The organism is Adlercreutzia sp. ZJ154, assembly GCF_011039055.1.
Lineage (GTDB): Bacteria > Actinomycetota > Coriobacteriia > Coriobacteriales > Eggerthellaceae > Adlercreutzia_A.
The window spans coordinates 1-115343 of record NZ_JAAKEF010000003.1; the positions used below are offsets into that span (position 1 = coordinate 1).

The window sequence follows — 115343 nt, forward strand, 5'->3', positions numbered from 1 at the left end:
TAGATAGAGCCAATGAGAAAAGAGAGTGGGTGGATAAAGTGTTTTCTGTAAGCACTATAGAAGAAGATATAAGGCGAGAAGCTAAATGGGCTGCAGAAGATGCTGTCAGAGCAGAAATGCAAGAAGTTCTTGCAGAAGCTGTAAAAGATGCTCGCAAAAAAGCAATGGAAGAAGGATTGCAAGAAGGATTGCAAGAAGGCTTACAGCAAGGTCTGGAACAAGGGCTACAAGAAGGTTTGCAGCAGGGTCTGGAACAAGGGATGCAACAAGGGATGCAACAAGGAATACAAAAAGGTACTAATAAATTCGCTGCACTTGTAGAAAAATTATTCTCAGAAAATCGACAAGCTGATGTATTGAAAGCCTCTGAGGATGAAGTCTATCGCGAAAGGCTGTTTCGAGAATTCGGTATATAGATTGAGTAAAATTGATTTATGGTCAGCTTAATTCAAAATGAAATACGCTGACCATATTACTTATATTTACTTCAAAACTATGAGAAATTTGTCATTTTCTCCGAAAATATCGAAATACATAGTTTCTTTTCGCAAAGGAAGCTTTAATTCTTTAAAGCTATCTTTATTTTCAACTTGTGTATGTTTAAGACCGTAATATGAGTTAATACCGCATATGCCCCATGCCCATTTACCTTGAAAAGTAATGGGTACAAGTCTATTTAGCATTTGATAATTTTGTGGTTGATTTTTCAGTATTGGAGATTGTCCGATACTTCCTTCAACTTGTATGGTTTTAGGGGAATCGTTTGAGAACTCTTCAATTTCATTTAGACTTTGAACGACAGATGTAATTCGAAAATCGGTCCATTGGCTCTGAACGTATAGTGCATTTCCGTATGTAAACGCAAATACGAAAAAGCACCAAGCTAGTATAGCAACTACCACATTTCCTATAAGTGCCTTTCTTGATGCAGCTATTGCCACGCCTAAAAAGGCTAGGAAAGCACCTACCCCATACATTGCTCTTGGAGCAAATAGAGGTTTCTCTAGTATTGGATATAATCCGAATATTAGACAACCCATTATTATCAAACAAATTACCGATGCTATAAAGTTGCGAAATATATTGTGCTTTGAATTAATTGTGTTGGTTACTAAAAATGCTATTACTATTAAGACGCATAAAAGTGTCCATATAGATTTAAAGTCAGTTAGTACATATTTGCAGTATTTTTTGTAATGGGTAATAGTTGTGGGGAGAATCTCGGAAAGCGGTGGTAAACCGTTTGACACATATGTGCTTGCGGGCTGCATAATAAACAATTTAAATATAACAAGTGCTACTCCACATGCAACAATTGATACGAGAACAAATATTGTAACGTTTTTCAGTTTTTTGCCTTGACAATATGCTTTGCATGCTAATAAAACAGCCAGCATGGGGAGAATACCTGATGCTGCTTGGTATGTAGTGCAAACAATAAGCTCTCCGGCGATTATTCCTAATGCGTAAATAATCTTATGCTGTTTAGCAAGCAATAATGGAACAACGGAAGCCAATATTGAAAGTGCCATATAAGGAGAATCGAATTTATAGGAAATGCATTCTAAAAAGTAAGGCGACATGCCAAGTGGTAGCACTGCGATTAGCATCCATATTGAATAGTTCTTTTTTCCGGAAATGAGGTATATTACGATTACGCTTGCAATGGCGAGTTCTATAACAGCTATTATTTGCGTCAAAGGTGAAATGTCTGTTAGATAATTACCGACATGAATAAAAGAGGAAAGGAAGTTTGAAGTATAGCGGCTAAAATTATCCCAACCTTTATATCCTGCGGATGCGCGACCCATGTCATCAATATAGTTAAAATTTGCTTGGATAATTGCGCTGAATCCTACTAAATATATTAGAGTAAGAATTAATGTTGGTTTTATTGCAAATCTAATAGATGCCATTATGGAATTTAGTTTCATTTTGATACGTGAAATGGCATTCTTTTGCGAGTTAAATTTTCTATATATGGCGCATGCATTCTCGAACGACTTCATGTGTTCTCCGTTTCGTAGTGTTAACTTTATCGGTGGTGAATTTAAGGCTGATTAGCTTTTCACATTAGATTCCCGTATAAAATAGGCGGGTCGTCTTTTGGTTTCTAAGTAGGTTTTCGCTAAATATTGTCCTAGTATTCCTATGCAGAGAAGCTGTATACCTCCCACGATGAGAATTACACAGACTGTTGAGGGCCATCCTGATACCGGATCTCCAAACAGTAAAGTTCGCGCTATGATGAAAGCAATAAGAAGAAGTGCTAGAACGAAACAAACTATTCCCGCACTCGATGCTACTACAAGTGGCATTGTGGAAAAAGCAACAATGCCCTCAATAGCATAACGCGCAAGAGAAAAGAAACTCCATGAACTTTCACCTGCAAAGCGCTGTGTATTCTCGTATTCGAACCAACATGTTTTGAATCCCACCCAGCTTGATATGCCTTTGAAAAAGCGGTTGTATTCATGCATGCTTAAAATGGCTTCAACAACATTTCTGTTCATAATTTGATAGTCGCGGGCACCGTCCGCAATCTCGATGTCGGATATCATGTTAATAATTCGATAGAATGTCCGTGCAAAAGCAGAACGTAATGCTGGCTCTCCTTTTCGATTGACGCGTCTCATACGCGCAATGTCGCATGGGGACATATCGCTACTAAACGCAACGGCTTTATAGAGTGTGGAAAGCATAGTTGGAGGGTCTTGCATATCTGCGTCCATAATTGCAACAAAGTCGCCTTTTGCATTTTTGAGTCCCGCTAAAATAGCTGCTTCTTTGCCAAAATTGCGTGAAAAAGAGAGATAACGTACCCGTGTATCGGTTTTTGCAATTGCTTTTAACTTAACGAGCGTTTTGTCGTTTGAGCCGTCGTCGATAAATAACATTTCTACTTCAACATTGTCAAAGGGATCTACGGATATAACTTTAGTAATTTCTTGATGAAATGCAGTAATTCCCTCCGCTTCGTTAAAGCAAGGAATTACTATCGAGAGAAGCATACGACTTTTTATCCTTATCTTCCGTTGAGATTTCTATTTAAAAATAATACATATATTCCCATACATGTATGGTGGTAAAAATATGTCAAGTCGCCAAAAGTAGGGGAATGGATAATGAAACACCGCAAACGACACCTGAACACTTTTCTCGCGAACTTGCGAATAAACTTCGCATGCTTCGAGATGCTAAGGGGATCAGTCAGGAAAATGTTGCCCATCAGGCAGGAATTTCAGCTTATACATATCAGAAATTTGAAAAAGGCGAATCGAAACCTGGCACACCCATGAATCCACGCTTGTTTACGCTTCTTGCTTTAGCCAATGTATTTGAGATTGACGTAAGAGAACTACTTACTTTCGAAGAAAAATAGTAGCTTACTTCCGCAATTTTGCGCATATTTACATCGAGTTGCGGATATTTATATTTTAATGTTCTGTCTTGTCGTCTAAAGGCTGTCGTATAGAAATTACGCTTTGCTGCCTTGTTGTGCCGTACCTCTATTTATCAATATGTTCTCGGGGGTCGTGTAGGGTGTTTGGCGGAACGCGCACTTCATCCCAGCCCATTTCGCGCAAAGCGTTAGCGGTGCGCCATGGGGGTGTATTTCCGTCGAATGCTGCGCAATAGTTCAGCGCTTCAACTAGGGTTATGTTGTGCATTAAATCTGCCATGGTGTCCACATCGGGCACGGGAGGCAGATATATTGCAGGCAATTCGGCTTCGCGTGCTTTCTGTATGTATGCAGGTAAAACAGTTAGTCCGTCCTTGTTGTAGAACACACCCGAATGGTTGAATGCAGTTTCGCGAGTCCACCCTATAATAGATACTCCCATTTCTTGGTCGGGGGCAAGTACAATTCCGCCACGCGGAACGTCTTCTAGCTTATGAAGCGCTTTAAAACCGGCGATTACATCGTTTGTTGTTAGCGCCGGCATATCGGCACCCATAGATAGGATGCAATCAGCTTTCATATCCCAGCATTTTTGAAATGCATCGTTATAGTGTTCGTCAAAACTGGCACCCTCGTCGGCAATAAATGTAATAGGGCGCGGCCATCTCCCTGCATCTGAGAATAGCTTTTGCATGCGTTCGACATTTTCGGCAGGTGCAGTAGATATAACCAGCTCGTATTCATCGGCGGCATTGTCTGTATTCTTGGCTTCCAGTTTGTCGAAAGCCGCCATGCATATCTCGCATACATCAAAAAGCATGCAATGATAAAGTGCGCTGGCTACTTCGGGTTCAAAAATACCATCTTTAAGTGTGGTAAGGCGGGTTTTTACAAGTCCGGCTTCTGGCAGTTTACTGAACAGCAGCAACACATTTTTTCGCATGGCGTAACCTTTGCTAGTCCTTTTGCTGGCTTCTATTATAATTAGCCGGATTAACAACTCTATTGAGAAGTGGATTTGCTTGTGGCAGATGAAGTGCGTGTAATCGGCATTCCGCGCGGCTTGCTTTTTTATAAATACGGCGTAATGTGGCAAACCTTTTTTGAAGAATTAGGTTTTAAGGTCGTTTTAAGCCCTAAAACCGATCGTGCTGTGTTTGAGGCGGGAGAGGCTGCCAGTGTAGATGAAGTATGCCTAGCATCAAAGATATATATGGGGCATGTGGTCGCGCTATTAGAAGGCGGCGAATGCGATGCCATATTTGTTCCGTCGTATAACAGTGGCGATGTGCGAGCTGGTTTTTGTACGAAATATCAAAGTCTGCCCGATTTGGTAGAGGCTACATTTCACGAAAGGGCAGCAAAATTTATAACTATGCGTGTGCAGAAAGCGAACGATCATAAAAGCGCGCGCCTAGATTTTATCGAATTGGCACACCGTTTGAATGCGTCGCCTAAGCAGGCATTGCGCGCATACAAACAGGCGATGCGCGCTCAAGAGGCTGCAAATTCTTCGCGCGTATCATCTCAGCAGGAAACATTGCGATTGTTGACTAAGTATCGCAAAGTGGCTGCAAGCGACCCTACAGGGACTGAACAGGCTCCACTAGTTATTTTGCTTGTGGCGCATCCTTATATTGCGCACGACCCTTATATAGCTGGCGATATTGTGGCAGCTATTGAGGGTATGGGCGCTACGGTTATATTCGCTGACGAAACCGACCATGCCGCTGCTTTTAAGCGCAGCTTCGATTTTTCGGACACGCTGCCGTGGATGATAAACCGCGAGCTGGTGGGTGCTATTTTGCAAACGTATGACAAAATAGATGGCATAGTCTTGTTATCTGCATTCCCGTGCGGACCCGATTCTATGTTTGATGATGCGGTAATGCGCAACATGCATGGTGTTCCCATTTTGAACTTGATGATAGATGCGCAAAGCGGCAGCGCGGGTATGGAGACACGCATAGAAAGTTTCATAGATATTCTGCGATTCCAAGGAAAAGGCAGGTATTTGAATGCCTAGTTTGCAGAAAGCAAAAAACATGTTGGAGAGCCTAGCGCAGCCTCGCGTTGAAGACACAACTGTTCAAGTAAAAGTTAGCGACGATGCGCGTACGCAGGTTGTCTACGAGCCGGAAGAGCCGCGCCGAGCCATTCCGTTTCCGCGGCTAAAAAAGAAGTTGAAACGCGACAGGCATAAGCGCACGAAGGTATCTGTATTTCGATATGCCTACTACGATCCGGCGTTCAAATTTTTTGTAGAACAGGTGCTAGATTGCGACTATTTGCAATTGCCAAAAGCCACAAAGCGCACAATGGATTTAGGCATTCAAAATTCCAGCGATTATGTTTGCACTCCGTTTAAGCACATGATGGGCGACTGGATAGAAGCACTTGAGCTTGGGGCTGATATTTTGGTGCAGGTGGGCGGTCCGTGCCGACTTGGCTACTATGGCGAGATGCAAGAGCAAATACTGCGCGATATGGGATACGAATTCACAATGCTGAATTTTAGTCACGGAATTGAGCAGGGTTATTTTGGCTGGGGTAAAGAAGTTTTGAAAATGGTGAACCCCGATATAGATATTCCATACGGAGTTAAGCAGCTGCTTGCAACTGGGCATATGCTGTCGCTATTAGATCAGGCGCGCGATTTCTATATGGCAAATGGTGGTTTCGAATGTGAGCGCGGCGCTTTTCGCCATGCGTGGGAAGATTTCTTGGATGCCATGCGTGCGGCTACCGATAAAGCTGAAATTGATAGCGCTTATGCGCGCTCAATGGAAGAAATGCGGGCAATTCCTTTGAATAAGCCGGCTAATCCTGTACGCATTGGCATAATTGGCGAATTGTATACGGCAATAGATGAAAACTCAAATTTAGGTCTTGATGAAAAGCTGATGGATATGGGTGTGGAAGTGTATCGCACATTGAATTTCAGCAACCGTTACACGCACTACAACGAGGCGAACTTGCGGCGCACAATATCTGAGTATGCGCAATACGATATGGGACCTACATCGACAATGACGTTGGCTGCTGCAAAGAAGTATGCGCAACTTGGTTTCGACGGGCTAATTCATGCAAAATGTGCAGGCTGCACACCCGAAATAGATTGCATACCGGTATTGCGTCGCATTTCGGAAGACTTTCATATTCCCGTTTTGTATCTAACTTACGATACAGAAACCAGCGATACTGGATTAATGACGCGACTTGAAGCGTTCTACGACATGCTGTATATGAAAAACGTGTCAGACGCTGGAGGCGTAACTGTGCGATCTTCTGGCTCATTACGGCGCTAAATCAGGAGAGAGGTTCTTGTGAATTACTATCTTGGCATAGATATCGGCTCTATTTCTACCAAAGGGGTCGTTATAGACGACGAACATAATATAGTTGCTAGGTCGTATTTGTGGACTGAAGGCAATCCTACCCAAGCTGCAAAACGTGTGATGTCTGAGCTATCTGAGCAGCTGCCAGACAATGCGCGAGTAGTGGGCGCGGGAACTACCGGCAGCGCTAGGCGTCTTGTGGGTGCCATGATAGGTGCCAGCGTGGTGAAAAATGAAATAACCGCGCACGCTGTGGGTACTACGTGTTTGCATCCAGACGTGCGTACCATTCTTGAAATAGGCGGTCAGGACAGCAAAATTATTTGCGTGGATGGTGGCATAGCTGTCGATTACGCAATGAACACGCTATGTGCCGCCGGCACAGGTTCCTTTCTTTCCAGCCAAGCACATCGTTTAGGCGTGGAAGTGGAAGAGTTTGGTCCCATAGCGCTAACAAGCAAGAAGCCGGCTAACATTGCTGCGCGCTGCACTGTTTTTGCGGAAAGCGACTTGGTTCACAAAATACAAGTTGGTTATGCGCGCGAAGACATAATTGCAGGTCTTTGCAGCGCTGTGGCTAGCAATTATCTAAACAATGTGGGCAAGGGTAAGAAAATAGAGGCACCAGTTGTGTTTCAGGGTGGTGTGTCGAAGAATGTGGGTGTTGTGCACGCTTTTGAAGAACAGCTGGGAATGCCTGTTGCGGTTGATCCCGATGGGCATCTTATGGGCGCATTTGGTGCGGCTCTATTAGCGGCCGATGCGGGACCTGTTAGCATTGATGGGGCATATGCTGCGCCCGCGGCAACAGGACCTTTCGTTTCTGGTTGTTTAGATTTTGATGCGGTGGAAGATTTCTCGTTTACAACGCGCGAGGTAGAGTGTCAGAAGTGCGCTAATCACTGTGAAATAATCTGCGTATATCGCGATCGCGATTTAATAGATGCGTGGGGTAATCGCTGCGAACGCGGAGAAATTAAGCCTTCGTAGGAAGTTATGCAATATTGTAGGGAACTATATAATCTCGGGAAGGCTACGTTCAGAAGCTGCGCAGCCTTCACTCCGCCTTCCCGAGATTTCCAATGTCGTAATTGACAGCCGGTCAAGATATAGTCGGGAAAGCTACGTTCAGAAGCTTCGCAGCCTTCACTCCGCCTTCCCGACTATATTAGTTGTGGCTATATTTAGTTCTCTTGGTAATTTGCTAGGAACAGGCGCGTGCGTTCGTGTTGTGGGTTGTTAATTACATCTGTGGCGCGTCCGCGTTCAACTACGGTTCCGCCGTCCATGAAAATTAGCTTGTCGGCTACGTCGCGCGCAAACGACATTTCATGAGTAACTATGACCATTGTGGTGTGTTCTAGTGCCAACTCGCGGATAACACGCAGCACTTCGCGCGTAAGTTCAGGGTCTAATGCGCTTGTAGGTTCATCGAAATACAGCACATCCGGGTTCATTGCCAACGCTCGCGCAATTGCTACGCGTTGTTGCTGTCCGCCCGAAAGTTCGCACGGAACCATATTTTCTTTGCCCGAAAGTCCCATTTTTGCAAGCAGCTCACGACCGCGTTGCTCGGCTTCTTCGCGTGGAATTTTCTGCACGCAAACCAGCGGGTCTATTATGTTTTTCAAGACTGTAAAATGCGGAAAAAGGTTGAAGTTTTGGAACACCAATCCATAACGGGTTTTGGCTTCGGCGAGCACATTTTTCGACCCGTATACGGCGTGCCCGTTGGGTCCATTTTCCGCAACAATTAAGTCTCCGTAAGCCAAGCGTCCTGAATCTAGCGTTTCTAGCATGGTTAAGCAGCGAAGCAAAGTAGATTTTCCCCCGCCAGACGGACCTATAATTGCAAGCACATCGCCTTTTTCTACTTCAAGCGATATGTCTTTCAAAACTTCAACTTCGCCGAAGCTTTTTTTAGCGCCTGTTAACGATACAACTTTGTTAGTTATGGTAGTAGTCAAGCTTCTTCTCCACACGATTTAAGATGAATTCTATAAGTAGGCAGAAAACCCAGTATATAAGTGCGGCTAATGCGTAGGGGATCATAGAAACCTCGCGCGCCGCTAACGCTTTAGCTTGGCTAAACATTTCGGCTATGCCAAGCACGAATGCCAACGATGTATCTTTCACTAGCGTTATTATTTCGTTGCCCATAGCGGGCAAAATGTGTTTGATCACTTGCGGAAGCACTATCTTCATAAAGGTTTGCGTCCGCGAGTATCCAAGCACGCTTGCAGCCTCATATTGCCCGCGCGGAATAGACTGAATGCCGCTGCGATATATTTCTCCAAAGTAGGCTGCGTAATTCAATATGAAACCTATGTCGCATGCCCAGAACTTCCAGTCGCTGCCCATCTGTAGACCGAATAGGGCGTAAGGTCCAAACATGATAGCCATTAATTGCAGCATCAATGGTGTGCCGCGCAAAATGGATATGTAGAAGCGCGCAATGGTGGAAATTACTTTGAATCTGCTCATGCGGCAGAGCGCTACCACTATGCCAAGAGGTAGCGCTCCGATAAGCGTGACTACAAAGATCTGCGCCGTTAACGCAAGGCCGTCGGCCAGAAGCCCTATCATCACACTAAATTCCATTTACTTCAGCACCCAATTCGCGTCGTAGTCAACACCGTACTCTGCGTATTTTTCACAGATTTCCCTAGCTTGACCTGATGCTACAAGAGCTGCTAGCGATTCGTTAACTTTTTTGGCTAACTGCTCTCCGTCGGCAGACTTGCTAAAGCCTACGGCGTAGTGTTCGCTGCTTAGCGGTTCGTCAAGCTGCACGTATGCGTCTGGGTTTGCAGCTATCTGATAGGCGGCTATAGAAAGATCGCAAGCAACTGCATCTACATTGCCTGCTTGCAGTTGCATGAATGCATTGTTGTAGTCGCTAATTGTGTCTAGACGATTGAAAGTGCCTGCCAAGCTAGCCTGATCGCCTTCCAGCACATCAAGTGCGGCGGAGTCAATTTGCGTTATAACTACTTTACCGGCTAGGCTCTCAAAGTTGTTTATGCCAGAATCGGCTTTTACAACTATAACCTGCTCGTTGAGCATATACGGATCGCTGAAGGTGTATTTATCTTCGCGACCTTCCATGGTAAAGCCGTTCCATATGCAGTTGATGTTTCCCTGCTCTAGCAGAGCATCTTTTGCATCCCAATCGATTGGCTCGGCTACAAATTCCCAACCATTCATTTCTGCTACAGCGGCAGCTAAATCAAGGTCAAGACCGGTGTATTCGCCCTGTTCGCCAATGAAGCCATACGGCGGATAGCTGTTATCAAAGCCTACGGTAAGTTTGAAGCCCTCGCCCAAATCTAGGGTGCTTTCGGCTGCGCTTGACGAAGCGGATGAGCTGCTAGAACCGCCCGAGTTAGAGCAGCCTGCCAGTGCAAATGCGCTAATAGCTAAGGCGCATGCGGCAGCTACAGCCACTATCTTTTTCTTCATTCTTCCTCCTTGCTGAAAGTGCGCTTTCGATAATGCACTTTCGACTACATTACATTATCACTCTACTGTAATAAAGCAGATGGAGTATACCACGGGCAGTACACCATTTGGTGTATTTAAGTGACAAATAGGCAAAGATGCGTGAATTAGGGCTTGAATTTTTCTAACAGATGATAAATTGCAAACAACAAAGGAGGTTCCAATGGAAAACAATGGCAATAATCAAATTCCGCAAGGTCAGCAGACGCATGTAGGTCAGCACGAAGCGCAATCAGCTTATTGGGCTGCCTATTCTGCCGATGGTCATGGAGTGCATGCGCAGAATACGGCAGGCAATAATCACTATGCGTCTGCTGCATCGGTGCCTGCGGCAACAAAGAAGAGCTCCGGCGCTAAGACGTTTTTGCTAGCTTTCGCGGGCGCGCTTGTGGCGTGCGTGCTAATGTTTGGCATAGGTGCTGTTACCAATATGTTCGGTATGGGCAGCAGCCGTATTCAGCTTGGAGCGGTTGACTCCACATCGGTTGAGGCGGCATCGGAAGAGGCTTCACTTGCTGAAGCTGTGGCTTCAAAATGCATGCCGTCGGTCGGGTCGGTCACGGTATATTCCGCGCAGTCTGCGCAGTCGGGAAGCATATATGACTATCTGTATGGTTATGGCTATACGCAAGATCGCGAAGATTCGCTTACCCAAAGCGGTATGGGTTCGTGCGTAATGTTGTCTGAAGACGGCTATGCAGTAACGAATTATCATGTGGTTCAAGGTGGAAGTAAATTTGAAGTTACGGTTGATGGCGAAACTTACAATGCCGAATTAGTTGGTGACGATGCATCTTCTGATGTGGCTGTGTTGAAACTTGACGGCAATGGTTTTTCGCCTATCGAATTGGGCGACTCTGACGACATTAAAATAGGCGAATGGGTTATGTCTATAGGCAGCCCGTTTGGTCTAGAGCAGTCGGTCGCTACTGGCATTGTGTCGGCAACAAGCCGTTCCCAGATAATGGAAGCATCGGGCGATATGTTTGGCAACAGCACTGGTGAAGCCACAATTTATCCCAACATGATTCAGACAGATGCTGCTATTAATCCGGGCAACTCGGGCGGCGCTTTAGTTGACGCACAGGGCAAACTAATCGGTATTAACACGCTAATCACTTCGTACTCTGGGAATTATTCCGGTGTTGGATTTGCTATTCCTGCGAACTACGCTATTAGTTTGGCGAAAGATATTATCGACGGCAAGGAGCCTACGCACGCGCAGCTAGGCGTAAGTCTTACCACGGTGAATGAAACTATTGCTAAGCGTTATGGCTTCTCGGTTGATGAAGGCGCATATGTTTCGGCTGTAGTGCCCGGTAGTGGTGCTGAGCAGGCTGGCATTCAGATTGGTGACATTATTACCAAATTTGACGGACAGGATGTAGAAAGCGCAAGCGATCTTATGCTGGACGTTCGTACCAAGAATCCCGGCGATAAGGTTACTTTGAAATTCATGCGCGGTAGCGAAGAGAAAGAAGTACAGGTAACTTTAGGAATGAGCGAAAGTGCAAATTCCAATAATTCAAACTCTTCTAACAGCAATTCCGGTGGCATGTATATCCCACAAGGCAACGATGCTTTTTAGTTGCAAATAACCCCTCTCCTTTTGTTGATGCGCCCGGTTCGCTGGGCGCATCGCCTTTATGCGTAAGGTCTGTGTTTATGCTGGGAAGAGCTGTATAATTTTATGTAGGTGTGTATACGAATGCGCTGTGCTGGAAGAGGCCGATTTAATGAGCACTTTCAACGAAGATTATCCTGAATTTCGGAATGTAAATTCTGGTAATGGATCTGTTGATCGGATCGTGCAATCCTATGCTGCTAAAGATGCGGCTCGTGCACGAAATGCCCGAATGCGCATGCAAGTTCGTGCAAGCAATGATATAGATCAAGACAGTCGCCGTCTCGATTGGGAAGCGCAGCGCGCCATACGCAATGCGCAGCATGGCAGGAATACAAATCGAGAGATCATAGATGGGCGCGGCAGTATAGATTCGCGCGCGCTTAATGAGAAAAATGAATTAGTTGGTTACACGATAGACGAACGCGATAGGCACGACCCTATGGTTGATATTAACGATTCTAAATCGCGTTGGCGTTCGCACGATGGGAATTTTGGGGGCTACGATCGCATGCCCGTGTCGGGTGGCAAGAGACGCAACGCACGACCTAACCAAATAGGTTTACAGGGCGGCTCTATGGGCAACAAGCGCAACTTTGCTGCCGCCAGCAATACGGGAATTCCGTTGTTTGTAAAAATTGCCATTCCGGTAATAATAATTTTGATCATAGTTTTAATCTTTTTGCTTACTCCGTAAGGTTTCGCGAAACCAAACCGAAGTCGATTTTGGACGAGTAGATTGCATCTCTGGAAACTAAGGTCGTGATATTATACCGCCATTGGCGGTATAATATTGGCGGTAAAGAAAGGCTAAATCATGTCGTATGAACCGCCATTTGTGCGTACCGCCAAAATTGACGCTCTTTGTATGGAGATCGCAGAGTTGGTTGGCATGCTCTCTCCGGAAACCCCTTTGGCGAAGAGCCCAAAGCTTCATCGTGAGCTTAGAATAAAAACCATTCACTCTTCGCTGCTTATTGAGGGAAATAAACTCGACGAAAACGCCGTCACTGCAATTATTGATGGCAAGCATGTATTGGGTGACAGCCGCGATATTCTTGAGGTAGAAAACGCTAGACGAGCATACGATCTCATTCCAATTCTCGATCCCTATTCTATAGACGATCTTCTCAAAGCTCACCGAACGATGATGGAGGGTCTTGTTTCTGAGGCAGGGCGTTTTCGTTCGAGCAATGTTGGTGTCTTTGACGGTGATGTGCTTATTCATGCGGGAACACCAGCTACATATGTTCCCGATGTTATGTGCGATATTTTTGAATGGTTAAAGACCACAAGTCTGCATCCGCTTCTCGCCTCCTGCATTTTCCACTTCGAGTTCGAATTCTGCCATCCTTTCGCGGATGGAAACGGTAGGACGGGTCGGCTTTGGCACACGTTGCTTCTTTCCAGATGGCGACCTGTGCTTGCTTGGCTTCCTGTTGAAAGGGTTATTAGGCAGCGTCAATCCGAATACTATACGATGTTAGCCAAATCTGAAGCGATTGGATCTAGTGAACCGTTCGTTGAATTTATCCTCGAGGCAATTAGGGATGCGGCGCTTCCATTTGCAAAACCGAGAAGCGAACGGAGTCTGACAAAAGCTCGAACACTTGCGTTCTTTGTTGAACACCCAAATGGAAACATTACTCAGTTGGCAGAACACCTTGGGTGTTCAAAAAGGAGCGCGGAGCGCATTGTTGCAGAACTGAAAGATGAGGGTGCTATAAAGAGAAAAGGCAGTTCGCGTGCTGGAGTTTGGATCGTTCTTCAAGACGCCAAAAAGAGAACTAGTGAAAGAATGAGTTATTTCAGCGCTGAAAGAACTGATTGGTACAAATAAGCGCATGTATACGCATGTATAAGGAGATTAGTAGATAACCATGAACGAAGAATTTGTACGTAGAATTTATGACACGCTGGTGTCAGAAGGCTGTGAGGAATATAAGACGCTATTTGAAAAGACAGCAATAACAGATCAAACAATTGAATACTGGAAAAGAGCAATCTGCTTCTTTCAGGGTTTTGATAATTCGCAAAAGGATATCTTCTATGACATTCTCAGGCAGACAATAATTGATACTATTTCAGGCGTATTTGGCGTTTTTGACGGTTCCACTGCCTTAATTGGCGGAAACATGGAATGCAGCATTCAAATTGATGGCGTTGATACAGAGTCAGAACTGCAGGATACTTTTATGGAGTTTGTAGAAGATAGTGAGTAGCGGCGATGTATCGGAGCAAGCCATGTTGTGTGGCTGTGTCTGGGGTCACGGAGTTGCGAAGTCAAAGAAGAAAGAGATATGACAAGCAGCTCCAAACCGCGGTAGCGAAGAAGGTGCTATCCGGCAATATCGTCGTGAAGAATCTGTTTGAAGAGCTCGGTATCAAGGATTCCGCGTTCGGGTGAAATAATTACGCAAAAATGGTCAAAACTTCCGACTTTCCACGGTCGGACTGACACATAGTTGGCTTGAATTGTGGAGGACACTGGGCAAACAGTACTTGACGACCCATTAATGAGTGCTGTTTGCCTATTACAACCATGGAAAGTCGGAAGTTTTGACCATTTTTGCGTAAACAACTATACGAGTTAATTTATATCGCATGGTTTCAAATGCAAAATGAGGGGCAAAAATTTCACTAATACCTTAAAAACGTGAAGAACAGCGTATCACTTGACCTTAAAAACGTGAAAAATGGAGTACAATGTGACCTTAAAAACGTGAAACTACTACTTCAGAGGTCATTGTTATGATTTTCAAGCGTAAACTCTATGACAAGCTTCTTGCATGGAAAGCGAATCAAGCCGACAAGACTGCTCTACTTATTGAGGGCGCGCGTCGTGTCGGGAAGAGTACTCTTGCTAAAGCCTTTGGAGCTAACGAGTATCGCTCCTATATTGTTGTCGACTTTTGGGAAGCGTCTCAGGAGGTGAAGGATGCGTTTTCTCAGAATCTTAATAACCTAGATGCTCTGTTTCGCTTTCTTCAACTTCACTACGCCACGCGTCTTTACGAGCATGATTCTCTTATTGTGCTTGACGAGGTGCAGTTGCATCCTACTGCACGAAGTGCTGTTAAGCAGCTTGTAGCCGATGGGCGCTATCATTACATCGAGACTGGGTCGCTACTTTCTATAAAACAGAATGTGTCAGGTGCGCCTATTCCCTCTGAGGAGGTTTCCGCTCGGCTCTGCCCTCTTGATTTTGAAGAGTTCCTCTGGGCGTGTGGCAACGATGTTGCGACGCAATTTATCCGAGAGTCTTTTGCGACCAAGGAGCCTTTGCCGGATGGGTCACATCGTGATCTGATGCGCACTTTTCGGGAGTACCTGCTTGTCGGAGGGATGCCGCAATCTGTTGAGGCATTTCTTGCTAGGAATTCGTTTCAAGAGGCCGACGACGTCAAGCGTGCGATTCTGGATTTATATCGTAAAGACATCACTCGCTTTGCCGCGGGTTACGAGGGTAAGGTTCGTAGGGCTTTCGATGCTATTCCTAGTCAGTTATCCAAACACGAAAAGAAGTTCACTGTGTCGGCTATGGGGCATCATGCGCGCATTCGTGACTACCAAGTTGCATTCGAGTGGATGTCGGAGGCTTGTGTGACGAATATGTGTTGGTCGGTGACTGATCCATGTGTCGGATTGGCTCTCTATGAAGACGATGGCGCCTTTAAGTGCTACATGGTGGATACGGGGCTGCTTGTGACTCATGCTCTCGCCGATCGTGCAACAACAAGCAACAAAATATACGAGGATGTACTTACGGGGAAACTGTCGATCAACGAGGGTATGATTACGGAGAACGTTGTTGCTCAGCAGCTTGTCGCATCGGGGCATCGGCTGCGCTTCTACAGCAGCTACGCATCCGTGGCATCCGACCGCATGGAGATCGACTTCTTAGTAGCGCGTGAATACAGTGATGCCGGGGGGAAGGCACGTGTAAGCCCTATTGAGGTGAAGAGCTCGAACCGCTATGGCTTGTCGTCGCTCGACAAGTTTAAGACGAAATTCGGAAAGCGGGTGGGCACCCAATTTGTGCTGCATCCCAAGACCTTAAGCGTGGAGGGTGATCGTGTCTTTTTGCCACTATACATGGCGCACTTGGTCTGATTTTGAGGATTTCTTGCTTGTCGAATAAACGGCTTTTATGCTGCATTCGAGTTCCTTATCATCTAGTTCGCAGATGTATTTACATAATTTCATTTTATCGAGAGACTGTATAGTGCTTTTTTCTCCATAATCTCCGATTTTCGTTTTGTTCTGATGGAACTTGCTCATTTCGTGATAGACACCGAGTCTGCGGTTTCGGCACACAACCACTGTTTGCCCATTGTCCTCCACAATTCAAGCCAGCTATGTGACAATCTGACCATGGAAAGTCGGAAGTTTTGACCATTTTTGCGTAAACAACTTTCCGCAACTCTGTAATTTTGTGGCAATCATGCTGTTGTGCCGAAACCCTAAAACGTGAAACTATCACTTCAAGGGCGATTACTTTGCTTTTCAAGCGTGAGTTCTGCGAAAAGCTTTTTGAGTGTAATGCTCGGTGCCAAAGGGTTACATTGCATGGTACTTTTAGCGAACTCCATCACTCGGTTTCTTCTGACTCGGTTTGTTCAAGTTAATATATATCGCATATCTCCAAATGGGCTTTGGCGCAAACTAGCATCGCACAGTGCGTTAGGATGGCTGTTGTGCGCTTAGTAGCAACTCGCTATTTTTGCGCAAGGAAGTCTGCAACTCGTCTATGTTTTGCTCGCGTACTTTCGCCAAAGTGGCTATGGTGTCGTTTAGCTCGTCAGTCCAAAGCTTAGTTGACCATTCCATCCCTTCATGCGGTGGGCTGTCAGTTTCTACGAGTAGACGCATTTGTGGTACAGCTTTTGCGAATTTGCGTCCAGACTCGGTTGCTAACATGCGCTTGCCTACTGAAAACCAGCAATCTTTTTCCAGAGCGCGGGCAAAATCTTCCGGCGTACCTTGAAACCAGTGAAACACGCATATGTGTTGCTCGGGGGTTTTGTGGCTTTCCAAGGCGCTCAAGAGTTCGCTATTCGAATGCACGCTGTGCAGAAAGATAATTTTTCGGTCGGAAGTTTTGCTTAGCAAACCCAGCAATTGGTCGAGGATTTTTTGCTGCTGTATTTTTGTAGCTTTGCGTTTTCCGTAGAAATCTAGCCCAATTTCGCCGATGAATGGCGTAGTGGGTAGCAAATTTTCAAATCGGGTTAAATCTACTTTACTTATGCGTTCGTTGGCTATCCACCACGGATGCATCCCTAAGGCAACAAAGATGTTGCGCCAAGGTTTGAATTCTTCAACAGCTGCTACATAGCTTGAGGGAACTACGGTAGCGCATAGCGCGGTTAAGCTGATGTTTTCCAGTTCAGCTGCTATGCTTTTCGCGTTGCTTGCGAAATCTAGATGGCAATGCATATCGAAGAGCAATGTCATTTGCGCCTCCGCTCAACTTTGTCATCTGTAACAATAGCACCTATTTTCAGTATGTTGGCATCTATTCCAACTTGTTTTGCGCGCGTTAACTATATTGTCTTTTATAATGAAGCCATGGATACTTTAATCGAAGCAATAAAAGCGCTTATCATTGGCATTGTAGAAGGCATTACTGAATGGTTGCCCATATCTTCTACTGGTCACATGATATTGGTTGACGAATTCGTAAAGCTGAATGTGTCGCCCGAGTTCTTAAGTCTGTTTTTAGTGGTCATACAGATTGGTGCCATATTGGCGGTTATCATTCTGTATTTCCATAAGCTAAATCCATTTTCGCCCAAAAAAACTTCCGAACAGCGTCGCGGTACATGGCGGCTATGGGGCATGGTGGTTATAGGATGCATACCGGCAGCCGTAATCGGCTTTGCTTTGGATGATTGGGTAAACGAACATTTCTATAATGCGTGGACTGTGGCAGCCATGCTAATACTTTATGGCGTTATTTTTATTGTGATGGAGCGGCGCAATCGCAAGCGTGAAGCTGCCTATTTAAGCGATGTGTCTGCGGCGGATTACGCAAGCAAAGATTCTGCTAAGCCTCGTGGCAAACATGCCCGCATGCCGCAAGTTGCATCAAACACACCTAACGTTGATGCGGCGCAACAAGCAGAACAGGCGTTATTTAAGGTAAGCACGGTCGATCAGATCGATTGGAAAACAGCGCTAAAAATTGGTCTGTTCCAAGTGTTAGCCATAATACCCGGCACTTCGCGCAGCGGTGCCACAATAATAGGCGGCATGCTTTGCGGCTGTTCTCGCACGGCTGCGGCTGAATTCACATTTTTCCTTGCGATACCTGTAATGTTTGGTTGGGGGCTTGTGAAGGCGGTAAAGTTTTTAGCAGCAGGTATTGCCATGTCGGTCACTGAAATTATCGTTCTTGTAGTGGGCATAGTAACTGCGTTTGTTGTGTCGGTTATCTCGATAAAATTCCTTATGGGCTATATTAAGAAAAACGATTTCACAGCATTTGGAATTTATCGCATAATCGTTGGTGTAGTGGTGCTAGCCTACTTTGGTGTGAAGCTGTTTTTGTAGCTCTTTCGTATCGCCAGAATTTTGCAATCTTCGCGCTGTCCACTCTGTCTTTTCGCCTTTCCTTATGTTTATGTGCGCAAGATTAACATCGGGCAGGTTGATTTATTGTTATCATGTTCGCACACGGGCAACTTCCCCGTTATAGATTTATGAAAGGAATAGTTGTGACTGAGGACAATGCAGCCTTAGCCGAAATTCAGAAGCATCGCGAACAGATTGATGAAATTGATCGCGAATTAGTGGCGCTTCTGAATAAACGTGCGGGACATTCGCTGGTTATTCGGGGTCTTAAACCAGAAGCGCAAATGGGGCTCTACGATGCGAAGCGCGAGGAAGAAATCTTCGAAAAAGTGGCAAGCTATAATGAAGGACCGTTGTACAACGAGTATCTGCGCGAAATCTATGCCACCATTTTGAAGGTGAGCAAGGAGACGCCGTCGGTATGAGAGAGTCGAAGATAGAGGGCATACCGTACTTGGGTCAGCGCACGGACGAGGTAACTATATATGCAGGTCCGTGTTCGGTGGAATCGGCTGAACAGTTCGATGAAGTGGCACAGTGTATAAAAGGCTTGGGGCTAAAGTGGATTCGCGGAGGCGCGTTTAAGCCCAGAACAAACCCGCATAGCTTTCAGGGGCTAGGTGAAGAAGCGCTAAAGATTATGAAAGAGGCGGGCGAAAAGTATGGCCTGCTTACGCTTACAGAAGTTATGGATAGCGCGCATTGTCAAATGGTTAGCGACTATGTTGATGGTTTGCAGGTGGGTGCGCGCAATTTCCAAAACTTTAGTCTTCTAAAGAAAATAGGCGAAGTTACTGCCAATACGCATCAAATGGTGCTGTACAAGCGCGGTTTTGCGGGTACTATTGCCGAATGGATGGCGGCGACCGACTATATAACCGACAAAGGTAACACTAACGTAGTGCTGTGTGAACGCGGTATTCGCACGTTTGAAACAGCTACGCGCTTTACGCTTGATATCGCGGCTGTGCCGGTAATTCATAAGCAGTCGCTTTATCCGGTATGCATAGATGTGTCGCATCCTGCAGGACAGCGCGACTTGGTGCCTGCGCTTGCATTGGCAGCGGTCGCGGCTGGTGCCGATAGCATAATGATAGAAGTGCATCCGAACCCGCCAGCTGCACTAAGCGATGGTCCGCAGCAGCTAACCCCAGCGCAATTCGAGCAGCTGGTAGCCGAGTTGCGTGTAGTGGCGGCGGCTTTGGGAAAGAAGATTGTGTAATAGCGTTTGAACGCCGATACACAAAATGGCGACAAGTAAAAGGTCGAGCGCGCGTTCGACCTTTTACTTGCGAAAGCTATTAAGCTATTAAGCGCTAAGCAGTTTCTCCTCCGCAACTTGACCCGGCACCTGCTGTGCAGCCATAACAATGGTTTGCAAATTGTATCGGTCGTATGCTTGGGCGCTCTTTTGCTAAGTCGAAAATAGTTTTGCCATCTGCTGTCTTTATGCCTAATGCCTGATTGAAGTCGCAATCGTATAGGTTGCCCTGCCAGTCTACACTAATCTGATCTCTGCACATCATTGATGCGGTTGTGGCAGGGTTAAATGCGCCAATAAGCCGTTTCATATACGATTCCAAATTTCCCTTCTTATTAAGAGCTTCGGCGAAGCGCCCTGAAGGGTTATTGGTTATAGCTACAAGATTGGTGAAGCTTACTCCAAAGTCGGTTGTTAGTCTGCGGCGGTATTCTGCCTCCATAGATGCCTGATCGGGAGGCAACGTAGCTGTAGGCGGGTTATACACTAATGTGATCGGGCGCCCGCCTTCGCCATACCCAACTTCATTTAACTTGCGCAGACCTTCTATGCTGGCTACAAATGTGCCATCACCGCGAATCTTGTCTACATTTCTAGCGCTGTAATACGGAAGAGATGCGAAAAGTGTTGCATCTACATCGGCGTACAGCTGCGCAAAATGCGAATATTCAGGATCTGTTAATATGCACAAATTTGTGCGCACGATAGGGCGAACACCACGGGCTTGCCATTGCCGCAAAAACCATTCTAGGTCGGGATGCATTTCTGGCGCACCGCCGGTTATGTCAACAGCAGAAAACCCACCTTTTTCGTATGCGTCTAGGCATGCTTGCATAACGCTGCGATCCATACATTCTGTGCGCTGCGGACCGCATGCTAAGTGACAATGGCGACATGCTAAGTTGCATTTGTACCCCACGTTTACTTGCATTGTGGTTAACTGCTCGTTCGTGCTTCGGTCACATTCCGGCACTATGCCAATAAAAGAAGGAAATTCCTCCATTACATTTTCAACGGTTTTATCCATTGTCTTCTCTTTCGCTTGCTACTATTGCGTCTTTTAGAGACTCGTAGCTTTATATTGCTTGGTCTTTGATTATCTTTAGCGCCTGTACGCCATGAGCCAATGCTGCACCGCCTCTAATAGCATTTGTTACATGGAAAACTTCTCCGATTTCCTCTTCGCTGCAACCTTTTTGCAGGCAGGTGTTGGTGTAGGAATCGATGCAGTACGGGCACTGTACAGCCGCGGCAACAGCTAGTGCGATTAGCGACTTTTCGCGGGACGTTAGTGCGCCGTCTTGAAAAACGGATCCGTAATATGCCATGTATTTATCCCAGAGTTCCGGCGATAGCGATCCTACGCCAGCAGGAGAGAAGTCGGAAAGTCCAGCAGGGTCATAGTAAGTTTCCATTTTCGTTTCCTTTCATATATTAAAACAAGTCCATTATTAGATTATATCTATATATAGAGATACACTTATATATAATTTTGACAAAGGGGATGACATTATCTCTGAAAGAGGTAGATTTATGTCATCAAAACCTAGTTGTCGTATGCATTGTGTCTAGGAATAGGAAGGAAAAGCATGAATTACGAGGAATATTATCGCAGGGCTAATGATGACTATCAGGCATATTATGATGCGCTAGCGCTCGCGCAAGCAGCCGACCCGCAGTTGACGGCGCGCACGCGCGATGCGGAGGGTACGATGCCTGATGAAGCGCGAGACAAGTTATTCAATGTGTCGGCTGAAATAAAGAATACCTTCCATGAATTCGGTGTCGCGCTGCCACCTTTGCTAGAAGGATGCACTGTGCTGGATCTGTGCTGTGGCAGCGGGCGAGATACATATCTTGCCGCTCAGTTGGTTGGACCTAATGGCAAGGTGATAGGTGTAGAGCCGAATGCCGCGCGCTTGGCAATTGCTCAAAAATATCTGGATAAAGAGATAAAGCAATTTGGTTACGAAAGCTGCAATGTAGAACTCATTCATGGTGTACCCGAAGATTTAAGCGCAATTTCTAGCGATTCGGTCGATGTAGTTATAAGCAACTGCACATTCAATATGTCACCCGATAAAGGCGCTTATATTGCCGAGGTAAAGCGCGTGTTGAAGGATGGTGGCGAATGGTATTTTACCGATGTATTTACCGATCGCCGCATTCCGCAGGAAACCGCCGAGCAAGTGCAGCGTGTGGCAGAGCGCCTAGGCGGAGCGATGTTCATTGAGGATTTCCGCCGTATGGCTCAAAATGCCGGATTCCACGATCCGCGTTATCTACTTACATGGCAAACGCCGCTTACTGAAGAAGAGGCTGCCAATTATCCTGAAATAGCTTTCGCGACTATTACCAGTCGTCTTATTAACTCGGAATTAACCAGCGACCACTGCGAGGATTATGGCGAAGAGATAATCTACGACGGTTCTTTGCCTGATTATCCTGAATTCTTCCTGTTCGATAAAGATATCAAGTTCCCAGCCAATCAGTCTATGCATGTTTGCGACAACGTATCAGTTCTGGGGTTGGGTACGCGCTACAAGAAGGTAATTTCAGTTAAGGGCGATCGCAGCCGTCATTTTGGCGATATCCACGGAGATCATATAATTAAAACCGCACCCAACTTTGAGGGTGTGCACGATGAAGATGACCAGCCTATTCAGGCTTCTTGTTGTTAGGGACGAAGGATGGGTCAGATACGTTTTATGGTAGTCAGCGGTTTTTTGGGTGCTGGCAAAACTACAACAATGATTGCGCTTGGTGAATATCTGAAAGAGCATTATGGCGAAACCGCCATAATCGCAAACGATTTGGGCGCCAATTTAGTGGATACCAATCTTACCCAGACCAGCGGCTGCGTGGTGGCTGAAATAGCTAATGGCTGCATTTGCTATCAGATGGACAACGTAGTGGATCAGCTGCGTCGTCTGCGCGACAAAGACGGCGCAGTATTCGTGATGAGCGATATCCCGGGATGCGGGGTTGGGGCGCTTGATCATGTATACCATACGTTGGCTAATGATTATTCAGACGAATTCTTACTTTCACCATTTACTGTTATTGTTGACCCCGAACGGCTTCGTATGATTATGCCTGAGAAGGCAGATATCAATTTGCCCGAAGAGTTGGTGTATTTGTTGCAGTTACAGCTGGAAGAAGCCGACTTAGTGGTGCTAAATAAATGCGATCTGCTTAGCGAAGCTGACATTCAGCGCTACGTAGACTTTCTGAAAACAGCGGTGCCCGATATTCCCGTACTTCGCATATCTGCGCGTGAACGTACAGGTATAGAAGAATTGGCTCAATATGTTACAAAGAACACTACACAGCTGAAAAATTTCAGCGTTCGCAACAATCATGAATTTGAGCAAGCCGAAGCGAAACTAACATGGTATAACCGCCGTATGTTTTTCAAGACGCTATCTGGCGATAAAATTGACATGAACGCAGTTGTGGATGATCTGATTGAAGAAATACGAATGGGTCTGATAGAGCGCAAGCGCAACGTTCCGCATTTAAAGACATTTGCCACTTCTGGAAACGGCGATTTCAACAAAGCATCGCTAATAGGTGTCGATTACGATGTGGAATACGAGCAAGAATTTCTGCGTCCTCACAAAAATATGCGCATGATTGTTAATGCTAGAGCTGTATGCGAAAGCCGTCCTATGGCGCGCATTGTAGATGATGCTGTAGACGCAGTATGCGATAAGTATGAACTTGATTGTCAAGTGTTCTTCACTGAATGCTTTGGCATGGCTGATGAGGGTCGCTAATGGCTATAAGCGGAGATAAAGCGCGGGCACAACTGCAACCCTCGTTGGACGCGTCGCAGATTCCTAATGCGAACGCCTCAATACATGACCAAATACGGGAATACTACGGTAGCATTTTAGCGGGGTCGGACGACCTTAAAACGAATGCATGTTGCTGTACTGAGGAAGCACCGCCAAAGTACGTAATTGATGCATTGCGCGAGGTGTCAGATGATGTAATCGCGCAGTTTTATGGCTGTGGTAGTCCGATTCCGCCCGCACTTGAGGGTTGTACAGTGGTCGATCTTGGTTGCGGGTCGGGTCGCGATGTATATGCTTTGTCTAAATTAGTTGGTCAAACTGGGCGCGTAATTGGCGTTGATATGACACAGGCTCAGCTAGATGTGGCGAGTAAGTATTTAGATGAGCATACGCGCCGTTTTGGATATTCCAAACCAAACGTTGAGTTTCGATGCGGCTACATAGAAGACCTTGTCGAATTAGGCATAGAAGATGAATCGGTAGATTTGGTTATATCGAATTGTGTAATAAACCTAACACCGTTCAAAGAGCAAGTCCTTCGTGAAGTGTATCGCGTGCTTAAACCCGGCGGGGAATTGTATTTCAGCGATGTGTTTTGCGATAGGCGCATGCCGGAGGAGTTGCGCAGCGATCCGGTATTGCGAGGTGAATGTCTTGGTGGTGCCATATATATAGATGATTTTCGGCGAATGATGCATCGTGTTGGCTGGTCTAGCTTTCTCTATACGTCGATAGACGATATACATATAAGCGATTTGGCTATGGAAACCAAAATTGGTTTTACTGGCTTTACGTCACGTACAGTGCGTGCAATAAAGGCGCTCGGTCTTGAAGATGCGCACGAAAACTTTGGACAGACGGCGCGATATTTGGGTACCATCTCTGAAACTCCGCGCTATTTTGATCTTACTGATCAGATTCGCTTAATAAAAGGGCGCGATGTGGCTGTAAGCGGGAACATGGCAGCAATGCTTGAGCAGTCGCGTTATGGAAAGCATTTTGCAATACAGCCTCGCGGGCAGCACAGAGGCGCGTTTGATTTTAAACGGGCGCAAGATGCGGTAGCAGCGCGACGCGGTAGAAAAACGGTAGATCTCGGTTATCTGAATGCAGCTCTTGATCGCATTGGTGAACCATCATTTTCTAAGCGTGTTAATGCGCCTTTGGTGTTAACTGCACCAGAAGAGGGTCAGTTGTCTATATTGCAGGTAAACATAACCTATGCGTGTAACCTAGCATGTAGGCATTGCTATTTGGAATGTTCGCCTAAGTCGCAGGAGTACATGAGCCGGCAAGATATGCAACTTGTGCTGGATTCATTTGATTCTGGCAACTTCAAAGTGCTTGATATTACAGGTGGAAGCCCTGAACTTCACTCCGATTTTAGTTGGTTTTTGGCAGAAGGCGCGAAGCGGGCTAAGCGGGTTGGTGGATATGTTATTGTGCGCAGTAATTTGACGCTTTTGAATAAACCGGAATACGCGCATTTTATGCAAGAATTTGCTGATGCTGGTGCGCATGTTACAGCATCGATACCATATTTTGATCCAGAGACAATGGATTCTCAGCGCGGTCGTGGTGCTTTTGAATCTGCTATGCAGGCAATACGCAAGCTTAACAAGCTTGGATATGGCGTTGCGGAATTGAAGGGCGGAAATCGTACATCTGAAGGCGAGCTGCAGCTAGATTTGGTTTATAACGTGTCGGGACCATTTCTTCCACCACCGCAAGATATGCTAGCCGATCTTTACCACGATGAATTAGAGCGGCGCGAAGGAATTGTGTTCGACAATTTGTTCGCTTTTAATAATTATCCGTTGGGGCGTTTCGGGCAAGATTTGTTAGATGCAAATATGTTCGATGAATATCTAAAACTGCTCGTTGATAATTTTAATGCACTTGCCGTACAGCGTATGATGTGCCGCGATCAGGTAAACGTGGATGTTGATGGGCGTTTGTATGACTGCGAAGTTAATCATGTGCTAGGTTTACCTATTCGTATCGGCGAAGATGATTCTATGCGCGACGCTACGCTGGCTGATTTGGCTTCAGGCACATTACGTGCGCGCAATATATGCACGCACCCAGTTTGCTATAGCTGCTCGGCAGGTTTTGGATCTAGCTGCGGTGGTTCGCTGGTTGCCAGCTTGGATTGATGGTTTCGCGGTAGAATATAGCCTTTCTGTTCAAAACAACGGACTGAAGGGCTTGGCATGCCTATAGATATAGACACACTAAATGAACCGCAAGCACAAGCGGTGCTTTGTACAGAAGGACCGCTATTGGTGCTTGCGGGCGCTGGGTCTGGCAAAACTCGTGTGCTTACGTATCGCATAGCGCATCTTTTGGAAGACTGCGGAGTAGCGCCTTGGCGCGTGTTGGCAATTACGTTTACAAATAAGGCTGCTGCCGAAATGCGCGAACGTTTGGGCAGATTGGTCGGACCTGCGGCACGTGGCATGTGGGTTTCAACTTTCCATAGCATGTGCGTGCGCATCCTCCGCGCCGATGCCGATTTGCTGGGTTTTGGAAAAAATTTCACCATATACGATGCCGACGACCAGAAGCGCCTGTTCAAAACCATAATGATGGAAATGGATATAGATCCGCGTCGCTTTCCCGTGAATGCGCTGATGGCGCGCGTATCGCAGGCGAAAAACGAGCTAAAGGTGCCCGGTCAGATGGCTGACGAAGCGGCTGATCCTGTGCAAAAAATGGCGGCGCGTGTGTATGCTGCTTATCAAGAACGACTTCGGCAGGCGAATTCGATGGATTTTGACGACTTGCTGATGTATACGTGGCTTTTGTTGAAGAATCACGAGCAGGTGTTAGCCGCCTATCAAGATCGCTTTCGCTACATAATGGTGGACGAGTATCAGGACACAAATCATGCACAGTACGCCATAACTAAATTGCTGGCGGCTGCGCATAAAAACATTATGGTGGTGGGTGACGACGATCAGTCTATTTATTCTTGGCGTGGTGCCGACATTCGCAACATTCTAGATTTTGAAGAGGATTATCCGAACGCCACCGTGGTAAAGCTAGAGCAGAATTATCGCAGTATGGGCAATATTTTGGATGCAGCGAATGCGGTTATAAGTAACAATGAGCATCGTAAATCGAAGCGATTGTTTACCGCTGCGGGCGCTGGCGAGAAGATAAATGTGTTCATGGCTACCGACGAACGCGACGAAGGACGCTGGATAGCTGGCGAAATTGAGAAACTGCATGCCGACAACGTGAACTACGACGAGATAGCTTTGTTCTATCGCACGAACGCACAAAGCCGTGTGCTTGAAGATATGTTATTGCGCGCCGGTGTGCCGTATCGCATAGTGGGTGGCACGAAGTTTTTTGACCGCAAAGAGATACGCGATGTTATGGCGTATCTGACGCTTGTGGTAAATCCGGCGGACGATATGGCATTTACGCGCATCGTAAATGTGCCGAAGCGCGGTGTGGGCAAGACCAGCATGGATCGCATAACGCAGCACGCGCGCGAGCTGGGTGTGCCTATGCTTACAGCCGCCGAAATGCTTCTGATAGATACCGATGTGCGCGCATCTACACGCAGCGCGCTTGGTGAGTTTATTCAAGTTATGAAAGATGCGCAGTCGTACTCGGGGGATTTGCGCAAAGTTGTGGAGGCGATAATTGATCGCACCGGTCTAATTGAGGCTTTGCGGGCTGAAGGCAGCGATGAAGCGCAGGGTCGTATAGAGAATATTCAAGAATTCATGGGCGTAGTGCAGGAATTTAGCGAAACCCACGAGGAAGACGATGCGGAATTTGCGCCTCCAACAGAAGATATGCCAGAAGGCGAAGCGCCGCTGCGTGTGTTGCGCGGAGATTCGTTGGCTGATTTTATTGAATGGGTGCGCTTGCGTACCGACTTAGACACTGTTAGTGAAGACGGGCGTGCAGTAACGCTTATGACAGTTCATTCCGCAAAAGGCTTGGAATTCGATTGTGTTTTTGTAGCGGGCATGGAAGAGTTCGTGTTCCCGCATATGAATTCTGTTGGCGATCCTATGTCGGTTGAGGAAGAGCGCAGGCTTGCGTATGTAGCCATTACCAGAGCACGCAAACGGCTTTGGCTGACGTGCGCTCAAAGCCGTCAGCTGTTCGGGCAAACTAGTGCGAATCCTACGTCGCGCTTCATTCACGAAATACCGTCAGAATTGCGCCATACAACTGGGCTAGGTTCATTGGGCTTCAGCGGTACTGGTTGGGAAAAACGTGGAAGCCGCCGCGGTATTTCTGGCAGCGGGTCAGAGGCAGGCGAGGGGCGTGTGTTCGGGCAGTCTAGCGCATCGGGTGCAGGTGGGCGCAGTCGTTCATTTGGTGCCGGCATCAATCCAAATGCAGGCAAAAAAGCTGCCGCCAAAATGACGTTTGCTGTTGGCGATACGGTTGACCATAAGACATTTGGGCGCGGAAAAGTTATGAAGGTAGATGGCGACACCTTGCACATAAAGTTCGCAAAAACAGGTCAGACCAAAAAGCTATTGAAAGATTATGCACCCATAGTGAAAATAGGGTAGTTTCAATACTTTGTCGGTGCGTCTATTTATTCAGGTAATTCTGAGTTAAATAATCTATTACTGCGTCGTTTCCTTGGATAAGCTGTTCGTTGTCGTATAAATAGGGAATCAGGTTTGCATCTCCACCCAAAGCCAATAATTCTTGGTAGGGAATTTCTTGCTCTACATCGCGCTTATCTAGTTCTATTTGATGTTCGTCGGCAAAAGCGGTTACTACCGAACATGTGGAACACGGAGCCCAATAGTAAAGAATAGGCGCTGTCATTTTAGTGCTTCCTTTCAACGTTTCTTAAAGCGTCCCTATTATCGCGCATCAATTAGCCCTTGTAGTATGTGCTTCATATGAAATGTAGGTATTCGCTACTTATAAGTGTTTGCCGCTCAGCCGATGGATGCATTCATGATGTTTGATAGTTTATATAATGGCTGCTGTGTATGTTTGGAGGAACAATGGTGAAATCTATCATCGTAGTAGGGCATCGCAACCCTGATAACGATTCAATAAGCTCTGCTGTAGCGTATGCTTACCTAAAAAATGAACTGGCAAAACGCAATGGGCAAACCGATGTGGAATATATTCCGGCACGGTTGGGGCAAATGCCGCCCGAAAGCGAGTGGGTACTGGCAAAGAATGGCTTGGAAGCGCCGCGCGTAATAACGCATGTGTATCTGCGTGTGAGCGATGTTATGACGCGCGATCCTATAACCATATCGGTTGATGCGCCTATGCTAGAAGCAGGGCGCTTGCTGAAAAAGTACAATATACGATCGCTTGCCGTAACGGACGACGCGGGTAAATTCATGGGGCTTATTTCTACTCGCGCTATTGCCGAGCGTTATATTTCGGCTACCGATGCTTTGCAAGATGATGACCCTTCATCCAGTATGGCCGTTGCCTCGTCGCTAATCGATTCTTTGAATCAGCGCGTAGGCGAATTGATGGCAACAAATGTATTAGAGCTTGATGAAGAGGGGCTTTTGAAAGAAGCCACGGAAGACTTGATGGCAAGTGAACTTCGCGAAGGCATAATTTTAGATGATGCCGGCAGAGCAATTGGCATAATGACGCGCAGCGATGTGGCTGGCGCAGCGAAGCGTCGCGTTATTTTGGTAGATCACAACGAAACGCTGCAAGCGGCACCCGGTATTGAAGATGCCGACGTGATGGAGGTAGTGGATCATCATCGTATAGCAGATGTATCTACGGCGAATCCAATTCAGTTTATAAACTTACCGCTTGGCAGCACCGCAACAATAGTTACTATGCAATTCCGCCAGCACGGTATTGCAATTCCTCCCGCCATAGCTGAAGTGCTTTTGTCGGCAATAATGACCGACACTGTAATATTGAAGTCGCCCACAGCAACCGATATTGATCGCGAACAGGTAGATTTCTTAGCCAGCATAATTGGGTGCGACCCTGTGGAATTCGGGCTAGAGGTGTTCCGTCAGCGCGGCGGCGAAGATGATATGCCGGTGGAAGACTTGGTTTGCACCGATAGCAAAGAGTTCCAAATGGGCGACGATACGTTACTAATCGCGCAGCATGAAACGGTGAATTTGTCGGGAGTTATGGAGCGCGAAGCTGAAATGCGCGAATACATGCGCAAACTAATTGAAGATCGTGCGTATACGATGGTGCTGTTAATGGTGACTGACATAATGGCAGAAGGCAGCCAGTTCCTTGTTGAGGGTAATACTCGTATTGCCGAGCGTGCCTTCGGTATAGAATGCGAAAGCGAAGGCGGCAATTGGATGCCGGGTATTCTTTCGCGTAAAAAGCAGGTTGCTGCGCGCATCTTGAACTAAGCTCAGATCGATCAATTCGAAGGCAGACGATGAACGTAGATAGACTGCATAGTACGTTTTTAGAATTGGTTGGGGTGGAAAGCCCGTCATACCATGAGGCGAAAATGGCGGCATTATGTGCAAGCAAGCTGCGCGACTGCGGTTTTCAGGTAGAAATTGATGGTTCTGCTGAACAAACCGGGTCTGATACAGGCAATTTAATTGCACATTTGCCGGGTACGGCGCGCGGGCATGTGGCATTTTGCGCCCACATGGATACCGTGCTGCCCTGCGCCGGTATAGAAGTTGTGCGAGAATCAGACGAAAAGGGCGACATTTACAGATCGGCTGGTGAAACTATTTTGTCAGCCGATGACAAGGCGGGCGTGGCAGCCATTTTGGAAGGTGTGCGTTCATCTATAGAAGCGGCCGATCCCAGACCTGACATAACAATATTGCTTACCACTTGCGAAGAGCAGAGCTTGGTGGGCGCATCTGCTTTAGCAACTGATGTATTTAGCAACAATGTGCCATGCTTTGTGTTAGATGCCGACGGTGCTCCGGGCACAATAATTGCCGAAGCGCCGAACCATTACACAATGCGTGCTCGCATAAGCGGTAAGGCGGCGCATGCTGGTGTAGAACCCGAGGCAGGAGTGTCGGCTATTCGCATAGCAGCCGAAGCTATAGCGCAGATGCCGCTTGGACGGTTAGATGACGCTACCACAGCAAACATCGGCGTTATTAAGGGTGGCGTAGCTGTGAATATAGTTCCCGATACATGTATTGTAGAGGGCGAATGTCGCTCTATTTTCCCAGAGCGTGCCGAAACTTTGCGCAACGCTATGGAAGCCGCTTTGATGGAATCTGCTGCGCGTCACGGCGGCAGCGCAGAAGTTGACTGGACACTAGATTATCCAGAAATAGTTTTTGCAGAAACTGATCCTATTATAGATATGCTGAAGCGCGCCATGCATTCGTGCGGCTTGCAGCCTAATATGCATCGTACGGGTGGTGGCGCTGATGCGAATATACTTGGGCGATGCGGCGCTTGCGCCATAACGCTTGGTATAGGTATGACAAACTTTCATTCTGTGGATGAATACATTTACGTTCAAGATTTGGAAGACTCGGCTCGTTTGGTGGAAGCGCTTATTAAAGAGGCAGTTGAGTAGAAGTTTCGCTATCATCTTCCGCATTCAAATGATACCTGATTGAGAATATAGACACTCCCGGCTCCGTGGCGTTTGACACACTGGGAATATATGTCTAATATGCAACGTCGCGCCTGAATAAGGCGCATATTTTTCGCATATCAAGGCGAAAATAAATTAGTAAAACCTTTAAGGCAGAAAAGGAAGATAAAATTGCCAACAATTAATCAGCTAGTCCGTAAGGGCCGCAAAAAGCAGGTAGACAAGAAGAAGACCCCTGCTCTCCAGAGCAATCCGCAGAAGCGTGGGGTGTGCACCCGTGTGTTCACCACTACCCCCAAAAAGCCGAATTCTGCGTTGCGTAAGGTTTGCCGTGTGCGTCTAGTTAACGGCATGGAGGTGACGGCCTATATTCCCGGTATTGGTCATAACCTGCAAGAGCACTCAATGGTACTTATCCGCGGCGGTCGTGTTAAAGACCTGCCCGGTGTGCGTTACAAGGTCATTCGTGCCGCGCTCGACTGCGCTCCGGTGGACAACCGTATGCAGGCTCGCAGCCGCTATGGCGCTAAGCGCCCCAAATAACAAGTCGTTAAGTCGCGCGGGCTTGCAAGCCTAATGGCGAGGACAAGATAACTCGCCCGAAGCGCGCAGAAGAAAAGGAGAAACGCATGCCACGTCGTGCAGCAGCATCCCGGCGCGAAATTCAGCCGGATCCAAAATTTAACAATCGTTTGGTTACGCAACTTACCAACAAAATAATGCTTGACGGCAAGAAGTCTCTTGCTGAGCGCATTGTTTATGGTGCTTTCGATTTAGTAGAGGAAAAGACTGGCGAAGATCCGCTGTCTGTCTTCAAGAAAGCTATGGACAATGTACGTCCAACGCTTGAGTGCAAGCCGAAGCGTGTTGGTGGTGCAACCTATCAGGTGCCAATGGAAGTTAACTCTAGGCGCGCTACTACGCTAGCCATTCGCTGGATTGTAGATTACTCGCGCTCTCGTAAAGAGCACACCATGAAAGAGCGCCTAGCAAGCGAGATTATTGACGCTTCTAACAACACCGGCGCTGCCGTAAAGAAGCGCGAAGACATGTATAAGATGGCTGAGGCGAACCGCGCCTTCTCGCATTACCGATTCTAGTCAGGGGAACTCATATGGCTAAATTGGAACTAAAAGATACGCGCAACTTCGGTATTATGGCTCACATTGATGCGGGCAAGACTACCACTACCGAGCGTATTCTTTATTACACGGGTAAAACCCACAAGATTGGCGAAGTGCACGATGGTGCCGCCACTATGGACTGGATGGTTCAAGAGCAGGAGCGCGGCGTTACCATTACTTCTGCTGCAACTACTTGCTATTGGAAATATCCTCGCGGTGAAGAGGATGGCAAGGAATATCGTTTCCAAATTATAGACACGCCAGGCCACGTTGACTTTACTGCCGAAGTAGAGCGTTCGCTGCGCGTGCTTGACGGAACTGTTGCTGTGTTTGACGCTGTGGCTGGTGTACAACCGCAGTCTGAAACTGTTTGGCGACAGGCTGAGCGTTATGGTGTGCCTCGCATCGCTTTCATCAACAAGTATGACCGCGTTGGTGCCGATTATTTCCACGCCATTCAGACAATGCGCGATCGTTTAGATGCACCGGCATATGCAGCTCAGCTGCCTATGGGTGCTGAAGACCAGTTCTGGGGCGTTGTGGACTTAGTTACCATGACTGCTTGGGACTTCAAGGCAGACGATAAAGGCATGACATATCCTGAGGCAATGGACGAAATTCCCGCTGAATTCAAGGAAGATGCCGAGCTGTATCGCCAAGAACTTCTTGAGGCTGCCGCCGATTGCGACGACGACCTGATGGAAAAAGTTCTGATGGAAGAAGAGATCACGGTCGAGGAATTCAAGGCGGCAATTCGTAAGGGCGTTATTGCTTGTAAGTTGAACCCCGTATTTGTGGGTAGCGCTTATAAGAACAAGGGCGTTCAGGAAATGCTCGACGCTGTAGTTGATTACCTGCCTAGCCCTGTTGATATTCCTGCTATTACTGGCGTAAATCCGAAGACCGATGCCGAGGAAGATCGTCCGGCTGATCCGAAAGCACCGTTTAGCAGCTTAGCGTTTAAGATTATGACCGACCCCTATGTGGGCAAACTAACTTATCTGCGCTGCTATTCTGGTTCGCTTGACAAGGGCAGCTATGTGCTCAATGCCGTCAAAGACAAGAAAGAGCGCATCGGTCGTTTGCTTCAAATGCACTCCAACCAGCAGATTGATGTTGATAAGTGCTCCGCGGGCGACATTGTGGCTGTAGTTGGTTTGAAGGATACTTCTACGGGCGACACCCTTTGTGATGAAGCTCATCCGATTATTCTTGAGAGCATGGAATTTGCCGATCCGGTAATTGATATTGCGGTTGAGCCGAAGACAAAAGCCGAGCAAGACAAGATGGCTATTGCGCTCCAGAAGCTGGCTGAGGAAGACCCGACATTCCGCGTGTCTACTAACCACGAAACCGGGCAGACCATTATTGCCGGCATGGGCGAGTTGCATTTGGAAATCATCATCGACCGTCTGCTGCGCGAATTTAAGGTAGAGGCAAATGTTGGCAAGCCTCAGGTTGCTTATCGCGAGCGCCCGGGACACGAGGTAATGAACGCAGAAGGCAAGTTTGTTCGTCAGTCTGGTGGTCATGGTCAGTACGGTCATGCGATTATCAACATGTATCCGCAAGAGGCTGGCAAGGGCTATGAATTCGAGAACAAGATTGTTGGCGGCGTTATTCCGAAAGAATTCATTCCTGCGGTTGACAAGGGTATTCAAGAGGCGCTGAATTCTGGCGTTTTGGCTGGATATCCTGTGGAAGATATAAAGGTTGAGCTTATTGACGGCAGCTTCCATGAAGTTGACTCGTCTGAGGCGGCATTTAAGGTAGCAGGTAGTATGGCTATCAAAGATGCTTTGAAGAAATCTGACCCTGTAATTCTAGAGCCTGTTATGGCTGTAGAAGTTGAAACGCCCGAGGAATACACCGGCTTCGTTATGGGCGATATTCCTAGCCGTCGTGGCATCATTCAGGGTCAAGAACAGCGCGGAAACGCAACTGTTATCAGCGCGAAAGTTCCGCTGTCGCAGATGTTTGGCTATGCGACCGACTTGCGCTCCGGTACACAGGGTCGCGCGGTTTACACCATGCAATTCGACTCTTACGAGCCGGTTCCAAAGAACGTTGCAACAGAAATAATCAGCAAGGCCGGCGGCAACGCCTAAGGCAGCTGGAAGGAGAATATCAAGTGGCTAATCAAAAGATTCGCATCCGCCTGAAGGGCTACGATCATGAAATCGTAGACCAGTCCACGAAACTAATCGTGGATACGGCCCAGAAGACCGGTGCAAAGATTTCCGGACCAATTCCGCTGCCGACTGAGCGTAATATGTATTGCGTTATTCGCTCGCCTCATGTGGATAAGGATTCGCGTGAGCAGTTCGAAATGCGCACTCATAAGCGTCTGATCGACATCTTGGAGCCCACCCCGAATACTGTGGACTCGCTGATGCGTCTCGATCTTCCGGCTGGCGTCGACATCGAGATAAAGCTGTAGGAGGCGCAGCATGACTATGAAAGAAATTTACGGCAAGAAGCTGGGTATGACCCAGATTTACACCGAAGACGACGTGCTGGTGCCCGTTACAGTTATTAAAGCTGAGCCCAACACGGTATGTCAGGTGAAGACCCCTGAAACTGACGGTTATAACGCCGTGCAGGTGGGCTTTGGCTATATAAAGCCGCAGAAGGTGAACAAGCCCATGAAGGGTCACTTTGAAAAGCAAGGTGCCGAGCCTAAGCGCTATCTGCGTGAAATTCGCGTAGAAAATGCTGCCGACTACAAGGTAGGAGACGAGCAGACAGTAGCAGCTTTCAATGAAATTGAGAAAGTTGATGTTACCGGCACTAGCAAGGGTAAAGGTTTCGCGGGCGTTATTAAGCGTTACGGTTTTGGCGGCGGCCCGGGCGGTCACGGTGCACACTTCCATCGCGCTCCCGGTTCTGTTGGTCAGTGCGCAACGCCTTCGCGTGTGTTTAAAGGCGTGCGTCTTCCGGGACACATGGGTTGCGACACGGTTACTGTATTAAACCTAGACGTTATGCGTATCGATGAGGACCAGAATCTGATTTTGGTGAAGGGCGCGGTTCCCGGCGGCAAAAACGGCATTGTACGCGTGCGCGTCGCCAAGTCGCTAAATCTGTAAGGAGCAAAAATGGCAACACTTGAGATAAAGGATGCACAGGGCAAGGCGGCTGGCAAAGCCGATCTTAGCGATGCCATATTCGGCATTCAGCCCAACATGCACGTTATGCATCGCACCGTAAAGGCGCAACAAGCCGATTGGCGACAGGGTACGGCTAACACTAAGACTCGTAGATATGTTAGCGGTGGCGGCAAGAAGCCGTGGCGCCAAAAGGGTACTGGTCGCGCGCGTCAAGGTACTATTCGCGCACCTCAATGGCGCGGTGGCGGCGTGGTCTTTGGTCCGCACAGCCGTAGCTATCATCAGAAGGTGAACAAGAAAGAAATCAAGCTAGCAATGCGTAGTGCACTTTCTGCGAAGTTGGCAGACGGCGAGATAATTCTTGTTAAGCCTTTCGATTTTGAAAAGCCGCGCACAAAAGATGCTATAGCGGCTCTGAAAGCGCTAGGTATTGATAATCAGCGCATTACGCTTGTTATTGAAAATGAAGATGTGGAAACGTTCCTGTCTTTCCGCAACATTTCTTCGGTAGACATTCTGCCGGTAAACGACATTAATACATATGAGATCCTAGATAACAAGAAGCTGGTTATCGTGGATAGCTGCCTGAAATACATCGAGGAGGTGCTTGCATAATGCAACGTGATCCTAGAGAGATTATCATTCGTCCTATCATCTCGGAGCACAGCTATGACGTTATAGAAAATAACGTTTATACGTTCGAAGTGGCGAAAGATGCTAACAAGATAGAGATTCGCAATGCTGTAGAGGCTATCTTTGATGTTAAGGTGACAAAGGTAAATACTTTGAATGTGAAGCCGAAGCCGAAGCGCGTGCGCTATCAGACGGGTTTAACTCGCACATGGAAGAAGGCTATGGTTACACTTGCTGAAGGCGATGAGATATCAATTTTCGCTAGCTAATCCGAAGTTAAATAGCGGTTTTTTGAAGGGCACCCCGCAAAGGGTGCCTTTTTTCTTGTTGTGCCGAGCATGCGCACGTTTCTAATGGGTGAAAGTCCCTAGTACGCCCGATAGCGGGAAGTACATAGCCAAATGCAGGCATATAAGCAGAAAAGTGTGTAAGGCTCAGTCGATTGCATATGGATAGGGCGCGCTGTGATGGAACTTTGACCAAACCAGACCGTGTGTTGCCTTCGTCACTTTTTAGGCGAAAAATGGTCAAAACTTCCAGCTTTCCACAGTCTATAATGCCAAATTACGCCAATTACGAATCAAAATGGAATTGAAGAACACTGTTTGCCCAGTGTTCTCCACAATTCAAGTTAGCTATGTGGCGCTATGACCATGGAAAGCTGGAAGTTTTGACCATTTTTCTAACTTTTTTGAACTAGTATGCGGATGAGTTGAATCGTAATCTAGCGTCAGCTTTGAGAGAGTTTACCCAAAAGCCATCTTGTGGAGGTATCGTTTTTCCTAACACTATAGCCTCCGCACAAGCTACATCTCCACCTCTGCCTTCCAGCTTTTGTAAACCCATTTTTCTTCATCTTGTCGCCACAGATTGCACATTTTCTAGTAAACACCGCTCACCTCTGTCCATAACTGATTTTTTCTTAGAAAAAGCTTGCCTGAACAGGCATGTAAAGTGAGAATCCTACACACTTTTCTGCCTATATGCCGAAAAAGCATTATTCTAATTTGGAATATTGCATTAATTTTTTCATCATCTTTCATGCTCTTAATGCAAAAGCTACATCCATTTCCTGAACTGATAATTGGTTTATTTAGTTGTTGGAGTGCGGCGCCAACATCTGACGAGGCATTGCATCTTTTGGCGGGCATCTAACTGCGGTGTTTGCAGAGACAAGCAAGCGTCTCTGTATTTTGAAGTATTAAAAGGCAAGCAAAGAGAGAGGGAGAGAATAGGATGGATAAACCTAAGTATCATCTGGTACCTCATGAAAAGCCTTATCGGTATGACGAAAACGGTCTACATGTAACACGTGGTAGTGCGTGGTCTGGACCGGGCTGTCATATCGGTTGCGGCGTACTGCTGTATACCGACGACGAAGGCAAACTAGTGAAGGTAGAAGGCGACCCAGAGAATCCGTATAACCAAGGGCGTTTATGTAATCGCTGCTTGGCGCTACCCGAAGTGGTTTATAACCCTAGCCGTATTTTGAAGCCCATGAAACGCAATCCCGAAGATCGTGGTAAGGATGCTTGGACAGAAATAAGCTGGGATGAAGCTTACGATCTGATATATGAAAAGTTTACTGAAATTAAGGAAAAGTACGGTCCATGGGCTATACCGTTCGTGCAGGGAACTGGACGCGATATTGCTGCATGGATAACGCGCTTGGCGTGGTCGTTTGGTTCTCCTAACTACATGTTTAACATGTCGGGTATGGCGTGCTATTTGCCGCGCGTAGCAGGGTGCGCTGCTACCACTGGTAACTTCTGGGTGGGCGATTTCGCTCAGCAATTCCCCGATCGCTACGATAATCCTAATTGGGAGTGCCCTGACTACATAATGGTATGGGGCAACAATCCTCTGATAGCAAATTCCGATGGTTTTTACGGACATTGGATGGTTGACGTTATGAAGCGCGGTGCCAAGCTAATTGTGGTTGATCCGCGCCTTACATGGCTTGCGTACAAGGCTGAATATTGGCTGCAAATACGCCCCGGCACCGATGCGGCGCTGGCGCTAGGTATGCTGAATGTAATTATTAGTGAAGATTTGTACGACCACGAATTTGTTGAGCGCTGGTGTTATGGCTTTGATGAATTGGCTGCTGCCGCTGCCGAATATCCGCTCGATCGTGCATCTGAAATAACATGGATTGCATCTGACATAATTCGCGATGCTGCTCGTGCGTGGGCTAACGCTAACAGCGGCATAATGCAGTGGGGTCTTGCCGTTGATACCACCAAAGAATCGCTACCTGCCGCACAGGCAATCGGCGCATTGTGGCAAATATGTGGCTACTGCGATAAGCCCGGCTGCATGATAGTTCCCCCTGAAATACTTGCGTACTCTGGTGGTTTCGGAGGCGAGCTGGTAACTGATGAAATGAATGAGCACCGCATCGGTTTGGATAAGTATGCGCTACTGCGTTTTGGCTTCCAAGTGGCTTCTTCCGACGAGGTTATGAAAACACTAGAAACCGGGCAGCCGTATAAGTTGCATGGCGCATGGTTGCAAACCACTAATTTCCTAACTTGTACCGCACCCGACCCCGAGCGTTCAATAAAAGCATGGCGCACACTAGATTTCATTGTAGTGGTTGATATGTTTATGACGCCTACTGCTATGGCGCTAGCCGATGTATTCCTACCGGCTTGTACTTATGCTGAACGCGATGGCATTCGCGTGGGCGACGGTGCTCAGCGCGGTGAAACTATCAATAAAGTTTGCCAAGTGGGTGAGGCAAAATCTGACATGCAGATTAACCTAGAGTTGGGCAAGCGTTTTAATCCAGAGGCATGGCCGTGGGCTGATGTGGATGAAATGTTCTCTTATGTTATAGAGTGCACAGGCTATACATTTGAAGAATTGCAGGAAGTTGCGCCAGCCTACATTCCGTTCGAGTACAAGCGCTATGAAAAAGGTATGCTTCGTTCAGATGGGCAGGTCGGTTTCAATACCACTACAGGGCGTTTGGAATTATGGTCCACTTTCTATAACAAAGCTGGTTTAAGTCCCGTACCTTATTTTGAAGAGCCAACTGAAAGCCCCGTTTCTACACCAGATCTTTATGAGAAGTATCCGTTTGTGCTTACTACCGGCGCACGCAATTGGTTCATGTTCCACTCTGAGCACAGGCAAGTGCCGCATCTGCGTGCTAAGCGTCCATGGCCTATCGTGCAGATGAACCCCAAAGCTGCCGATAAATTGGGCATCAAAAATGGCGAATGGGTTTGGTTAGAGAACGATCGCGGCAGGTGTAAGCGTGTAGTTGAAACTACAAACATAATAGATGAAAGAGTGCTGATGTCAGACCATGGCTGGTGGTTCCCTGAAGCCCCGGGCGAGGAAAAAGATGGTTTATTCGGCATGCTTGACCTAAATGTGAACAAACTGCTCAATTCCTACCTTCCCGGCAAATCTGGATTCGGCGCAAACTATAAATCGATGCTGTGTAAGGTATACAAGGTGCAGGAGGAAAACTAGCCATGGCTGATTACGGAATGTTGATAGATTATGACTGGTGTACCGGATGCCATACATGCGAAACTGCATGCCAGATGGAGCACAATTTGCCGCCCGACCAGTTTGGAATAAAAGTTACAGAAGTGGGACCTTATCAATATGGCGATAGGAAATGGGTACTTATAAACATGCCTATTCCTACCGATCAGTGCAACTTTTGCGTAGAGCGCATAGCGCAGGGAAAATTACCTACATGCATGCATCACTGCCAAGCGCGTTGTTTGGAAGTAGGTCTTATTGATGAGTTGCAATCGAAGCTGTCTGCCAAAAAGAAGCAGGTGCTATTCCATAATCAAGGTTAACCCGAGCTTCTATGGGTGTTGCTGTTTTTGAGATTGCAGCGCCATGCGGGCTAAGGTGGTCAGCGGTATAGCTGCTGACCACCTTATTGCGTCTAGCTTGTAGGTTTGCATTCCCTAGCACCTTTCCTGAAAGTGGCAACTTGCGAGTATGGACGCAAACATAAGAAAGGATGCGCTATGTCGTGTGGGTACGCTTGTGTTGGGTGTGGAAAATGCCGCGGAGAGCCCCGCAAGTTAGAAATAACACCGGTATGCTTCCGCTGTGGCTTTCAAAATGAAGAAGGTGCTGATAAATGTTCACAATGCGGTCTTGAATTACCTAAGCCTATTCAAGTTTCTAGTTCGGATAAGCAGTCAGCCCTTTAAAATAGATATATAATTTATCCATGCAGATTTCCCATCTTAGAGAAATGATAGTGTTGGCGCAAAATCACAGTTTTACACAAACTGCGATTCAGTTATACACGACTCAATCTGCTATCAGTAAGCATATATCAGCACTGGAACAAGATCTTGGTGTGGCATTGTTTCTGCGCGATAGAAACAATGTGGAACTAACCGATGCAGGTTCTATATTCATAGAGTATGCTCAACGTATAGTAAACGACTATAACGAGGGTATAGTAGCTCTAAATCGATTCAATGCTGGCATAAATCGCAATATTACAGTAGGGTATCTAGCGGGTGCTGTGTCGGCATTTTTGCCTGAGGTAGTTAGCCGTTTTATGGAATCGCATAGCTGCATTAATTTGGAGTTCCATACGCAAGAAATAGACGGTACATTTTCTGGGCTGGAAGACGATAGCCTAGACATGGTTATTACAACTGAATACATCAAATTTCCCACTACGATATATCATGTGGAAAAACTCTACCGCGACCATATTGCTGTAATAGTGCCGAAAGATCACAGGTTGGCTTCGCGCGAAAGCGTACATTTGAAAGATTTGATAGGCGAGAAAATTATCTTTTCGTCACCGTCGTTTATGATTCGCGAAGCGCCCATAATAGAAAACTTAATAGCGCCTATTCGCGACAAAATAACGTTGGTGCAGTCTGCTAACGATATTTGGAGTCTGTTTATGCTTATAAGCAGCGGGCGTTACGTTACTGTCTTATTTGACCATGTGCGTAATTATTCCGATTTTGATCAGCGTTTTGCCTTTTTGAGATTAGAGGAAGCGCCAAAACATTTCGATGTTGTGGCGGTTTGGAAGCGCCGTGCGGAATCGGATGTGATGATGGACTTGGTAACTTTATTGCGTGATGTAATATCAGAAAGAGGTGTTTTGTAGCCTTGCTGGCTATGCGGGCACCGCTTTGCCTTTTTCCTTTCGGGTCTACTGTCGGAAATGACAGTTAGGGTGCGATAATTCGAACATTTCTTACAGCGGGCTAGCAATCCTCCAGTTGATACGATTCTTTCCATAAATCGACCGCGCTAAGCCGGGGTCGGAAAGAGATCGATGGAGGAGAAATGGCAAAAGAGATTACCACTACCATCAAAACGATGGGATTCTGTGGGCCATGTACAGCATCCGACCCAGCAGAGATAGATGTAGTTGACGGTAAGATTTTACGCACGCGCCCGTTTAGCTATGTTAAGCATCAGAGTGAAGATGGGCTAAACCCATGGACCATTAAAGCTAAAGGCAAGGAATTCAAAGCAAAAGATAAGTCTGAGCTTTCTCCGTTTGCTATCGCTCATAAAGAGCGTGTCTATTCGCCTAACAGAATACTGTATCCGATGAAGCGCGTTGACTGGGATCCGAACGGGCAGCGCAATCCGCAAAACCGCGGTAAGTCGAAATATGTTCGCATTACTTGGGATGAAGCAACTGACATAATTGCTGGCGAAATAAATCGCATAAAAGATACTTATGGTCTTAATTCCATTTTGGTGCAGTCGGACGGACATCATTTGGTGAAGACTATTCAAGGTCCTCGCGGTACGCAGGGCTACATGTTGGACCAGATTGCCTTAAAAGAAACTGGCGTAGAACTTGTAAACGATTTCTGGATGCATGAAGACGCGGGCGCTGTGGAAGTGGGGCGTGTCAAGGGTGGCGGCTACACCATGCAGGCTAGAAACCCAGATAGCTGGGAGGGCTGGTACTGGGGCGCAAAGCACATATGGGGGCAAGATCCTGTAGGCGAAGGTGATCAGTACAATCTTTACTACGATGTGGCTAACAATTCCGATTCGGTACTTTTCTGGGGCTGCGATGTGGAAACCACACCATGGGGCTGGGGTGGTTGTTTTCCAAGCCGTTATTGTTTCTTCCTGACCGATGTTGGTGTAAATCAGATATACATTTGCCCCGATGTGAACTATGGCGCTGCTGTGCATGCCGATAAGTGGATACCTATTCTTCCCAACACCGATTCTGCTTTGCAGCTAGCTATTGCTTGGGTTTGGCTGAAAGAAGGCACTTACGATAAGGAATATCTTGAGACGCATGCCATCGGTTTTGACTGGTTTGAATATCACATCAATGGCGGCGATGACGGCATAGAGAAAACTCCAGAATGGGCTGAAAGCGTTTGCGGCGTGCCCGCGCGTCAGATAAAGGCTCTTGCTCGCCACTGGGCTAAGCATAATGTATCTATTGCGCATTGCAATGGCGGGTCGTTTATACGCTCTGCATATAGCCACGAGCCCGCTCGTTTGGAAGTGGCGCTTTTGGGTATGCAGGCGCTTGGGAAACGCGGTCGCAATCAGGTAAAAATGATGGAATGGCAGCTGTTTGGCCTGCAAAGCCAGATGCCTGCGCCGCGTTCGGAATTTGTGCCAAATTTGAACGATATACTGTGGCCCTATGCTGCTGACCAGCGCGAATCGCTTGTGCCGGAAACGCTAATTCCCGAGGCGTTGGCGGGCGACTACGACCACGAACATCCGCTGGAATGGTATGGCGTTACCTGCGCAGGTCTGCCTACTGAAGACCAGTTCGTGAAGTATCAATACCCAGTTCCCGGTAGCGAGCGCATACATATGGTATGGACAGACTGCCCGAAATGGACCAGTTCTTGGAATGGTGGCAACAAATTTATTGATGCCATTAGAACAGACTACATTGAGACTTTCGTAGCACAGCATATTTGGATGGAAGATGACTGCCTATTCGCTGACATAATTCTTCCCATTAACACAAAGATGGAAGAGCTGGACATCAATTGCGACATTTCGTCTGGCAACTACAACGTGCTAATGATAGAAAACCAGAGTATAGAACCTTTGGGTGAGTCGAAATCTGACTACGAAAGCACGCTTGAAATTGCGAAGAAGCTAGGTTTATACGATGAAATAACCGGCGGTGAAACCGTTGAAGACAAAATTCGCCGCGGCTTCATGGGCTCTGGCGTTCAAGAGCGTATGACCTTTGACGAATTCAAAGAGAAAGAATGCTACGTTATTCCCACGGTGAAGGATTGGGAAGACGACAAGGCAGGTTTTCAGCGCTTCTATGAAGATCCGCAGACATATCCGCTTACTACTTCTTCTGGCAAGATAGAGTATTACTCGTCGCGTTTAGCTGAGCATTTTCCCGATGACACCGAGCGTCCACCGTATCCGCATTGGATTCAAGATGGCGAAACGCATCCAGACGAGCGCTTGGGCGGCAAGCGTGCGCAGAAATATCCGTTCCTTATGGTTTCTAATCATCCGCATTGGCGCTTGCATTCTCAGATGGATGACTGCACATGGCTTCGCGAAATTCAGACTTGCAAGGTTATGGGTCCTGATGGCTACAGATATGAGCCTGTGTGGATTAACCCCAAAGACGCTGAGCGGCTTGGGATAGAACATGGTGACATAGTTCGCATATTCAACGACCGCGGATGGACCATGGGCGGCGCTTATGTAACCGAACGCATTATGCCTAACGCGGTGATGCAAGATCATGGTGCGCGCGTAGACCCTATCGTGCCGGGCGAAAGCGACCGCGGAGGTACGAATAATCTTATTTGTCCGAAAGCTATAGCATCGAAGAATTGTGCTGGCGAAGTTACCAGTGGGTATTTAGTGGGCATAGAGAAAGTGGATGTATTTAAGCTGGCAAAGCAGTATCCGGAAGCCTTTAATCGCCCCTACGACCCAGATTTTGGCGTACTTCAAGACGCATGGTTCGACTTAGACTAGCGCAGCAACTAGCAGAAGAGAGAACAAGATGAAAGTTTTTGTAATAGATATAGACAAATGCAGCGGTTGCCATAATTGCCAGATAGCATGTAAAGATGAACATTGCGGTAACGACTGGATGCCTTATGCGCTGCCGCAGCCCAATTCGGGGCAATTTTGGATGCGCGTGAAGCAGAAAGACCATGGTCAGGTGCCGAAGGTGCGCGTGGAGTATACGCCGTGGATGTGTATGCATTGCGACAGCCCGGCATGTAAGGCTGCTGCGCCCGATGCTGTGCAAAAGCGCGACGATGGTTTGGTAATTATTGACCCGGCGAAGTCTAAGGGCAAACGCGAAATAGTAGATGCGTGTCCTTATGGCGCAATTTTCTACAACGAAGAATTGGACGTGCCCCAGAAATGTACCGGATGTGCGCATCTGGTAGATGAGGGCGAATTGCCCCACTGTGTAGACTTGTGTGCTACTGGGGCTCTGCGCTTTGGGGAGGAAGAAGATTTCGCCGATGAAATTGCTGCGGCTGAAACATTTGAAGTAAACGGTACTGGTCCGCGTGTCTATTACCTGAATCTTCCTCATTTGTTTATTGGTGGCGAAGTGTGGGATCCGAAGGTCAATGAGATTATTGAAGGGGCAAAAGTAACCCTTACAATGCCCGATGGTACGCAACGCATCCAAATGACAGACGACTTTGGAGACTTCTGGTTTCGCCGCATAGACGCAGGCAACTACTCGCTAAAGATTGAAGCCGATGGGTTCAAGACAATTGAGCGCAACTCTATCAAGTTAGAAGAAAGTTTGAACCTTGGGGATTTTCCGATGAAAGCTGTATAGGTGGCAGAATCGGGAAGGTTACGTTCAGAAGCTTCGCAGCCCTCACTCCGCCTTCCCGATTCTGTTTATGCGTATCGTCCGATGCGTGAAGTTGGGAAGACTATGTTCAAAAGCTGCGCAGCCTTCACTCCGTCTTCCCAACTTCACTGATGCAAGGTTGTATTTAGGAAACTAGGAGGACAAATGCCAAGTTTGCATTTCAATAATAATGCGTCGCCTGCTGTAAAGCAGCTTGAAGACGGCGTAACCGTTCATCGCACGTGCTCTATGGGTGTAGGGTGTCACAATTTAGGTTGTGGCTTGAAGGTGTATGTTAAAGACGGCAAGGCTGTAAAAGTTGAGGGAGACGAGGAAAACCCCATAACAAATGGTCGTCTTTGCGTGCGCTGCTTAACAATGCTTGATTATGTGTATCATCCAGACCGTTTGCTTTATCCGATGAAGCGCGACCCGAAAGACAGGGGCTTAGATAAGTGGCAGCGTATTACTTGGGATGAAGCATTCGATCTAATAGTAGAAAAATATAACAAGACAGTTGAAGAGTACGGCGTTAATAGTGTCTCGTGCTGGAATGGTACAGGTCGGGAAGCATCGAAATACCATTTCCAAATGTCAAACGATGTGTTCGGTACTGTTACTGCAGTTCATCCCAATAGCGGTTGGTCGTGCTTGGTGCCGCGCATGGCAGGTATGCTGTGGAATATGGGCAGCTCTTATATCGAGGCCGACAATTCCATTGGCTTTGTTGATCGTTACGACGATTCGCGTTGGGTATGTCCGAAATATATGCTTATATGGGGGCGCGATCCGCTTCGTTCGAATGCCGATGGACTTTTTGGGCATTCGATTATCGACATGATGAGGCGCGGCATGAAGTTGATTGTGGCTGACCCTCGTGTTAATTGGTTGGCAACGCGTGCCGAAGTTCATTTGCAGCTGCGCCCGGGTACCGATGCTGCGCTTGCGCTGGGCTTGCTGAATGTGGTTATTAATGAAGACCTTTACGATCACGAATTTGTGGACAAGTGGACATATGGCTTCGACGAGCTAAAACAGCGCGTTCAAGATTACCCGCTAGATAAAGTTGAGCGTATTACCGAAGTTGCGGCTGAAAACATTCAGTATGCTGCACGCTGTCTAGCCGATGGTCCTTCTACACTTTCAATGGGTCTTGCGGCTGACCAAAATCCTAATACATTCCAGATCTCGCATGCTCTCTTGTCGCTTTTTGCCATTCTAGGCGACATGGATGTACCGGGCGGCTGCTTCATGGGGTTGCCTCCGACATTTGCGGGCATGGCTGAGAACGCTCCTACGGAGGCGGCAGATGTAGGCAATGCGGAAGGGTTGGCGAAATTTGGCAATATTGGTGTGGAACCCCTAGGCCACGACCGATTCCCCGCCTATAGCGCCATCATAAACACGACGGTCCCCGACGCTACTCTCGATACGTTAGAGACAGGCGTTCCGTTTCCTATCAAATTCGCCTACATCTTCGCTCATAATCCCATTTCTTGCATGGTTCCTCAGCCGAAGCGCTGGCTAGAGGCTATTCGCAAAATTGATTTTGTTTGTGTGGCTGATCTGTTTATGACGCCAACAATAATGGGCGCCGCCGACTTGGTGTTGCCGGTTGCTTCGCTTTTGGAACACGATGGTTATGTTTCAAATTCGAATGCATCTCAGCCCGGACAGTTTGGTTCCATAACGAAGGTGATAGAGCCGCTGGGTGAATGTAAGTCTGACCTAGAGATAATGCTAGAGCTGCATCACAGACTTTACCCCAATAGCAAAAACGAGAAATTTGCCAGTATAGACAATTACATTAACAGCGAAATATCTGGCGTGCCCGGCATAGGAGACACAACTTATGCCGATTTGCAAAAGAATGTAATTGGGCAGTACGAGCTTGAATACAAGAAATATGAGCTAGGCATGCTTCGCAGCGACGGTCAGCCCGGGTTCAACACATCTACTGGGCGTATTGAGCTATGGTCTACGATGCTGAACAACTTGGGCGACGATCCGATGCCTTACTATATCGAGCCCAAGTTCAGCGCGAAGTCGCGCCCCGATTTGGCGGTTGATTATCCGCTTACATTAACATCGGGTGCCCGCCGTTTTACGTCGTTTCATTCGGAGAATCGCCAGATAGAGCGCCTGCGCCAGATACATCGCTATCCCACGCTTGAGATAAATCCTGTTACGGCGGAGGCGCTGGGAATAACAGAGAGCGCTTGGGTGTATGTGGAAAACATGTTCGGTCGCGTGAAGATGGTTGCGCACCTAACTCCCATCGTTAAGGAAAACGTGGTTTCTGCCGATCATGGCTGGTGGTATCCGGAAAAAGACCCAGAAGAACTCTACGGCGTATTTGATGTAAACGTGGGCACGCTTATTCCGCACGAAGTAAATGGACCACTAGGTTTTGGAACCCATTACAAGGCTATGCCCTGCAAAATCTATTTGGCACAGGAGGAAAAATAATGGCGCAGTATGGAATTCTGATAGATAACGAGTATTGCACGGGTTGTCATAGCTGCGAAATTGCATGCCAAAATGAACACGGTTTCCCGGGTAATCAGTGGGGCGTAAAAGTTATGGAGCTAGGTCCATGGCAGCGCCAGAACGGAAAATGGGAATACCGTTTTATTCCAGCACTAACTAGCGATTGCGATTTATGCGCAAAACGCACAGCTGAAGGTAAAAAGCCCGCTTGTGTTCATCATTGTTTGGCGCAAGCAATGGTCTTTGGGACGCTTGACGAACTTGTAGAAAAGATGGGTGAAAAAGGTAGCATGGCATCCATTTTTATTCCGTAGCAATAAAACGTTCAAAACTTACATTTATTTCGATAGGCTCCGAAAATACTGGATCGCGCAAGGAGGCTTATCTGGCAACTAGAGAACAGGAGGGCAAAAAGAGAGGTAGGCGATCCACAGTTTTGTCTGCTGATAATTTCTAAAGGGGGAAACAATGGCAGAAAAGATGAAGATGACCCCAGGTCAAATAGGTGTCTTCGTAGCTTTAATGTGCATGTATTTCATCGGACCTATGCATAGTGCCGTTAATGTGGCATCACAGGAACTGATGAATGTTTATGGCGTGGACGCCAATGCCGTATCGTACATGGTGTCGATCACCAATTTGCTGGAGATACCTGCGGCGCTCGTTATTGGCCTCGTCGCCGGCCGCAAACTTTCTTATAGGGTATGCGCTTTGTTGGCAACTGCTCTTGTAGTTGTTGGCGGTGCGCCCGCTATTTTAGGTGCGGCTTTGCCTTGGTGGGGAATTATGGCAACCCGCTGCATCCTAGGTCTTGGTCTTGGTTGCTTTATGCCTATCGTAATGGGCGTTATTTCGCTAATGTTCCAAAAGGAATCTGTGCGCGCAACTATGATGTCTATCGCTTCAGTTTGCTTTAATGTAGGCATGATTGTTCTTACTTCTGTAGCTGGCATTCTTGGTGCTATTTCTTGGAATTTGGCTTGGGCAATTTATCTGATTGCACTAATTCCATTTGTGCTGTGCATTTTCTTGCTAAATCCGAAAAATGTTCCCGCTGTACCTCAGGAAGATGAAAAGGGCGAGAAGGTTAAGATTCAGCTTCCAGTTCCCGGTTGGGTACTGCTAGTTTTGTTCTTGGGCACCATTATTATGAGCCAGTCTCTGTTCAATTTGGGTGGCGTATCTATCGGTGCTGTTGTTGATAATCCTGCGGTTATTGGCACCGTGTTCTCGCTGTTCTCTGTTGGTGCTATTGGCGCTGCTGTGCTATTCGGACCTGCATATAAATTCATAAGCGCCTACACTCTTCCCGTGTTTTGGATTGTTGGAATTGTGGGCTATATACTTTGGTTTGTAGCTCATGTAACCGGCAATGTGCCGCTATTCTATGTTGCCATTATTCTTGCTGGCTTTGGCACCAACACAATGACAATTGGTGTTCCTATGTTGCTGTCCACATTTGTAGCTCCGGCTATTGTGGGTGCGGTTATGGGATTTAGCTATGTATTCCAAAATGGCGGTGGTTTCTTGGCTTCCCCAATTGACCAAGCAATACTTGCTGTTTTTGGAACCAATGAAATTCTGAGCGCTGTTTGGATTTTCAACGTGATTCTAGGAATAGTGTTGCTGCTTGGAATGTTCTGGGTTGCGGGTCGTGCGAAGAAGTTGGCTGAAAAGAAAGCACCCGAGCCCACGCCAGTAGAGCAGGCTTAAAGAAGATATTTAGTTAACATCCTCTTGCATCTCAGTAGGGGCTGTAACAGAAGTCTCATCAATAAGAAACCCGCCACAATATGTGGTGGGTTTCTTGCATTTCATTTCAATATATAGCGGTTCAAGATAACCATTCAAGACTTTTGTTACAGCCCCTTCTTTAATTAGTAAGTTGGAAAGACTACGTTCAGAAGCTACGCAGCCCTCACTCCGTCTTTCCAACTTACTAATGTTACGTATGCAAGATTATTCATCCAATGCGTAAGGTTGGAAAGGTTGCGTTCAGAAGCTACACAGCCTTCACTTCACCTTTCCAACCTTACTAATACAGTTTGTATAAGAGCGCGTATCCAATGTGTAAAATCGGGAAAGCTTCTGAACGTAGTCTTTCCGACATATAGGCAAAAAGTGCGCCTAATTCTCACTTGACATCCCTGTTCAGGCAAGCTTTTTCCAAGAAAAAGTCAGTTATGAACAGGGGTGAGCAGTGTTTACTAGAAAATGTGCAATCTGCGGCGGCAAGATGAAGAAAAAGGACTTACAAAAGCAGGAAGGCAGAGGCGGAGATGTAGCTTATGCGGAGGCTCTAGCGTTAGGAAAAACGATACCTCCGCAAGATGGCTTAAAGTGTTTATTGGATGGCTTTTGGGTAAACTCTCAACACCTTGACACTAGATTACGATTCAACTCATCCGCATACTAGTTCAAAAAAGTTAGAAAAATGGTCAAAACTTCCAGCTTTCCACTGTGAAAAGCACAGAATAGCGCCTATAGATGCATCACCAAATACTGTTTGCCCAGTGTTCTTCACAATTCAAGCTGGCTATGTGGCGCTATAACCATGGAAAGTCGGAAGTTTTGACCATTTTTCGCCTAAAAAAGTGACGAAGGCAACACACGGTCTGGTTTAGTCAGAGTTCCACAACAGCGCTCCCTACCCCTTTGCGATGGACTGAGTCTTACACACTTTTCTGCCTATATGACGTCTTTCCGACTTCACATAACATATGCTGCGCTGCTATAACTCGCATAAATAAAATCGGGGAAGCGGAATGAAGGCTGCGCAGCTTCTGAACGTAGTCTTTCCGACTTCACTAATGGAAGAGCTACAAAGCGCAAAAAAGAGGCCCATGGTTTTGGACCTCTTCAAATAGGTTGTAGGTTTGCCCTACGGTAGGAAAATGTTAGCTTTGCCGCCCTTTTCCTCTAACTTCTTCGTAAGCTCTTCTACTGGACCCCACTCTATCACATTTGCCAGACAATGCAGCGCACATGTTGGGATGCCGCCTGCTGCCACTCGGCTTTCGCACATGTCGCAATAGCTGGTGGGAAATGGAACGTAATTCCATTCTAGCTTGCCGGGCTCCATTTCTAGCGGACCAAGTTCAAGAACTTTAATGCCCCATTTTTCTAGGGACCAGCCATGTTCATTTCTGCATGCAATCTCACAGCTTTGACAGCCGGTGCACCATTCGTAGTCGAACATCAGACCTATGTTGTTGCTCATCGCACACACCTCCTTACAGAATGCACTCTTCAACGGGGGTCTTGTAGACCTTTACGGGTAGTTGCTTGTAAGGAGCGCCGAAGCCCATCTTGCCCAGCACACGATGCGGAACAAGGCTGTTTACATTCGACTTCCAGACTCCGAACAGGTTGGGTTCTTCGCCATCTTCTTCAGGGAACCACCAGCCATGCGCAGCCGACACAATATCTTTGCGAACAACAGGAGTTACTTTTGCTATTTCGTGTGCAATGCCCCATGGGTTTTCAATAGTAACTTCGTCACCGTCTTTTATGCCGAGTTCAGCTGCTGTTTCGGGATGTATCTCCAAGTAAGGATCTGGAGTTAATGCACGCAAGCTTGGAATTTGACGATGTTCTGAATGGAACGATGCAAAGTAGCGAGCACCTGTTGTCATCATAAGCGGGTATTCTTTAGCGATATCTGGTCTTGCTGTGGCACCCAGTTTTGGCGGGAAGTAATATGGCAGCGGGTCATCGCCTAGTGCGTCATAGCCTGTAGACCACAGTTCGACACGCCCGGTTGTGGTTTGGAATCCGGGCTGTCCATCAGAGCGAATAAGACCGCGTTCAGGCTTATGGTATCCACCGATGTCGTTTGATGCCACAACCTTTTCAGATAGCTCTTCCCATGAATGCCCCATCTTATTAAGGTCGTCAATTAAGTATTCTTCTACTGTTTTGAATGGGTATTCTTCGCCATAGGCACGCTCGTAGAATGCATTACCGAAATGAATTAGCATTTCCAAGTCAGACTTACATTCGCCAACTTGCAGCGCCTTATTAATAGCGCCGGCTATGCCCATCTGGCAACCTTGATTTGTCATAACTATGCCGTCGTGCTCTGCCCATGTGGCAAGAGGCAGCACTACATCTGCTAGCGCCATAATTGTCGGTGTCATAAACATATCTTTTGCTACCGTAAATTCCATTTTGCGCAGCGCATCATGCCAGCGTTTTGGCTGTGCCGAACACGTGGGCGATAGCAGATTTGTGGAATCTAGCCACGCCATCTTTAATTCGTAGGGACGACCAGTTTCAAGCGCTTCTAGCGTTATGTCTGGATGCGTGGTATTCAGCAGAATTTTTACAATTGGATATGTATCCCAGCCAATGCATTTATTCTTTAGCTCGTCGCTCATAAAATCTGTAGCGCCGGTCATTTCGAATTGCATCTGAACGCCTACAACGGTACCGCCGGGAACATCTAAGTTGCCAGTTATTGCAGACATTGCTATTAGGCATTGCGTAACTTGGCATCCGTTCGGGTTCTGATCTACAGCCACGCCCATCAGAAGGCTCCAGTGAGTTTTGCCTCCGTCATATGCTAGCTTATGGGCGCATTCCACAATTTCTTCGGCGGTTATTCCGCATTCTTTTGCTGCGAATTCAGGCGTGTATTCCTGTACGCGTTCTACTAGTTCATCGTATCCATAGCACCAACGATCAATATAGTCATGATCTACTAAGTCTTCATTGATTAGCACGTTTAGAATGGCTAGGCAAAGCGCAGCGTCGGTGCCCGGAATTATTTGCAAGACCTGATCGGCACGTGTGGCAAGCCAATTCATACGCGGGTCTACCATTATTAACTTGCTGCCCAATTTCATACATTCTATTAATGCGTGACCCCAAAGACCATCTGGATTAGACTTTAGCGGCTCTTTGCCAAGACAGAAGATGTAGTCGGGGCGCTTCCAATTTGGATCGTTCCACACATCAAGAGATCCGCCGTTGTAGTCTAGTTCAATATAGGCGCTGCCAAGCATCATGGTCATGGCTGTTTGGCGGGGACCCATACAAGACCAACCCGACTGAGCATAGCAGTTGTTTGGCGTGCGCAACACCTTCGATGAAAGCGTAAAACCATAGCGCACGGCTTCACGACCGGTGCCCATGTATACACATATAGACTCCGATCCGTATTTCGCGCGAATCTCTTCAGTTTTTGCCACAATTAAATCAGTTGCTTCATCCCAGCTGATGCGTTCCCACTTGTCTAAACCTCTGTCTTTCGGATCGCGCTTCATGGGATACAGAAGACGGTCGGGGTGATAGACCGCTTCTTTCAGCGCTAAGCACCTTGGACATAAGCGTCCTTGTGTCAGTTGATGGTCGGGGTCGCCCTCAACCTTAACTAGTTCGCCGTCTTTTACAAACAGCTTAATGCCGCAACCTACTGCGTGGCATCCCGGGGGCGACCACGCGCATGTGCGCGTCACAATAGTGCCATCTTCAAGCACCTCTTGTTTTGGAGCCGGGTTCTCTTTGAAATGAAAAGCCATGACTCTCCTTCCTCCACTCTCTTCCTGTTTGAAGAAGCTCTTCGCGTATTTCCGCTTACTTTTCGACATCGACCGAAAAGGTTTAGAACATACGCAGCTGCGGCGCATCTTAAGTGAAAAAAAGTAAGTTCTTAATAGGGGTAGTGCCACGTAAACGCGCGTTTTTAGCAGTTTGTCGATATGTCAATCTTTTAGTATGAGGCGCGTTTCACAAGCCTTAAAAACTTACTTTTTTCTAGGCAGAATTCGCAGTAACAGATAAGGTCGGTTGACTCGCTTTCTGGTCATGCGGTGTTCCGATAAGGCGGCGAATTTGACCTCCAGATCTGTGTTCGCGAAGTCGTGCGCTTCCCTGTAAGAAGACGGGGAACTTGCATGTGGGCGTGCGGCTCGAAAAGGAGAGTTAAGAGAGGAGCTGCAATGACCAAACGCATTGATATGGTGGTCGAGCAGGGCGGTCAAAACGAGATCCGACCTGACTTCTTTAGGGAGCCACCGGTTCGCTACACCGGCGGCGATCTTCCTTGGCAATGGGAAGAAGACGGCATGATCTGTACTCGTTCTGGCGCATGGGCGGCACCGGGCTGCCATGATGGATGCGGCGTAATTATCTACACCGACAAAGAAACTGGAAAGTTTATTAAGGTAGAGGGCGACCCTGAAAGTCCGTACTATCAAGGGCGATTATGCGCTAGATGCATTACGCTAAAAGAGGCTATCTATCATCCCGATCGCGTGCTGTATCCCATGAAACGCGCTTTCAAGGACAGGGGCAATCCTGAAGCGTGGCAACGCATTACTTGGGATGAAGCCTACGACATGATTCTTACTAAATTCGCCAAGATAAAAGAAGAATCTGGCACGAAGGCTGTTGTATTCCACTTGGGAACTGGTCGCGGTGGTGCCCCTTACATTTGTCGTTTAATGTATGCATACGGTACTGCGCAATATGCCTATATGCTTTCTGGCAATAGTTGCTATGTTCCCCGCGTGGCGGCTTGCACAGTGCTTATGGGTACATACGCTGTACCCGACTGTTCGCAGAATCATTACAACCGCTACGAAAACGAACAGTGGGTTGCACCCAAGAACATATTTGTATGGGGCAACAATCCTATTATTTCGAATGCCGACGGCAATCAGGGGCATTGGCTTGTTGACTGCATGAAGCGCGGAAGCAAGCTAGTAGTTATCGACCCGAAGCTAACTTGGATGGCAGCGCATGCCGATTTGTGGTTGCAAATTCGCTGCGGTACAGATGCTGCGCTGGCTTTGGGAATAGGCAAGTATCTTATTGAAAACGACTTATACGACAAAGACTTTGTGGATAAGTGGTGCTATGGCTTCGATGAGTATTACGAAGCTACAAAAGAGTGGACTTTAGAGAAAACGTCCGAGATTACTTGGATTCCACAAGAAAAAATTGTTCGTGCAGCTGAAATGCTTGCCGAGAAACCTTCCGCCATACAGTGGGGTCTGGCGCTAGATATGACTATGGAATGTTTAGCCGGTTCTGCGGCGGTTGTAGATCTGTGGTCAATTACTGGTCAGATAGACATTCCCGGTGGCATGGTTACAGTGCATCAGCCCTTCAATTGTCAGACATGGAACCCGCCCGATCCGGCTGAATGGCTTACTTTAGAAGCGCAGGCAGAGCGCATCGGTGGTAACGACTTCCCGGCACTGAAATACTCGGGCGTTGTGCTTACGCAAGCCGACATGACTATTGACCAAATGCTAAGCGAGCGTCCATATAAGATTCGCGCGAACTTCATTATGGCATCTAATCCCATCTCTTGTACGGCGCAAGAGCCCGATACCCGCATGGAGGCAGCGTATAAGAATGCCGAGTTCAACGTGTTTCTAGACCCATTTATGGTGCCTACGGCTCAGGCTTGTGCCGATTTGTTCTTGCCGATATGCATGTATCCCGAGCGCAATGGCATTCGTTCAATTTACTACCATATTCAGAATACGAATAAGGCCTGTCAGGCTTTGGGCGAGGCAAAATCTGACATGGAAATTTGCTTCGAACTTGGTAGTAAGTGGCGCAAAGAAATGTGGCCGGGAGAGACGCTAGAGGAATTCTTCACCTATACTATGAAAGAGACAGGCCTCACGTTTGAAGAGGCGCGTGAAGAAAACTGGATTTACCCGGAATATCACTACTATAAGTATGCCAATGGCGAGCAGCGCCCCGATGGACAACTGGGCTTCAATACGCCTACTGGCCGCGTAGAGTTATATTCCACGCTGTTTGCACAGTGGGGTCAAAAGCCGGTTCCGCATTATGCCGAGCCGCCGTTTAGCCCCTACAACGTACCTGCTCGGTTCAATAAGGAAGAGTACCTTGAGAAGTACCCATTAATTATGACGACCGGTGCGCGTCAGTGGGCATCTTTCCATTCTGAGCACAGGCAATTCCCGCATTTGCGTGCATTGCATCCCAATCCCGAATTTGAAATTGCACCTGAAACAGCTGAGAAGTATGGCATTTCAGATGGCGATTGGTGCTGGATTGAGAACCACTTGGGTCGCATACAGCTGAAAGCAAATGTATCGCCAATTTTAGACCCAAGTACAGTGGCGCTCGATCATGCGTGGTGGTTCCCCGAGCGTCAAGGTGAAGATCGCCTAGACAAAGACGGTAAGCATCTGGGTAGCTATGACACCTATGCCTCTAATCCGAATGTGATTGTGCAGGCGGGTTGCGGTGAGAGCGGGTTTGGCAATAACTGCAAATCGCAGATGTGCCGTGTTTACAAGTGTGAGCTCGATGAAATTTACGGCGAAACCGACATGCGCGAGATAGTTGAGAAGTTCTCGCCCAACGAGGAGCTGATGTAAATGGCTAACGATAAAGCGTGCGGACTTCTTATCAATTACGAATACTGCACCGGGTGTCATTCGTGCGAAACGTCGTGTCAGATGGAACACGATCTGCCGTATGACCGCTGGGGCATCAAGATTCAAAAGATTGGTCCGTGGCAGATAGATGGCGATAAGTATCAATACGACTTTGTGCCTATACCAACTGACCAGTGCAACCTTTGTGCCGAGCGCACCGAAAAGGGCAAAAAGCCGCTGTGCGTGCAACATTGCCAAGCGCTGTGTATGGAATACGGCCCGGTAGACGAGTTGGTTGCGAATTTTGATGGCAAAAGTAGGTTTACCGTTTTTGTTCCAAATGCAGGAACTGTGAAGTAGGCAGGCGAGAGGGTCGGCAATACTCCGATTCACAGAAACGCAGCGGGGGCGCAGGCTTCGCGTGAAGCCTCGCCCTCGGGGTGGCGGTCCGTAATTTTGGACGCCCTTTTCTGTCGCATGGCATTTATGTGCATTTGGAACTGCATTTGGAAGCGTAGTCACTTTATGGCTGATTGCTTTTTGGACAGCATGCATTCAGATTAAAGTAAAGGGGTTGGTATGGGTAGTATGACTGCCAAGCAAGGCAAGGTAGCCGCTGGCATTTATGTGGTTATCCTATCGGTTTATTTTGTTATTCCAGATATGGGTTATATCGCCCCGAGTTTGAACGCCATAGCGGAGGTTTATGGCGTAGATCCCGGGACAGCATCTTATCTTTCAACTATAGTTGCCCTTACGCAGATTGTAGCTGCGTTAATATGCAGCGTTATCGCAGGTCGTTTTATCAGACGGAAGACGCTTCTATCTATAGCTGTAGGAGGCATGGCGGTTGTAGGCGTATTGCCTGCATTCTTTACGCCAGAGGTAGTGCCTTTCTGGGTTCTTATGGTGGATAGAGCCGTTTTCGGTCTTTTCTTAGGCTTTTTGCAGCCGATAATTTACGCCTTTATTGCGCAGGTATTTGTTGATGCGAATAAGCGCGCTACGGCATATGGCTGGGGTAACGTGGCGTTCAATATAGGTGCCGTGTTTGCTTCCTCTGTTGGTGGTATATGTGTGGGCATAGGTTGGAATACGGCATTTTGGCTGTATGCGGTTGGCTTAGTTGTGCTGGTTTGTGTTCTTCTGTTCTATAAAGAACCCGATGTTGGCGTAGACGAAAAGGCGGAAGACGGCAAAAAGGCGCATATAACTCCAATAGCTTGGTTCTATATGATTATTTTCTTGTTGGCGCAAGTGCTTGATTATCCATTCTTTACAGTGTTTATTAGCTGCCTTGTTCAAAATGGCATAACTGATGCTGTAATAGGCGGTCAGTTGCTATCGTTGTTTACCTTGGTAGGAATTTTGGCGGCGGCTTTCTTTGGGCAAATGTTTAAGTTATTTAAGTTACAAACATTGCCTCTTGCTTGCGCTACGTGCGCGGTTGGTTTAGCTTTAATGTTCGCTGGACTTGTTGTTGTACCTTCACTACCGCTAGTAATAATTTCTGTATGCGTTTTAGGACTTGGGCACCTTGTAATAACGGCTGGTGTGCCGCATTACGTGTCTATAAGCTGTCCGGCTGCAGTAGCGTCGTCAGCTTTAGCATTCACAGCCGTATTTATGAACCTTGGCACCTTCGTTTCAAGTCCATATGTGCAATTTGCGGCTGACGTGGCTGGTAAAGGCGACTATTCAGCGGTGTTTATGGTGTCGGCTGTGTTAATGGCAATCTTGGCTGTTGTTGTTTTTGTGGTTATAGGCAAAACTAAGAAAGAGGTCTTACAGTGAGCAAAAACTACGGCAAGAAAGCGGTTGTGAAATATAAAGGAACGCTTGCCGATGGTAGTGTTTTTGACAGCACAGATGATAAAGAGCCTCTGGAATATGAGGTAGGTTCTGGACTTGTTATAGATGGTTTTGATGAAGTCGTTGCCGTTATGAAGGTGGGCGAGAAGCGCCATGTGCATATTCCTGTAAAAGAGGCGTTTGGTGAATACAGGGAAGACAAGGTGGAGCACCAGCCCATGTATACCATTCCTAATGCAAAAGATATAGAAATTGGTAAGCGTTTCTTTTTCATAACGAAAGAGGGCATACAAATACCGGCTGTTGTAACCGAGATAAACGAGGGTATGGCAACTATAGATTTCAACAATCCTCTGGCAGGAAAAGACCTCGACTTCGATATAGAGCTAGTGGATTTGCGCGACTAGTAATTGATTGTATTCACAAATTAGGAGCAAGCGATATGTGTTGTCCATGTACGCACTGTGGCAAGTGTATAGACAGGATAGGGCGTTGCTTAAAATGTCGCGAAAAATTGCCGACTACATTTGCGCCTGTGTGTCCTGCGTGCGGTTGCGTACAACCTGCGCCACCCGGAACGCCGATATCGGGTGGCGCTGAACTGCTTAATTCCGAAAGTACCAAAAAGTGTAATCGGTAGTTGTAGTAAATGTATCGGATACGAAAGGTTGTATTCTTGTGGCCAGTCGTGACGAAAACAAAAAGGCAATGGAACAGCGGATATACGATGCAGCGTTGGATTTATTTTGCGAGATGGGATACCTGAAAACTACGCTGGCTGATATCGCGGCTGAGGCTGGTGTATCTACACGCACGCTATATAACTATTTCCCTACAAAAGAATCAATATTGCGCAAGTTTGGCGAAGATAATATTGCTTCTTTGCGCATATATGCCGAGTCGCTTCCGCCCGAGATGGATATACGCGACAAAGTGTTATCGGTTATGCAGCAAGATTTCAAGATGATGTTTTGCTTGTTCGACGTAAGCTACATTTTGCATTCTTCGCGCGACGATAACGGAATGCTTATGCGTTTTGAATTGCGCAATGTGTTAGCTACCGAGTCTATATACAGGGATATGTTTCGCGAAGTACAAAAAAGCAAAGGCGTAGAGCCTAATTCTGTAGCTACGCTTTGTGCGTCATCGCTGATGGGGATATATCGCCAGTGTACCGATCTGTATCGCTTCTTGCGCAAAGGCTGTGCCGACCCTGACGAGGTTGTTTACTATTATGCCAGTCACCTAGATACGGTATGGGATTCCATGATGAAATCTTTGGTGTCGCCGCCGACGCATATACAGGAAATAATAATGTCAGATGGCAGATTATTTGGATCCGACGATCGCTAACAAATTTCTGCCGCTTTTTGGCTTAATGGTTTAGCGCAATTTCTGCCAATGTGAACCTGTTTGTGGCTATCATCTTGATACGGGCGCACATCTGAAGGTATTGCCTAGTTAGATAGTCGTCTAAATCGAGGCGGTATGTTTTCTCAATTCTGTCTATGCGATAGAGCACTCCATTGCGGTGCATATGGAACATCTCTCCAACTTGGGTGGCTTTACGTTCCATTATTAGGTATGCATTCAGAAGCGGCACATTGTTTGTGTTGTTTAGCTTGTCGTCGTGTTCCATAATGGTTAAGCGTGTGTGGTCCATGGCAAATCCGCGCAGTTCGCTATCGGCAAATGGGTCGTCCCAGTAAAAGCAAAATACGTCATGGAAGGTGAAAATATTGTCGTGTTTGCTGCTTGCAGTAAGATATCTATAGTGTCTGACAAAACCTATGTATTTACAAATTGCGGCAATTTGCTTGTATGCATAGTAAGTGTCGGATAAATTCTCGTATACATCCGACGAATACATTTCGTAAGGCACGTTGTTTAAGTCTAATTCGGAAAGCTGAACATTAGCATTCATCACTTCATCCCAGCTGTTTCCAAATATTAGTATGTACACGCGATTATCTAGTATTATCATGCGATGTTCGTACAAAAGAGTTCTGTCTATTTCGTGCGCTAGGTAGTTCAGCTGATCTAGGAAATCGTGTTGTACGTGCATGCATGCTAATGTGAATTTGCCGTGTGTTGGTATAGATAGGCGGTCGGCCTGTTCTCGGACGAACACGCCATCTAAATTGAATTCAGTTAGAAGCTTCACCAGAAAGCCACTAGATACAAAATCGTCTGTCATGGCGTTTCGGCTTTTTCGCTCTGCCAGCTTGTCGCAATAGGCAGCAAATAAACTGAACGCATCTATTGTGCCTTGCGTAACTTCACTTTCAGGACAAGCCATCACAACATGCGCATAGAAACGCCCGCGAGCGCGCAGAACGCAGGTTAGCAGACTGTATGGAAAAGGTGGTGTTGGCGGATATACAGCCACGCCTTGCTGTTCTTTCATTTCTGTTGAAATAAAGCCGTCTTTGCTTTCGTTGCTTAGGTGCTCTTTTGTGTGATAACCCTTTTCAATTAATGAATTATTTATTGGATCGTTGGGGGCAATATTTTTTGTGTGGGCTATCAATACGTTGTTTGCATCGGTCACATTTGCGAAATATCCAAAAAAGTTTTCAGCTATATCCACTAATTCTTGGAACGATCCGGCGGCGCGAACCACTTCTGACATACTTGCTATAAACTCGCCAATAGAGAACAGGTAGTTTGAAATATCTACAACTAGTGTATTGAATGATGCGCCTGCGCGGTTGGCGCTTTTCACGAAGGCTGCATTAGCTAGCGAACCGGAAGGCACGCATTCGTCGTTTTCCAAAAATACGATAGAAGGCGCCTCACATAAATCTTTATGCGAAACCACTTCTTCAAGCGTAAATATTCGCAGCACCGAATTTGCTTCGCTGGCAAAAGGCGGCACGAAGTGCACTTCGTGCGACGGACCGGCATATGCCGCAATGCGTGTTATTCCTCTGCGGTTTTGCGCCGGGGAAAATTCTATCTGATAACCGCACCGTTTCAGACCGTCTAAAATCATTTGCAGCGTTATTCCGCTTGTGCGCGGTAGGGGATGCGAAGGTGTAGGAGCGTGTCCCAATATTTCTCCTTGAGCGCCGGGTCTATAAAGATTTTTACTAGCTAATTTATATTTTAATCGGTTGAAGCGCAGCGTGTCGGTTGAATTGCGTTGGACACTTTCATAACTTACAAAATTTCAAACAAGTATTTTTAGACCTGCGCTAAATTCCAATGCCAAACTTCGCCAAAATTTGCCAACGATGGGCTGCATTTGGTTTTCATGTAACGAATACGGTTTATAAGCATGTGGCTTTGTTAGAATGATTAGGTACGTTTTCCGTATGTGAAAGGACTTGTAAGATGAATATAGTGCTTCTGGGGGCGCCGGGGGCTGGAAAGGGAACTCAGGCGGCTAAGCTTGTATCTGAAGAAGGGCTTTGCCATATCTCTACCGGCGATATTTTGCGTCAAGCCGTGAAGGACCAAACTGAACTCGGCATGAAGGCCAAGGCGTTCATGGATGCAGGCGATCTGGTTCCCGATGAACTAATAATCGACCTGATGCGCGAACGCATTCAGCAGCCCGATACTGCAAAGGGAGTTATCCTAGACGGTTTCCCCCGCACTACTACGCAAGCCGTTGCGCTTGATACCATGCTTTCAGAACTGGGTCGTCCGCTTGATGCTGCGCTGCTTATAGATGTTGACCCGGAAATTATAGTTGGTCGGCTTACTAGCCGCCGTATGTGTCGCGAATGCGGCGCTATTGGCACCGCTGCCGATGGCGACACTTGCAAGAAGTGCGGTGGCGAAATGTATCAGCGTGACGATGATAACGAAACCACAGTACGTAACCGCTTGGAAGTTTACGAGAAATCTACAAGCCCTCTGATCGATTACTATCGTGGCTGCGATTTACTGGTGACAATAGATGGCGATCGCGATCCTGAAGTGGTGTTCGCCGACGTGAAATCTGTTTTGAAGTAACTTTTGCTGGCATTGTTAGCGTAAATTAGAGTACACATAGCCCCTCTAGTTGCTTGATTGCTTCCCAAATATGTTTATTGCGGCTGCACTCAAGACACTAGAGGGGCAACTTGTATCTTCATACGCCGACCGCAATGCTCTAGTCAGCTTTTCTCTTATATAATCATTGCATGCCGTCAATTTGGGAGAATATCGCGTATTTCTTCCGGCGTACAATTACGCCGAATAAACGTGTTATTACCCATATTTCTAAGTGGGTTGGCATATTAGTATGTATAGCCTTAGCGTTGGAAGTTTTCGTTTTCAATTTCAACTACTTTGCGTCGGCGGGCTATTCGCCGATTAATCTAAAGTCGCGTATACAGCTAACTGAAACTGCCGACGAAACTTTCCGCATTACTGCCGCCAACAATCAGCTGGAATTTACAAACCTCAACACCGAGATACATAACATTTTCATCGACTTTGCAAGCTGGCAGCCTGCTCAAAATGTGCCGTTGAAAATTCAATTTACCGACACGGCGCACATAACGTATTTTGACAGCACGGAATACACGGTGGGTGTGCCTGTGGTTAATGTGGCTACAAATTCGCTGCAAAGCAAATATATAAACCTAAGCACGAATGGTCTTGTAGATAACTTAAAAATAGAAATTGTTGGCGAAGACGTGCAGTATCCGCTGCGCTTGAACACTGTTGTGTTGAACGCGCATCATCCGTTTATATTTAATGGTGTACGCTTCATCATCGTTTTAGGAATTCTTCTACTTGCATTTATGTTCAGACCGAAAAGCGCTATATATCGGCTGCGAATAGTTGAGCATCCGAGGCGCTCGAAGGCAGGCATCATTGCGGCCAATGTGATAGAAGCGGCAATAATTACTGCCCTTTTATTCTATGGTTCTAATTTAGTGGGTATTGCTACTGCGAATTACAACCAAGGTGAATGGGATGGTCATTCAATTGTAAACACATACGAGGTGGGCGGCGATAACGCCCAGCAATATTCAGAGCTGGCGAAAAGCTTTACGCAGGGCAAACTCTACTTAGAGGAAGAGCCGCCCCAGTGGTTGCAAGATATGGAAGACCCGTATGACAAAGGCGCGCGCGACGAAGCGCAGAAGGAAACGGGCGATCCGTATCTGTTTGACGTGGCTTATTACGAGGGGCACTACTACGTGTATTTCGGCGTGGTGCCGGCGCTGCTTTTCTACTTGCCGTTCTATGTTTTAACTGGGCAAAGTTTTCCAACAGCAATTGGTGTGCTAATTGCTGTTGTGGCGTTTGTGCTGGGTTGCTCTGCCATGTTAGATCGCTTCGCGCGCTATCACTTCAAGCGCGTAAGTTTAGGCATTTACCTGCTTGTGCAAATACCGCTTGTATTTTGTTGCGGAATACTTTATTTGGTGAAATTCCCCACTTTCTATTCGCTGCCAATAGCGTGCGCTATGGCGTTTTCAGTGTGGGGTCTATACTTCTGGATTCGTGCGCGCGAATCCAGCCGGCGCTGTTTGAATTTTGCAATTGGGTCTTTATGCATGGCGCTTGTAGCCGGATGCCGTCCGCAATTTTTATTGCTGTCGCTTTTGGCTATTCCGCTGTTTTGGCGCATCTATATTCGCCAGCGTCGCATTCTTACGCGCGATGGAATGCGCGAAGTGGCGTGCTTGCTGCTTCCCTATGTTGTGGTGGCAGCTGGAATTATGTGGTACAACTACGCACGTTTCGGCAGTTTCACCGATTTTGGCGCGAACTACAACCTAACCATGAACGATATGACAAAACGCGGCTGGGTGCTTGGTCGCTTTGCTCCGGCGTTCTTCAGCTATTTCTTACAACCGCCGAATGTTTGCGGTGTATTCCCCTTTATTCAGCCGGCAGAATTCGCCACCACTTACATGGGGCAAACCATTAAAGAAGTTACATTTGGCGGCGTGTTTGCATGTCTGCCTGTGCTGTGGGTGCTGTTTTTTGCCGCGCCAATTGTGCGCCTGCGAAATGCACAGCGCTCTACCAACACCATCACAGGGGTCATAATAACTTTGCTAGTGTCGGCTGTAGTAATAGCGCTGGTCGATGCGCAAATGGCTGGTATTCTGCAGCGCTATTATGCCGATTTTAGTTTCATGCTTTTAGCTGCTGTAGTGCTGCTGGTCTTTATTGTGAATGAGAATATTACCGACAATCCGCTGCCTAGTCGTTTATATCCGAAATCTATAGGCGCTGAGCAACTGCCCACAGCTCCTATTGGTGGCGTTAAAATGCGCAGCATTATAACGTGCGTTTTGTTGGCGTTGGCGGCTATTAGTGTCACGTATAGCTTACTGCTGTGCTTTGTGCCCGAAACCGGATGGTATTCTGATGTGTATCCTTGGGCGTACCAAGAATTATTAGAGACGTTTTTGTTCTGGACCTAACATTTAGCGAGTCGGCGGGTTGGCGGGCGTCTTATAGATCAGCACATCGGAGGTGCCAAATGAACATTATTATTGCAGACGATTACGAAAAGATGAGCCGTATAGCTGCGGACATTATCGCCGAGAAAGTGCGCAATCAGCCAAAATGCGTACTTGGACTGGCTACTGGTTCTACCCCTATTGGCACCTATGAAAACCTTGTAGCCGACTGCAAGGCAGGCAAAGTAGATTTCTCAGATGTAACCACTTTTAACTTAGATGAATATGTTGGGCTTCAGCCTGAAAACGATCAAAGCTATCGTTACTTTATGAATACAAATTTATTTGACCATGTGAATATTGACAAAGCGCGTACCCACGTTCCCGACGGTTCGAATCCGGATGCTGCGGCGGTATGCGAGCCTTACGATGAAGCCATTGCAAGCGCTGGCGGAATAGAACTGCAATTGTTGGGGCTTGGTCATAACGGTCACATTGGTTTTAACGAGCCCGCCGATGAATTCCCCGTAGGTACGCATATAGTAGATTTAACAGAAACAACTATTCAAGCTAACAGCCGCCTGTTTGACAATGCCGATCAAGTTCCGCGCCAAGCATACACAATGGGTATTGGCACCATAATGGGTGCGCGCGAGGTGCTTGTGGTGGTAAGTGGCGAAGATAAGGCGGAAACCGTGGCGCTTGCATTCAGCGGTCCTGTTCGTCCGCAGGTTCCAGCTTCTGTGCTGCAACTGCATCCTAATTGCACGATAGTGTTAGATAAAGCTGCCGCTTCTGCGCTGTAGTTATGCATGGGCAAGCAAAATTGCAATTAATGTAATTATGCTTGCCTATTTGAACATTTCTCAGAAAAATGCATAGCTTTGAATCAGGTTAGCGTCCTGTGAATGTTTCAAATAGGTTACACTTAACTCTATAGGCAAATCGAAGGTTAGGGGACTGATGTGAACAACCTTCTTCGTTTAATAGGAAATCGCCTTCTTTGGTTACCTATTATGATCTTGGGCGTTACTATCCTCGTGTTTTTCATTATGTCGCTGTCACCCATTGATCCAGCTTATTCGGTTCTAGGCGAGAATGCCACGGTGGCGCAAGCAGAAGCTTATCGCGAGGAAATGGGTCTGAACGATCCAATCATTGTGCAATATGGCAATTTCCTTATAGGTCTTTTGCATGGCGATCTTGGAACTTATGGTGCATCGCGCATGTCAGTCACCGATCGTGTAATGGAAGCTCTGCCTGTTACGTTGCAGCTTACTTTCATGGGATTGATTTTTGGCGTTGTTGTTGCCGTTATCTTAGGCGTTGTTTCGGCGCTATATCGCGACAAATGGCCCGATCAAATTATCCGTGTTTTATCTATTGCATGTATTGCTACGCCGTCTTTCTGGTTAGCCGTACTGCTTATTTTGGCATTCCAGGGCATACTTCCTGCATCCGGTCGTCTGCCAGATTTATTTACCGACCCAAGTGGGTGGTTCACGCGAATGCTTTTGCCAGCCATTTCTCTTGGCGTGCCTGTTGCAGGTCAACTTACGCGCGTTGTAAGAACATCTATGGTTGAAGAACTTGATAAAGACTATGTGCGTACAGCTCTTGGCGCTGGCATACCGAAGAGTGTTGTTGTGGCGCGCAACGTGCTTCGCAACGCACTTATAACACCTGTTACGGTTTTAGGTTTGCGCATTGGTTATCTTATCGGTGGCGCAGTTATCATCGAGGTTATTTTTAACCTGCCGGGCATGGGTATGGCTATTGTGTCCGGTATTCAGTCGAATTATCTATATTTAGTACAGGGTGTTGTGCTTACGGTTGCTGTGGCCTTCATCATAATCAACATTATTGTTGACATGCTCTACATCCTGATTGACCCGCGCATAAGGACGGTGTAGATCATGACTGATGAAAAAAATCTGAAAACCCCCGGTAGCGGGACCGATATGACCGGCATAACGCCAACAGGTAGCAGTCCTGCTTTAGATGTGAAGCCGCCTAAGCTTCGCGAAAAAACTACAGAGAAATTGGAAGGTAAGGTGCGCTTCCGCCGCTGGAAGAATATGCCCGTATCTTCGCGTATCGCTCTTGTAATACTTATTCTTATTGTTCTAATTGCCGTGTTCGCTAATTTCTTAGCTCCGTACAGTCCATACGAGATAACAGTTGCGCGTCAGGCACCCGATGCCGCGCACTTGTTCGGCACCGATGATAAAGGGCGCGACGTTTTATCTCGTATGATGTATGGCGGACGCTATTCATTGGTTATTGGTCTTGGCGCTACGGCATTTGCGCTGATATTCGGCAGCATAATTGGTTCGCTTGCAGCTGTTGTGCGCGGCTGGCTTTCAAATCTTATCATGCGTATTCTCGATATCGTTATGAGCTTTCCGGGTATCGCGTTGGCAGCTACTTTTGTTATCGTGTTCGGTAATTCGGTGCCATCGCTTATATTCGCTATAGGTTTTCTCTACATTCCGCAAATTGCCAGAATTGTGCGTGCAAATGTGATGAGTGAATACAATCAAGATTATGTACGTGCGGTAATAGTGTCGGGTGCACGTGCCAACTGGATTTTAGTAAAGCACGTTATACGTAACTGTATTGCACCGGTTTTGGTATTTACAATTGTTTTGGTGGCAGATGCCATTGTGTTTGAGGCATCGCTGTCGTTTATCAGTGCGGGCATTCCTGAACCTACTCCTACGTGGGGTAACATTTTGGCTGATGCGCGCGATGGTGTTTTGGCTGGGCGCTGGTGGCAAGCGTTGTTCCCGGGCTTGGCAATTATGATTACCGTACTTTGCTTGAATATATTCAGCGAAGGCATTACCGATGCTATGGCTGCGCCTGCAAAGGCGCCTGTGGCTGCGGGCGATGACAAGCTTAGCGCTAACCGCGAAGCTGACCGCATGGTTGCCGATCCTAAGCTGGCTTACGCTGCTCAGGCTGAAATGCTGGAGGCTAGACTTTCCGAGTTGCGTGCAATTGAAGGCAAGCGCACCGATCGCTTTACAGCAAAGACAGATGTTCCGCCTATTCTTGAGGTTAAGAATCTTTGTATTCGATTCCCGCGTCATGGCGATGTGAATGTTGTAGATAACATTAGTTTTGTTGTTCGTCCGCGTCAGACCATGGGTCTTGTGGGTGAATCTGGTTGCGGCAAATCTATTACCAGTCTGGCAATTATGGGATTGCTTGATACGCGCGCTCAAATTACAGGCGAGATTTTGTATAACGGTCAGAATTTGCTTGCGCTTAATGACCGCGAGATGAATCAGTTGCGCGGTCGTGAAATTGCCATGATTTATCAGGATGCATTGTCATCGCTGAATCCTAGTATGCTTATTAAGTCGCAAATGAAGCAGCTAACCAAGCGCGGTGGCACCAGAACCGCTGAAGATTTGTTAGAACTTGTAGGTTTAGATCCGAAACGTACACTCGATTCGTATCCGCACGAACTTTCCGGTGGTCAGCGCCAGCGCGTTCTAATTGCTATGGCGCTAACGCGCGATCCGAAAGTAATTATTGCCGACGAGCCAACTACTGCACTAGACGTTACAGTGCAAAAACAGGTAGTCGATCTTCTGAACAGGCTTCAGAAAGAACTTGGCTTTGCTATGGTGTTTGTAAGCCACGATTTAGCGCTTGTTGCAGAGGTTGCAAACTCCATTACCGTTATGTACGCAGGTCAAGTTGTAGAGCAGGGTCCGGTTGTTGACATTCTTACCAACCCAATCCATGAATACACTCGTGGTTTGCTCGGTAGTGTTCTTTCAATTGAAGCCGGTGGAGACAGGCTGCATCAAGTGCCCGGCAGCGTGCCTAGTCCGAAAGACTTCCCTGTTGGCGACCGCTTCACGCCGCGCTCTAGCCATCCGGACAAAGTATCGCCTATACGTCCGATGCTTAAGAGATACAAAGATACCGATCATTACTACGCTGAGCTGCCCGACAGCGAACTTAATAGGCTTGGCATAGAACCGTATGTTCCAGGAGGGCCGATAGTATGAGCGATCAGAAAACTCCGGTAGATGTAAGAGTAGAGTCGGGCTCGGGTGCACTGGCATTTGAGAAAGCCGTTGTGCGTAAAGATGTTGAGCATGTTGAGACGGCTTTAGCTGAAGAAGCTGAAGCATGTGGCGTAGATAGCGACTCTACATGTGAAACGCCAGAAAGTTTGGCGGCTGAAGAAGCGCTAGAGAAAAAATTTGCGGGTACAGATCCGATTATTTTCCTAGACGACATCAAGGTAACTTTTAAGACGCGCACTGGTAGTTTGTTGCATCCGAATATGGTGCAGGCTGTGCGTGGTCTTACACTGAAGCTATGGCCCGGTGAAACCATAGGTATTGTAGGCGAATCTGGTTGCGGGAAATCTACAACTGCGAATGTTATGTGTGGTTTACAATCGCCCACATCTGGCAAGGTTTATTTCAAAGGCAAGGATGTAACGCACCGCAGCGCAGCTGACCGTCGTATTATCGGGCGAGTTATATCTGTTGTATTCCAAGACCCTGCTACTGCGTTGAATGCCCGCATGAGTGTTCACGACCAACTTATGGATCCCATGATTGTTCATAAGGTTGGCACGACGGAAGAGCGCGAGCGCCGTGTGCATGAACTTATCGGCATGGTGGGTCTGCCGGAAAGTGCACTTGATGCGCTGCCCGGGCAATTGTCTGGTGGTCAGCGCCAGCGTGTGGCTATTGCGCGTGCTCTATCTTTGAAGCCGGACGCCATTATTGCTGATGAACCCACTAGTGCGCTTGACGTTTCGGTTCGTGCGCAAATTTTGAATCTGTTGATGGATCTGAAAAAGGAACTGAATTTGGCTATGGTTTTCATTAGTCACGACATTCAAACAGTTCGCTATATATCCGACAGAATAATAGTTATGAATGCCGGACGTGCGGTAGAAGAGGGAACGGCAGAGCAGGTATTTAATAATCCGCAAGACGATTACACGCGATTGCTTTTGGGAGCCGCACCCTCACTTTTGCATCCAGACTTAGGAAAATAATTAAATTAGGAAGCCCCCTTTAGGGGGCTTTCCTGAATATGCTTATAATGCTTCACGCATTATTTGTGCTATCTAACATGAAAGGGCAATGATGGAAGATCTCTCGAAATTCAGTGGTGTTATACCTCCAGTCATAATTCCGCTGAAAGGCGACCGAACGGTTGATGTAGTCTCGTTTGAGAAAAGCATAAACCGCATGATAGATGCTGGGGTTCACGGTTTATTCTTCTTGGGCTCTAGCGGTGAGGTTGCGTTTTTGACAAATGAAGAGCGCGACCATGTTTTACAAGTGGCTTTGTCTATTGTAGATGGTCGCGTGCCGGTATTGGTTGGCATAATTGACATGGAAACCATGCGCGTTATCGATCAGGCGAAGCATGTGTCTCAACATAAAGGCGTGGATGCGTTGGTAGCTACAGCACCGTTCTATGCGCTGGGTGGTCCTATTGAAACCGAGCGTCACTTCCGCGCTATACGTGAGCATACCGATCTGCCTTTGTTTGCTTACGACTTGCCGGTAAGTGTGCATACGAAACTTGACCCCGATATGTTGATGCGTCTTGGAAACGATGGGGTTATACAGGGCGTAAAAGATTCTTCTGGCAACGATGTGCAATTCCGTTGGCTGATGATAGAAAATGAAGACGCTGGGCATCCGTTGCAGTTGCTTACTGGGCACGAGGTGTGTGTTGATGGTGCGCTTTTGGGCGGTGCCGATGGAAGTGTGCCCGGACTGGCGAATATAGATCCTTCAGGTTATGTAGAAATGTGGAATGCGGCTAAAGCGGGAGATTGGAACCGCGTTTCCGAACTGCAAGACCATTTGGCGCGCCTTATGATGATGACGCGCAAGGTTAAGGCTACGGTTGGCTTTGGCGCTGGTGTGGGCGCTTTTAAGACTGCACTTTGGCAGATGGGTGTTTTTGAAACGAATCAGATGCGCGAACCGGTAGCTGCACTTCAAGGAGATGATGTGCGCGCTATTGTGCGTGTACTGCGCGCAAATGGGGTAATACCTAAAAACTCTTTAATGCGCCAAGCTTGGGATTAGTTTATTGCGGCAGCCTTCACGGCTGCCACAGCTTTACGAACGACCTGTGGATCAATGAAGCCTCTTGATAACATGAAGTCGGAAAGGCGGAGTGAAGGCTGCGCAGCTTCTGAACGTAGCCTTTCCGATTTCATGATGCGATAACTTATTAATGTGATGGAATAAAAAGAAAGCCCGCCGAAGCGAGCTTTCTTTTTTTGCTGTGTAAGGTTTGCTTACTGAAGCGGGGTGGTACCCAAGAACACCAAACCGGTGGTGCTGATAGGAGCAAAGTCCTCCAGTTTCTCAGCATAGTAACCGGTGCTAACCTCTTTGTGGAACAGCGGGTAGATTGGAGCTTCGTCAGCGATAAGATCGAAGCATTGGTTCCAAATCTCTTGCTGCTTGGTTGCGTCAGCCTCTTCGCGAGCCTGCTGCATAAGATCTTGAAGCTGTGTCCAGCCCTCGGTGCCTTTCCAGCAGCTGCGACCTTCGGTCCATACGTTGTCGCCATACCACCAAGTCATTAGTAGGTCGGGGTCGTTGCCGAAGCAAGACGGATCGCCCGGAGTTAGCATTACGTCGTAAGGAAGTTCTGATGCGGACGGAGCAAGGCTTGCCCAGTCGTTAGTGAAGTCTTTGATGGTTACACTTACGCCAGCGGCTTCCAAGTCTTCCTTGATTTGCGGAGCTAAGTCATACACCCAGTTGGTGTTAGTTAGCAGCTCTACGCTTAGACCCTCAGCGCCAGCTTCTGCCAACAGGCTCTTTGCCTTGTTGGTGTCGTATGTAAATACGGTGCTTGCGCGATGGTAGTTAGCATAGCTTTCGGGTAGGAAGCTGGTAGCCGGTGCGGCATGACCTGCTAACTGGTTGGCGATTAGCTTGTCCATATCGATTGCATAGAAGAAAGCCTGACGAACGCGCTTGTCGTTGAACGGTGCCTTCTTGGTATTGAACATGAGGAATGCCAGCGCAAAGCCGGGAACATCATCAACAGTAGCGCCAGCGCCTACAACTTGGTCAGCATTGGCAGCCGGTACGCTTTCAATAACCTGAACGCTTCCGTCGGTCAGAGCGGTGGTACGAGAGGTATTGTCTACCAATACGTTCCAGTCCATCTCTTCGCAGGTGGCAGGATATTGACCATTGTAGTTTTCGTTGGGCTTGAAGATGATGTGACCACCCTCGTTGCCGTCAACACTTTCATACTTCCAAGGACCAGAGCCGATAGGCATAGTCTTCAAATCGTTCTCGGTCAGGCTTGCCGGGAAGACCTTAACTACTGCGAGACGGCCCTTCAACAGAGTTTCGAAGGGGTACTTCAAAGTAAAGGTGACGGTTTTGTCATCCTTAGCGGCAACGCCGTCAATAAATGAAAGGAAGGCGCCATATGTGTCGTTTGCCATGTTCTGCTCAAAAGCATTTACAACGTCGGCTGCAACTACATCGGTGCCGTCAGAGTACTTAGCACCGGCGCGAAGTGTTACTTCGTATTCCGTATCAGAAACCTTTACGGGATCGCCATCAGCCAAGGCGGCGTGTGTGGTGTAGTCATGCAGGTCTAGATCGTAAAGACCTTCAAAAACATGCCAAGTGGCAGCAAGCATTAAAGCCGAGCTATTGCCGATAGGGTTCACGTTTGTAGACGTGTATGCAGGTGCAGCGTAAATTGTTGAAGCTGCGGTGCTAGATGCCGATCCTGCGCTGGATGAACTGCTTGGGCTGCTGCAGCCGCTCATTGCAAGTGCGGCAACTGCGCCCGTAGCGGCGGTGCCAGCAAGGAATCCACGGCGTGTCAGTTTGGGCTGTTCCATAGGTTTGCTCCTTTTGGTCTGCAGGGAAAAGATTCCCCGACTGCGGCACAATTCCGAATGTAACCGCAATTAACAAGTATTATCGGTGAAAATGCGACCAAAATGTTGATAAATAGGTTTCAATTTGGTACCAAACAATCTATTTTCAGAATAAACATTCCGCAACTAATAGACTTAATCCAATAAAAAACAGCACATGTATTTTCATAATCATTCGTCGCACTAAAAGCCGTTCACGGGCGGGGAGTGGCTAGTTGCTTTCCGCTTACCAATTTTCCAAATCGCCTGCACAGCAGCTAAGCTACGGGTGGCTGGCTGCTTGCTATTATCGACTCATTATTAGGACATCCCGACTGAGAGGAGTGGAATGTCAGAACTTACTGAAATTCGGTGGCATGCGCGAGCCGGTCAAGGTGCGGTAACGGCTGCGAAGCTGGTGGCTGACACGGCATTGCTGCAGGGAGCCTACATTCAGGCAATGCCGGAATATGGTCCCGAGCGTACAGGTGCTCCACTGAAGGCGTACACACGTGTAAGCAATGCGCCTATTGAAGTACACAACACAATAGTTAACCCCGATATAGTAGTGGTGCTTGACGACACCCTGCTTGATGCGGTGGATGTTGTGGAAGGCATCAAGGAAAACGGTTCGGTTATTCTAAATACCGAAATGAGCGCTGCGGATGCGCGTGCAAAGTTGGGTGTAGCTCCAAGCGTAAGCGTGGCGGTAGTAGATGCCTCCGGTATTGCTATAGACACAATAAAGCGTGATATTCCGAATACACCCATCGTGGGTGCATTGTCGAAGGTTACAGGCGTTGTTCCAGTTGATTTAGTCAAAGAGCGCCTGAAGGAAACTTTTGGCAAGAAATTCTCGCAGGAAATGATCGATGCGAATCTGTCATCGGTTGATCGTGCATATGAGGAGGTGCACTCCGCATGAAAATGCCAGATTTAGCAACGTTTGAAGACTGGGCACCCGAGGATTTCCCCAAGGGCTATATCTGCCAAGCCGGAACATCGAAGGAATACATCACGGGTGGTTGGCGTTCAATGCGCCCCGTGTGGGATGAAAATGCGTGCACTAACTGCATGATGTGTTGGGTGGTTTGCCCCGATTCATCTATTGTGGTGAAAGACGAGAAAATGACCGGCATCGATTACGACCATTGCAAGGGATGCGGTGTTTGCGTGCATGAATGCCGCTTCGGTGCGCTGGAATTTATACGCGAAGACGAAGCGGAGGTGGCATAAATGACTACTACTAAGCCGTTTTCAGCCACTGGCAATCAGATGGTTGCCGAGGCTATGCGTCAGGCTGACCCGGATGTAATGGCAGCATATCCCATCACTCCACAGACAACCATAGTGGAAAATTACGCGAAGTACGTAGCAAACGGAATGGTTAATACCGAGTTTGTTACTGTGGAAAGCGAACACTCCGCTATGAGCGCTTGCGTAGGCGCGGCTGCCGCTGGTGCGCGTGTAGCTACCGCTACTGCCAGCCAAGGCTTAGCGCTTATGTGGGAAGAACTGTTCATTGCTGCGGGCATGCGCTTGCCTATCGTTATGGCAAATGCTAACCGCGCGCTTTCTGCTCCCATCAACATTCACGGCGATCATTCCGACGTTATGGGCGCGCGCGACACAGGCTGGATTCTTCTTTTCGCCGAAACTGCTCAGGAAGCTTACGACAACACAGTTATAAGTTTCCCCATTGCGGAAAATCCAGATGTGCAGCTGCCAGTTATGACTACGCTAGACGGCTTCATAACCAGTCACGCTATGGAGCGTTGCGTTATGGAAGACGACGAAACTGTGGCGGAATTTGTGGGGAATTATCAGCCTGCAAACGGGCTTCTTACAAGCGTCGATCCAATTGGCGCTGGCATGTTTGCCAATGGCGATTCGTACATGAAAAGCCGCTTAATGCTGCGTCGTGCAAATCAGGCTTCGCTGCCTATTATCGAGCGCGTGGGCAAGGCATGGGCTGACAAGTGCGGTCGCCCGTTCGATTTGGTAGACGCTTGGGAATGCGAAGATGCCGAGTATGTTGTTGTTGTTCTCGGTAGTGCTGCTGGCAACGTGCGCCACATAGCGCGCCAGCTTCGCGCCGAAGGCAAAAAAGTGGGCGTTGTTCGTCCGCGCGTTTATCGTCCGTTCCCGGCGAAGCAGATAGTAGAAGCGTGCAAGGGCGCTAAGGCTGTAGCAATAATGGACCGTTCAGATTCTATTGGCGGACAGTATGGACCGCTTGCAGTTGATGTTATGAGTGCTCTTTATACGGCTGGCTGCAACGTGGCTATGCACAATTACATCTTCGGTTTGGGTGGAAACGACTTAACCAACGAACTGGTTGGCGAAGTATTCGCCGATCTGGAAAAACTGGCTGCGGGCACGCTTGCGACAGGTGGTCTTAGCTACTTAGGCATGCAGAATGCGGAAGGAGCGCAGAACTAATGGCTAGCATAAAGGAATTAACGCATAAGCCAGAAAGCTTGGCTCCGGGTCATCGTTTGTGCGGCGGTTGCGGTGCTTCGATGGCTGTGCGTCAGGTACTTATGGGTGTGCCGGACGATTGCCAGCCGGTTGTAGGCTGTGCTACCGGTTGTTTGGAAGTTTCTACAACAATTTATCCTTACGATGCGTGGGAAGTGCCGTTTGTGCACAACGCTTTTGAAAATGCTGCCGCTACCGTTTCTGGTGTAGAGGCTGCGTTTAAGGGTATGCAGCGCGCCGGAAAGATACCTGCTGATAAGAAGTTTAAGTTTGTAGCGTTTGGCGGCGACGGTGGCACTTACGATATCGGTTTACAAAGCCTGTCGGGTGCTATGGAGCGCGGCCATGACATGGTATATGTCTGCTACGATAATGGCGCATATATGAACACCGGTATTCAGCGCAGCTCTGCTACGCCGAAAGGTGCTTGGGCAACCACATCTGAGGTTGGCAAAGTAGGGCAGGGCAAGCCGCAGGTTCGCAAAGACCTTACTTCTGTAATAGCCGCACATGGTGTACCTTATGTTGGACAGTCAACTGTAGGCCACTGGAAAGACTTGGTGGCGAAGGCGGAGAAGGCGTTTTCGGTTGATGGACCGGCATTTTTGAATATTCTTTCGCCGTGTCCGCGCGGATGGCGTATTGGTAGCGATCAGACGGCTATAATTTGCCGCTTGGCTGTTGATACGAAATTCTGGCCCTTATTTGAGGTTGAGAATGGCGTGTGGAAGCTGACTCCTGTAAAGGAGAAGAACGTAAAGCCTCTGGAAGATTTCTTGAAGCCTCAGGGTCGCTTTAAGCATTTATTCAAGCCTGAGAATGCGCACATTTTGGAAGAAATGAAAGCCGATGTGGATGCGTACTGGGCATATTTGGAGGGTCGCGTAGAAGGCAGCAAAAACGCCACTAGCCCTATTGAGTAGAGTTCGTTCAAAATCGGGAAAGCTACGTTCGGGAGCTTCGCAGCCCTCACTCCGCTTTCCCGATTTTGCAGCTGCGCAGCCCTCATTCTGATTTCGCGATTTTGCGGCTGTGCAGCCCTCGTTCCGATTTCGCCAATACTGAAGAGCTACGTTTGGAAGCTGCGCAGCCTTCACTCCGCTCTTCAGTATGTTGGTTGAATTCTTAATCTGAACACCCCTGAACATTCGTCCAGACCAAGATTGTGTATGTCCTACAAAGAAATAAAACCAGCAACACTGACCCTGAACACCCGCCCATATTAAGACTGTGTATGTCCATATTGCGACTGCAATCAATCTCGTTAAGTTGCAGAGTTTCAAATACGTGGCGAGAGAAATAAATTGACAAAAATGGTCAAAACTTCCAGCTTTCCATGGCCGTAGCGCCACATAGCCAGCTTGAATTGTGGAGAACACTGGGCAAACAGTATTTGGTAGTGCATCTATAGGCGCTATTCTGTGCTTTTCACAGTGGAAAGTCGGAAGTTTTGACCATTTTTCTAACTTTTTTGAACTAGGACGCTTCAACCTACTTTGCATTTGTATTTCTGCGGCGGTAAGGGGGCGTGGACATTTCATTAGATTGCAGTTGAGTTGATTGCAGTTGAGTTGCGAGGTTGCCAACATCTCTTTTTTAGTTTGTCCTATTACAACAAGACGGGATAAATTTCCTCTTCATCTTGATATGCCAAGGGGACTTACGATATATGGTGTTGTTGCTGTTGAGCAGGTGAGAGCCTTTGATCTGGAAGCACGCAATCCGCGCTTTATAGAATCGGTGAAGCAAAGTGACGATTCGTCGTTTATTGAACATGTTCATGAATGTCTCAAATCTTTTTTCTAAATACTAGATTCGAAGGCGCTTTGACCTAGGGAATGATTTTTCAGTGATGAAAGTTTGGACTGCAGTCAATTCGTCTGTCCCTAGTGCGCATCTTGCTCTTTGCGCATGGCTCCTAGCGTATCCCTAGTGTTGCGGTTAAGTTGCAAAGTTTCTCTTATAAAAATGCTTCCTGAGGGGAGCTTTTTTATAATATAAGGTATTGCGGTATGCAAACACATGTTCTATAATTTGCGAATCGGTAATATAGATGAAACGAGGCGTTTTGGCTGTTGAGCGCATCATATTGGGGATAGATCCCGGGTTGGCAAATACCGGATGGGGTGTTGTTCGGCAGACCGGTGCGCACTTAGAATGCATGGCTTACGGGTGCGTTTCTACTCCTTCTGGGGTTGATTTATCGAAGCGTCTCTTGAAGATACACGATCAGATAAGTGCCGTGGTGCAGCGGTTTCATCCAATATGTGTGGGCATAGAAACGGTTTGGTTTGGGCAAAATATAACTGCTGCGTTTGCTACGGGGCAGGCTCGTGGTGCGGCGCTTGTTGCATGTGCTGAAGGTGGGCTAAGCGTTGGTGAATTCACTCCGAGGCAGATAAAGTTGGCTGTGGTTGGAACAGGTGGTGCTGAAAAAGAGCAGGTGCAGTATATGGTGCAAAAATTGCTAGCTCTTAGCAATGCTCCAAAACCTGATCATGCATCCGATGCGTTAGCTGCAGCTATTTGCTATACAACGCATGAATCGCCATTGGTGTCGCAGGCTTTTACTGCCTGTAGCTGTGCTTAAAGTGAAGATAGGTGTAGCGCATGATAGCTTTTCTGAACGGACAATTGGCTGGCAAACTATTGAACAGCGCTTTCATTGATGTTGGAGGTATTGGATACGAGGTCTTTATGTCGCAGACTGCACTATCTAAACTACCCGAGATAGGCTCATCTGTTCATGTGCGTACATATATGCATGTCAGCGATAATGGGATTACACTATATGGCTTTCTGGCAGATGATGAAAAGGCTATGTTCGAAAAGCTGATAGGGGTATCTGGTGTGGGTCCAAAAGTAGCTTTGGCAGCACTTTCTACATTTAGCTCGCGAAAATTAGCCGATGCGGTGGCAGCGCAAGATAGCGCGCTTGTCTCAAAAATTCCCGGCGTTGGTAAGAAAACTGCTCAGCGTATAATTCTTGAATTAAAAGGTTCGCTTGACGATTTTTCTGGCAGTTTATTCAACCAAGACGATTCTGGGTCTGTTGTAGACCAGCGTATGTCTGGCGCTGTAGAGGCATTGCTTTCTATGGGATTCACGTCTTCCGAAATAGAACTTGCAATGAACGGGGCACCTGAAGGAGCTACGGAAAGTTCACTGGTAAAATATGCGCTGAAACGACTAGGAAGTTGATTTGGCTAACGAAATTGAAATAGAAGGAATTGTTTTCGAGGCTGGAGCGAATGCTTCTACAACAGGGCGCGGGCGCAGCGTCGCGCCTGAATTGCTAGAAGAAGATATCGCCTTTGATAGATCGCTTCGTCCGAAATATTTTGACGACTATTTGGGGCAATCGAAAGTTAAAGAGTCGCTGCAAATTATGATAGAGGCGGCTAAGTCGCGAGATGATGTATTAGATCATATTCTTTTTAGTGGACCTCCGGGCTTAGGGAAAACTACATTAGCATCTGTTGTGGCAAGTGAATTAGGCGCGCATATTCGTACCACAAGCGGACCAGCCATAGAGCGAACGGGCGATTTGGCGGCTATACTCACAAACCTTGAAGAAGGCGATGTGCTATTTATTGACGAAATTCATCGCCTGAATCGCATGGTTGAGGAAGTTTTGTATCCTGCCATGGAAGACTATTCTTTAGACATAATGGTAGGAAAGGGACCTGCTGCACGCTCTATCAGGTTAGACATTCCGCGATTTACTATGATAGGGGCAACAACTCGCACAGGTCTTTTAACAGGTCCGTTGCGCGACAGATTCGGTATAGCTTACAGGCTTGAATATTACACGCCACAAGAGTTAGCTGCTATTATCACGCGCTCGGCTCATATTTTAGATGTGCATATAGATGAAGAGGGTGCTTTGGAAATAGCGCGCAGATCGCGCGGTACTCCACGTTTAGCTAATCGTATGTTAAAGCGCGTGCGCGATTGGGCGCAGGTGCGAAGCGACGGGCATATTACTGAAGATGTTGCAGCGCAAGCACTTAGCTTTTTTGAAGTGGATGATTTGGGATTAGACGCTATGGATAATCGCATTCTTCACACATTGTGCGTACAGTTTTCCGGAGCACCTGTAGGGCTTACCACGTTAGCTTCAGCGCTCTCTGAGGAAACCGACACGCTTGAAGATGTTTACGAGCCATATTTGATGCAACAAGGTCTTCTTGTGCGTACTCCGAAAGGGCGTGTGGCTACAGCGCGCGCTTGGGAACATATTGGCATTGCGCCGCCAAAAGATGTATAGACTAGTTTTCTGTGTAACAATGTACTGTTACATAAGTTGAAGGAAGGAATAAATTGCTTACACAAGATTATTTGGTACGTATGCTGGTCGATTTTGCAGCGGGAATAATGCGCGCTATGCAAAGACGTACCGAAGATCGCGACCCTAAAGGTGCGGCAGAGATGCTTGAGACGGCTATAGGTGAGTCGGTCGACATGGATGGCGATATGCTACTTTCGCTTGCACCTGAATCTATTGCATCTATTATGCAGATATCGGGAGCCGATCCTGCAATAACAGAATATGTTGCGCGTTCACTTATGCTTGCAGCTTCGTATAGAGAAGATGCTGGAGAAACCGATATGGCAAAACTTCGCGCAGATCAGGCACGGGCTATTGCGGCAGCTTACGGGCATGACATCAGCGATATGACTTCAACTGAAGACATACCTGAAGCCGATTTTGCAGATGCTGCTGTAAAAGATTTTCTTGCCGATGAAGAATAGAAAAGTAACAGTTCGTAAATTTTTCGACTACTGTAAAAATCCATTGCATAAAACAGTCTTAAGTAGCGTATAGTTGTATTGCGCTGAATACAGAGCAGAGGCGTGCGAGGTGCGCGTCGGTATTGAATCTCCCACGGTGGGGGGAAGAAAGAGGAAAGAGCATGGCTGAAGGTACTGTGAAATGGTTCAACCCTGACAAGGGATATGGCTTCATCTCTCAGGAAGATGGCGAAGACTTATTTGTCCACTTCTCTGAAATTCAGATGGACGGATTTAAGACTCTTGATGAGGGAGCTGCTGTCGTTTTCGACATTACTACTGGTCAGAACGGCAAACTGCAAGCCAGCAACGTTGTAAAGAAATAAGTAAGCTGAATGTGAAATCCGAATGGTCCGCCCCTGAGCGGACCATTTTTTATCAATTCAAGCCTAAACAGACGGGCATTTGCGCGTTAGTAAGTCGCAGTCAAATTATTAGCATAGCATCGCCGAAACTTAACATGCGATAACGCTTAGCTATGGCATGGGCATAGGCAGTCATTATTTGGTCGCGCGTGGCAAAAGCGGAAACTAGCATCATTAATGTAGAGCGCGGTACATGAAAATTTGTTATTAGCGCGTCTACCACATTGAATTTACTGCCCGGAAGCAAAAAAAGTGACGTGGCTTCACGATTGCGCGCTTCAAGTTTTTCCGCACTGGCATTCCAAGCACTCTCAAGCGATCTTACGCTTGTAGTTCCTACTGCAACTACTCGCCCACTGCGCGCCTTTGTATCCTCAATAGCGCATACAGTGCGTTTTGGTACTGTGTAGAATTCGGTGTGCATAGCGTGGTCTTCGGCGTTTTCTTCATCTACCACGCGAAACGTATCTAAACCTACTTCTAATTCCACAGTTTCCCAACCAATACCTTTTTGCTTGCAGCTTTCAATTAATTCAGGCGTGAAATGCAGACCGGCGGTGGGTGCGGCGGCTGAACTTTCTCGTTTGGAATAAACAGTCTGGTACATCTCTTTATCGCCCGTGTAATCTTTGATATAGGGCGGCAGGGGAGTGTTGCCTACTGCATGTAGCGCCTCGTCTAGCGATGGCAATTCTGTAGAAAGCCGCGCAATGCGCTCGCCTTTTTGCGCATTTGGTGCCCAGTTGATTATTTCTGCAGAAAGCGCAACTTTGCCATTTGCGTCGTGAAAATCTACCACAGCACCACTGTTGGGCTTTAGGCGCTTCCCGGGCTTTACTAACACTTCCCAAAAAGCCAATTTGTTAGTGCGCGGTTCGGGTCCGGCTGCTTCGCGCAGCAAAAACACCTCTGCCGCTCCTCCAGTTCCACGTTTTGTGCCCAATAAGCGTGCGGGCAATACTCGCGTTTCGTTGGCTACAAGTAAATCGCCCGGTCGCAGGTAATCAATTATGTTGCGAAAAATTTTGTCTTCCAAATTGCCGTTTTCGCGATGAAGGACAAGCATGCGGCATTTATCGCGCACCGGTGCCGGCGCTTGCGCAATAAGTTCAGGAGGAAGTTCGTAATCAAAATCGGCGGTTTTCATAGCAGTTTGTACCTTTATATATGTCTAGCATTGAAGTTTTCTAAATTATCCATTGCTGTTCCTGCGCAGCTCTTTTAATATTGCCCGCTTGCGAGCTTGCTTCGCGTCGTATTCGGCGCGTTGCTGTCGTTTAGCCTGCAATTCTTGTTCTTGGGTCTGTCTTATTTTTGCACGCGCCGCCTTCTTGGCTTCGCGCTCTGCTTTGCGTTGCGCTCGCTGTTTGTCAGCCTCAGCTTTCGACGGAAGACATCCGCAATAATTCTGCCTATACATTCCAGCTTCTTTGCTGCGACGAGTAGCCTCGCTGTAGTAAGGCGAGTAATCCTCGAACAAGCATGCAATGCCTTCATTTCTGCAGGCGCGTTCAAGTTCTTCGCGAATTATCTGCGTGTACTGATAGGGGCTCACGGAAAGCGTTGTGCCTAGTGCGTCAAACCCGTGCTTTTTTGCATACGCTGCCGACTCTTCAAATCGCATTCTGTAACATGCGCGACACCGTGCTTCTCGACTTTTACTATTAGCAACTGCTTGCTTCCATATTTCGGGTGTGTATTCGCCCTCGGTAAATTCCAACTTTTTCTCATTTGCCCATTTGACTATAGTGTCGCGCCTGTGTTCGTATTCTTCGGCGGGCGCTATGTTGGAATTTGCGTAATAAATATGCGGCTCTACGCCACGTTCGCGCAGCAGGCGAACCGGCTCCATCGAGCACGGACCACAGCACGCATGCAGTAGTAATTTCGCGGGTTTTTCTTTGAAAGAAATCACGACGCTATACTACCATGTAAATCACTGCAAATAATCCGCATACATTTCGCGGGAGTACTCGGGAAGGCATATATGCAAAACGCTAAAACATATCGCGCCATTTGTTTCGATTTAGACGGCACGCTTTTGCCGATGGACATAGATGAATTTATGGTCGCTTATTTTAAGCGGATAGCTACTTATATGGGTATGCATGGTATGGATCCGGAATTGTTTATGTTGGCTTTGAAGGCGGGAACTAAGCGGATGGCTACCCATACGGAAGACCATACAAACGAGCAGGCATTTTGGGATGAATTTTGCCAAGTATACGGAATTGACAGCGATGCCGAGCGCAAGCGCGTAAGGCAAATATCAACAGATTTTTATGCGAACGACTTTCCGCACATTGGCGATGGTTTTCAGGGTAATCCGGCGGCTGGGCGCGTTGTGCGCAAACTGGTGCAGAAGGGCTATCCTTTGGTGCTGACCACAATGCCAATGTTTCCTAGACGCGCGATTGAACATAGATTGGCATGGGCTGGGGTAGAGCCGGGTTTGTTTGCGCGTATTACGTCATATGAGAATTCATGTTCTGTGAAGCCCAAGCAGACTTATTACGCCGAGAATTTAGCCGCCATGAACTTGCGCGGAGAAGACGTGCTTATGGTGGGAAATAACACCATGGAGGACATGTCGTTTCTCGATCTGGGTGCCGATGGTTATCTTGTAACTGATTATTTGCTAGACCCGATCAATTTTGATCTGAGCACCATAAAGCATGGTTCTATGGCAGACTTCGAAGCGTGGGTGGATACGTTGCCGCAATGCTTAAATCCAGCGCGTGAAATTTCATGCGGCGTGGTGGATTCTTCTGAAATGCAACGAGCGCTTTCTGAAAACGCTTTGCCCGGATTAGATTTAGCAGATGCACAGGCGAAGGCAGCTATAGTAGCCGATGCTGTGGCGGGAAATCACGAAGCGGGCTCTGCAGGCAAGTTAAAAATAGGTAGTTAACATGCAGCTTTTCGAATGCACAATAGATGCCACATGTGGTAATGCGCGGGCACTAACATATACAACGGCGCACGGAAATTTCTGCACTCCTATGTTTATGCCGGTGGGTACGCATGCAACTGTAAAGGGTATAACGCCAGATCAGCTGCATGTGCTAAATTCTCAGGTGGTGCTTGCGAATACGTATCATTTGGCTATGCGCCCGGGTGCCGATTTAGTGGCAGAAGCCGGCGGAATTCATGAGTTCATGCAATATGACGGACCTATGCTAACCGACTCTGGGGGTTTTCAGGTTTTTAGCTTGGCTGATACTGTAAAGCTGCACGACGACGGCGTAGAGTTCCAAAGCATTTACGATGGTAGTCATGTGTTTTGGACTCCGGAAGAGAACATGCGTATCCAGCAATTAATAGGCGCAGACATAGTAATGCAGCTTGACCAATGTGCGCCTTATCCTGCAAGTAGGGATTTTGTGCAACGCGCGGTGGACTATTCTAGCGCATGGGCACGCCGGTGCTTGGCTGCGCATACGCGACCCGATCAGACGCTTTTTGGCATTGTGCAAGGTGGGATGCACCTAGATTTACGTCTTGAAAGCGTGCGTCGTTTGCTGGAAATAGAGCAGGATTCGCTGGCTTTCGGCGGTAGGCGTTTTGGCGGTTTTGGGATAGGCGGCTACTCGGTAGGCGAAAGCCACGAGGTAATGTTTGAGACGCTAGGCGAGGTAGCGCGCGCTCTGCCGCAGACGCGCCCGCGCTATCTTATGGGTGTCGGCAATCCTACAACGCTTGTGCGAGCTGTAGCTGAAGGGGTGGATATGTTCGATTGCGTGCTGCCTACTCGCACGGCTCGTATGGGTACCGCATTTTCCAGCACGGGGCGCATGAATATGCGCAACGCTAAATTTGCGCACGACTTTACGCCGCTAGACCACGAATGCAACTGTTATACTTGCACGCATTTTACGCGCGCTTATATTCGCCATTTGGTAAAGCAGGATGAAATGCTAGGCGGTATATTATTAAGTCTGCATAATCTTCATTACCTGTTAGATCTTATGCGGCGCGCGCGAGAAGCGGTGTTGGCGGGTGAATATGATGCTTTTTTGGCGGCATGGATGGCAAGTCCTGCTGCAAAAGATTATTAGGCAGGCGAATGAGTAAGTTTGATCCGAAAATTTATGCAGGACTTCTGCGCGTGCGTCAAGCCTACGCTTTCGAGATAGGCTGTTTTCTCATGCGCTTTTATGCCTATATGATGAATATCGGCACTGTAACTATGGTTACACTTGCCGGATATTCGTTTTTTATTGCGGGGCTTACATCTTCAGTTATTGCGCTGTCTACATTTTTTATATCGCCGCGTGTATCGAAATTGGTCGATCAGTTTGGGCAGCATAAAGTAGTGCCCGCTGCCGCAGCTATAACAATAGCTGGTCTTGCAATTATGCTTGCGAACGTGGTGATGCATGGTCCGGAATGGGTGCTGTTTGTGGCAGCAATTCCTATGGGTTTTATGCCAAATCCGCAAGCATTGGCGCGTGCGCGCTGGACATTTTTGATAAGGTCGGGGCGACTGGGTAGCGCTGCACCCGATTTGCGCACCATGTTTTCATATGAAGGCGTGCTAGACGATGTAGGATTTATGTTCAGCCCGTCTATTTCGATTGCGTTAGCTTCAGCTATTACACCTATTGCGGGTCTATTTGCAGGCGGTGTCTCGTTTGTGATTGGGGTCTTGCTTCTTACGATGTCGCGCGCAACCGAGCCAACGCCTGGCTGGGGCACAAGTGATACATCCGAGAAATTGCAGCGGGCGCAGACCGATCAGTCAGTACGGCAAAAAAGCGTGCTGCGCACATCTTCAGTTGTGCGCGTACTGTTTGCGCTAATGTTTTTTACGGGTGCATTTTTTGGCGTGTTCGACGCTACTACTGTTGCCTTGGCAGAAGAGCTTGGTAATCCCAATATAGCCAGCATAGTGCTTATTGTGGCATCTTGCGTTTCTATGGTAACGGGAATTTTGTTCGGCATGATACATATACGAATTCCGCAATACGCACAATTGGTGGGCGCATCTGTGGCTATTGGCTTGGCGTATGGCAGCATGTTTTTGGTCAATTCGGCGCTTTCGCTTTTCATAATGTCTACAATAGCAGCGCTATTTTATGCGCCTATGTTAATAACGGCGAATGCTACATGCGAACGTGCGGTACCGGGCAGCCGCATAACGGAAGCTATAACTTGGATGAATGCAGGCGCTACGTGCGGTATGGCGTTTGGACCATCTGTAAGCGGCATTATTGTTGACAACTTTGGTGCCGCTGTTAGTTTCGATTTTGGTGCTGTGCTGGCGCTGGCGGTGCCGGTAACTGCACTTTTATGTATGCGCATATTGCGTCGCGGCGTTACTACTACCTACACCATAGCCGCTCAATCCAAGAAATAATTCAGCAAGTGCAGGCTATGAATAAGCACATTTGATTATATTCTTGTCATTTCTCCATATTTTGTCTGATTGCTTGCTTGTTGTGGCAAAATATGAAAGTTAGCGCTTGAACGGGCGCAGGAAGTGGTTTACGTATTTACGGGAGACTAGCAAATGGCATTGCAGCGAAATGTTAAGAAGAATACGCACAATAAAAATAGGCGTAATGTTTGGTTAATGGTTTTAACAATACTGTTAGTAGTTGTTTCGGTAGTGTTGTTCATGCCGCCTTCTGAGAAAATCAATCAGGGTCTTGATATACGCGGCGGATTATCGGTTGTACTTACGGCGAAGACTGACGACGGCAGCGCCATAACTACAGAAGATATGGAAACCAGTCGCGCTATTATTGAAAACCGCGTTAATGCGCTTGGTGCATCTGAAGCTACCGTACAGGTACAGGGTACCGACCAAATTCTTGTACAGATTCCCGGTTTGGAAGATACGCAAACGGCTTTGTCTACTATTGGTCGTACTGGTCAGCTGGTGTTTTCTAGGTTGGACAGCTTTACCGATGCCGAGGTAAAGCAAAAGATTGAAAATGGCGACTTCGGGCAATATGCCACCATTGAAGACGATTATGGCAACAGCTTCCGCACCGAAGAAGAAGTGCCGCTAGAAGTGCCAGAGGGTACATATACTCCGCTTATTACGGGCGACCAGATAACGAATGTTACTGTCGATCGCGCTAGCGAAACCAGCGCCTATTATGCCGTTAACTTAACCCTTAATGCTGAAGGGAAACAGGCATTTGCTGAAGCTACATCTGAGCTTGCTTCAAGTAAGGGCAAGATAGTAATCATTCTTGATAATCAGGTGGAAAGCGCCCCTGCAGTACAGTCCGAGATTCCCGATGGAAACGTTTCTATCACCGGCAATTACACGCTTGAAGAAGCTAAGGCGCTGCAGACGGTTCTAGAATCTGGCTCGCTTCCTGTTAGTTTTGAGTATTCGCAAAGCCAAGTTGTAGGACCTACGCTCGGTCAAGATGCGCTATATGCTGGTCTTATTGTTGTGCTTATTGGTCTTGCACTTGTTATGCTGTATCTGCTTGTTTTCTACAAGGGTCTTGGTCTTATTACCGCTGGTGCTATGCTGGTGTTTGCATGCCTATACCTTGGAATTTTGGCGGGTCTTTCCGCATTTGGACTGTTCAGCTTATCGCTTGCTGGTCTTGCCGGTATTGTGCTTACAATTGGTATGGCTGCCGACTCGTCAATTCTGACGCTAGAGCGTTTCCGCGAAGAGATTCGCATGGGCAGAAGTGTGCGTGCAGCCTCTATTACAGGTGTTCGTCACGCCATTCTTACATCTATTGATGCCGACCTTGTTTCTATGGTATCGGCGCTTTCTCTGTTCTTCTTGGCTAGTGCATCAGTCAAGGGCTTTGGTCTTACGCTGGCGCTTGGCATTGTGTGCGACATCGTTATGATGCTTGTGTTTAAGGCACCGCTTATTCGCTTGCTTGCGCCAAAGGCCATTGCGCATCATCCGGGTTTCTGGGGCATTAAAGACAGCCAAGATGCCGCAAAGAGTTACGAAGCTATCGCGCAGGCTGAAGGTGTGTCTGTGTCCGATGCTGAAACGGCTATGCAGATGAATGCCGACGAATCTGATGAAATGGCACGTGCGCGCGGCGGTGAACAGGCAGAATCTGTTGTGGTGAATACGGCGCGTAAGGTGCGCGGGCGCTTCATCAAGCACGATATTAATTTCTTGGGTTACAGAAAGATATTCCTTACAGTAGCCGCTGTTGCCATGGTTGCATGTTTTGCAATTATGGGAATACGCGGGTTCAATTTCGGTATTGAATTTGTTGGTGGTTCATCTATTACTTACACCAACACAGGCGATTTACAAACTGAAGAATTGCGCAGCGCTTTCACGGAAGCTGGGGAACCCGATGCGGTTATTCAAACCACTACCGCAAATGGTGTAGATGGCTTCCTTGTGCGCATTGCCACAACCGATGCTGAAGCTGCCGCTGCTACTGGACATACGGTGGCAGAGTCGCTGGGCATTCCAGCAAGTGAAATAAGCGTAGACACCATAGGTCCCGACTGGGGCGCTAGCGTTATTCAGTCGTCGCTTATTGCATTTGTGGTTTCTATGCTGCTAATTATTGTCTATATCGCTATTCGCTTCGAATACAAAATGGGCGTTATTGCAGTTGTAGCGCTTCTGCACGACCTTATATTAGTGCTGGGAATTTATGCGCTGGTTGGTCGCGAAGTTAACCCCAACACCATTGCTGCGCTACTTACTATTCTTGGTTACTCTTTGTACGACACGGTGGTTGTATTCCACCGCGTGAACGACAATATGAAAGGCGAGGCTATACGCTGCACCTTTATGACAATGGCAAACCACTCTATTAATCAGGTGTTTGTGCGTACCATAAACACAACGTTAACTTCGTTCGTGCCGGTTTTTGCAATGCTTTTGTTCGGCGGTGAAACACTGAAAGACTTTGCGTTTGCTATGTCTATCGGCTTGTTGGCTGGTTCGTATTCATCGTTTGCTGTAGCTATGCCTCTGTATAGCATGTGGAAATCGCGCGAGCCAAAATTCCAGAAACTGCAGAAGAAATACGGCAACCAAATCGGTCTGTTCCAGTTTGATAGCGCAAATTCTCCTGAGATAGAGCAGGTGCCGGTGGCTCGCCTAGAGGCGGAAAAGAAAGCCAAGAAAAAGATGGATAAAATTGCCACTGATGCGGGTGCAGGTGTTGCGCAAGCCGGTGGGGTTGGTAGTGGGGCTGTCAGCCAAGCTGTCAATAATGCTGCGCAGGAACATAAGGCTGAAAGCAAGCCTGCTACCAATGATGCAAAAAATACAGCATCGCAAAAGAGAGGAAAGCGTCCCGATAAACCTAAAGGTCAAAAGAATCATCAACAAAAGAGTGCGCCTCAAAAAGACGCAGAAATGCAAAGCGATACCGGAATAGAAGGCATCCGCTTTGTGAAAGACGATTCTGAAAGTGCTGACGAATAATATGGCAAACACAATACGTACAGGCAGCGCACCAAATTTCTGTCCACCTGCAGAAGAGGGTATAACTTTTACTTTTGAAGATTCAAATGGCGATCTCGTGCAGCTAGAGTTTTTAGGGCTCTTGCTGCACGGGGATGCCCGTTATGGTTTCTTTTTCCAAATCGATGACTACTCTCCTGCTTTATCATCTGGCGAGGTTATCGTGTTGGAAGTAACCGAACTAGATGAAGACGGACAGCCCGATTCCTTTGAATTTATAGAAGATGAAGCTATTGTGCGCGATGTGTACGAAGAATTCAAAGTAGCTACACGCGATTTGTATCAATTCGAATAAACTATTCGACTATTCGACCGTCGCGCATCTGTATAACTCTGGTAGCAAGCGCTTCAACATCTTCCATATTGTGAGTAACCATTAATATTGTTTGCCCTTCATTGTGTAACTGTTTTAGAAGTTGGGTTATTTCGGCGTGCATATGTGGGTCTAAGCCAGCGCACGGCTCGTCTAAAACCAACACATCGGGCTTCATTGCCAAAACACCCGCAATGGCTACTCGGCGTTTTTGCCCACCCGATAGCTGAAATGGGTTTCTATTGGCGAAATCGCGCATATCTAGCCCGACTTGTGCCAGCGCAGCGCATACGCGCGAATCTATGTCTTCCAAGCTAAGCCCTAAATTGCGGGGACCGAACGCTACATCCTCATATACTGTTGGGGCAAAAAGCTGCTTTTCGGGATACTGCATCACTAGCCCCACGCTGCGACGAGCCTTGTTTGAGGCAAGTTTATCGGCAATATCTTCTTCGCGGAATAAAACACGCCCTTTAGTCGGGTGCAACAATCCGTTAGCGTGCTGAATAAGCGTGCTTTTACCGCTTCCAGTGCGACCTATAACGGCTACAAATTCACCTTCGTACAGGTTTGCAACTATATCTTTCAAAGCTTGGCGCGAATCGCCGTCTTGGTCGTAGGTGTACGACACATTGTCAAAATCAAGCAGAAGCGGTAATTTGGAGAAATCCATGACTGCATTGTCTGCCTCTTTTTTGTGAAAAAACACGGGGCTATTCGGCGCATCTTTTTTTAAGATATCTTTTTGGCACTCTGATGCTTTTCCGTTATGTATTTGCACTATGCGGTCGGTTTGCGCAGCTTCCTCCATTGAATGTGTTGCCATTAAAACGGTCATGCCGTCTGCAACAAGTTTGTGAATATTGCGCATGAAGTCGGCTCTGCCTTCGGGGTCTAGCATGCTTGATGCTTCGTCTAGCAGCAACACGCGGGGCTTCATTGCAAGTGCTCCCGCTAAAGCTAATCGTTGCTTTTGACCCCCTGAAAGCGAATTGGTTTGTCGGCGCTCAAATCCTTCCAAACCAGTGGCTTTCAATGCATAAGTTACGCGGCGGCGTATTTCTTCGCGCGCCAATCCTATGTTTTCCGGACCGAATGCAACTTCATTTTCCACTATGGAAGCTACTAGTTGATCGTCTGGGTTTTGAAAAACTATTGCGCATAACTGCCTAGTATCAAACCCTTTATTTTTTGATGTGCTGCAGCCAAATATGCGAACCGTACCTGACGATGGCTGCAAAAGCCCACAAGTCAGATGCAACAAAGTGCTTTTCCCGCATCCGTTTTCGCCTACTAGCGCTACAAATTCTCCGGCATGCACGCGCAGCGTTAGCCCGTCGATTATTCGGCGGTTGCCATACGAGAACACTACATTCTCGAAACATATAGCGCTCAATTCAGCCATAATATGATTTTACATGGAATACGTTATATCGATAATAGGGGCAGGTGCATCTGGGCTAGCGGCTGCGGTGGCTGCTGCTGAAAGTGCGCGCGCAACTGGGCGGCATGTGCGTGTGGTTGTTTATGAAGCTACCGACAAGATAGGGCGTCCAATTTTGGCAAGCGGAAATGGGCGGTGCAATTTTTCGAATGCCAGCATCGATGTGCGCAAATATCACAGTGCCAATTTTGCCTCGGCAGCGCTTGAAGCTTTTGAACAATGTGTTGCTAGTCTATATGGTGATGGATGTTCGCCCGCATCTGCTTCTAGTTCATCTACGCTGACACATAATGGTGTGGTCAAGTTTTTTGAAGCGCACGGTCTTATGTGGCGCTGCGAAGACGATGGCAGGCTGTACCCGAAAGCGAATAAAGCATCTTCAGTCCTAGATGTTTTGCGGCGCGCTTTGGAAACATTCGATGTCCAAATTCGCTTGGGTTGCGTTGTGGAATCGGTGGAGCCACCGCGCAAGCGTGGCGCGCGTTTCACGATGCGCCTGCGTGGTGGGGCGCTTGAACGCGCCGATGCGGTGGTGCTGGCTTGCGGAGGCAGCGCGTCTAATATAGTGGCGCACAACATTCCATATGAACAACCTACACCTATGCTTGGACCTATAGCTACCGATACGCAACATACAAAGCCGCTAGACAATATTCGCGTAAGATGCAGCGCCAGTCTTATTCGCAGCGGGCAAATTGTACACACAGAGCGGGGCGAATTACTTTTCCGCAAATATGGTGTGTCAGGAATAATGATGTTTAACTTGTCTCGTTTGGCGCAGATGGGTGACAACATTTCTATTGATTTTCTACCGGAAATTCCTAAGGCTGAAATACATCAATTTTTGCGCGATAGGGCGCGGGAATTGTTGAACACATTTGGCAGCGTTTCATGGAGCAATTTTTTGTCGGGCATGTTGCTGCCATCAGTGGCTGATGTAGTGCTAGGGCGTGCTGGCTTTCGCGCGGAAGATAAATGCAGCTTAGCGTTGCTTGATAAGTTGGCAGAACAGTTAAAGTCATTCACTCTTGAATATAGAGGCATAGGGGATGTAAAAAACTGCCAAGTGCATCGCGGTGGGTTTTTGCCCGAGGCAATAGATGCGTGCACAATGCAGGTGCGAGATGTGCGCAAATTACACATAACGGGCGAGGCTATAGATGTAGACGGTCCGTGCGGCGGTTATAACCTTCATTGGGCATTTGCCAGTGGCATACTAGCTGGTGTTTCGGCGGTGCGCAGCTAGTGAAATATATTGCGTCGAATATACCAGTTTCGCTAAACGCTATGCTGCCGCGCAAGCGTAAGTTGCTTAGGCGCGAAGTTGCTAGCGCCATAGGGGTTGATGCAGCTAATCTTCACGATTTGCGTATTGCGCGAAAAAGTGTAGATGCCAGAAAGAAAAACAACGTTCACTACGTTATTTCGTGCACGTTTAAATTCGTGCAAAATGCGGGGCAGAATGCATTCGCCGCGCCGTTGGCTGACAATGGTGAATCTAGCACTTCTGAATGGCCATACAAAACTGCAAAAGGCGTAACCGTGCGCGCATTCAAGCCGTTTTGTCCGCCTCCTATTCCCGATATGTCGAATGTGTTTGCTAAAGCCGAAATAGATCGTCCTTTAGTGGTAGGTGCTGGACCGGCTGGGCTTTTCTCTGCGCTGTGGCTTGCTCGCGCCGGCTTGCGTCCTGTTGTAATAGAGCGCGGGCAAGCTGTGGAACAGCGCGAAAAAACGGTGCAGGAATTTGCCGCGGGTGGCGCTTTAAACACAAACAGTAATATACAGTTCGGGGAAGGTGGTGCCGGCACTTTTTCCGACGGCAAACTTACATGCGGAAAGAACGATCCCTACATTCGCGCTGTCTTGCACGAATTTGTTTTAGCGGGCGCACCTGACGACATTTTGGTAGACGCAAAACCTCATATTGGGACCGACTATCTTCCGAAAACAGTGCAGGGAATTCGCAGCGCTATACAACAAAGTGGTGGTGAATTTCTGTTCAACACGCAGTTGACCGGCATACGCCCGACCAGCAAGAGCAATGTTTCCCCAGATGAGGGCTATACCAGCTGGACTGCCGAACTTCTAAATTTAGAAACCGGCAATACAAAAGAGCGCTGTGCTAGTTCTATAGTTTTAGCCATTGGGCATTCTGCGCGCGACACTTTCCAGATGTTGCTAGATGTGGGGGCAGCTATGCAGCGCAAGCCATTTGCGGTTGGTGTGCGAATAGAGCACCCGCAAAAACTTGTAAATAGGGCGCAGTATGGAAAAGCTGCGGGGCATGCGGCGCTTCCGCCAGCCGACTACAAGCTAGCGGTGCGCACAAAAGACGACCGGGGCGTTTACACGTTTTGTATGTGTCCCGGGGGAGAAGTTGTGGCTGCTGCTAGCGAAAATGGTGGTGTGTGCGTAAACGGCATGAGCACTCATGCGCGCGATGGCGAAAATGCAAACAGCGCACTTTTGGTCGAGGTGCATCCAAGCGACTTTCCGGGCGAAGACGTGATGGAAGGAGTTCGTTTTCAGCGGAATTTGGAATGTGCTGCTTACAATTTGGCGCTAAAGACCGCGAAGGCAAATTCGGAAGCCGCATTAGCCGACCAAGCGCTACCTTATTCTGCTCCTGCCGACCGAGGTCTACTTTGTTCTTCGTCCGCCCATCAAGCGCTACCTTATTCTGCTCCTGCTCAAACAGTAGGGTCGTTTCTTGCCGACTCTAATGTAGCTTTGTCGAAGTCTTCAAATTCACGTGCGACATCCTTGTCAAAAAATGTTTCACGTGAAACATTTGTACATAACGCATCTATACACAACTCATTTGAGCATAACTCATTTGAGCACGACTCATTTAAGAATAACTCATTTGAGCATAACGCATTTAAGCACCACTCATTTGTACATAACTCATTTGAGCATAATCCTGAACAGGTATTTCGCGCCACTCAGACCGCATCGGATAATTTATCCTCTTGTAAGTATAATTCTGAACAGGCAGTTGTTTCGCCTGAAAATGATTTGGATGGCGCAAATTCGAAAAAAAATGTTTCACGTGAAACATTTGTACGTCCTACGTATTCGCGTGGTGTTGTTTGGGCTAATCTTCGCGAATGTCTACCAGAGTTCGTGGCAGACAGCATTGCTGAAGCTATTCCAAAAATGGATCAGAAACTTCATGGCTTTGCGAACCCCGATGCGGTTATGACCGCAGTTGAAGCGCGCAGTTCTAGTCCAATAAGAATATTGCGAGATAAGATAACCCTGCAGTCTGTTAGTTTGGAAGGTCTGTTTCCCGCCGGAGAAGGTGCGGGCTATGCCGGCGGAATAACTAGTGCCGCCACCGATGGTATTCGTGTGGCACTTGCCGTAATGCGCCGTATTGCTCTGCAGACCACTAAGGCGAATTTCCCGCAAGCTGTTGCTCATCTTCGTACAGGTGGCGCACTAGTGTTTAATACTGAAACCGTGGCTGGTTTGGGTATTGCGGTACAGGCTGCGCAATCGCCGCAAGTTTTATACCAATTGAAGAATAGAAGCTACAATAAGCCTATATCGTGGCTTGTTGCCTCGCCTGATGCGCTGCACAAATACGGTGAAGACGTTCCCGAATATGCGCACTTGCTTGCTAAGCATTTCTGGCCCGGACCCCTCACTTTAATAGTGAACGCAAATTCGCATGTACCTGCGGCTTTTATGCCTAACTCCCACACGCTGGGTTTGCGCATGCCAAACAGCGTGCAGATTCTTTCGCTAATAAAGGCTTGTGGTCCTTTGGCTGCTACGTCGGCAAATGTTTCCGGGCATCCAGCGCCTGCAAATATATATCAGGTTGACTCGCAGCTTGTAGTGCAAGCTGGGTGCGTTTTAGACCCTGCTGCCGAAAACGAAGGCAAAGACGGCAATTCTAAGGCTAAAGTTGAAGCTACATATTCGCAATCCGAACTTTCCAATGCCATGTCCGACTTGCAATCTTTCGGCATTGCGTCAACTGTGATTGACTGCACAAGCGCTACGCCGAAGATTGTCCGAGAAGGCTGCATAACAGCCGCCGATATTAACGATGCGCTGCTATACTCTAGCCGTGCAGCCAAAGACATAACGAATTGAGCGGAAGGCTATCATGCGTATAAGCATTGCAAGCGATCACGCGGGATTTGAGCAAAAGCAGCAACTAACGCAGTATCTACGCGACAAAGGCTACGATGTGGCAGACTTGGGACCAGAAAACGACGACAGAGTAGACTACCCCGATTTCGCTGAAGCTGTAGCGCGCAGCGTGGCTGATGATAGCTCTCGTTTCGGCGTGTTGGTGTGCGGAACTGGCATCGGAATGGCAATAGCTGCCAACAAGGTGCACGGCATACGGGCGGCAAATGTAATAAATCCGCAATTTGCTGAACTGGCGCGCGAACACAACGACGCAAATGTAGTGGCGCTGTCGGGGCGGTTTATCGACATAGAAACCAATAAGCTTATATTAGATGCATTTTTGAACACGCAGTTTGGCGAGGGTCGTCATGCCGGGCGTGTGCAGAAAATTAACTGTATAGAAAGCTAGAATGGCGAAATGGCGAATTCGCGAACTTGTGAACTTGCGAACTTGCGAAGTGGCAAACTCGCGAACTCGCGAACTCGCAAAACCGCAAGCTCGCAAAACAAAAAATGACAGATTCACGAAATTGCGAATTACCCAAAGACTAGCAAGTAACTAGCCAAAGGAGTGGACAATGCCCATCGAGGCTCTAGAGCAAACCGACCCGCAGGTAGCAAGCATATTGCGCGAAGAACTTGTGCGCGAACGCGGCACCATAGAGCTAATCGCTAGTGAAAATTTCACCAGTCTGGCTGTTATGCAAGCTGTGGGCAGCGTCTTAACTAATAAATATGCTGAAGGTTATCCCGGAAAGCGTTACTACGGTGGTTGCGAAAAAGTTGACATGGTCGAAACCTTAGCTTGCCAGCGGGCTTGCGAACTATTTGGTTCTACATTCGCCAACGTTCAGCCGCATTCCGGAGCGCAGGCAAATTTTGGCGCATACCTAGCGCTAGTAGAGCCGGGCAGCACCGTTATGGGTATGAGCCTGCAACATGGCGGGCATCTTACGCATGGAAGTCCAGTGAATTTTTCTGGCTTGTTATACAACATGGTCAGTTACGGCGTTAGCCCCGAAACCGAGATGATCGACTACGATGCACTAGAGCGCCAAGCCAACGACGTGCGCCCAAAGATGATAGTAGCCGGCGCAAGCGCTTATCCGCGCATAATAGATTTCGAACACTTAGCCGATATAGCGCACAGTGTAGGCGCATATCTAATGGTAGACATGGCACATATCGCAGGATTAGTGGCTGCCGGTTTGCATCCAAGCCCCGTTCCGCATGCCGATGTTGTAACGTCAACTAGCCATAAAACATTGCGCGGACCTCGCGGTGGATTCATTTTGTCAAATAGCGAAGAAATAGCGAAGAAAATTGATAAGGCGATGTTCCCCGGTGCTCAGGGCGGACCGCTTATGCATGTTATTGCTGGCAAGGCTGTAGCTTTTGGCGAAGCGCAGCGCCCTGAATATAAGACATATATGGAAAATGTTGTCCGCAATTGTACCGAACTGGGCGCCGGCATGATAGAAGGCGGCTTGCGCCTTGTGTCCGGAGGTACCGACAATCATCTATGTCTAGTCGATCTTACGGCATCTGGTGTTACCGGCAAACAGGCAGAGCAGCTGCTGGAAACAGTTGGTTTCACCGTGAATAAGAACACAATTCCCAATGAAACGCGCAGTCCGTTTGTTACTAGCGGCATTCGCGTAGGCAGCGCGGCTGCCACCACACGCGGTCTGAACGCTACAGAATTTCGCGAAGTGGGCGCGCTAATCGCAACTACGTTGTTTAATTCTACCGACGAACAGGTGAAAGCACAGGTGAGCAAGCGGGCTGAATCTCTTTTGGAAGCACATCCTTTATATCCCGGATTGGAATACTAAATGAACGACGCAGTACAAGATATACGTCCTAGCTGGGACGAATATTTTATGACTCTTGCAAATCAGGTTGCTACGCGCACTACATGTTTGCGCAGAGGCGTGGGTGCGGTCATAGTGAAAGATCGTCGCATTTTGGCTACAGGCTACAACGGCGTTCCCTCTGGACTTGCGCATTGTGCTGAAACTGGCTGTTTGCGCCAACAGCTTGGGGTGCCATCAGGTCAGCGCCACGAAATATGTCGTGGTCTTCACGCTGAACAGAACGCAATAATACAGGCGGCTCGCTTCGGCACCGATATAGACGGCGCAAGTATATATGTAAACACGCAGCCCTGTGTCGTGTGCGCAAAGATGATAATAAATGCCGGTATAAAAGAAATTGTTTATCAGAATCCTTACCCAGACGAACTAGCCATGCAGCTTCTTAAAGAGTCGGGAATTTTGATGCGTGAATTCCGCCCTCAAGATTAAAAAAAGAATGAAGTTCGCCATAATTGCGCAATAGAATTTCCTGCTTCACCCTATTTCATGCGATTTGACCGGGATTCGTGGCACCGTTCACCTTTAATTATTTCAGAAAGGTAACGTAGTTATCCGAATCCGTTTATCATTCTGTAACGTTTGGAGACAAGTTGCGCTTATGCGCAAGGCACGCAAACGAGGTAGCGTGAATGGTTCTAGCAATCTTGCTTGGTGTTTTAGCCGGACTTGTGGGATTTGTCCCATTAGTTATTGGGCTCAAATTAACCAAGCGCACGACGCATGGAGGCACCGCAGCTTCTATGATTGTGCTCATGCTGGGATTAGTGGTTTCGTTTGCGCTTCTTTTCGCTTTTGCAGCTTTGTTCTTCGGATACGACCACGACAGAGGCATTGCATTTTTGTTAGCTGAAGTATTGGCTCTTAGTGCTGCTGCAATTGGCTTTGCTCTGTGGCAGATGCTTAGAAGATAGATTAGAAGGGAAGTCCGCGTGAACGCTCTCGAAGTATTGTCGGAACACGTACCTGAACTTAAGGAGTCTTTCGATTCCGCTATCGTTATCGGAAATGGCACGTTTGGTCTTACTCAGTACACCTTATGGATGATAATCTGCTGGATTCTCACGCTTGTGGTTATTTTAGTAGCCGCACGCAAGCTAACTCTGATTCCAACTAATAAATTCATTAATACTGTCGAGTATGGCTATCAGTTCGTGCGTAACGACATGGGCGAAGGCGTTATCGGTCATGGCTTCAAAAAGCATGTGCCGTTTTTAGCGACACTTTTCTTTTTTATTCTGATATCTAACTTTGTTGGACTTATTCCCGGATGCAAAACACCTACAGGAACCATATCGGTCACTTGGGCTCTTGCAACCATCTCTTTCATTTACTTTAATGTACAGGGAATTAGGGCTCATGGTGGTTGGGGCTACATAAAATCAATTGCTCCTTCAGGGCTGCCGGTGGTTATGGTGCCCATCATATGGTTCTTCGAGCTAATCTCGCTTGTGCTTCGCTGGCTCACGTTGGCAGTTCGACTTTATGGCAACATGTTTGCAGGGCACATGGTTCTCGGCATCTTTGCTTTGGCATGTGGCATCTTTTTAACTACGGGCATCCAGTCAATAGATATAGCTACTGGCGTTATATCGGTGCCGTGGTTTTTGCTGCTAACAGTTATGTATGCGCTGGAAACTCTGGTGGCTTTCTTGCAGGCATACGTATTTACCGTGCTAACTTCGGTTTATATTAGCTTAGCCACTTCGGCACACTAATAACTAGGTGTATTTGACGATTCGGCTAGCGCAAAACGTGCGTTACGTTTAGGGATTATCCGGCTCTCCGGCTGGTAATCATAAAAAGAAATGTTTTTGGGAAAACAGGCTCAAAAACGGTAAAAGGAGGAAACTGTGGAAATCGAACTCGTACTCTCTGCTCTCAAGGTCATCGGCTACGGCCTTGGCGCCATTGGACCTGGTCTTGGCATCGGTATCGCTTGCTATGGCTGCTGCGTTGGCACTGCTCGTCAGCCCGAGGTTCAGGGTCGTCTGTTCACCAACTTCATCATCGGCGCTGCTCTTGCTGAGGCGCTGGCGCTTATCGGCTTCGTTCTGGCGTTCATCCTCTAGTCCTTCAGGCAAAAAACAATTTGCCGTTAAAGGCTGGAAGGAGGTAGACACGTGAGAACAAGAGCGAAACAGGCAGTCAGTGCAATAGTTGGGGCTTCTGCGGCTCTAGCCGCTACGCCTATGCTGGCTTTTGCTGCTGAAGGTGCCGAAGAGGCTGAAAGTGCCGGAATCTCTGCCATTCTCCCCGACATGATGGAATTCGTTCCTATGCTCGTGGCGTTCATCCTTCTTTGGATAATCCTCGCGAAGTTCGGCTGGCCTATGTTTAATGGGATGCTAGAAAAGCGCGAGAATACCATTCGCGAGGCTTTGAAAAAATCCGAAGAAGCGAAGATTGAAAGCGAACGTGTGCTGGCAGAGTACAGAGAACAGCTAGCAGAAGCTAAGGTGCAGGCTACTCAAGTAGTTGCCGATGCACGTGCTACAGGCGAAGCTGTGAAGGCCGACATACAAGAGAAGGCGCGCGCCGAGGCAGCCGAAATGATAGCCAAGGCGAAGATTACTATTGAAGCCGAGAAGAAGGCTGCAATAGCTGAGCTGCAGGCATCTATAGCTGACACATCAATCAATGTGGCTCAAAAGCTTATTGGTGAAGATTTGTCTGATGCCGAGCATCGCGCCATCATAGAGCGTTATGTCAAAGAGGCAGGTAGCTTCAATGGCAACTAATCGTCTCGTACAGCGTGAGAAGATCGCCGTCTATGCGGAGGCGATGTTCAATGCGGCTAACGCATCTGGCGGTAAAGATGCGGTGTTAGAAGTGCGCAACCAAATGGATCAGGTGAAGACCCTGATGTATTCTGATATGGATCTTTCCTTAGCGCTAGCTAACCCTGATTACACTCCAGAGCAGCGCCGCCAACTGGCCGAGGCTGCATTCGCCGACTGCAACATAGCTTTTAGCAAGGTTGCATCAATAATGGCGGAAAATGGCGACGCCGAAGAGCTCCCGCGTGTATTTCGCATGTACGCTGAGCTTATGAAGCAGGAGCTCAATCTTTGCGTGGTAGATGTGGTTACAGCGGTTTCGCTTGACGACGATCTGCGCAAACTTATCAAGGATAAAGTTCAGGCCGACCTTGGTCTTGAAGCGATGCTAAACGAAAGCGTCGACAAGTCTATTTTGGGCGGCATAGTTATGAGTGTGAATGGAATGCGTATTGACGCTAGCATGATAAGCCAGCTGAATCGCGCTCGTCACACACTAAAGGAAACAGATGGAGGTGAAAGCTAGTGACTGAAATCACCGCTCAGACAATCGACGAAGCTCTGCGCAAGCAGCTCGACGCGCTGAATGTCAGCGTGGAGTCGCGCGAAGTCGGCACGGTCATTCAGGTCGGTGACGGAATTGCCCGTGTAGACGGCCTGCGTGATGCGATGGCTGGCGAATTGCTCGAATTCATCGGGGAGGGTGGCAAGACCGTTTACGGTTTGGCTCAAAACCTCGAAGAAGATGAAGTAGGCGCCGTTCTTCTTGGCGATGTCACTGCTATCAAGGAAAACGATCAGGTTCGTACTACCGGCCGCATCGTTGAGGTTCCTGCGGGCAAAGGTCTGCTGGGTCGCGTTGTGAATCCGCTGGGTATGCCGATAGACGGCAAAGGTCCAATTCAGGCAGAAGGCACGCGTCCTGTAGAGTTTAAGGCTCCGGGCGTTACTGCTCGTCGTCCGGTTGACGAACCTATGCAGACAGGTATTTTGGCTATCGACTCGATGATCCCCATTGGTCGTGGTCAGCGCGAACTTATCATTGGCGACCGCCAAACTGGTAAGACCGCTATCGCAATTGACGCTATCATCAACCAAAAAGAAACAGACATGATCTGTATCTATGTTGCCATTGGTCAGAAGGCTTCTACTGTGGCTGGTGTTGTTGAAACGCTTGAGCGCCATGGCGTTATGGATAAGACAATTATTGTGGCAGCGAATGCGTCTGACTCTGCTCCGTTGCAATACATTGCTCCTATGGCTGGTGCTGCAATGGGCGAATTCTTTATCTATAACGGCGAAAATGGTCAACCGGCTGGTCCGGACAATCCGGGTCGCGCCGTACTAATCGTTTATGACGATCTGTCCAAGCAGGCTGTTGCTTATCGTCAGATGTCGCTGACGCTGCGCCGCCCGCCCGGACGTGAAGCATATCCTGGAGACGTGTTCTATCTGCATAGCCGCTTACTAGAGCGCGCAGTGAAGATGAGCGACGCGAACGGCGGCGGTTCGATGACTGCACTTCCTATCATCGAAACGCAAGCAGGTGACGTGTCCGCTTACATTCCGACGAACGTTATCTCCATTACCGACGGTCAGATCTTCTTGCAGACCGACCTGTTCTTCCAAGGTCAGCGTCCTGCGGTTGATGTAGGCATTTCGGTTTCTCGTGTTGGTGGTTCTGCGCAGATTAAGGCTATGAAGCAGGTAGCTGGTTCATTGCGTCTCGATCTGGCAAGCTATCGTGAACTGCAAGCGTTTACCCAGTTTGGTAGCGACTTGGATAAGGCTACGCAAGACCAGCTGACTCGTGGTTCACATATGACTGAAATACTGAAGCAGGGCAGGTATAACCCTATGCCTGTAGCTGAGCAAGTAATTGCAATCTATGCAGGCAACAAAGGCTACCTAGACGATATGCCGCTTGCTGATGTAGTGCGTTTCCGTACTGAAATGCTAGATAGCATTCGCCTGAACAATGCGGGCATTATAGATGCTATTAACACGGAGAAGAAGCTGACCGACCAGATAGAGGCTGACCTGAACGCAGCAATAAGTGCGTTCAAGAAGTCCTTCGCGACGACGGAGTAAAAAGGAGGTAAGGTAAATGCCAAACCTTCACGACATAGAAAGACGAATCAACTCCGTCTCATCGACGAAGCAGATAACGCGCACCATGGAAATGGTGGCTGCCGCGAAAATCCGCAAGTCAACCGAGCGAATGGAAGGTGCACTTCCTTGGGCTCGTGCGGTATCGGATATGCTTGTATCCACAGCGCCGCATGCACCTATCGACTCTGAGCCGTTATTGCGCGTTCATGACAATGCTAAGCGTGCTCTTGTGGTGGTTGTAACATCAGACCGCGGTCTTGCAGGTGGATTTAACAGCACAGTGTTGCGCGCCGCCGATGGGCTAATCCACGAGAAAGAAGCCGCTGGCATGAAGGTGGAAATTGCCGCTTGCGGCAAAAAAGCCATCGGGTATTTCGGCTATCGCGGTGTGAAGCCTGTGTTTGAATTTGCTGGCTTGTCAGCCGACCCATCGTATGAGGAGTCGGTGGAGATTTCGAAATACATCGCTCCGCAATACGCTCAGGATGAAGATCCGTTAGATGAAGTCTACGTTGTCTTCAACCACGCCAAGAACGCAGCCGAGCAAACGCTTGTTATGCAGCAGGTTCTTCCGATTAGTCGCGAGAGCTATGCTGAAATATTAGGTCTTGTGAAGGCAGAAGAAGATATCTTCATGCAGTTCCGCGAGCCTTCAGACGAGTTTCCGCCGGGTGATGTCGATTATGAACCTGACGCTTCAACCGTTATGCATTGGCTGATGATGCGCTATATTCGCAACTCAGTGAACTTTGCGCTGTTGGACTCGGCGGCTGGTGAGCAAGGCGCTCGTAGAAATGCTATGAAGTCGGCGACGGATAATGCCAATGAAATGGTCGCTACTTTGACTCGTGTATACAACCGTGTACGTCAAGGCGCTATTACAACCGAGATCACCGAGATCGTTGGTGGCGCTGCAGCTTTGGAGGAATAAATGGCTGATACTACTTATCAAGAAAGGAGTCAGACAACGGGTGCAACCGGACGTATTGTTCGCGTAGTTGGCGCTGTTGTAGATGTTGAGTTTCCGCCAGACGCTATGCCGTCTATCTACAATGCTCTTACCGTGAATGCGACCACGCCTGCCGGCGAGTTCAGCACTGTACTTGAAGTGCAAACCCAGCTTCCGGGCGACATTGTGCGTACTGTTGCTATGACTTCTACAGACGGTCTTGTTCGCGGCGTTGAAGCCGTTGATACAGGTTCGCCGCTTACGATGCCCGTTGGGCAATCGACATTGGGACGCATTTGGAATGTTATGGGTGAGCCGGTAGATGGCAAGCCTATGCCAACCGATGTGGAATGGATGCCTATTCACCATCCGGCGCCCCCGTTCGACACCCTTATTACTTCGACGGAAACGTTCGAAACCGGTATTAAGGTTGTTGACCTTATCGAACCCTATGTAAAGGGTGGTAAGACCGGTCTGTTCGGTGGTGCTGGTGTAGGTAAAACAGTTACTATCCAAGAGCTAATTAACAACTTGGCTCAGGAGCACGGCGGCACTTCGGTGTTCACCGGCGTAGGTGAGCGTACTCGCGAGGGTACCGACCTTTACTTAGAGATGGAAGAGTCTGGCGTTATTAACAAGACTTGCCTTGTATATGGTCAGATGAACGAGCCTCCCGGAGCACGTCTGCGCGTTGGTCTGGCAGGTTTGACCGAGGCGGAATACTTCCGCGATCAGGGTCAGGACGTGTTGTTGTTTATTGACAACATCTTCCGCTTTACCCAAGCTGGCTCTGAGGTGTCGGCTCTGCTTGGTCGTATGCCTTCAGCTGTAGGTTATCAGCCTACATTGGCAACCGAAATGGGCGACCTGCAGGAGCGCATTTGCTCTACAACAACCGGTTCCATTACTTCGGTTCAGGCTGTTTACGTTCCTGCTGACGACCTTACCGACCCCGCACCTGCTACCACGTTTACTCACTTGGATGCTAAGACGGTTCTTTCGCGTTCTATCGCCGAGCTGGGCATTTATCCTGCGGTTGACCCGCTGGAATCTACCAGCCGTGCACTAGATCCTGAAATTGTTGGCGATGAGCACTATCGCGTAGCTGTGGGCGTGCAGCAGATTTTGCAGGAATACAAAGACCTGCAAGACATTATTGCCATTCTTGGTATGGACGAGTTGTCTGAAGACCAGAAGCTAACGGTTAACCGTGCACGTAAGATCCAGAAGTTCTTGGGTCAGCCGTTCCACGTAGCCGAGGTATTTACTGGTGTACCGGGCGTTTATGTGCCAGTTGAAGACACGGTACGTTCATTCGCTGAAATTCTTGATGGCAAGTGCGACCACATTCCCGAGCAGTGCTTCCAGAACAAGGGTCCCATTGAGGATGTTTACGAAGCTTACGAGAAGATGAAGGAAGAGGCATAAATGGCTTCCACGTTCCATTGTGTCGTAGCCACGCCTACGCGCAAGCTGTTCGATGACAGCGTATATTACGCATCCGTTCCGGGTTGCGAAGGTTCGTATGGCGTTTTAGCTGGTCACGAACTGTTGGTAGCGCTGAACAGCAAATCCGGCATCTGTACGCTGAATCTTGACGAAGCTGGTTCGCAGAAGGAAGAATTCCTGATAAGCGAAGGTGCTACGCAGATGTATAACGGCATCTTGACGGTGCTCGGACGTTTCGGTAAGAACGTGAAAGATATCGACCGCGAGTCTATGGCGGCTCGTGCCGATGAAATGCGTGAGCACATCAAGGAATTAGAGGCTGTGCATGAATCTGCGCAGGATAAGGCGGAACTAGAGTCTAGCCGCGATCGCTTAGAGTGGTACGAACGCCAGATTCGATATGTAGACGAGGGGAAATAGCCTCTGAGTTAAGTGGGTCTAACCGCTTGAATTGAGCCTGTTTTTAGAGGGTCTGGGTAATGTGCCTAGACCCTCTTCATATTTTCTGTCTGTATCCTCTATAATCGAGATTGAAATGCTTCCGGTATGCAGAGCGGGGTGAATTGGTTATGGGTCTAGCAAATTATATTCTTATGAATAAAAACACGCCTGTGCTGGCGTTTGAGTACGATATGGAGCAGCATAAGGCTACGCGCATAACCAGAACCGAATGTTTAGAAGCGGCTCCGATAGGTATACATGATAGGCGTGGCGAAATAACCAAAAGTGAAATAAATTATTGGTGGGCTGCGCGTGCTATACCGGCCTCTCGCGCTCAGATAGATCGGTTATTGGAAAATTTAAATCTTGCAAGCACGCTAGTGCTTGCGGAGAAAAGTTTTGGCTTGTCGCTGTCGGATCGCTATTGGCTGAACAATGAAGACGATCCTAAAACTTGGGAAGAGATTAACTTTTTCGATAACGATTTTACTGACGATTTGGGCTTTCTAACCTTGGGGCAAGACTCGTCTGGGTCGTCTCCTGATGCGCCGGACTATGCAAGCATTAACTTATCTTCGCCGAACAGCACGCTAGGCGGCGATCTTCTGAAGAAATGGAAGATAGTTAACGGTAAGCGCATTTTGCTGAAAGCCGGTGTTGGCGCATTTAACCAAGAGCCTTACAACGAAGTTGCTGCAACGGAATTGCATTCGCGTCTAATGAATGCAGGTGAATATTTGCCGTATACGCTTTTTGAAGATGGGCGGCGCGTGTATTCAGCTTGCGAAAACATGCTAGAACCCGATGAAGAACTTATAGCTGCGTGGGATGTAATTCGCAATGTGAAACAGCCGAATAACCTGTCTGAACTGCAATTTTACGTTAAGCGTTGTGTCGATTTAGGGTTAGATGCGCACGAAGTTATGACGCAACTAGCCAAGATGTTTGTGTGTGATTATATATTGGCGAATCGCGATCGGCATTACCGCAATTTTGGAATAATTCGCAATGTTGAAACGCTGGAGGTTACGCGCTTGGCTCCGGTGTTCGATACCGGTTCTTGTTTGTGGTCTAATGTCGAACTATTGGAAGTCCCGGCAGATTTTCTGTACAAGGCAAAGCCCTTTAAGTATGGGGGCATGAAACCAATAGATCAGGTTCGTCTATTCGATGGCTATTTTGATTGGTTCACCTCCGATGCGCTAAACGGATACACTGATAGCTTGCATGAAATACTGTCTAAGAATCCTAATATTCCCGAGCGTCGCATAAAAACTGTTGTTGATGAAGTGGAAGAAAGAATAGGCGTTATCCGCCGCGTAATGCGATAGTTGCACCTGTCTGCGCTTACTTTCAATGTTACTAACTGTGTCTCTTTGTGAAGTTTTTATAAGTGCCGAGGAAGTGGAGCAAATTTTTGCACCAAACCCCGCATTGGAACAGCGCATCCCATATATAAAGCAATTAATCAATAAGCGCATAGAGCGCATTCTTGTTATATCTTCTTAAGAATTGCAGCTAAGTTGCGAAGTTGCCGCGCCCTGAAATGTTTGTTTTCACCGCAGGGTTTCGACTGCAATAGAAACAATCACCAAATTGCTTTACGGTTTCGACCATGTTCGAAACCATAGATTGGAGCAGTATGATTCGGTGCTCATCGTAAAAGATGCGCTTTTCACCGATGGTGCGAAAGCAGTGTTTGCTACGCATTGTTGAAACAGGCACATCTCGGACAAGCAAACGGAAAGCGGATTGACAGAAATGCGTAGCGAGAGAAATAAATTGACAAAAATGGTCAAAACTTCCGACTTTCCACGGTCGGATTGCCATATAGCTGGCTTGAATTGTGGAGAACACTGGGCAAACAGCATTTGGGGGTGCATCTATAGGCGCTATTTTGCGCTTTTCACAGTGGAAAGCTGGAAGTTTTGACCACTTTTCCGTAAAAAACTTTCTGCAAGCTTGTATTTGTATGTTATGTAATTAGTTCTTTGGGCTGCAAGCACTTAATCGTTCTTCAAACTAGGCGCAACCTTTTGCAGTTACTCTAGGAAGAATTGCAGTTGGGTTGTAGTTAAGTCGAGAAGTTGCTGAGAAGTTGCTTCGATGTTCGATTTGTGGAGAAAAGCAAGTATTGGCGAGTCGCGGGTTTGCGAATAGGTTAATGCGTGGTTTAATGCAATCTGTTCGATTGGCACTTTTAAGAAACAAGAGAGTGTTTTGTCAAAGATGGTTCTACGTAGTGCAAAAATACAGCAGATGCCTTCTGCAAGTGTTCCGGAGTGCATAACTGTTCCTTCTGCATTTATGGATGAATTCATTTTTGTCACCAGTCCTGCCGAGGCTTCCTCCCCAAACGGAAAAAAGATTGAGGGGGGGGGTTCACTGATTTAGGGTTTTTCCCGAAAGGGAACATAAACTCTAAGGAAACCCTTACGAAAACAGAATATGTTTCATCTAAGGATGCTGTATGCGGACATATGTACGGTATGGTTCCGCATGCGGCAAATTCCGCTTACCCACCCCAACCGTCCCGTGGGGTAGGGCAAAGCGGCGGCGCCCGGCACCAAATCGCAGGTTCTGTCCCTGCTAGCTTTTATGTGACAAAAAGTCTTAGCAATCCTGCTTATCCCGATGCTTATTTCCCTGAGGGCGCGCGCCGCTATCCTAAACACGGGGTGGTTCAATCATATACTACCGCAAATAAGCCCCCAGCAAAAAAGCGCCATGTCGCCTCAAATATCGTATTTTTAGTGTGCCTTGTATTGGTGTGCGCGGCTATTGTGGGGGCGAAAATATTTGCATCTGGTGGCACACCTATAAGTTTTGCAGGGTACTCAGCTGCAATAGTGGCATCTTCTTCAATGGAGAGCGTTTATCCTAAAGGCACGCTTGTCATAACACACACAACAGATCCAACAAGTCTTCGTGAAGGCGACGACATTACATATCTAACTGCAACAGGTACATCTATTACCCATCGCATAGTAGATGTTTACGCAGACGAAACCGACCCCACCAAACGAGTGTTTAGAACGCAGGGTGTTATGAATCAAACACCTGATGAAATACTAGTATCCCCTGAAAACATAGTGGGCAAAGTTGTGGCATCAAGCGCAATAGCCGGAGCAGTAATACAGCTTGTAAGGGAGTGGTGGATGGTTGGTGTTGGGTGGGTTATATCCGTCGCTCTATTAGTTTTTGCTATTTCTTGCATAACAGATAGAAAAGCTAAAACACGCAAAGATACATATCAGGCGTATATGCCTCTGAAGGGAGGTGGTGCAATTAGATAGCGAAGAAATTTAGGGGCGCACGCAAGGGCGGTGAAGATACCCCTGCGTGCAAAGTTAGACAAGTTTCTAGAGACTATATGAGAGAAAGGAGCTCTAAAAATGTCTTATACGACAGTAACAGAGCCTAAGCAAAAGAGGAAGGGAAAGAAGGCGCTAACAGCAGGTTTGTCTGTAACACTTGCACTTGCTATTGGTGTACCTGCTACCTTTGCTGCTGTGACAGGTGCATTAACGCCTAATAATGACTCAAACCCGCCGAGCGCAACAACGTCTTACACAGCCGCACGTTTACATGACGATTTTAATGGTTTTAAAGATGGACATGACAAAAATGTCTACTTTGAAAACTATGTAACAAGTAGTGATACGGTTACAGCAAACCCTGTATTGGTTCGTGCAAAGCTAACGCATGAATACAAAACTCAGGCTTCTGTATCAGATGCAGAACAAACTGTTATAGCGGCTGATACCGCACTTGCTCCTACTGCTAATAACCAGTATACATCCGGTGATATTGCAGTAACTCTAGGTGGTAGCGGCGAGTTCTACATGCCAACTTTTAACAAGAATATTAATAGTACCGACAACGATGTTAGAAGTTCAAAGAACCCATCTCCTAACTACACTGATTGGGCATTAGATCAAGCAGCGCAAGAAACAGAAATAGGTTATGATGGCGCCTCTTCTGCTGAAGCCGTTGAGCATAAGGCTAAAGCAATTCCTGCCAGCCAAGTATTCTCTTCAGTTACCGAGTGGACAACTGCTGGCTCTCCTGCAGCTTCTTGGGTGTATGACACAGATGGTTTCTACTACTGGGCAAGTGCTGTTCAGCCCGGAGAGGTAACTGGTCTTCTTATCAACGATGCTGCTGTAAATTCTACCAGCGGCTGGAACTACACCATCAATGTTCAGGGCACTTATGCAGACATCAACGAACCCTGTGTGAAAGATGGTAAATACTACTTTGACAAAGATGGCACAATGGAGATGTCTGAGGGTATCTACAACATGTTCGCTAAATCGCTCGGTCGAGTAAACGCAACCCAGAGCGCTGCGATTGCTGCTGCTGAAATTGGATCAGGCGAGGTTAATATCGATGACACCAAATTCACGATTATCGGTCGCAATGAAAAAACTCGTGAGGCTGTGCTTTTAACTTCGCAAGAGAATAAAGTTAGTGTAGATCAAGCAACTAAGCCTATAGAAGCCGGTGTATCTTTCGATAAAACATGGGTAAACACCTACATTAACAGCGCTGAAGCAGATGGCTGGCTTGCAAATAAGCCAACTATTGCCAGTTGTGCTGTAGCTAAAGACTATGCATTTAACATTTCAGGGAAAGCCGCAAATGCAGTTAATCAGAAAATTACTTTGCCTACTTTAGGAGATACTGTAACGAGTACGTTTAACACGTATAGAGTTGATGGTGTAAATGCTACATTCGATGCTTCTACCGGATTGAACATGACGCCCGAGATGGTGGCTAACGAGGCTCTTGTTCGTAATCTATGCTCTGGTTTTTCGGCTGATGATCGTATGCTAATTAGTACTTCTGCTTGGAATGGGAAGCAAGAAGCGGCTCCTCTTACAGTTATGGCTGCTGTTTATCTAGATGGATCTTCTGATAAGGCAAATTGGGAAAACTGTGAAAGCGCATCTTCTCTGTATGTGATGCCTATGTTTGTCATTCGGTACTAGAGTAATTCTGTCAATAACGACATAGTGTGCGATTTTATATTACAAAGTGAGTTTTGTGTTAGAAACAATCGCTGGGGTAGCGAATAGTTCAATTTTTATATCGCTACCTCACCACAATAACTTTTCTTAGACGAATAATTTAACTACCTATTCATTACTTACAGATTGATTAGTTAGTAAATATGGAAAGACAAAGGTAAGCGATGAAAGCTATAAAGGATATAAAAAGTATTGTAATTAAGTTCATAATGCTTTTGCTTGCAGTAATGCTGCTAGTGCCTTTTGTGGCATTTGCAGATACTGCAAAGTCAGGATGCATTCCTAATTCATCGCTTACTTACAGCGTGGTTAATAGTGGTAGTAATAAATGTACTTTAACTATATCCGGTACTGGCAATATGCCTAATATTCAGGGTTCAAGTTTTGAGGTGCAATGGTACAACGATATTGCTAATTCAAGTATTACTGACATTGTTGTAAGCGATGGTGTTACATCTATATCATCAAGCATTTTTAAGGACTGCACGAATCTAAATACCATTAAAGTGTCTGATTCTGTAACAAACATTGCAGACGATGCGTTTCCTCAGAATAGGCAATTTGAGATGTATGCCCATATGAATTCTTGTGCAGGTAGATATACTGAATCGCATCCCGATATACAATTAAAACTTGAGGAATTGCGTGTATTAAGGATAGGAAATAGTCACACATTCTTAAATATTGCATCTGATCAAGCGCTATGCAATAGCCTTAAGTCTGCCGGATTAGGCACAAACATAAAGATTGAACTTACAGGAAACTCAGCTGGTGCTCATGGGCTTTTTAAGACAAACGCATCTCGCCCTAGGTGTACGCAGATAAACCACATAACGGGTGTTAATGCTTGTGGAGCTAATTATGTTGCAGAACTACAAGCAAAAGATGTATGGGACGTAATTGTTGTGCAGGATTGGATGGAATCGGCTTCGCAGTGTACACCGGATGAGTTCAAGAATGGACTGCAGAGAGTTGTAGACCTTTTACATGATAGTTCTCGCCAACCGGGAGCCAAGATTGCATGGTTTGCTGATTGGGTTGATAAATGTAGTGCAAGCAAAAAATCCAATATGGGTATCGGTGCAAGAGATGGTTATTCGGGTACAGTGGATGAATGCTATACAAACTCTAAGGCGTGTGTTGAAGCGGTTGAACAGGCTGGAGTGGTAGATTTTGTTATACCCGGATGTACTGTAATACGCGATGCTGGGCAAACTTATTTAGGCAATGGTAACGATTTTGCATTTTTAAGCGACTCTACGCATGTTAATTCCAAAGGTAATTACTTAGTATCTGCCTGTATAGCGCAATCAATTCTTACTGAATATCAAGACATGCTTATATTGGCAGATGGTAGGGATTCATTTAGTGTGTCTGACACTTCCTATACTGGTGCGTTTTCTGCTGCAGATGCAGCGTGTGCTAATCGTATTGCAGAAGTATCTGTAAGCTATCCCAATCGTCTTACATATGCGCTTATTAATAGTATCCCTTACGATTCTCTTAGTGAGGCTATAAGTGCTGCACATCCGGGAGATACAGTTGAGATTCTAGGGCAGTGTAAAAGCGCAAGCGATATAAATATTCCGGTAGGTCTTACGCTCAAAATGTACAACGCTAGTGGAAGCCATGTACTTAACCTTACAAGTGGTGGCAAGATTACATCTTCTGGAATTACCGTTTTTGGTCCTACTTTTGTAATTGATGGCAAGAAATATAACGGCGATGAAGCTACATTTAATGGCGCAACAGGCGAGATTGAAGTTAGTGTTGTTGTAGAGTGTGCCACCACTTCTAACACCGATGGAAATACGAACACTATCACAGGCGCTCGTCTACATGACGATTTCTCAGGTTTTAAATCTGACGGAGATAAAAACGTATACTTCGAAAACTATGCATCGGATGATGGAGACAAAGAAGCGCAGCCTGTTCTTGTGCGCGTAAAACTTAGTCACGAGCTATCTACTAAGAGGTATTCCACAAGTCATACAGTACAAGATATAGAGCCAGACACACCGCTTGAATATAGAGCAGATGGTACATACGCAAAAGGTAAGGTAGACATAGCATTTGGCGGTAGTGGTGCCTACTATATGCCAACTTTTAACAAGAACCTGCAAAGTAGCGCAAACGATGTACGTGGAACATATGAGCAAGCGTTCGTTGACTATGCATCTTGGAAAGCGGGAGATAAGCTGCGTGCTAAAGAGGCACTCTATGACGGCACGGAAGGTATGTGGGTTGAACATAGTGCCCGCGCCATTCCTGAGTCTTCTGTAATGACTATTTCCGATTATAAAAAGGCATGTGAGAGTGGTAGCGCTCCGACCAATGTGTGGGTATATGACAAGGATGGCTATTACTACTGGGCAGCGCTGCTTCAACCAGAAGAAGTAACTGGACTTCTTATCGACAGTGCACATGTGAGCTATTCAGGTGGCTGGGATTACAACTTGGATGTAGAGGGCGCATGGGCAGAGGTAGATGAACCCTGTATAGGCGCGGATGGCAATTACTACTTTGACGAGCAAGCCACTATGCCGTGCTCAAAAGATATATATGACATGCTGAAATCCCTTACAGAGGATGTCTAGGGCATTATCTAGGGCATTAAGTACCTTCAATCCAACACGGTTAAAGACGATGCAGAAAAGGATGAGAGACATGCGTACCAACCGCATTAAAAACAAACAGACACACACTTTCTTCAAGACAAAAACACTGGTTGTAAGTGCGGTGTGTCTTGTTGTGTCGCTTTGCTTAATGGTGCCTTCAACCTTATCTGCAACGCGCCTAGATGTGGTTAATAACCGCGATGTTGTGCAAGCCCCTGATGCGCCGGTTGCGCCTGTAATTCCGTCTGACGTAACAGGCGGACTTCTAATGCATACTGAACTTATCAATACGGAAGGCGCGCAGGTGCACATAAAAGATGAGGGAGATATTGAGCGCACGTATACATACTCCATCAAATTTGAACTTGATAGCGCGCCTGAAGGTTACATATATGATAAAGCTAGTTTCATTCCAGATATATATGTGCGAGATGATAGCGACAAAGATGTGGTTGAGCAGAATGCCGCCAGAAGTGTTGAAGCGGTTGCATCTGAGGTTCGTTCGCTTCCTTGTGTTAGTGAACCACTAGAGGATGAACAACAGACAAAGCAGGATGAAACATCCGAAAATGACACGGCTGATAAGGCAGAATCTTCTTCGGTGGATGCAGCTTCTGCGCCTGACAGCTCTTCCGAGAGATCTTCTGCTAGCGCCTCTGGCAGCTCATCTTCTGATAGTTTGTCCGCTGATTCGTCTGCTGCTTCACCCTCTGCTGCTAGCTCGTCTTCTGGCACATCTTCTGCTGCAGCTAGTGAACAAGAGCCAAAAACAAACAAGTCGCTTCCCGTATCTAGGGCAGCAGAAGAAGATATCCCGCTAGGCTCTTCTTACAGCACAGAGCCCGCGTATAGCTCTAGTGCAAACACAGTAGAGCTTATGGTGTATCTGCGCTGTGGCGACTATGCACACTTTCCGAGTCTTCCAAGTGGCATTACATATTCGGTCATACAGCACCTTACAGATGGTAGTGATACATCTGACAGAGCCTTGCACATAACAGAAAACCAAGTAAGTGGATATAGTGGCATCTTTGAAGGCGTAATACCTGAAGGTGAATCTGTTGCCCTGTATCTGCCTTTCCAAAATTTGATACTTACAAGCGAGGAAGCAGAGACGCATACTACGGGCAAGATTTCTATAACAAACATGCTTTGCGCCCAGCGCGACTACTCTGATGACACTTCACTTCCCAAGTTTGCAAAAGATGCGCTTTTTCCGTATGTCATACATATTGATACGTCAGACGATGCGCGCACCTACGCCTTAAAGGTTAAAGACTTAGCAGGTACTGTGCTTGAATGCGAAGTGCGCATTGCAGATGATGGCACTTTGCGTGCCGCAAACGGTACAACTGCAGGAGATGTGGACGGCGCACATCTTACAGAAGACGGAGTGCTTTACCTAGCGCCCGATCAAAGTGCCACCATAGAGGGTATAGATGCACAAAGTACATGGCTTGCATCTGTAATAGATCCAATGCATGAGAGCGTGAAAGCGGATAGGGCTTCATCTATTTCATGCACAGTATCTCCTGATATAGAAACAGAGAAATCAAAAGCCATGTATCCTGCGTTTAATCACACGCTGCATCTCACGCAAGTGGAATACAGTGTGAAGTGGGAAGGTAGCTCAGATAAAGACACTTCGCCTCTTCGTGTGTCTCTTTCTAAACAAGCGGGCGAAGATGAAATGGATTTTGTGGAAGTAAATGCAGGAGAAAGCACGCAAGATGCTTTCATAGAGCTTCCTAAATACAATGCTGGCGCTAAAAGTATCTATTCGTATGCCATAGCAGATACACCTGAACATGTTGGAGATTATGTATTAGAGAGCAGAGTAGACACGCGCGATACAGATACTGGTGCTCTAAAGCGTGCAGATATAGTTTATAAGCTTGCATCTAATGCGCCCGCCGATCCAACAAAGCCAAGCGATAATGAACCCGGAGGTGTTGAGCCCACAAGTCCTACCAAGCCTAACACTAATACCGTTACGAAATATGTGCGTGTGCCTACTAAGCTTCCTGCGCAAAACGTATTAGCTGCGGGCACTTCTCTGGCTAAAACGGGAGATAATCCTATGAACGCAGCCTTGCTTATAACGGGTATTGTTATGGCGCTTGTGTCTGCGGTAACTCTTGCGGCATCAATTGTTTGCATGCGTCGTCGAAAAGCAAACAAGACAGATACAGCATCACGCAGGGCGTAAACTCACAATATGGGGGTGCAAGGAACGCATATTCCTTGCGCCTCCTTCTAAAAACAAGCAATATTTATGTAATAAACTGCAGATGCTGTATCCTGTCTTGTAATGCGCTATTTACAGTTTGCGTCTCCTAATATGCCGTTAAATGTAAAATCAATCGAAAATGCATAGAATGTTCGATGTTCGCGAAGTCTGAATGCTGCTATGATGGCATAGACAAACGAAGCGCCGCATTCGCATTCAAAACACAACATGGCGCATTAATCATAGAACCGAGGCGCAAGATATGGCATTCGTGCATTTGCACAATCATACTGAATACTCTCTTTTGGACGGAATAACCCATGTTAAAGACATGGTTCGTCGCGCAGCTGACTTAGGTATGCCTGCAGTAGCAATAACCGACCATGGTGTTATGAGCGGTGTGGTGGAACTGTGCGATGCCTGTGCAGCTGTAAAGGCGGAAACTGGTAAAACTGTAAAGCCAATCTATGGTTGCGAGGTTTATTTTACGACCGATAGCGAACTTAGAACCGATGTTAAACCTAGGCTTTATCACCTGTTGTTGTTGGCGAAGACTACGCAGGGTTATCACAACTTGCTAAAGCTTGTTAGCGAAAGCCATGTTGATAATTTCTACTACAAGCCGCGTACCACGCTAGAGCAATTGCAGAAATACGGTAGCGGAATAATAGGTGCGTCGGCATGCATCGCGGGCATTGTTCCGCGCATGATAGACGCAGGGCAATTTAATGAAGCTGTACAGTGGGCACGAACGCTGGCTGCATGTTTTGACGAGGGCGACTTTTATATAGAGCTGCAAAACCAAGGGCTTACCACCGACGGTGGTCTTACGCAGACGCAGCTAAATCATCAGCTGGTGAAAGTGGCGCAAGAAGTTGGTTTGAAAACTATCGCCACGAACGACTTTCATTATTTGCTTCAGGAAGACGCTACCGCGCAAGATCTTATGCTATGCATAGGTACGGGCGCTTCTGTGAACGATGTTAAGCGGATGAAGTTTGAAAACGATCAGTTCTACATGAAAACTGAGGAAGAAATGCGAGCCGTTATGGCTGATTTCCCGGAAGCGTGTGATAACACGGTAGAACTGGCGGCGAAGTGCAACGTTGAACTTGAGCGCGACAGTATCTTGCCTAAATTTCCTCTACCCGAAGGCGAAACGGAGGAAAGCTATTTTCGCAAGCAGGTACAAGCGGGCCTTGAGCGCCGCTATGGAGCGCCGGTGCCTCCCGAGGCGCAAGAGCGCGCCGACTACGAGATGAGCATTATTATCCAGCAGGGTTTTCCGGCATACTTTCTTATTGTTCAGGAATATATAGAGTGGGCGCGCAGTCAGGGTATTGGAGTTGGTCCCGGACGTGGGTCTGCTGCAGGCGCTATTGTGTCTTACGCCATGGGAATTACCGATCTTGACCCGCTGACTAACGGCTTGCTGTTCGAACGCTTTTTGTCACCCGAGCGCGTGGAAATGCCCGATATTGATGTCGATTTCGACGATGAACGGCGCGGTGAAGTTATTGAGCACATAAAGCAGGTTTATGGCGAAGATCATGTAGCGGGCGTTATTACATTTGGTACGTTGCAGGCGCGAAATGCTGTGCGCGATGCTGCGCGTGTACTGGGCTTCGATTATGGTTCGGGCGATCGCATATCGAAGATGATTCCAGATGAGTTGGGTATAAGTATTAAAGATGCTATTGCCAAAAACCCCGACCTAAAAACTGCTTATGAAACCGATGAAGTGGCGAAGAAAATTCTGGATGGAGCTTTGTCAATTGAGGGGCATGTGCGCGGTGAAGGCGTGCATGCTTGCGCCACAATTATTTGCCGCGATCCTATGAGCGACCATGTACCTATGAAACGCGACACTAAGGGTGGCGGCATAATTACCCAATACGATGGGCACTACACCCCCGAACTTGGTCTTTTGAAGATGGACTTTTTGGGGTTGCGCACGCTGGGTGTGTTGTCGCGCGCGTGCCGCAACATAGAGGCTCGCACCGGTGAAAAAATAATTCCTGAAGAAATACCGACCGACGATGAGGCTGCATTTGAACTTATGCGCTCGGGCAATATGGATGGCTTGTTCCAAGTTGAAAGTGCGCTTTATGTAAGCCTGTTCAAGCGTCTGCCCCCGCGACGCTTCTCCGATATTGTGGCTTCAATCGCGTTGAACCGTCCGGGTCCGCTAGAGTCGGGCATGGTGGACGACTATGTAAAAG

Annotated in this window: 99 protein-coding genes (1 of these 99 running past the window's edge); 81 read left to right on the forward strand and 18 right to left on the reverse strand. The window is 47.4% G+C overall.

Annotation, left to right across the window (positions count from 1 at the left end):
* Window positions 1-416: hypothetical protein (locus tag G7Y37_RS09095; protein ID WP_206214065.1), on the forward strand; the 416-nt coding region annotated here is incomplete at its 5' end.
* Between the two features lie 66 nt (window positions 417-482).
* Here the strand turns inward: G7Y37_RS09095 and G7Y37_RS02050 are convergent.
* The gene (locus G7Y37_RS02050) at window positions 483-2009 is read right to left on the reverse strand and encodes a glucosyltransferase domain-containing protein (protein WP_165061030.1); all 1527 of its coding nucleotides are present in this window, start codon (window positions 2007-2009) and stop codon (window positions 483-485) included.
* Between the two features lie 51 nt (window positions 2010-2060).
* Window positions 2061-3011, reverse strand: coding sequence for a glycosyltransferase family 2 protein (locus G7Y37_RS02055; protein ID WP_165061033.1), 951 nt, complete (start codon window positions 3009-3011; stop codon window positions 2061-2063).
* Between the two features lie 107 nt (window positions 3012-3118).
* Here G7Y37_RS02055 and G7Y37_RS02060 point away from each other — a divergent pair, with 107 nt between their 5' ends.
* The gene (locus G7Y37_RS02060) at window positions 3119-3382 is read left to right on the forward strand and encodes a helix-turn-helix domain-containing protein (RefSeq protein ID WP_165061036.1); all 264 of its coding nucleotides are present in this window, start codon (window positions 3119-3121) and stop codon (window positions 3380-3382) included.
* A gap of 127 nt (window positions 3383-3509) precedes the next feature.
* Here G7Y37_RS02060 and G7Y37_RS02065 read toward each other — a convergent pair whose 3' ends face one another.
* Window positions 3510-4346 carry a DUF2064 domain-containing protein gene (locus G7Y37_RS02065; RefSeq protein WP_165061039.1) on the reverse strand — a complete coding sequence of 279 codons (837 nt, stop codon included), beginning with the start codon at window positions 4344-4346 and terminating at the stop codon, window positions 3510-3512.
* 81 nt (window positions 4347-4427) lie between these two features.
* Here G7Y37_RS02065 and G7Y37_RS02070 point away from each other — a divergent pair, with 81 nt between their 5' ends.
* The 3 genes from G7Y37_RS02070 to G7Y37_RS02080 are packed head-to-tail and all read left to right on the forward strand — an operon-like array spanning window position 4428 to window position 7731.
* Window positions 4428-5429, forward strand: coding sequence for an acyl-CoA dehydratase activase-related protein (locus tag G7Y37_RS02070; RefSeq protein ID WP_241155966.1), 1002 nt, complete (start codon window positions 4428-4430; stop codon window positions 5427-5429).
* Window positions 5422-6711: a hypothetical protein gene (locus tag G7Y37_RS02075; RefSeq protein WP_241155967.1), complete on the forward strand. Its 1290-nt coding sequence runs from the start codon at window positions 5422-5424 to the stop codon at window positions 6709-6711. Before G7Y37_RS02070 ends, G7Y37_RS02075 begins: the two co-directional genes overlap by 8 nt.
* Window positions 6712-6729: 18 nt before the next feature.
* Window positions 6730-7731: an acyl-CoA dehydratase activase gene (locus G7Y37_RS02080; protein ID WP_165061042.1), complete on the forward strand. Its 1002-nt coding sequence runs from the start codon at window positions 6730-6732 to the stop codon at window positions 7729-7731.
* 194 nt (window positions 7732-7925) lie between these two features.
* On the opposite strand, the gene G7Y37_RS02085 is transcribed toward G7Y37_RS02080, so the two are convergent.
* From G7Y37_RS02085 to G7Y37_RS02095, 3 genes are read right to left on the reverse strand one after another with little or no spacing between them, the layout of a single operon-like run.
* Window positions 7926-8708, reverse strand: coding sequence for an amino acid ABC transporter ATP-binding protein (locus G7Y37_RS02085; protein ID WP_370514592.1), 783 nt, complete (start codon window positions 8706-8708; stop codon window positions 7926-7928).
* On the reverse strand, window positions 8689-9342 hold the full coding sequence (locus G7Y37_RS02090) for an amino acid ABC transporter permease (RefSeq protein WP_165061046.1): 654 nt from the start codon (window positions 9340-9342) through the stop codon (window positions 8689-8691). The genes G7Y37_RS02085 and G7Y37_RS02090 overlap by 20 nt, the downstream gene beginning before the upstream one ends.
* Complete coding sequence (locus G7Y37_RS02095) at window positions 9343-10203, reverse strand: transporter substrate-binding domain-containing protein (protein WP_165061049.1); 861 nt, start codon at window positions 10201-10203, stop codon at window positions 9343-9345.
* Window positions 10204-10405: 202 nt separating this feature from the next.
* On the opposite strand from G7Y37_RS02095, the gene G7Y37_RS02100 reads away from it, so the two are divergent.
* The 5 genes from G7Y37_RS02100 (at window position 10406) to G7Y37_RS02120 (ending at window position 15979) form a co-directional block, all read left to right on the forward strand.
* Window positions 10406-11830, forward strand: a complete 1425-nt coding sequence (locus tag G7Y37_RS02100; RefSeq protein ID WP_165061052.1) for a S1C family serine protease — start codon at window positions 10406-10408, stop codon at window positions 11828-11830.
* A gap of 148 nt (window positions 11831-11978) precedes the next feature.
* Window positions 11979-12563, forward strand: coding sequence for a hypothetical protein (locus G7Y37_RS02105; RefSeq protein WP_165061055.1), 585 nt, complete (start codon window positions 11979-11981; stop codon window positions 12561-12563).
* Between the two features lie 120 nt (window positions 12564-12683).
* Complete coding sequence (locus G7Y37_RS02110; RefSeq protein ID WP_165061058.1) at window positions 12684-13706, forward strand: Fic family protein; 1023 nt, start codon at window positions 12684-12686, stop codon at window positions 13704-13706.
* Between the two features lie 40 nt (window positions 13707-13746).
* Complete coding sequence (locus G7Y37_RS02115) at window positions 13747-14088, forward strand: transposase (RefSeq protein WP_165061061.1); 342 nt, start codon at window positions 13747-13749, stop codon at window positions 14086-14088.
* 529 nt (window positions 14089-14617) lie between these two features.
* A complete protein-coding gene (locus G7Y37_RS02120; protein ID WP_165061063.1) occupies window positions 14618-15979 on the forward strand; it encodes an ATP-binding protein in 1362 nt (453 codons plus the stop codon).
* A gap of 570 nt (window positions 15980-16549) precedes the next feature.
* On the opposite strand, the gene G7Y37_RS02125 is transcribed toward G7Y37_RS02120, so the two are convergent.
* Window positions 16550-17323: a TatD family hydrolase gene (locus G7Y37_RS02125; protein WP_165061065.1), complete on the reverse strand. Its 774-nt coding sequence runs from the start codon at window positions 17321-17323 to the stop codon at window positions 16550-16552.
* A gap of 114 nt (window positions 17324-17437) precedes the next feature.
* On the opposite strand from G7Y37_RS02125, the gene G7Y37_RS02130 reads away from it, so the two are divergent.
* From G7Y37_RS02130 to aroF, 3 genes are all read left to right on the forward strand, one after another.
* Window positions 17438-18421, forward strand: coding sequence for an undecaprenyl-diphosphate phosphatase (locus G7Y37_RS02130; protein WP_165061067.1), 984 nt, complete (start codon window positions 17438-17440; stop codon window positions 18419-18421).
* Between the two features lie 164 nt (window positions 18422-18585).
* Complete coding sequence (locus G7Y37_RS02135) at window positions 18586-18867, forward strand: chorismate mutase (RefSeq protein ID WP_165061069.1); 282 nt, start codon at window positions 18586-18588, stop codon at window positions 18865-18867.
* The gene (gene aroF, locus G7Y37_RS02140; protein ID WP_165061071.1) at window positions 18864-19664 is read left to right on the forward strand and encodes a 3-deoxy-7-phosphoheptulonate synthase; all 801 of its coding nucleotides are present in this window, start codon (window positions 18864-18866) and stop codon (window positions 19662-19664) included. Before G7Y37_RS02135 ends, aroF begins: the two co-directional genes overlap by 4 nt.
* A gap of 94 nt (window positions 19665-19758) precedes the next feature.
* Here the strand turns inward: aroF and arsS (G7Y37_RS02145) are convergent, their stop codons facing one another.
* Together arsS (G7Y37_RS02145) and G7Y37_RS02150 are read right to left on the reverse strand one after the other, a co-directional pair.
* Window positions 19759-20730 carry an arsenosugar biosynthesis radical SAM (seleno)protein ArsS gene (gene arsS / locus G7Y37_RS02145; protein WP_165061073.1) on the reverse strand — a complete coding sequence of 324 codons (972 nt, stop codon included), beginning with the start codon at window positions 20728-20730 and terminating at the stop codon, window positions 19759-19761.
* A gap of 49 nt (window positions 20731-20779) precedes the next feature.
* A complete protein-coding gene (locus G7Y37_RS02150) occupies window positions 20780-21118 on the reverse strand; it encodes an arsenosugar biosynthesis-associated peroxidase-like protein (protein WP_165061075.1) in 339 nt (112 codons plus the stop codon).
* A gap of 174 nt (window positions 21119-21292) precedes the next feature.
* On the opposite strand from G7Y37_RS02150, the gene G7Y37_RS02155 reads away from it, so the two are divergent.
* Genes G7Y37_RS02155 through G7Y37_RS02170 form a run of 4 tightly spaced genes read left to right on the forward strand, consistent with a single transcriptional unit; the run spans window position 21293 to window position 28050 of the window.
* Window positions 21293-22384: a methyltransferase domain-containing protein gene (locus G7Y37_RS02155; protein ID WP_165061077.1), complete on the forward strand. Its 1092-nt coding sequence runs from the start codon at window positions 21293-21295 to the stop codon at window positions 22382-22384.
* 9 nt (window positions 22385-22393) lie between these two features.
* Entirely contained in the window at window positions 22394-23482 is a 1089-nt protein-coding gene (locus G7Y37_RS02160) for a GTP-binding protein (RefSeq protein ID WP_165061081.1), read from the forward strand.
* Entirely contained in the window at window positions 23482-25659 is a 2178-nt protein-coding gene (gene arsS, locus G7Y37_RS02165) for an arsenosugar biosynthesis radical SAM (seleno)protein ArsS (RefSeq protein WP_165061084.1), read from the forward strand. The genes G7Y37_RS02160 and arsS (G7Y37_RS02165) overlap by 1 nt, the downstream gene beginning before the upstream one ends.
* Before the next feature lie 57 nt (window positions 25660-25716).
* Complete coding sequence (locus G7Y37_RS02170) at window positions 25717-28050, forward strand: ATP-dependent helicase (protein WP_165061087.1); 2334 nt, start codon at window positions 25717-25719, stop codon at window positions 28048-28050.
* Window positions 28051-28072: 22 nt separating this feature from the next.
* On the opposite strand, the gene G7Y37_RS02175 is transcribed toward G7Y37_RS02170, so the two are convergent.
* On the reverse strand, window positions 28073-28315 hold the full coding sequence (locus tag G7Y37_RS02175) for a glutathione S-transferase N-terminal domain-containing protein (RefSeq protein WP_165061090.1): 243 nt from the start codon (window positions 28313-28315) through the stop codon (window positions 28073-28075).
* A 185-nt stretch (window positions 28316-28500) separates the two neighbouring features.
* Here G7Y37_RS02175 and G7Y37_RS02180 point away from each other — a divergent pair, with 185 nt between their 5' ends.
* From G7Y37_RS02180 to G7Y37_RS02260, 17 genes are all read left to right on the forward strand, one after another.
* The gene (locus tag G7Y37_RS02180) at window positions 28501-29859 is read left to right on the forward strand and encodes a putative manganese-dependent inorganic diphosphatase (protein ID WP_165061093.1); all 1359 of its coding nucleotides are present in this window, start codon (window positions 28501-28503) and stop codon (window positions 29857-29859) included.
* A 29-nt stretch (window positions 29860-29888) separates the two neighbouring features.
* Window positions 29889-31013 carry a M20/M25/M40 family metallo-hydrolase gene (locus G7Y37_RS02185; RefSeq protein WP_165061096.1) on the forward strand — a complete coding sequence of 375 codons (1125 nt, stop codon included), beginning with the start codon at window positions 29889-29891 and terminating at the stop codon, window positions 31011-31013.
* Between the two features lie 192 nt (window positions 31014-31205).
* Window positions 31206-31577, forward strand: a complete 372-nt coding sequence (rpsL, locus tag G7Y37_RS02190; protein ID WP_165061099.1) for a 30S ribosomal protein S12 — start codon at window positions 31206-31208, stop codon at window positions 31575-31577.
* Between the two features lie 86 nt (window positions 31578-31663).
* Complete coding sequence (gene rpsG / locus G7Y37_RS02195; protein ID WP_165061102.1) at window positions 31664-32134, forward strand: 30S ribosomal protein S7; 471 nt, start codon at window positions 31664-31666, stop codon at window positions 32132-32134.
* Between the two features lie 14 nt (window positions 32135-32148).
* A complete protein-coding gene (fusA, locus tag G7Y37_RS02200; protein ID WP_165061105.1) occupies window positions 32149-34266 on the forward strand; it encodes an elongation factor G in 2118 nt (705 codons plus the stop codon).
* Window positions 34267-34289: 23 nt separating this feature from the next.
* The gene (gene rpsJ / locus G7Y37_RS02205; RefSeq protein ID WP_165061108.1) at window positions 34290-34598 is read left to right on the forward strand and encodes a 30S ribosomal protein S10; all 309 of its coding nucleotides are present in this window, start codon (window positions 34290-34292) and stop codon (window positions 34596-34598) included.
* A gap of 10 nt (window positions 34599-34608) precedes the next feature.
* The gene (gene rplC / locus G7Y37_RS02210) at window positions 34609-35247 is read left to right on the forward strand and encodes a 50S ribosomal protein L3 (RefSeq protein ID WP_165061111.1); all 639 of its coding nucleotides are present in this window, start codon (window positions 34609-34611) and stop codon (window positions 35245-35247) included.
* A 9-nt stretch (window positions 35248-35256) separates the two neighbouring features.
* Window positions 35257-35883 (forward strand): 50S ribosomal protein L4, encoded by a 627-nt coding sequence (gene rplD / locus G7Y37_RS02215; protein ID WP_165061114.1) that lies wholly within the window; start codon window positions 35257-35259, stop codon window positions 35881-35883.
* On the forward strand, window positions 35883-36170 hold the full coding sequence (gene rplW, locus G7Y37_RS02220; RefSeq protein WP_165061118.1) for a 50S ribosomal protein L23: 288 nt from the start codon (window positions 35883-35885) through the stop codon (window positions 36168-36170). Before rplD ends, rplW begins: the two co-directional genes overlap by 1 nt.
* A 967-nt stretch (window positions 36171-37137) precedes the next feature.
* Complete coding sequence (locus tag G7Y37_RS02225; RefSeq protein ID WP_165061121.1) at window positions 37138-39387, forward strand: molybdopterin-dependent oxidoreductase; 2250 nt, start codon at window positions 37138-37140, stop codon at window positions 39385-39387.
* Between the two features lie 2 nt (window positions 39388-39389).
* Window positions 39390-39728 carry a 4Fe-4S binding protein gene (locus G7Y37_RS02230; protein ID WP_165061124.1) on the forward strand — a complete coding sequence of 113 codons (339 nt, stop codon included), beginning with the start codon at window positions 39390-39392 and terminating at the stop codon, window positions 39726-39728.
* Window positions 39729-40114: 386 nt separating this feature from the next.
* The gene (locus G7Y37_RS02235) at window positions 40115-41023 is read left to right on the forward strand and encodes a LysR family transcriptional regulator (protein WP_165061127.1); all 909 of its coding nucleotides are present in this window, start codon (window positions 40115-40117) and stop codon (window positions 41021-41023) included.
* 182 nt (window positions 41024-41205) lie between these two features.
* Window positions 41206-43872, forward strand: coding sequence for a molybdopterin-dependent oxidoreductase (locus G7Y37_RS02240; RefSeq protein WP_165061130.1), 2667 nt, complete (start codon window positions 41206-41208; stop codon window positions 43870-43872).
* 28 nt (window positions 43873-43900) lie between these two features.
* Complete coding sequence (locus tag G7Y37_RS02245; protein ID WP_165061133.1) at window positions 43901-44704, forward strand: 4Fe-4S dicluster domain-containing protein; 804 nt, start codon at window positions 43901-43903, stop codon at window positions 44702-44704.
* A gap of 183 nt (window positions 44705-44887) precedes the next feature.
* Window positions 44888-47191 carry a molybdopterin-dependent oxidoreductase gene (locus G7Y37_RS02250; protein WP_165061136.1) on the forward strand — a complete coding sequence of 768 codons (2304 nt, stop codon included), beginning with the start codon at window positions 44888-44890 and terminating at the stop codon, window positions 47189-47191.
* Window positions 47191-47526, forward strand: coding sequence for a 4Fe-4S dicluster domain-containing protein (locus G7Y37_RS02255; RefSeq protein ID WP_165061139.1), 336 nt, complete (start codon window positions 47191-47193; stop codon window positions 47524-47526). The genes G7Y37_RS02250 and G7Y37_RS02255 overlap by 1 nt, the downstream gene beginning before the upstream one ends.
* A gap of 154 nt (window positions 47527-47680) precedes the next feature.
* A complete protein-coding gene (locus G7Y37_RS02260) occupies window positions 47681-48925 on the forward strand; it encodes an MFS transporter (RefSeq protein ID WP_165061142.1) in 1245 nt (414 codons plus the stop codon).
* A gap of 1168 nt (window positions 48926-50093) precedes the next feature.
* On the opposite strand, the gene G7Y37_RS02265 is transcribed toward G7Y37_RS02260, so the two are convergent.
* Both G7Y37_RS02265 and G7Y37_RS02270 read right to left on the reverse strand, forming a co-directional pair.
* Entirely contained in the window at window positions 50094-50432 is a 339-nt protein-coding gene (locus G7Y37_RS02265; protein ID WP_165061145.1) for an oxidoreductase, read from the reverse strand.
* A 13-nt stretch (window positions 50433-50445) separates the two neighbouring features.
* A complete protein-coding gene (locus tag G7Y37_RS02270; RefSeq protein ID WP_165061148.1) occupies window positions 50446-52734 on the reverse strand; it encodes a molybdopterin-dependent oxidoreductase in 2289 nt (762 codons plus the stop codon).
* 420 nt (window positions 52735-53154) lie between these two features.
* Here G7Y37_RS02270 and G7Y37_RS02275 point away from each other — a divergent pair, with 420 nt between their 5' ends.
* The 5 genes from G7Y37_RS02275 (at window position 53155) to G7Y37_RS02295 (ending at window position 58746) form a co-directional block, all read left to right on the forward strand.
* The gene (locus G7Y37_RS02275; RefSeq protein WP_165061151.1) at window positions 53155-55581 is read left to right on the forward strand and encodes a molybdopterin-dependent oxidoreductase; all 2427 of its coding nucleotides are present in this window, start codon (window positions 53155-53157) and stop codon (window positions 55579-55581) included.
* Complete coding sequence (locus G7Y37_RS02280) at window positions 55582-55941, forward strand: oxidoreductase (protein WP_165061154.1); 360 nt, start codon at window positions 55582-55584, stop codon at window positions 55939-55941.
* Between the two features lie 219 nt (window positions 55942-56160).
* The gene (locus tag G7Y37_RS02285) at window positions 56161-57375 is read left to right on the forward strand and encodes an MFS transporter (RefSeq protein ID WP_165061156.1); all 1215 of its coding nucleotides are present in this window, start codon (window positions 56161-56163) and stop codon (window positions 57373-57375) included.
* Window positions 57372-57800 (forward strand): peptidylprolyl isomerase, encoded by a 429-nt coding sequence (locus tag G7Y37_RS02290; protein WP_165061159.1) that lies wholly within the window; start codon window positions 57372-57374, stop codon window positions 57798-57800. Before G7Y37_RS02285 ends, G7Y37_RS02290 begins: the two co-directional genes overlap by 4 nt.
* A 271-nt stretch (window positions 57801-58071) precedes the next feature.
* Window positions 58072-58746: a TetR/AcrR family transcriptional regulator gene (locus G7Y37_RS02295; protein ID WP_206214067.1), complete on the forward strand. Its 675-nt coding sequence runs from the start codon at window positions 58072-58074 to the stop codon at window positions 58744-58746.
* Between the two features lie 22 nt (window positions 58747-58768).
* On the opposite strand, the gene G7Y37_RS02300 is transcribed toward G7Y37_RS02295, so the two are convergent.
* Window positions 58769-60448 (reverse strand): helix-turn-helix domain-containing protein, encoded by a 1680-nt coding sequence (locus tag G7Y37_RS02300; RefSeq protein ID WP_165061165.1) that lies wholly within the window; start codon window positions 60446-60448, stop codon window positions 58769-58771.
* A 281-nt stretch (window positions 60449-60729) separates the two neighbouring features.
* Here G7Y37_RS02300 and G7Y37_RS02305 point away from each other — a divergent pair, with 281 nt between their 5' ends.
* The 7 genes from G7Y37_RS02305 (at window position 60730) to G7Y37_RS02335 (ending at window position 69841) form a co-directional block, all read left to right on the forward strand.
* On the forward strand, window positions 60730-61356 hold the full coding sequence (locus tag G7Y37_RS02305) for an adenylate kinase (RefSeq protein ID WP_165061168.1): 627 nt from the start codon (window positions 60730-60732) through the stop codon (window positions 61354-61356).
* A gap of 287 nt (window positions 61357-61643) precedes the next feature.
* The gene (locus G7Y37_RS02310) at window positions 61644-63773 is read left to right on the forward strand and encodes a cytochrome C oxidase Cbb3 (RefSeq protein ID WP_241155969.1); all 2130 of its coding nucleotides are present in this window, start codon (window positions 61644-61646) and stop codon (window positions 63771-63773) included.
* A gap of 59 nt (window positions 63774-63832) precedes the next feature.
* Complete coding sequence (gene nagB, locus G7Y37_RS02315; RefSeq protein ID WP_165061173.1) at window positions 63833-64558, forward strand: glucosamine-6-phosphate deaminase; 726 nt, start codon at window positions 63833-63835, stop codon at window positions 64556-64558.
* A gap of 159 nt (window positions 64559-64717) precedes the next feature.
* A complete protein-coding gene (locus tag G7Y37_RS02320) occupies window positions 64718-65665 on the forward strand; it encodes an ABC transporter permease (protein WP_165061176.1) in 948 nt (315 codons plus the stop codon).
* A gap of 48 nt (window positions 65666-65713) precedes the next feature.
* On the forward strand, window positions 65714-67780 hold the full coding sequence (locus G7Y37_RS02325; RefSeq protein ID WP_165061420.1) for a dipeptide/oligopeptide/nickel ABC transporter permease/ATP-binding protein: 2067 nt from the start codon (window positions 65714-65716) through the stop codon (window positions 67778-67780).
* Window positions 67777-68790 (forward strand): ABC transporter ATP-binding protein, encoded by a 1014-nt coding sequence (locus G7Y37_RS02330; protein WP_241155971.1) that lies wholly within the window; start codon window positions 67777-67779, stop codon window positions 68788-68790. Before G7Y37_RS02325 ends, G7Y37_RS02330 begins: the two co-directional genes overlap by 4 nt.
* 91 nt (window positions 68791-68881) lie before the next feature.
* Complete coding sequence (locus G7Y37_RS02335; RefSeq protein ID WP_165061179.1) at window positions 68882-69841, forward strand: dihydrodipicolinate synthase family protein; 960 nt, start codon at window positions 68882-68884, stop codon at window positions 69839-69841.
* 215 nt (window positions 69842-70056) lie between these two features.
* On the opposite strand, the gene G7Y37_RS02340 is transcribed toward G7Y37_RS02335, so the two are convergent.
* On the reverse strand, window positions 70057-71637 hold the full coding sequence (locus tag G7Y37_RS02340; RefSeq protein ID WP_165061182.1) for an ABC transporter substrate-binding protein: 1581 nt from the start codon (window positions 71635-71637) through the stop codon (window positions 70057-70059).
* Between the two features lie 367 nt (window positions 71638-72004).
* Between G7Y37_RS02340 and G7Y37_RS02345 the strand changes: the two genes are divergently transcribed.
* The 10 genes from G7Y37_RS02345 to G7Y37_RS02390 all read left to right on the forward strand — a co-directional run bounded on the left by G7Y37_RS02345 (window position 72005) and on the right by G7Y37_RS02390 (window position 79256).
* Window positions 72005-72580: a 2-oxoacid:acceptor oxidoreductase family protein gene (locus G7Y37_RS02345; protein ID WP_165061185.1), complete on the forward strand. Its 576-nt coding sequence runs from the start codon at window positions 72005-72007 to the stop codon at window positions 72578-72580.
* Window positions 72577-72891, forward strand: a complete 315-nt coding sequence (locus tag G7Y37_RS02350; protein ID WP_165061188.1) for a 4Fe-4S binding protein — start codon at window positions 72577-72579, stop codon at window positions 72889-72891. Before G7Y37_RS02345 ends, G7Y37_RS02350 begins: the two co-directional genes overlap by 4 nt.
* On the forward strand, window positions 72892-74097 hold the full coding sequence (gene porA, locus G7Y37_RS02355; protein WP_165061190.1) for a pyruvate ferredoxin oxidoreductase: 1206 nt from the start codon (window positions 72892-72894) through the stop codon (window positions 74095-74097).
* Window positions 74097-75059, forward strand: coding sequence for a thiamine pyrophosphate-dependent enzyme (locus tag G7Y37_RS02360; protein WP_165061192.1), 963 nt, complete (start codon window positions 74097-74099; stop codon window positions 75057-75059). The genes porA and G7Y37_RS02360 overlap by 1 nt, the downstream gene beginning before the upstream one ends.
* Before the next feature lie 643 nt (window positions 75060-75702).
* Entirely contained in the window at window positions 75703-75942 is a 240-nt protein-coding gene (locus tag G7Y37_RS09295) for a type II toxin-antitoxin system PemK/MazF family toxin (protein WP_165061194.1), read from the forward strand.
* Window positions 75943-76189: 247 nt separating this feature from the next.
* The gene (gene ruvC, locus G7Y37_RS02370; protein WP_165061197.1) at window positions 76190-76726 is read left to right on the forward strand and encodes a crossover junction endodeoxyribonuclease RuvC; all 537 of its coding nucleotides are present in this window, start codon (window positions 76190-76192) and stop codon (window positions 76724-76726) included.
* A 20-nt stretch (window positions 76727-76746) separates the two neighbouring features.
* Window positions 76747-77337: a Holliday junction branch migration protein RuvA gene (gene ruvA, locus G7Y37_RS02375; protein WP_165061200.1), complete on the forward strand. Its 591-nt coding sequence runs from the start codon at window positions 76747-76749 to the stop codon at window positions 77335-77337.
* 1 nt (window position 77338) lies between these two features.
* Window positions 77339-78406 carry a Holliday junction branch migration DNA helicase RuvB gene (gene ruvB, locus G7Y37_RS02380; protein WP_165061203.1) on the forward strand — a complete coding sequence of 356 codons (1068 nt, stop codon included), beginning with the start codon at window positions 77339-77341 and terminating at the stop codon, window positions 78404-78406.
* Window positions 78407-78459: 53 nt separating this feature from the next.
* Window positions 78460-78891 carry a hypothetical protein gene (locus G7Y37_RS02385; RefSeq protein ID WP_165061206.1) on the forward strand — a complete coding sequence of 144 codons (432 nt, stop codon included), beginning with the start codon at window positions 78460-78462 and terminating at the stop codon, window positions 78889-78891.
* Window positions 78892-79052: 161 nt separating this feature from the next.
* Window positions 79053-79256, forward strand: coding sequence for a cold-shock protein (locus G7Y37_RS02390; RefSeq protein WP_165061209.1), 204 nt, complete (start codon window positions 79053-79055; stop codon window positions 79254-79256).
* A 100-nt stretch (window positions 79257-79356) separates the two neighbouring features.
* On the opposite strand, the gene queA is transcribed toward G7Y37_RS02390, so the two are convergent.
* Window positions 79357-80442 carry a tRNA preQ1(34) S-adenosylmethionine ribosyltransferase-isomerase QueA gene (gene queA, locus G7Y37_RS02395; RefSeq protein ID WP_165061212.1) on the reverse strand — a complete coding sequence of 362 codons (1086 nt, stop codon included), beginning with the start codon at window positions 80440-80442 and terminating at the stop codon, window positions 79357-79359.
* Window positions 80443-80487: 45 nt separating this feature from the next.
* A complete protein-coding gene (locus G7Y37_RS02400; RefSeq protein WP_241155972.1) occupies window positions 80488-81210 on the reverse strand; it encodes an epoxyqueuosine reductase QueH in 723 nt (240 codons plus the stop codon).
* Between the two features lie 72 nt (window positions 81211-81282).
* Between G7Y37_RS02400 and G7Y37_RS02405 the strand changes: the two genes are divergently transcribed.
* The 5 genes from G7Y37_RS02405 (at window position 81283) to G7Y37_RS02425 (ending at window position 88021) form a co-directional block, all read left to right on the forward strand.
* Entirely contained in the window at window positions 81283-82206 is a 924-nt protein-coding gene (locus tag G7Y37_RS02405; RefSeq protein ID WP_165061218.1) for an HAD family hydrolase, read from the forward strand.
* A gap of 1 nt (window position 82207) precedes the next feature.
* Entirely contained in the window at window positions 82208-83353 is a 1146-nt protein-coding gene (tgt, locus tag G7Y37_RS02410) for a tRNA guanosine(34) transglycosylase Tgt (protein ID WP_165061221.1), read from the forward strand.
* Window positions 83354-83361: 8 nt separating this feature from the next.
* Window positions 83362-84654, forward strand: coding sequence for an MFS transporter (locus G7Y37_RS02415; RefSeq protein ID WP_165061238.1), 1293 nt, complete (start codon window positions 83362-83364; stop codon window positions 84652-84654).
* Between the two features lie 153 nt (window positions 84655-84807).
* Window positions 84808-87687: a protein translocase subunit SecD gene (gene secD, locus G7Y37_RS02420; RefSeq protein WP_165061241.1), complete on the forward strand. Its 2880-nt coding sequence runs from the start codon at window positions 84808-84810 to the stop codon at window positions 87685-87687.
* A gap of 1 nt (window position 87688) precedes the next feature.
* Complete coding sequence (locus tag G7Y37_RS02425; RefSeq protein WP_165061244.1) at window positions 87689-88021, forward strand: DUF1292 domain-containing protein; 333 nt, start codon at window positions 87689-87691, stop codon at window positions 88019-88021.
* Window position 88022: 1 nt separating this feature from the next.
* Here the strand turns inward: G7Y37_RS02425 and G7Y37_RS02430 are convergent, their stop codons facing one another.
* On the reverse strand, window positions 88023-89444 hold the full coding sequence (locus G7Y37_RS02430; protein ID WP_165061250.1) for an ABC transporter ATP-binding protein: 1422 nt from the start codon (window positions 89442-89444) through the stop codon (window positions 88023-88025).
* Window positions 89445-89457: 13 nt separating this feature from the next.
* Between G7Y37_RS02430 and G7Y37_RS02435 the strand changes: the two genes are divergently transcribed.
* The 15 genes from G7Y37_RS02435 to G7Y37_RS02505 all read left to right on the forward strand — a co-directional run bounded on the left by G7Y37_RS02435 (window position 89458) and on the right by G7Y37_RS02505 (window position 104571).
* Window positions 89458-90729, forward strand: a complete 1272-nt coding sequence (locus tag G7Y37_RS02435) for an FAD-dependent oxidoreductase (RefSeq protein ID WP_165061253.1) — start codon at window positions 89458-89460, stop codon at window positions 90727-90729.
* The gene (locus G7Y37_RS02440; protein ID WP_165061256.1) at window positions 90729-93593 is read left to right on the forward strand and encodes an FAD-dependent protein; all 2865 of its coding nucleotides are present in this window, start codon (window positions 90729-90731) and stop codon (window positions 93591-93593) included. The genes G7Y37_RS02435 and G7Y37_RS02440 overlap by 1 nt, the downstream gene beginning before the upstream one ends.
* 13 nt (window positions 93594-93606) lie before the next feature.
* Window positions 93607-94044, forward strand: coding sequence for a ribose 5-phosphate isomerase B (gene rpiB, locus G7Y37_RS02445; RefSeq protein ID WP_165061259.1), 438 nt, complete (start codon window positions 93607-93609; stop codon window positions 94042-94044).
* A 169-nt stretch (window positions 94045-94213) separates the two neighbouring features.
* Window positions 94214-95470 carry a serine hydroxymethyltransferase gene (glyA, locus tag G7Y37_RS02450; protein WP_165061262.1) on the forward strand — a complete coding sequence of 419 codons (1257 nt, stop codon included), beginning with the start codon at window positions 94214-94216 and terminating at the stop codon, window positions 95468-95470.
* On the forward strand, window positions 95471-95941 hold the full coding sequence (locus G7Y37_RS02455; protein WP_165061265.1) for a cytidine/deoxycytidylate deaminase family protein: 471 nt from the start codon (window positions 95471-95473) through the stop codon (window positions 95939-95941). It abuts the gene before it with no gap.
* A gap of 200 nt (window positions 95942-96141) precedes the next feature.
* Window positions 96142-96423, forward strand: coding sequence for a hypothetical protein (locus G7Y37_RS02460; RefSeq protein WP_165061268.1), 282 nt, complete (start codon window positions 96142-96144; stop codon window positions 96421-96423).
* Window positions 96424-96441: 18 nt separating this feature from the next.
* Window positions 96442-97227 (forward strand): F0F1 ATP synthase subunit A, encoded by a 786-nt coding sequence (gene atpB / locus G7Y37_RS02465; RefSeq protein ID WP_165061271.1) that lies wholly within the window; start codon window positions 96442-96444, stop codon window positions 97225-97227.
* 135 nt (window positions 97228-97362) lie between these two features.
* Window positions 97363-97581, forward strand: a complete 219-nt coding sequence (gene atpE, locus G7Y37_RS02470) for an ATP synthase F0 subunit C (RefSeq protein ID WP_165061274.1) — start codon at window positions 97363-97365, stop codon at window positions 97579-97581.
* A 120-nt stretch (window positions 97582-97701) separates the two neighbouring features.
* The gene (atpF, locus tag G7Y37_RS02475) at window positions 97702-98250 is read left to right on the forward strand and encodes a F0F1 ATP synthase subunit B (RefSeq protein WP_206214071.1); all 549 of its coding nucleotides are present in this window, start codon (window positions 97702-97704) and stop codon (window positions 98248-98250) included.
* Window positions 98240-98815 carry an ATP synthase F1 subunit delta gene (gene atpH / locus G7Y37_RS02480; protein WP_165061280.1) on the forward strand — a complete coding sequence of 192 codons (576 nt, stop codon included), beginning with the start codon at window positions 98240-98242 and terminating at the stop codon, window positions 98813-98815. Before atpF ends, atpH begins: the two co-directional genes overlap by 11 nt.
* Window positions 98815-100380 (forward strand): F0F1 ATP synthase subunit alpha, encoded by a 1566-nt coding sequence (atpA, locus tag G7Y37_RS02485; protein WP_165061283.1) that lies wholly within the window; start codon window positions 98815-98817, stop codon window positions 100378-100380. The genes atpH and atpA overlap by 1 nt, the downstream gene beginning before the upstream one ends.
* 16 nt (window positions 100381-100396) lie before the next feature.
* Window positions 100397-101332, forward strand: a complete 936-nt coding sequence (gene atpG / locus G7Y37_RS02490; protein WP_165061286.1) for an ATP synthase F1 subunit gamma — start codon at window positions 100397-100399, stop codon at window positions 101330-101332.
* Entirely contained in the window at window positions 101333-102778 is a 1446-nt protein-coding gene (gene atpD, locus G7Y37_RS02495; RefSeq protein ID WP_165061289.1) for a F0F1 ATP synthase subunit beta, read from the forward strand.
* Complete coding sequence (locus G7Y37_RS02500; RefSeq protein ID WP_165061292.1) at window positions 102779-103219, forward strand: F0F1 ATP synthase subunit epsilon; 441 nt, start codon at window positions 102779-102781, stop codon at window positions 103217-103219.
* A gap of 149 nt (window positions 103220-103368) precedes the next feature.
* Window positions 103369-104571 carry a hypothetical protein gene (locus G7Y37_RS02505; protein WP_165061295.1) on the forward strand — a complete coding sequence of 401 codons (1203 nt, stop codon included), beginning with the start codon at window positions 103369-103371 and terminating at the stop codon, window positions 104569-104571.
* Window positions 104572-105282: 711 nt separating this feature from the next.
* On the opposite strand, the gene G7Y37_RS02510 is transcribed toward G7Y37_RS02505, so the two are convergent.
* Entirely contained in the window at window positions 105283-105528 is a 246-nt protein-coding gene (locus tag G7Y37_RS02510; RefSeq protein WP_165061298.1) for a hypothetical protein, read from the reverse strand.
* Window positions 105529-105840: 312 nt separating this feature from the next.
* On the opposite strand from G7Y37_RS02510, the gene G7Y37_RS02515 reads away from it, so the two are divergent.
* The 5 genes from G7Y37_RS02515 to dnaE all read left to right on the forward strand — a co-directional run.
* Entirely contained in the window at window positions 105841-106536 is a 696-nt protein-coding gene (locus G7Y37_RS02515; protein ID WP_165061301.1) for a signal peptidase I, read from the forward strand.
* Window positions 106537-106635: 99 nt separating this feature from the next.
* Window positions 106636-108234, forward strand: a complete 1599-nt coding sequence (locus G7Y37_RS02520) for a hypothetical protein (RefSeq protein ID WP_165061304.1) — start codon at window positions 106636-106638, stop codon at window positions 108232-108234.
* Window positions 108235-108437: 203 nt separating this feature from the next.
* The gene (locus G7Y37_RS02525) at window positions 108438-110870 is read left to right on the forward strand and encodes a DUF4886 domain-containing protein (protein WP_165061307.1); all 2433 of its coding nucleotides are present in this window, start codon (window positions 108438-108440) and stop codon (window positions 110868-110870) included.
* 61 nt (window positions 110871-110931) lie between these two features.
* Window positions 110932-113100, forward strand: coding sequence for a hypothetical protein (locus tag G7Y37_RS02530; RefSeq protein ID WP_165061311.1), 2169 nt, complete (start codon window positions 110932-110934; stop codon window positions 113098-113100).
* Window positions 113101-113383: 283 nt separating this feature from the next.
* A protein-coding gene (dnaE, locus tag G7Y37_RS02535; protein WP_165061315.1) for a DNA polymerase III subunit alpha crosses the window boundary here: on the forward strand, window positions 113384-115343 show its 5' portion. Its footprint extends 1496 nt past the window's final position; 1960 of the gene's 3456 nt are visible here — the first part of the coding sequence; the start codon lies at window positions 113384-113386; its stop codon lies off the right edge, out of view.

Excerpts from the sequence above, each read along its gene's own strand:
- G7Y37_RS02050 (WP_165061030.1), bottom strand. The coding sequence starts at position 2,009 with ATGAAGTCGTTCGAGAATGCATGCGCCATATATAGAAAATTTAACTCG.
- G7Y37_RS02055 (WP_165061033.1), bottom strand. The coding sequence starts at position 3,011 with ATGCTTCTCTCGATAGTAATTCCTTGCTTTAACGAAGCGGAGGGAATT.
- G7Y37_RS02060 (WP_165061036.1), top strand. The coding sequence starts at position 3,119 with ATGGATAATGAAACACCGCAAACGACACCTGAACACTTTTCTCGCGAA.
- G7Y37_RS02065 (WP_165061039.1), bottom strand. The coding sequence starts at position 4,346 with ATGCGAAAAAATGTGTTGCTGCTGTTCAGTAAACTGCCAGAAGCCGGA.
- G7Y37_RS02075 (WP_241155967.1), top strand. The coding sequence starts at position 5,422 with ATGCCTAGTTTGCAGAAAGCAAAAAACATGTTGGAGAGCCTAGCGCAG.
- G7Y37_RS02090 (WP_165061046.1), bottom strand. The coding sequence starts at position 9,342 with ATGGAATTTAGTGTGATGATAGGGCTTCTGGCCGACGGCCTTGCGTTA.
- G7Y37_RS02095 (WP_165061049.1), bottom strand. The coding sequence starts at position 10,203 with ATGAAGAAAAAGATAGTGGCTGTAGCTGCCGCATGCGCCTTAGCTATT.
- G7Y37_RS02100 (WP_165061052.1), top strand. The coding sequence starts at position 10,406 with ATGGAAAACAATGGCAATAATCAAATTCCGCAAGGTCAGCAGACGCAT.
- G7Y37_RS02105 (WP_165061055.1), top strand. The coding sequence starts at position 11,979 with ATGAGCACTTTCAACGAAGATTATCCTGAATTTCGGAATGTAAATTCT.
- G7Y37_RS02110 (WP_165061058.1), top strand. The coding sequence starts at position 12,684 with ATGTCGTATGAACCGCCATTTGTGCGTACCGCCAAAATTGACGCTCTT.
- G7Y37_RS02115 (WP_165061061.1), top strand. The coding sequence starts at position 13,747 with ATGAACGAAGAATTTGTACGTAGAATTTATGACACGCTGGTGTCAGAA.
- G7Y37_RS02120 (WP_165061063.1), top strand. The coding sequence starts at position 14,618 with ATGATTTTCAAGCGTAAACTCTATGACAAGCTTCTTGCATGGAAAGCG.
- G7Y37_RS02125 (WP_165061065.1), bottom strand. The coding sequence starts at position 17,323 with ATGACATTGCTCTTCGATATGCATTGCCATCTAGATTTCGCAAGCAAC.
- G7Y37_RS02130 (WP_165061067.1), top strand. The coding sequence starts at position 17,438 with ATGGATACTTTAATCGAAGCAATAAAAGCGCTTATCATTGGCATTGTA.
- aroF (WP_165061071.1), top strand. The coding sequence starts at position 18,864 with ATGAGAGAGTCGAAGATAGAGGGCATACCGTACTTGGGTCAGCGCACG.
- arsS (WP_165061073.1), bottom strand. The coding sequence starts at position 20,730 with ATGGATAAAACCGTTGAAAATGTAATGGAGGAATTTCCTTCTTTTATT.
- G7Y37_RS02150 (WP_165061075.1), bottom strand. The coding sequence starts at position 21,118 with ATGGAAACTTACTATGACCCTGCTGGACTTTCCGACTTCTCTCCTGCT.
- G7Y37_RS02155 (WP_165061077.1), top strand. The coding sequence starts at position 21,293 with ATGAATTACGAGGAATATTATCGCAGGGCTAATGATGACTATCAGGCA.
- G7Y37_RS02160 (WP_165061081.1), top strand. The coding sequence starts at position 22,394 with ATGGGTCAGATACGTTTTATGGTAGTCAGCGGTTTTTTGGGTGCTGGC.
- arsS (WP_165061084.1), top strand. The coding sequence starts at position 23,482 with ATGGCTATAAGCGGAGATAAAGCGCGGGCACAACTGCAACCCTCGTTG.
- G7Y37_RS02170 (WP_165061087.1), top strand. The coding sequence starts at position 25,717 with ATGCCTATAGATATAGACACACTAAATGAACCGCAAGCACAAGCGGTG.
- G7Y37_RS02175 (WP_165061090.1), bottom strand. The coding sequence starts at position 28,315 with ATGACAGCGCCTATTCTTTACTATTGGGCTCCGTGTTCCACATGTTCG.
- G7Y37_RS02180 (WP_165061093.1), top strand. The coding sequence starts at position 28,501 with ATGGTGAAATCTATCATCGTAGTAGGGCATCGCAACCCTGATAACGAT.
- G7Y37_RS02185 (WP_165061096.1), top strand. The coding sequence starts at position 29,889 with ATGAACGTAGATAGACTGCATAGTACGTTTTTAGAATTGGTTGGGGTG.
- rpsG (WP_165061102.1), top strand. The coding sequence starts at position 31,664 with ATGCCACGTCGTGCAGCAGCATCCCGGCGCGAAATTCAGCCGGATCCA.
- fusA (WP_165061105.1), top strand. The coding sequence starts at position 32,149 with ATGGCTAAATTGGAACTAAAAGATACGCGCAACTTCGGTATTATGGCT.
- rplC (WP_165061111.1), top strand. The coding sequence starts at position 34,609 with ATGACTATGAAAGAAATTTACGGCAAGAAGCTGGGTATGACCCAGATT.
- rplD (WP_165061114.1), top strand. The coding sequence starts at position 35,257 with ATGGCAACACTTGAGATAAAGGATGCACAGGGCAAGGCGGCTGGCAAA.
- rplW (WP_165061118.1), top strand. The coding sequence starts at position 35,883 with ATGCAACGTGATCCTAGAGAGATTATCATTCGTCCTATCATCTCGGAG.
- G7Y37_RS02225 (WP_165061121.1), top strand. The coding sequence starts at position 37,138 with ATGGATAAACCTAAGTATCATCTGGTACCTCATGAAAAGCCTTATCGG.
- G7Y37_RS02230 (WP_165061124.1), top strand. The coding sequence starts at position 39,390 with ATGGCTGATTACGGAATGTTGATAGATTATGACTGGTGTACCGGATGC.
- G7Y37_RS02235 (WP_165061127.1), top strand. The coding sequence starts at position 40,115 with ATGCAGATTTCCCATCTTAGAGAAATGATAGTGTTGGCGCAAAATCAC.
- G7Y37_RS02240 (WP_165061130.1), top strand. The coding sequence starts at position 41,206 with ATGGCAAAAGAGATTACCACTACCATCAAAACGATGGGATTCTGTGGG.
- G7Y37_RS02245 (WP_165061133.1), top strand. The coding sequence starts at position 43,901 with ATGAAAGTTTTTGTAATAGATATAGACAAATGCAGCGGTTGCCATAAT.
- G7Y37_RS02250 (WP_165061136.1), top strand. The coding sequence starts at position 44,888 with ATGCCAAGTTTGCATTTCAATAATAATGCGTCGCCTGCTGTAAAGCAG.
- G7Y37_RS02255 (WP_165061139.1), top strand. The coding sequence starts at position 47,191 with ATGGCGCAGTATGGAATTCTGATAGATAACGAGTATTGCACGGGTTGT.
- G7Y37_RS02260 (WP_165061142.1), top strand. The coding sequence starts at position 47,681 with ATGGCAGAAAAGATGAAGATGACCCCAGGTCAAATAGGTGTCTTCGTA.
- G7Y37_RS02265 (WP_165061145.1), bottom strand. The coding sequence starts at position 50,432 with ATGAGCAACAACATAGGTCTGATGTTCGACTACGAATGGTGCACCGGC.
- G7Y37_RS02270 (WP_165061148.1), bottom strand. The coding sequence starts at position 52,734 with ATGGCTTTTCATTTCAAAGAGAACCCGGCTCCAAAACAAGAGGTGCTT.
- G7Y37_RS02275 (WP_165061151.1), top strand. The coding sequence starts at position 53,155 with ATGACCAAACGCATTGATATGGTGGTCGAGCAGGGCGGTCAAAACGAG.
- G7Y37_RS02280 (WP_165061154.1), top strand. The coding sequence starts at position 55,582 with ATGGCTAACGATAAAGCGTGCGGACTTCTTATCAATTACGAATACTGC.
- G7Y37_RS02285 (WP_165061156.1), top strand. The coding sequence starts at position 56,161 with ATGGGTAGTATGACTGCCAAGCAAGGCAAGGTAGCCGCTGGCATTTAT.
- G7Y37_RS02305 (WP_165061168.1), top strand. The coding sequence starts at position 60,730 with ATGAATATAGTGCTTCTGGGGGCGCCGGGGGCTGGAAAGGGAACTCAG.
- nagB (WP_165061173.1), top strand. The coding sequence starts at position 63,833 with ATGAACATTATTATTGCAGACGATTACGAAAAGATGAGCCGTATAGCT.
- G7Y37_RS02325 (WP_165061420.1), top strand. The coding sequence starts at position 65,714 with ATGACCGGCATAACGCCAACAGGTAGCAGTCCTGCTTTAGATGTGAAG.
- G7Y37_RS02330 (WP_241155971.1), top strand. The coding sequence starts at position 67,777 with ATGAGCGATCAGAAAACTCCGGTAGATGTAAGAGTAGAGTCGGGCTCG.
- G7Y37_RS02335 (WP_165061179.1), top strand. The coding sequence starts at position 68,882 with ATGGAAGATCTCTCGAAATTCAGTGGTGTTATACCTCCAGTCATAATT.
- G7Y37_RS02340 (WP_165061182.1), bottom strand. The coding sequence starts at position 71,637 with ATGGAACAGCCCAAACTGACACGCCGTGGATTCCTTGCTGGCACCGCC.
- G7Y37_RS02345 (WP_165061185.1), top strand. The coding sequence starts at position 72,005 with ATGTCAGAACTTACTGAAATTCGGTGGCATGCGCGAGCCGGTCAAGGT.
- G7Y37_RS02350 (WP_165061188.1), top strand. The coding sequence starts at position 72,577 with ATGAAAATGCCAGATTTAGCAACGTTTGAAGACTGGGCACCCGAGGAT.
- porA (WP_165061190.1), top strand. The coding sequence starts at position 72,892 with ATGACTACTACTAAGCCGTTTTCAGCCACTGGCAATCAGATGGTTGCC.
- G7Y37_RS02360 (WP_165061192.1), top strand. The coding sequence starts at position 74,097 with ATGGCTAGCATAAAGGAATTAACGCATAAGCCAGAAAGCTTGGCTCCG.
- ruvC (WP_165061197.1), top strand. The coding sequence starts at position 76,190 with ATGAAACGAGGCGTTTTGGCTGTTGAGCGCATCATATTGGGGATAGAT.
- ruvA (WP_165061200.1), top strand. The coding sequence starts at position 76,747 with ATGATAGCTTTTCTGAACGGACAATTGGCTGGCAAACTATTGAACAGC.
- G7Y37_RS02390 (WP_165061209.1), top strand. The coding sequence starts at position 79,053 with ATGGCTGAAGGTACTGTGAAATGGTTCAACCCTGACAAGGGATATGGC.
- queA (WP_165061212.1), bottom strand. The coding sequence starts at position 80,442 with ATGAAAACCGCCGATTTTGATTACGAACTTCCTCCTGAACTTATTGCG.
- G7Y37_RS02405 (WP_165061218.1), top strand. The coding sequence starts at position 81,283 with ATGCAAAACGCTAAAACATATCGCGCCATTTGTTTCGATTTAGACGGC.
- tgt (WP_165061221.1), top strand. The coding sequence starts at position 82,208 with ATGCAGCTTTTCGAATGCACAATAGATGCCACATGTGGTAATGCGCGG.
- G7Y37_RS02415 (WP_165061238.1), top strand. The coding sequence starts at position 83,362 with ATGAGTAAGTTTGATCCGAAAATTTATGCAGGACTTCTGCGCGTGCGT.
- secD (WP_165061241.1), top strand. The coding sequence starts at position 84,808 with ATGGCATTGCAGCGAAATGTTAAGAAGAATACGCACAATAAAAATAGG.
- G7Y37_RS02425 (WP_165061244.1), top strand. The coding sequence starts at position 87,689 with ATGGCAAACACAATACGTACAGGCAGCGCACCAAATTTCTGTCCACCT.
- G7Y37_RS02430 (WP_165061250.1), bottom strand. The coding sequence starts at position 89,444 with ATGGCTGAATTGAGCGCTATATGTTTCGAGAATGTAGTGTTCTCGTAT.
- G7Y37_RS02435 (WP_165061253.1), top strand. The coding sequence starts at position 89,458 with ATGGAATACGTTATATCGATAATAGGGGCAGGTGCATCTGGGCTAGCG.
- rpiB (WP_165061259.1), top strand. The coding sequence starts at position 93,607 with ATGCGTATAAGCATTGCAAGCGATCACGCGGGATTTGAGCAAAAGCAG.
- glyA (WP_165061262.1), top strand. The coding sequence starts at position 94,214 with ATGCCCATCGAGGCTCTAGAGCAAACCGACCCGCAGGTAGCAAGCATA.
- G7Y37_RS02455 (WP_165061265.1), top strand. The coding sequence starts at position 95,471 with ATGAACGACGCAGTACAAGATATACGTCCTAGCTGGGACGAATATTTT.
- G7Y37_RS02460 (WP_165061268.1), top strand. The coding sequence starts at position 96,142 with ATGGTTCTAGCAATCTTGCTTGGTGTTTTAGCCGGACTTGTGGGATTT.
- atpF (WP_206214071.1), top strand. The coding sequence starts at position 97,702 with ATGCTGGCTTTTGCTGCTGAAGGTGCCGAAGAGGCTGAAAGTGCCGGA.
- atpH (WP_165061280.1), top strand. The coding sequence starts at position 98,240 with ATGGCAACTAATCGTCTCGTACAGCGTGAGAAGATCGCCGTCTATGCG.
- atpG (WP_165061286.1), top strand. The coding sequence starts at position 100,397 with ATGCCAAACCTTCACGACATAGAAAGACGAATCAACTCCGTCTCATCG.
- atpD (WP_165061289.1), top strand. The coding sequence starts at position 101,333 with ATGGCTGATACTACTTATCAAGAAAGGAGTCAGACAACGGGTGCAACC.
- G7Y37_RS02500 (WP_165061292.1), top strand. The coding sequence starts at position 102,779 with ATGGCTTCCACGTTCCATTGTGTCGTAGCCACGCCTACGCGCAAGCTG.
- G7Y37_RS02505 (WP_165061295.1), top strand. The coding sequence starts at position 103,369 with ATGGGTCTAGCAAATTATATTCTTATGAATAAAAACACGCCTGTGCTG.
- G7Y37_RS02510 (WP_165061298.1), bottom strand. The coding sequence starts at position 105,528 with ATGCACTCCGGAACACTTGCAGAAGGCATCTGCTGTATTTTTGCACTA.
- G7Y37_RS02520 (WP_165061304.1), top strand. The coding sequence starts at position 106,636 with ATGTCTTATACGACAGTAACAGAGCCTAAGCAAAAGAGGAAGGGAAAG.
- G7Y37_RS02525 (WP_165061307.1), top strand. The coding sequence starts at position 108,438 with ATGAAAGCTATAAAGGATATAAAAAGTATTGTAATTAAGTTCATAATG.
- G7Y37_RS02530 (WP_165061311.1), top strand. The coding sequence starts at position 110,932 with ATGAGAGACATGCGTACCAACCGCATTAAAAACAAACAGACACACACT.